Below are 113,173 nucleotides of genomic sequence, written 5' to 3' on the forward strand. Positions count from 1 at the left end.
CGGCTGGACGCTCGACGTCATGCGCAAACGCGCCGACGGATTCCGCCCGTCGATGGAGTTCCTGATCGCGTCGTCGTGCTTGGCCTTCCGTGAGGAAGGCGCGAAGTTCGTTTCGCTGTCCGGCGCCCCGTTGGCGAGCTCCGGCGAACCCGCGCACGCCGTCGAGCGGGTGCTCGACGCGCTCGGCACGATGATGGAACCGTTCTACGGCTTCCGTTCACTGCACGCGTTCAAGGCGAAGTTCCAGCCGCGCCACGTCCCGCTGTACCTCGCGTTCCGCGACGAGGCGGATCTGCCGCGGATCGGGATCGCGCTCGGCCGGGCGTACCTGCCGAACACGGGACTGCTGCGGCTGGCGAAGCTCGCGCGCTCCGGCAAGAAGCCTCAGCGCCTGCTCGCGAACCCACAGCCGCGAACGACTTCTTCGCTGGCTTCACGGTAGAAGAGGCCTTAGCGGACTGGACCCTTCTTGAGGGCAAGGCAAACGTGGCGTGAGCGAGTCGATGGTGGGAGTGGGGTCACCAAGGAGCCCGGCGCGCCCTTGATCGTCCACAAGGGACGCCGACCAGGCAACGATGTCCATTTTGGGCACTTTGCGCGGGAGTCGTGAGTGGCAATGAGCGTTCTAACCCGAATCGCCACTCACGACCCCCACGCAAAACCGTGCATATGGGCATCAACCAGACATTTCACCACTCGACAGTGTCCCTTGTGGACACCTAAGGCGCGGCCGGCTCCCGGCTCAGCCGGCAAGTTCAGCGCAACGTCGAAGGCGGCGGCGTGATGGTCTTGCGGTCGGCCTCCGGGACACCCCGGTAGGTCTTGAGGATCTTCAGGATCTGCTCGCGGTCCGCACCACCCGGCGTGTCCTGGCCCGAATAGACGGCCAGGGCCGCCGAGGCTTCGCCCAGCTCCGGCGCGAGCACGCCGACCAGGGCTCGCCGCGCGCCACAGGGTCCGGGCGGGGTGACGACCTCCGCGAGGACGATGCTCGCGGGAACCTTCTTGCCGGTACCGAGCGTGAACTCGGCCGGCTGGGCCGGTTCCTTCGTGATCTTGGCCGTCAGCGGACCGTTCTCCGGGTTGTAGGCGCTGACAGCGAGGTCGTCGATCGCCTTCTGCGCCGCGGCGGAAGGTTCGGAGACCTTCACGTTCGTCACGCCGCTGCCACCGATCCTGCTCTCCTTGTCCTGCGGGCAGTAGCCGTCGCCGACGAAGGCACTGGCGACCATGCGGATGCCCGGGACCTGGGTGCCCTTCTCCCAGCCGTGGATCGTGCCGGGTTTCGGCGTCCAGTTCGGCGGGACGTCGTAGGCGTAGACGCCGTCCTTCCCGGCAACCGACTGCCAGCCGTCGGTCACCGGCGGCGCGACGACCTGGGGTGAAGGCGTGTAGACGATCGGGGTCCGGCTGGTCGGCGTACTGCTCGACGACCGGTCCGAACCGTTGTTCGCGAGCGTCGCGACCGCGATGACACCGAGCGTCGCGAAGAAGCCGTACATGGCCCTGCGCCCGCTTCGTGACATCGGCTGCTTCGCGGGCTGCGGCTCCGGTTCGACAGGAGCGGCCAGTTCCGGAACCGGCGGCGTGTAGCCGGACGAGTCCGAGGGCTGGTAGCCCCCGAACCCGTCCAGCGCCGCGTTGTCCTCGTAGCCCGGCGAATCCCCGCGCTTCTTGCCGAACAAGCCCATTACGAACGGACGAGCTTGACCAGGTGCTCCACGACCGCGTCCACGGCGATCTCTTCACGGTCGCCGGTGCGGCGGTCCTTGACCTCGACGACACCGTTCGCCAGCCCGCGCCCGACCACCAGGATGGTCGGCACGCCGACGAGTTCGGCGTCCGCGAACTTCACACCGGGACTGGCCTTGCGGTCGTCGAGGACGACCTCGACGCCGGCGGCGTCCAGTTCGGCCGCGAGCTTCTCCGCGCCCGCGGTGACCGTCTCGTCCTTGCCCGCGATGACGATGTGGACGTCGAACGGCGAGACCTCGCGCGGCCAGATGATGCCGAGGTCGTCGTAGTTCTGCTCGGCGAGCACGCCGACGAGGCGGGAGACGCCCACGCCGTACGAGCCCATGGTGATGCGGATGGGCTTGGAGTCCGGGCCCAGCGCATCGAGTTCGAACGCGTCCGCGTACTTGCGGCCGAGCTGGAAGATGTGCCCGATCTCGATACCGCGCGCGGCGACCAGGGTGCCCTTGCCGTCGGGCGACGCGTCGCCTTCACGGACCTCGGCGGCCTCGATCGTGCCGTCGCCGGTGAAATCGCGGCCCGCGACCAAGTCGACCACGTGGTGATCGCGCTCGTCGGCGCCGGTGACCCAGGCGGTGCCGTCGACGACGCGCGGGTCGAGCAGGTAGCGGACGCCGTTGTCCTTCAGCGCCTTCGGGCCGATGTAGCCCTTGACGAGGAAGGGGTTCTTGGCGAAGTCGGCCTCAGTGAGCAGTTCGAACTCGGCGGGCTCGAGCGACGCTTCGAGGCGCTTCGTGTCGACCTCTCGGTCGCCGGGGAGGCCGATGGCCAGCAGCTCCCACTCCTTCGCGCCCGGCTGGCGGGTCTTCACCAGGACGTTCTTGAGCGTGTCCGCGGCGGTGAAGGTGCGGCCGAGGTCGGCGTTGTTCAAGAACGTGACGAGCGACTCGATGGTCGGGGTGTCCGGCGTGTGGTGGACCTTCGCCGCGGGCAGGCCTTCGACCGGCTTCGCCTCGGGAGCGGGCGTGGTGACCGCTTCGACGTTGGCCGCGTAACCCGATTCGGTGCTGCGGACGTAGGTGTCCTCACCCGTCGCGGCGACGGCGAGGAACTCCTCGGAGGCCGAGCCGCCCATCGCGCCGGAGGTCGCCTTCACGACGACGTACTCGATGCCGAGACGGTCGAACAGCTTCGTGTACGCCTGGCGGTGCAGCTCGTACGACTTCGTCAGGCCCTCGTCGTCGAGGTCGAAGGAGTAGGAGTCCTTCATGACGAACTCGCGGCCGCGCAGGATGCCGGCACGGGGACGCGCCTCGTCGCGGTACTTGGTCTGGATTTGGTACAGGACGACGGGGTAGTCCTTGTAGGAGTTGTATTCACCCTTCACGGTGAGCGCGAAGAGCTCTTCGTGCGTCGGGCCGAGGAGATAGTCGGCGCCCTTGCGGTCCTTGAGGCGGAAGAGGGCGTCGCCGTACTCGGTCCAACGGCCGGTGGCCTCGTAAGGCTCCTTCGGCAGCAGCGCGGGGAACTGGATCTCCTGCGCGCCGATGGCGTTCATCTCTTCACGGACGACGTTCTCGATGCGGCGCAGCACCCGCAGGCCCAGCGGCAGCCAGGAGTAGCCGCCCGGGGCGACCCGGCGGACGTAGCCGGCGCGTACCAGGAGCCGGTGGCTCGGTACCTCGGCGTCCGCCGGATCCTCACGCAGGGTGCGAAGGAACAACGACGACATCCTGGTGATCACTTCTGGGCTCCTCGCTGGAATTACGTGCTGAGACGTTCTGCGCAGCGTAGTCACCCCGCCCTGGGACGGTTCAACCGGTTATCGCGGGCGCCCGGTTCTGTCGGTGGTCTCCGCTAGCTTGCCGCCATGGGTATCGAGCTGGGCATGATCACGATCGACTGCGCGGATCCGCGCGGGCTCGCGGCGTTCTGGACGAAGGCGCTCGGCGTGGAGGTGGATCAGGACTACGACGGCGAGTTCCTGATCCTGCACCCCAAGGTGGAGAACGGGCCCGTGCTCGCGTTCCAGCGCGTGCCGGAGCCGCGGGCGGGCAAGAACCGGGTCCATCTGGACTTCGGTACGGACGACATGGAGAAGGAGGTGGACCGCCTGACCGGACTAGGTGCGAAGGAGCTGGACAAGAAGGAGATGCCGGGCCTCGCCTGGACGGTGCTGGCCGATCCCGTCGGCAACGAATTCTGCGTGGCCACCCACGAGGGCTGACGCAGGCCGCGATGGTCAGAATGGCGGCATGACGGAGCGAGCCATCCTGCCCTGGACCGACATCGAGCTGCCCGAAGGTCTGAGCGCGCGGTTCTACGACGGTACGGGCCCGCTGCCGGACGAAGGCCTCGATGACGTCGAGGTGTACGTGCTGCCGTACGACACCGGCATGGAGCCGGTGAAGCTGATCGCCGGGCTTCCGTCGCTGAAGCTCGTGCAGTCGCTGTCGGCCGGGGTGGAGAAGCTGATCCCGCTGGTGCCGGCGGGGGTGCGGCTCGCCAACGGCCGCGGTCTGCACGACCTCAGCGTGGCCGAGCACACGCTGGCGCTGATCCACGCGTCGCAGCGTGATCTGCCGCGCTGGTTCACGCAGCAGGCGACGGCGTCGTGGGAGCGCGAACACACGCGCTCGCTGGCCGACAGCCGGGTGCTGCTGGTCGGGTACGGCTCGATCGGCCAGGCCATCGAGCGACAGTTGCTCGCGGCCGAAGCGGTCGTGACCAGGGTGGCGAGCACGGCCCGGCCGGCGGAGCAGGTGCGCGGCGTCGGCGAACTGGCGGGGCTACTGCCGTCCGCCGACATCGTGGTCCTGATCCTGCCCGAAACACCCGCGACGATGGGCATGTTCGGCGCCGCGGAACTCGCCGCGCTGCCGGACGGCGCCCTGGTGGTGAACGTCGGGAGGGGCTCGGCGATCGACACCGAGGCGCTCACCGCCGAGACCGTCTCCGGACGCTTGCGTGCCGCGCTGGACGTCGTCGACCCCGAGCCGCTGCCCGCCGGGCATTCACTGTGGACCGCGCCGGGAGTGATCATCACGCCGCATATCGCGGGCGGGTCCGCGTCGTTCTACCCGCGTGCGAAGCGGCTGGTCGCCGAGCAGTTGCGCCGGTACGCCGCCGGCGAAGAGCCACTGAATCTCGTTAGCGGTAAGGACGGTTAGGGCCAAGGGTGCCTCAGGTACGTACTGCCGGTGCGCGTGTGGCGGTTTCGCGTGACTGAACGGACGGCACACCTGTCAGGAGGGACGACACGCGTGATCGGGCGGACGGCTCGTGGCGGAACCCGGCCGCGGTCGTGTCGTCCGTCCAGTCACGCGTGTCGTCCGCCGGATCACGCGTGTCGTCCGTTCAGTCACGTGACATCGCCGGTACTGGACCTCGTGAGTGACTAGACGTCGCGAAAGTGGCTTTCGCGACACACGTCGGCACGAACCGGGCGAGCCGCTGCTACTGCCAGTGCGTCCGGTATGCGAGCCAGTCACGCATCGCCGCGGCGAGACGGCGCTGCGCCGCGCGGACCCCTGTCGTCGCGGGCGGTTCCGGTAGCCGGCTCGCTCGTTCGGCGTGCCCCGCCAGGGCGACGCCGAACGCGGTGACCGCCCAGACCGGGACGCCGGTGAGCACGGGGCGCCGCCGGAGCAGGCGGTCGACGTCGGCGGGCTCGTGTCCGGCGTCGAGCAGATACGGGACGAGCGCGACCAGATCGAGCCAGCCCGCACCCCTCGCCGGGTAACGCCAATTGGTGACGAGCACCCTGCCCGATCCGGTCCGCACCAGGCACTCGGGCTGGATGTCGTTGTGCAGCAACGTGTCCCCTGCCGACCAGGGATGCCAGGACGTCTCCAGCTGGACGAGCCTGTCGAGGTTGCGGACGGCCCAGCCGTCGAGGTCGTCCGGCGGTTCCTTCGCCAGTTCGTGCCAGCCGCGCAGGAGCGGGCCGAGATCGTCGAGCGCGTCCGGGACGTCGGGCAGCGGGCACGGCGTGAGCGTGCGCCCGAGCGTGCCGAAGGTGGCCAGGACAGCGGAGAGGTCCGGCGACCCCGGGCGCAGATTCGGCCTGGTGCCGTCGAAGTCGGCGAACGCGAGCACCAGCCAGTTACCGTCCACAAAGGACAGCAGTTTCGGCGCGGGTGCTTCCGCGGGGAGCCGCCGCGCGATGTCGGCCTCCGTGCGGTAGCCACCCGCTCGTGGGCTGTCGGCAGGGATCGCCTTCAAGAAGACCCAGCGATGACCGCGTTCGAGTTCGAGCCTCGCGGCGACACCGCCGTCGAATTCCGGGGTCTGCCACAACGAACGGCGCACCGCCGAACCGAGCTCACGCTCCACGGCGTCACGCGTCGCCGACGGCAGGTCATGCCAGCCGAGGCGTGCGGAAACCGGCAACGCCCTACCACCCCCACCGATCTCTCCGAGAAGATCGACTGTACCGAAATCCACCCTTTCGGGTGACGACCGGTCAGGTCGGGATGGGCTTCACGTACCCGCCCCAGCGCTGGAACTCGGTGAACCCGACTCGTTCGTAGACCCCGAGAGCACGGTGGGTGTTGTCCTGGTCGACGTTGAGCGAGGCCCGCTGGAAACCCCGGGCCTTGGCCTGGACGAGCGTGTGCCCGAGCAGCGCGCCCGCGATACCGCGTCCGCGAAGGCTCGCGTCGGTCGCGACGTGACTGACGTACAGGTCCTTCACTCCCGTGGCGGCCTCGTCGGAGGCGAAGAACGCGCTCAGCACCATCGCGACCACCCTGTCCCGCTCAGGGCTCAGCAGCAGGAACGACAGGTCCGGCTGGAAGTCCTTCGCGCCGACGACCAGATGCCGCCACGCTCGCGGGGACTGCTCCGTGCTCCCCCAGTGGTCCGCGAAGGTCTCGTTGCGGGACCGCAGGGTGAGGGCCTCGTACTTGTCCTCGTACGTGACGAGCGGGAACTCTTCGGGTAGCGGCTTGACCGGCGGGATCGAGCCCAGGTCGGCGCGCATGTCGACGAACCATCGGACGTGCTGGTACCCGGCGCCCGCGAGGACGTCGACGAGCCATCGCTGCTCGGCGCCGGCCGCGGCGTGGAGTTCCAGCGGCACGTCCGGGTGGGACGTCGCGTGGAGCTTCTTTCCCGCCTCCTCGAACCAGCCGGTGAGGCGCGCGGCGATCGCCGCGTCGCGGTACGCGGGGTGGACAAGCGTCTCGACCCGCATCATGTGCACCGGATCCGCCGCGTCACGTTTCCGGAGCAGACCGTAGGCGACCAGGGTGTCGCCATCCCAGGCGCTGGTGGACGCCGTCGGCAGGTCGACGGTCGGCGTACCGATCTCTTCGGCGAGATCCTCCGCGCTGTAGTGCTCGTCGATCGGCTCGACGCGCTCCGCCTCGGCGAAGGTCTCGGCCAGTCGCGGCATGTCGTCCAAGGTCAGCGGGCGCCAGGTCAGGCTCATGCGGACGAGGCTAAGCCCGCGCCTCGGGATGACGCACTCCATTTAGTTACGCTTCCGTGGTGCTCGTGCTCCTGCCCCCTTCCGAAACCAAGGCCACCGGCGGCACCGGCGCGCCACTGGACCTCGGCGCCCTGTCGTTCCCGGAACTGAATCCGACCCGGGCGAAGCTGGCCGACGCGCTGGCCGAACTGGCGGGCGACGTCCCGGCCAGTGTCGCCGCGCTCGGGATCACGCCGCGGCAGGCCGACGAGGTCACCCGCAACGCCGAGCTGTGGACCTCGCCCACGATGCCCGCGCTGCGCCGTTACACCGGTGTCCTCTACGACGCGCTCGACGTGAAGTCCTTCACCAAGGCGACGCTGGCGAAGGCCGAGAAGCGCCTCGCCGTCGCTTCGGCGCTGTTCGGGGTGGTCGCGGCGACCGACCCGATCCCCGCGTACCGGCTTTCCGGCGGGAACGCGCTGCCGTCGCTCGGCACCGTCCGCAGCGTGTGGAAACCGGTCCTCGAACCGGTGCTCCAGGGTATCGAGGGGCTCGTCGTCGACCTGCGTTCCGGAACCTACTCGGCGCTGGCGAAGCTCCGCCCGGACGCGGTGACGGTGCGCGTCGTGACCGAGGACGCGAAGGGCAACCGGACCACGGTGAGCCATTTCAACAAGGCCTACAAGGGACGGCTGGCCGCGGAACTGGTGAAGTCCCGCAGCGAACCGTCCACTGTGGAACAGCTGATGCGGGTGCTGTCGAAGGCGGGCCTCGACGTCGAACGCACCGGGGAGCACAGTGTGGAGCTGCTCACCGGGGACGCGGTGCATTAGTTCCGTACCCCTACGGGCTCCTTCCTCGGTTGTTCCGCCAGGCGCAGATGCGGAAAGTGATTTCCAGCCACCTGGAAAGGAACCACCGTGAACAGAAGACAACGGCTACTGGGGATCGCCACCGCCACCCTCGGTTGCCTCTCGGTCCTCCTGCCCGCGCCCGCGGCCGCCGCGAACCTGCCCGCCGTCACCCCGACGGATCAGGCGGTCGTCCCCGGTGGACTGCACACCAACTCCATCGGCGGCACCCCCGCCTCGGTCCGGGACTACCCGTTCATCATCGCGGGCCTGCGCGAAGGCGGGACGCGGCCGCAGGGCCAGACGTGCACCGGGTCGGTCGTCGCGCCGCGCAAGATCCTGATCGCCGCGCACTGCAAGGACGCGGCGGGTGAGAAGTCCTTCCTCTACGGGCTGGACGACCTCAACGCCGGCGGCGGAACGCGGATCGGCGTCGTCAGCTATGAGAAGCACCCGAAGTACGTCAACTTCGACCAGGGTTACGACGTCGCGGTGGTCACCACCGACGCCGACATCCCGGTGCCGGGTGGCCAGTACGCGAAGGTCGCGACCTCGGCCGACACGGAGCTGCACAAGCCGGGCAAGTCCGGGCTCGGGCTCGGTTACGGCAAAAAGGACCACAACGACGACACCCGCAACGTCGAACTGCACAAGTTCACCCTGCCGATCGTCCAGGGCAGCAACTGCAACGGCGTCGGCGCGGGCTTCAAAGACGCGACGATGATCTGCAGCGGTTACAGCGACGGCCGCGTCACCATCCTGCCGGGCGACAGCGGCGGGCCGCTGATCGTGGACGGCAAGGTCGTCGGTGTCGCTTCCTGGAGCCGCAACGACTTCAAGTGGTACAGCGTTTACGGCAGGCTCAACAACGACATGGGCGACTGGGTCAAGCAGCAGATCGGCGAGCCGCAGAACCCGGAGAAGTTCTCGCTCGGGGTGACGCCGTCCGCGCTCAAGGTCGAGCCGGGCAAGTACGTGTCGGCCACGGTGACCAGCAAGCCCGGCAAGAACGGCGCGGAGAAGGTCGACCTCAGCGCTTCGGGACTTCCCGAGGGCGCGACGGCCACGTTCCAGCCCACGTCGATAACCTCGGGTGAGTCGGCGAAGGTGAGCATCGAGGTGCCCGCCGGGACGGCCGAAAAGGACTACGCCGTCACGATCTCGGGCAAGGGCACCACCGACACCGCGACCACGAACCTGACGCTGACCGTCGGCAACGGCGGGCCCCAGCCCGGTGAGCTCAAGGTCGGCCTGAGCCCCACCAGCGGGACCTCGCAGCCCGGTTTCTTCAGCAACGTCACGGTTTCCGCCACCGGTGGCACGGGCGCGATCACGTTGTCCGCGTCCGGGCAGGGGCTGCCGTTCGCACCGTTCTTCAACCCGAAGACGATCTCGAGCGGGGGCAGTTCGACCATGCAGGTGGTCGCGCCGTTCCAGCGTGGCACGTACCCGGTGACCGTCACCGCGACGGATTCGGCGGGCAAGACCTCCACGGCGACCTACACCCTGACCGTGCAGTAATCCAACCCGCGTGAAGGCCTCCTTCCCTCGGCTGAGCCGAGGGAAGGGGGCCTTCACGCGCTTGCCAGCACCGCCATGGCGGCATTGTGCCCGGGGATGCCGGAGACACCGCCGCCCCGCACGGCCCCGGCACCGCAGAGCAGCACTTGGTCATGCGCGGTTTCGACACCCCAAAGTCCCACCTGAGCGGCATCGGCGGCGTACGGCCACGACAGATCGCGGTGGAAGATGTGTCCCGCGGGCAGCCCCAGTTCGGCTTCGAGGTCCAGCGGCGTCTTCGCCTCGACGCACAACCTGCCGTCCGGCGAACGCAGCACGCAGTCCTCGATCGGCTCGGCCAGCACACTGTCCAAAGAGGACAATGTGGCCCGTAGTGCCTCGTCGCGCGCGGCGTCGTTGCGCCCTTCGAAGAGCCGCGCGGGCATGTGCAGCCCGAACAACGTCAGCGTCTGCACCCCGGCGGCCTGTTCGGCCGGGCCGAGGATCGACGGGTCGGTCAGCGAATGGCAGTAGATCTCGCACGGCGGCAGCGACGGGATCCGGCCAGCGGCGGCGTCGGCGTAGGCCGTCGCCAGCTGCTCGTAACCCTCGTTGACATGGAACGTGCCGCCGAACGCCTCACGCGGGTCGACGCCCGAATCCCGCAGCCGAGGCAGCCGTGACAGCACCATGTTCACCTTGAGCTGCGCGCCTTCGGGCGTCTCCGGCGGCTCCTCCCCCAGCAACCGCGCGAGCGTCCGCGGCGCGACGTTCGACAGCACGTGCCCGCCGCGCACGGTGAATTCGTCGTCGCCGAGCCGGTAACGCACCGAGCCACCTGGGTCGATCGACAGCACTTCGGCGCCGGTCAGCAGCCGTGCCCCGGCGGACGACGCGGCCGACGCGAGCGCCCCGGTCACCGCGCCCATCCCACCCACCGGCACGTCCCAATCGCCGGTCTCGTTGCCGATCACGTGGTAGAGCAGGCACAGGTTCTGCCCGAAGTCGCCGGCGCCGGCGAAGGTGCCGATCAGCGCGTCGGTCAGGACGACGCCGCGAACGGTGTCGTCGCCGAACATCCCGGTGAGCGTTTCCGAGATCGGCCGTTCGAACAGCGCGTCCCATGCCTCCGGCTCGATACCCGAGCGCAGTTCGTCCCTGGACACCAACGGTTCGGTCAGGGTGGGGAACGTCCGTTCCGCGACCTGGGTCGTCATCGCGTAGAACCGCCGCCACGCCTCGAAGTCCTTTGTGGACCCGGTGAGCGCGGAGAAAGACGCCGCCGTACGACCGTCGTCGCCCGTGTCGACAAGGAGACCACCGTCGCCGACAGGTGTGTACGACGACATCCGCCGCCGCCGGAGATCGAGCCCGAGCCCGAGGTCCGCGATGATCTTGCGCGGCAGCAGGCTCACCAGATACGAGTACCGCGACAGCCGGACGTCGACGCCGGGGAAGGCCCGGAAGGAGACCGCCGCCCCGCCGACCTCGTCCCGGCGTTCCAGCACCAGCACCGAACGGCCGGCCCTGGCCAGGTAGGCCGCCGCCACCAGGCCGTTGTGCCCGCCACCGACGATCACGGCGTCGAACGACTCCATGCAAGCCTCCCAGCGAAAACGACAGTGCGCCGCGGTCATCGTGACCGCGGCGCACCGCCGTTCGCAAGGACTCAGAAGGTGATGGAGAAGCCTTCGACCGTCCCGCTGTCGAACCGGTAGACGTCACGGACCCGCAGTTTCCAGGTCCCGTTCGCCGGTTCGGAGGAGGCGTTCACCGTGTACGACGTGTGCACGCCGGTCGCCTCGCTCATCCCTCCCGCCTGCTTGAGGCCGAACACCGCACCGCTCGGCCCGATCAGGTCTATCGCCAGGTCACCGGTGTAGGTGTGCGCGATGTCGACCTTGACCGGCAGCGTCGCCGACGCCTTGCCGTCGCAGCCGTCCTGCGTCACCGAACTGGTCACCGCGTCACCCGCGTCCGGAATGGACACCGGTGTCGTATTGGATTTGACCCCGCACGTCGGCGTGGGGCCACCTCCGCCGATGAACGACACGTTCACCAGCTTGTTCGCCGTACCACTCGGCAATCCCTTGAGCACGCCGTCCGAGGCGTTGTTCACCAGCGCGTCCCGCGTCTGCTGCGCGGTGGCACCGGGGTTCGCCGCCAGGTACATCGCCGCCGCGCCCACCACGTGCGGCGTGGCCATCGACGTGCCGTTGTTGACCGCCGTGCCACCGTTCGAAGTGGACAGCGACGTGATGTTGCTGCCAGGGGCGAAGATGTCCACGCACGAACTGTGGTTGGAGAACGAGGATTTGTTGTCGCTCTGGTCCGAGGCGCCGACCGTGATCGCCTCGGGGACCCGAGCGGGACTGACGTTGCAGGCGTTCTGGTTCTCGTTGCCCGCCGCCACCACGTAGACGAAGCCAGCCGCGATGGATTTCTTGATGACGTCGTCGCCGACCCCGGCCTGGTCCATCCGGAGGCTCAGGTTCGCCACCGCCGGTTTGGTGCCGTTCGCGGTGATCCATTCGGCCGCGTCGATGATGCCGGAGTCGGGCCCGTTGCCCGAACAGTCGTTGCCCAGCACCTTCAGCCCGACGAGCTTGACCTTCTTCGCCACGCCGTAGGTCTTGCTGCCGATGGTGCCCGCGGTGTGACTACCGTGCCCGTTGCAGTCCTTCCCGTTGCCGCCGAAGAAGTCCTTGCCGACGGACGCGCGTCCCTCGTACTCCGGGTTCTCCGGGTTGATCCCGGTGTCGAGGTCGTACGCGGTGACGCCCTCGCCCGTGTTCGGGTAGGTGAAACTCTTGTCCAGTGGCAGGTTCTTCTGGTCGACCCGGTCGATGCCCCAGGTGGGGTTGGTCTGCGTGCCGACGGCACGCGCGGTGCCGTCCTGGTAGACCGCCTTGACCGCCGGGTCGGCCGCGAGCCTGCGGGCCTGCCGCTCGGACATCCCCTTCACCGAGAAACCGCGCAGCACGTTCTTGTACGCCGACCGCACCTCGCCGCCGTAGCGGCCGGTCAGCGCGGCCGAGGACTGTTCGACCGCCATCGTGCCGACATCGTGGAGCTCCACGATGTACTGCTCGCCGTAGTGCTGCCTCGCCTGCACGACAACGCCTTCCGCCTCCGCGGCGAGGGCGTTGCCCGCGGCGAGCGCGGCCAGCGCGGTTGCCGCGACGGCCACCACACCGGCTCGCACGCCGCGGCGCATCAGAGACCCGCCACGTTCAGCAGCTTGTTGGTCGAACCGGTGCCCGGGCTCTTGACGACGCCGCTGGTGGCGGCGTTGGCGAGGCCGGAGGCGACGGCGGCGGGGGTGGCCGACGGGTTCGAGGTCAGGTAGATCGCGGCCGCGCCGGCGACGTGCGGCGTCGCCATCGAGGTACCGCTCATCTGCTGGGTGCCGCCACCGTTGCGCAGGGACGTGATGCTGGTGCCCGGCGCGAAGATGTCGGTGCAGCTGCCGTAGTTCGAGAACGAGGACCGGCGGTCGTCGCTCTGGGTGGCATTGACGGTGATGGCCTCACGGACGCGGGCCGGGCTGGTGGAGCAGGCGTCCGTGTTGGAATTGCCGGAGGCCACCGTGTTCGTGATGCCCGCGGACACGGCGCGGCGCACGGCGGCGTCCACACCGGAGTCGGCCGGGCCACCGAGGCTCATGGTGAGCACCGACGGGCCCTTGGCGTTCTTCACGACCCAGTCGATCCCGCTGATGATCTGCGAGTACTGGCCACTGCCCTGGCAGTTCAGCACGCGGACCGCGACGATCTTGGCGCCCTTGGCGACGCCGTAGGTGGCGCTGCCGACCGTTCCGGCGACGTGCGTGCCGTGGCCCTGGCAGTCGCGGGCGTCGCTGTCGTTGTCGATGAAGTCGTACCCGCTCGTCGCGCGGCCGCCGAATTCGGTCTGGCGGTAGTCGACACCGGTGTCGAGGACGTAGACCGTCGCCCCGGATCCGTTGTTCGGGTAGGTGTACTTCTTGTCCAGCGGCAGGTTCTTCTGGTCGATCCGGTCGAGGCCCCAGGTCGGGTTGGTCTGGGTGCCGGTCATATGCGCGACCGCGTCCTGCTGGACGAAGTCGACGTTCGGGTCGGCGGCGAGCCGTTTGGCCTGCGCCTCGGTCATCTTCACCGAGAAGCCGTTCAACGCGGCGGTGTAGGTCGCCTTCACCTGGCCGCCGTACTTGGCCGCGAGGCCGGCGTCGCCGCTCTTCAGCGACACGATGTACCCATCCGTGACGGCTCCCGGCACACCGGCGCCGCGGATCTGTCCCTCGGCGGCCGTGGCCGATCCGGCGAAGGCCAGCGAGGCCGTCACACAGGCCCCGGCGAGTACCGCACCCGCGATCCGGTGACGTCGAAGTTCTCCACGCATTTCCTGAGCTCCGTTCACTCGAACAGGTGGTTCGCGCCGGCAGAAGTCCGGGCCGGCGCCGTGACGTGCAGTCACGCTGCACTCACTTTCGGGTGGCGGGACCTGCGCGAACAAGCGAGGCAACGGTCCGTAGGGCTACGTATCTAATAGGGAAACCCGCCGTCCCTACGAAAGTTCCGTGACGGTCCGAGTGGGTTCCGTGATCACTAAGCAGGCGCTTAAGCTGCGTTCACTCGAACGGTGTGGTTCGTGAAGCGGGGGTGACCCGGCATGGTGATCGGTGACTGCCGACGCAGGACGAGTTCGCCGGTGCTCGTCGGCCGTGAGACGGAACTGAGCGAGCTTCTCGACGGCGCGATGCGCTCGCCGTCGGTGCTCATGCTCGAAGGTGAAGCGGGCGTGGGCAAGACCCGGCTCGCCATCGAACTGCTGGCGCGTCCGGAACTGGCCGGACGGCCGGTGCTCACCGGAATCTGCCAGCCAATGCGCGAGCCCTTCCCGTATGGCGTGATCTTCGACGCGCTGAAGGACGTCCGCCCCGCGCGCGACCTCAACCCGGTGACCGGTGTACTCGCGCCCTATCTGCCGGAACTCGCGGGCTTCCTGCCCCAGCCGCCGCCGAGGCTCGGTGATCCGCGAGCCGATCGGCACCGGCTTTTCCGCGCCGTCCGGGAACTGCTCGGTTCACTGGGCCCGCACGTCCTGCTCATCGAAGACCTGCACTGGGCGGACGACGGTTCCCGGCGGCTGCTGCGGTTCCTGATGACCGAACCGCCCACGGGCCTGACCCTCGTGCTCACGTACCGGCGCGAAGAGACGCCCGGCGGCATCCCGCTCGGCAGTGCCTACCGGCCGGCTCCCGGCACCGCGCACGCGCTCGTCGCCCTTCGCCCGCTGGACCGCGACGGCGTCCAGTCGCTGGTGTCGGCCCTGCTCGGCGAAGCGAACGTCTCGGCCGAGTTCGCCGCGCGGCTGCACGAGCGGACCGCCGGGATCCCGTTCGTGGTCGAGGAGATCGTGCACGCGATCGGCGACACCGAGGCCGCGGTCCACGCCGACGGCGCGACCGCGCGGCGTCTGCTCGACGCGGTCGAGGTCCCGGCGTTGCTGAGAGAGGCGACGGTCGAACGCCTCGTGGCGCTGCCGTCGGCCGCCCGGCGGATCACCGAGGCCGCCGCCGTCCTCGGCACACCGTCCACTTCGGACCTGCTGACCGCCGCGGCCGCGCTCACCCCCGAACGAGCCCGCCGCGCGCTCGTCCTCGCGCTCGAACGCAACGTCCTGGTGGAGATCGGTGAAGGCACCTACGACTTCCGGCACGCGTTCGCCAGGCAAGCCGTCTACCGCACCATCCCCGGCCCTGACCGCCAGGAGCTGCACCGGCGGGCCGCGCGGCTGCTGCGCGACCGGCTCCCGCAGTCGCTGGTGCGGCTCGCCGAACACTGCCGCAAGGCCGGCGACCGGGCCGGAGCGCTGAAGTACGGCGAAGCGGCCGCCGATCAGGCGTCGACGGTCGGTGATCTGGCCACCGCGACCGATCTGCTCCGCACCCTGCTCGACGAACCCGGCCTGCAACCGTCCGATGTGGACAGACTGGCGGTCAAGTTCAGTTCGGTGGCGTGCAACGGCCTCGCGCAGACCGAAGTCGTCCCGGCGCTGGAGCGGCTGCTCACCGACGGCAGGCTGTCCGGACGGCTGAGCGGCGAGGTCCGGCTGGGGCTCGGACTCCTGCTGGTGCGCCAGGCCGGCGGGCTGGAGGCGGCGAGGACCGAGATCGAGATCGCCGTCAACGACCTCGCCGACCGGCCCGACCTGGCCGGACGCGGGATGGGCGTCCTCGCCCAGCCATGGGTCGGCGCGACCCCGCTGCGGGAGCACCGGCGCTGGATGGACCGGGTGGACGAGCTCATCGAGCGGGCCACGGACCGGCGGCTGAAGATCATCCTGCTGGCCAACAACACGGCGTCGCGGCTGCACATCGGGGACGCGCGCGGCTGGGACATGCTGGACCGGGCGCCCACCAGCGTCGGGTCCGCCGACGAACAGCGGCATCTGGCGCGGCTGCACTGCAACAGCGCCGACGCCTGCGCCTGGACCGGCCACCACCGGCGGGCGAAGAGCCTGCTGCGCAGCGGGATGCAGCTGGCAGCCGACTGCGGGGCGCCGTACGTGGTCAGCACCGCCCGCGCGACGGCCGTCCACACCGACTGGCTCACCGGGAACTGGGACGGCCTCGCCGAACGGGCGGGCGCGCTGATCGACGAGTACCGCGACCTCCTGCCGGTGACCAGCGAACTGTGCCTGGTGCTCGGCCTGCTCGCCGCCGCCCGCGGCGAATGGGACGAGGCCGCCGCCCGGTTCGCCGGCACCGCGGCGGACCAGCCGGAGAACGCGTTCACGCCGGTCGCGATCGCCGCGCACGCCGGGATGGCGGGCATGCTGCTCGCGCAGGATCTCGGCGAGGCCGCCGTCGCCCAGGCCGAAAAGGGACTGGAACTCTTGCGTGCCAAGGGTGTCTGGGCCTGGGGCGCCGATCTGCTGATGGCCGCTGTCGACGCGTACTGCGCCACCGGGCGGGACGCCGAGGCGCAGGCGCTGACCGACGAGTTCGAACGCGAGATCGGCGACCTCGACGCGCCGTCGACCCGTGCCGCGCTGGCCGCGAACCGCGGGCTCGTCGCGGCGTCCCGGGGCGACCACGCGGTGGCGATCGAGGCCTTCGAGCAGGCACGGACCCGGTTCGAAGCCCTCCCCGCGCCGTACCACGCGGCGCTGATCGCCGAACGGGCCGCGCGATGCCGCCTGGCCTGCGACGAGGACGTCGCCGAAACGTTCGCGGCACTCGCCGAGACCTTCGACCACCTCGGCGCCACCCGGGACGCCGCCCGCTGCCGCCACGCCTTCCGGTCCACCGGCGCGGTCGCCCCCTCACGCCGCGGCCGCCGGGGTTACGGCGACGAACTGTCCCCACGCGAGCGCGACGTCGCCCGCCTGCTCGCCGCCGGGCACACCAACCGGGAGATCGCCGAAGTGCTGTTCCTGTCCCGGCGCACGGTGGAACAGCACGTCGCGAGCGTGTTGCGCAAGCTGAAGGTGCGGTCGCGGAGCGAGCTGGCCGGGCTGCGGTCGGCGTAGGACGTCGTAGCGATCAACTCACCGCCGAAGCGCCCGATAGCGCTTGAGCAGGGCGGTGATCCGCGAGGGGTCAGCGGAGCCGTTCAGCTCGGCGAGCAAGTCGTCGGGGCACAGCTCGTAGTGGTCGCCCCACCACCGCCGCGCCTTGGTGTCCCAGATCCGGTACCCGCCGGGCACGCCCCTCGCCACATACCGCCGCTTCGCCAACCAGCCCTCCCCGGATCGCCGTCCGCCACCAGGATCGCACCGGACGGCAACCGGGTATCGAGACTCTCGAAATTATTGAGAGGTAAGGCAAACGTGGCGTGCCTCGGGCGAGACGAACGAGGCCCTCACTACCAGGAGAACGCGTACGCAGAAGCGGACGCCGGTCCCGCGCCACAACACGTTCGACCTACCCCTCAATAAATCGGTTGCGCGCGCCTGAGTGCGTCCGTGATGATCGTGCTCGATCCGGCAGGGAGCCGGTGGATGCGACCGGGAGGTGCCTCGTGCTGATGACTGTCCGGGGCCTTGGCCGCCCCCATCCACTCGCCCCTCGCGGCTGAGCCACGACGCTCGCCCGGTGGGGCATCCCTGACTAGGAGAACCCACCAGTGCGCAAGCACGATCTCGAAGAAGAAACCTACGACCGTCCGAGCCGCACCCGTCGTCGCCGTTTCGACGACGAACCCGAACCCGCCCGCGGCGGACGGCTCACCGAAGCCGAACGCGTCCGGCTCGCCCGGCTGCGTGAAGACGCCTACACCGAAACCGCCATCCCCGACGGCGCGGACCGTTGGAGCACCTGGGGAGAAGCGGAGCAGGGGCCGCTTCCGCGACCCGATTGGGTGATCACCGAACTGGCCGCGGTGGACACCGAACTCGGCATCCTCAAAACCGGCAAGGAGGCGGACGTCCACCTCGTCCGGCGCAACCTGCCGGGCACCGAGGGCACCGTGCTCGCGGCCAAGCGGTATCGCAGTGGCGAGCACCGGTTGTTCCATCGCGACGCCGGCTACCTCGAAGGCAGGCGGATGCGGCGGTCGCGGGAGATGCGGGCCATGGAGTCGCGCAGCAGCTTCGGCCGCAACCTCATCGCCGAACAGTGGGCGGTGGCCGAATTCGGCGCGCTGAGCAAGCTGTGGGCGGTCGGTGCGCCGGTGCCGTACCCGGTGCAGCGCGACGGCACCGAGCTGCTGCTGGAATTCCTCGGCGACGGCGGGACGGCGGCGCCGCGCCTGGCGCAGGTCCGGCCGGAGCCGGAACAGTTGCGGGAACTGTGGTTCCAGACGGCGGCGATGCTGGAACTGCTGGCGTCGCAGGGGCTCGCGCACGGCGACCTCTCGGCGTACAACCTGCTGGTCCACCGGGACCGGATCATGGTGATCGACCTGCCGCAGGTGGTCGACATCGTGGCCAATCCCGGCGGGCTCGAGTTCCTCGCGCGGGACGTGCGCAACATCGCCACGTGGTTCCACTCGCGGGGGCTGCCGGAGCAGCTCACGGCCGTCCCGGAGCTGATCGAGGAACTGCGGGAGATCGCCGGTCTCCGCTGACCGTCCACAGTGTCTTGAAAGGGTCGTTCCCGACACAGCACGTCAGGAACGACCCTTTCAAGACACGCCGGGAGAAGCCGTCGTGGAGACCCTGCCCACAATCGGTCCCTCCAATTGGGAGGCCGGATAACGGTCCGGTACAGTAGTGCTAGACCGCAACCGGCGGCGTGGATGAGTGGTGTCCGTCGCCTCCAAAGCCAACCGAATGGCTCGCGGTATCCGTATCAACCAATTGGCGCGCGGTGTCATGCAGACGCGGTGTGCCGGGTTCGTCCCTGTGAACGCCCATCTGTGCACACCATCTTGCCTGCCTGCGTGCGGGCAGCCCCGGGCCTCCTTGCGACGTGCCACGTCCGAGAGGCATTTGTGACAGTCACGTTCAACTCCGGCCACTCTTCACCGTCGGCCCGGCAGCACCGCAAGCCGCGCACCCGCCCCGCGGGTGACTCGATGCTGCACAACGACGCCGTCGAGAGTGTCCAGGCCACCACCTGGGCGGAGCTCGGGCTTCCCGAGCCGCTGCTGCGGGCACTGGCCGACGCCGGTATCACCACCCCGTTCCCGATCCAGTCGGCGACCATCCCCGACGCGCTCGCCGGCCGCGACGTGCTGGGCCGCGCCCAGACCGGTTCCGGCAAGACCCTGGCCTTCGGCCTCGCGATGCTGACCCGGCTCAACGGCGGCCGCGCCCGTCCGAAGCACCCGCGTGCGCTGATCCTGGTCCCGACCCGCGAGCTGGCCATGCAGGTCGCCGACTCGCTGACCCCGCTGGCCAAGTCCCTCGGCCTGTGGTGCCGCACCGCCGTCGGCGGCATGGCCTTCACCCGTCAGGCCGACGCGCTTTCCCGCGGCGTCGACCTGCTGATCGCCACCCCCGGCCGGCTGTCGGACCACGTCCGGCAGGGCACCGCGTCGCTGTCGGACTGCAGCTTCATCGCGCTCGACGAAGCCGACCAGATGGCCGACATGGGCTTCATGCCGCAGGTCCGCGAGATCCTCGACCTGACCCCGCGTGACGGCCAGCGCCTGCTGTTCTCCGCCACCCTCGACGGTGACGTCGACCGCCTGGTCCGCGCGTATCTGACCAACCCGGTCACGCACTCGGTCGCCCCGTCGACCGCCAGCGTCACCACCATGGATCACCACGTGCTCCAGGTGTCGCACCAGGACAAGCAGGACATCATCACCGAGATCGGCGCCCGCGAGGGCCGCACGATCATGTTCGTCCGCACCAAGCACCACGTGGACCGCCTCACCGAGCGCCTGCGCGAGAAGGGCGTCCACGCGGCCGCACTGCACGGCGGCAAGACCCAGGGCCAGCGCAACCGGGTCCTCGCGGACTTCAAGGAAGGCTTCGCCCCGGTCCTCGTCGCCACGGACGTCGCCGCGCGCGGTATCCACGTCGACGACATCTCGCTGGTGCTGCACGTCGACCCGGCCGCCGACCACAAGGACTACCTGCACCGCGCCGGCCGCACCGCGCGCGCCGGGGCGTCCGGTGTCGTGGTCACGCTGGTCACCCACGACCAGCGCCGCATGGTGCGCCGGATGACCGACCGCGCCGGTGTCCGCGCCGAGCAGACCACGGTCCGCCCCGGCGACGCCGAGCTCATCCGCATCACCGGTGCGCAGCAGCCCAGCGGCGAGCCGGTCATCGAGCGTCGTCGTGAATCCCCGCGTCGTGGCGGTGGCCGCGGCTACGGTGGCGGCGACCGCGGCGGTTACCAGGGCTCCCGCGAGGGTCACGGTCACCGCGAAGGCGGCCGTCCCGGCGGTGGCGGCTTCCGCGGCCGCCCGCGTCGTGGCGAGTCCGGTGGCGGCAGCGGCCGTCCGCAGCGTCCGGGCACCGGTCGCCCGCGTCGCAGCTACGACAGCTGAGCGAAGCCGGTTGATCCGGCTTCAAGCTTGAGATGAAGGGGCCTTTCATAGCAAATTTTGCTATGAAAGGCCCCTTCATTGCGTTCGCTGTGGGGACCACCACGCCCAGCGCCGAACGGCGGATGGGAGACTGCGGGACGTGACTTCTCCCGGCCCCGCTCACCAGAACCTCCCGCCCGACCAGGTCTTCGACTGGCTCGACGTGGAGGCGGAGAAGCGGGCCGAGGCCGGGCTGGTGCGCAAGTTGCGCATCCGGCAGGCGCAGGAACCGGAGCTGGACCTCGCGGGCAACGACTACCTCGGGCTCGCCAGGGACAAACGCGTCGCCGGTGCGGCCGCGGCGGCCGCGCTGCGCTGGGGCGCCGGCGCGACGGGCTCCCGGCTTGTCTCCGGCACCACCGAGGTCCACGCCGAACTCGAGCAGGACCTCGCCCGCTTCTGCGGCGCGCAGGCGGCGCTGGTCTTCTCGTCGGGCTTCACCGCGAACCTCGGCGCCGTCACGGCCCTGTCCGGCGCGGATTCCGCGATCGTGACGGACAAGTACATCCACGCCTCGCTGATCGAAGGCTGCCGCCTGTCCCGCTCGGACATCGCCGCCGTCGCGCACAGCGACCCGAACGCCTTCAAACACGCGCTGGCGACCCGCCGCAAACCGCGCGCGCTCGTCGTCACCGATTCCGTCTTCTCCGTCGACGGTGACATCGCCCCGCTGGAGCAGCTCGCCGGTGTTTGCCGGGAGCACGGCGCTTCGCTGCTCATCGACGACGCGCACGGTTTCGGCGTCCTCGGCGAGGGCGGCCGCGGGGCCGTCCACGCGGCGGGGCTCTCCGGCGCGCCGGACGTCGTCACCACCATCACGCTGTCGAAATCCCTTGGGGCACAAGGCGGAGCGGTGCTCGGGCCGCGTCGCGTGATCAAGCATCTGGTGGACACGGCGCGCAGTTTCATCTTCGACACCGGCCTCGCGCCCGCCAGCGCCGCCGCCGCGCTGGCCGCGCTCAACGCGTTGAAGGCCGAGCCGGAGCTGGCCACGAAGGTGACCGAAGCCGCCGGAAACCTTGCGATGCAACTGAAATCGGCGGGTTTCCGGGTCAGCCTCCCGGACGCCGCGGTGATCTCGGTGCAGGCGCCGTCACCGGAATCGGCCGTCGCCTGGGCGGCCGCGTGCGCCGATCAGGGGGTGCGGGTCGGCTGCTTCCGCCCGCCGTCCGTGCCCGACGGCATCTCCCGCCTGCGCCTGACCGCGCGGGCCGACCTCACCGAGGCCGATGTGGACCGCGCGGTCGGGGTGATCACAGCCGCTGCGCCTCCCGGCGCCACATCGTGAGGTGCGGGATCCCGTCTTCCAGGAACTCGTCGCCTTCGACGACGAAGCCGTACTTGGCGTAGAAGTCCTTCGCGTAGGTCTGCGCGTCGAGGACGCATGGCGCTTCCCCGATCCCCGCGAGCGCGGTCTCCATCAGCCGTCCCGCGAGTCCCTTGCCGCGTGAGCGGACCGCCGTGCACACCCGGCCGATGCGGAAGGTTCCGCCGGCGTCCTGCAACACGCGCAGATACGAGTCGACGGCGACCGAACCGCCGATCCAGAGGTGCCGGGTGCCGGGCAGGAGGTCGCGTCCGTCGATCTCGTGATAGGCGCAGTCCTGCTCGACGACGAACACGTCCACGCGCAGGCGGAGGATGCCGTGCAGCTGTGCGGCCGTGATCTCGTCACCGGCGACGGACAGCGGGAACGACGTGGTCTCGGTGATCGGGGTGTCGGTACTCACGCCCACTTGTTAGCACATCGGACGTGAAGAAGGCACCGATCAGCCGATCAGGCCGCGGTTGTTCTGCTTCGAGATCTCGTTCGCGAAGTGCGAGACACGGGTGTAGACGCCCGGCTTGTTCGGCTTCGCGCAGCCTTCGCCGAACGACACGATCCCGATCAGGGTGTCGCCCACCATCAGCGGTCCGCCCGAATCGCCCTGGCAGGCGTCGATCCCGCCTTCGGGGTAACCGGCGCACACCATGTCGCTCGGGTCGTAGCCCGAGTACGCGGTGCGGCAGGTCTTGTCGCTGACCACCGGGACGACGGCGCTGCGCAGATAGTGCGACCGCGCGCCGCCTTCGGCGACCCTGCCCCAGCCGAGCACTGTCGCCTTCGTGCCTTCGCTGTACAGGTCGGCGTTGCCGTTGTCCGCGACCTTCGCGGGCCGGTACGGCAGCTGACCGCTGACCGTCATCACCGCGATGTCGTCGCCCTTGCCCGGATCGCCGCTGTAGTCGGGGCTGACCCAGATCCGCGAAACACGCAGCTCCACGCCGTCCCGTGAGCGCTTGTCCTCGCGTCCGGCGACCACCCGGACATCGGAACGCTTGACCGCGACCGCGCAGTGCGCCGCCGTCGCGACCGTCGTGGAGCTGACGATCACCGCGCCGCAGTACTGGTTGCCGCCGCGATCGGCCAGGTACACCGCGTACGGGTACTGCGAGACCGAAGCCTTGCCGCCGCCGACGATCCTCGGCTGCGCGGCCTTGTCCGGGCCGCTCACCGCGCTGTCGTCCGCCGACGCGCTGTTGACCGCGATCGGGACCATCACGGCCGTCGCGAGGACCGCTCCGACAGCGAGCAGCAGGGTGCGGCGTGACTTCTTGGGCATGTTCTGTCCCTTCACCGGGGCGTACGTACGGTCAGACCCTGGGAAGTCATTCGACTCCAGCGCGTACACGAGCGATCGCGAATACCCTAATCGGAGAAAGCCCGATGCGGTGTCACTGAAACGGGTGGACCTGTGCTCACCGAACGCATCTGTCACCCTGGACCTCGTGCGGGCTACGGCGATGATTCTGGCGGCTACGGCCCTTCTGCTGTTCTCGTGTTCGAGCCCGGTCGTCACCAGTGGTCCGGCGCAAACCCCTTCGGCGACAACGACTCCGAGCACGCCCGCACCGTCACCCGTACCGGCCTGGCGGGTCGGCGCGACGCCACTTCCCTTGCGCGGTGACGGTTTCGGGCAGGTCCTCCCGACACCTCCCGTGCTGGCCGACCGTTCCCTGCCGACCACCGACCTGCTTCCCCCACCCGCCGGAAACCGGTTCGCGGACACGGTGAATCCCGTTCCCGCCGAGGTGCTCGCGCGCAGTACCTGGCAAGCGGGCTGCCCCGTCTCCGCCGGCGAACTGCGCTATCTCACGCTCTCGTTCTGGGGTTTCGACGGTCGCGCGCACACCGGGGAAATGCTCGTGAACGCTTCCGTGGTGAACGCCGTCGTCACCGTATTCGGGCAGTTGTTCGCCGCGAAGTTCCCGATCGAGGAGATGCGTGTGACCGCGCCCGCCGAACTCACCGCTCCACCGACGGGTGACGGGAACAACACCACCGCGTTCGTCTGCCGCCCGGCACGCGGCCAGACGAACTGGTCCTCGCACGCCTACGGGCTCGCGATCGACGTCGACCCCTTCTGCAACCCGTACACCAAGGGTGATCTCGTCCTGCCCGAGCTCGCGTCGGCGTACCTCGACCGAGGGAAGCTTCGGCCCGGGATGATCGTCCCCGGCGACCGGACCGTGGCCGCGTTCTCCGCGATCGGCTGGACCTGGGGCGGCACTTGGACGACGCCGAAGGACCGGATGCACTTCAGCGCCGACGGGCGTTGAACCGGGAACAACCGGCCTTCGTGACAAGTTGGCTAGAGTCGGAACCACCCGCTCCCGCCGCAAAGGAAGACAGCGTGCCCCACTACGACCTGGTGATCGTCGGTACCGGATCGGGCAACTCGATCCTCGACCCGCGTTTCGCGGACTGGAACACGGCGATCGTGGAGAAGGGCACGTTCGGTGGCACCTGCCTGAACGTGGGCTGCATCCCGACGAAGATGTTCGTGCACGCCGCCAATGTCGCGGCCACCCCCGCTTCGTCGTCGAAGTTCGGCGTCGACGAAGAGCTGACCGGGGTCCGCTGGCGCGACGTGCGCGACCGGATCTTCGGCCGGATCGACCCGATCGCCGCCGGTGGGCGCGAGTACCGCGTCGAGCACGAGGACAACAAGAACGTCACCGTGTACGAGGGCGAAGGCCGCTTCACCGGTCACAAGGAACTGCGGGTCAGCTACCCCGACGGCCGCCCCTCGGAAACGATCACCGCCGACAAGTTCGTGCTCGCCGCCGGCGGGCGCCCGGTGATCCCGGACGTCCCCGGTCTCGCCGAAACCGGCTACCACACCTCCGACACGGTGATGCGGCTCGACGAGCTGCCGTCGAGCATCGTGATCCTCGGCGGCGGATACATCGCCGCCGAGTTCGCGCACGTCTTCGCCTCGTTCGGGGTGAACGTGACCTTGGTCAACCGGTCCGGCGCGCTGCTGCGGTCCGAGGACGACGACGTCAGCGCCCGGTTCACCGAACTGGCCGCGCAGCGGTTCGACGTCCGGCTCGACCGGAAGACCGTCCGCGCGCGCAAAACCGCGTCGGGCGTCGCTCTGGACCTCGAAGGCCCGGAAGGCGCCGAGACCGTCGAAGCCGACGTGCTGCTGGTCGCCACCGGCCGGAAGCCGAACTCCGACCTCCTCGACGTCGCCGCCACCGGGGTGACCACCGGCGAGCGCGGGCACGTCGTGGTCGACGAGTACCAGCAGACCGCGGTCGACGGGATCTACGCGCTCGGCGACATCTCGTCGGTGTTCGAGCTGAAGCACGTCGCGAACCACGAGCAGCGCGTCGTGCAGCACAACCTGCTGCACCCGGACGAGCGAATCGAGGCCGACCACCGGTTCGTCCCGCACGCGGTGTTCACCTCGCCGCAGGTCGCGTCCGTCGGGCTGACCGAACGCGAGGCCCGTGAGCGCGGCGTCTCGTACGTGACGTCGCACCAGGACTACGCGGGCATCGCCTACGGCTGGGCGATGGAAGACACCACCGGCTTCGCGAAGCTGCTCGCCGACCCGGCCACCGGGCAGCTGCTCGGCGCGCACATCATCGGCCCGCAGTCGTCGTCGGTGATCCAGCCGCTGATCCAGGCGATGAGCTTCGGCTTGGACGCGAAGAGCATGGCGCGCGGGCAGTACTGGATCCACCCGGCGATGCCGGAACTGGTCGAGAACGCGCTGTTGAACCTTCCGCTGGACTGACCTTCCGCCGCAATCAGTCACCTACTTGCGGAGGTTCCCTGCCGCAAGTAGGTGACTGATTGCGGGTGTTCAGACGACGCGGTCGCAGTTGCGGGCCCCGTTGCGCGCCGCGAGCGCGCTCACCGCGTTCATCTCGACGTCCGAGGCGCCCATCAAGGCGGGCGAGCGGGCTCCGTCCTGCTGGAACCGCTCCCCCGCCTCGACGTATCGGCGGATCGCCACCAGGAAGTCCTCCCGCGCGGATGCCGCCCCTCCAGGCACCGCGCGGACCCCTGTCGCCCCCTTGAGGACGTCCTTGGCGTCGTCCACCTTCGTCGCGACGTAGTGCTGCCACTTGCGCAGCTCTGTCGCGACGTCCCCCTCCGGGTCCGGCCAGTAGCGCTGGATCGCCGCCCTGCTGTCCTTCCCCACCTGCACGCACACCCGGTCCACGGCGCGATAGAACTCGTGCGGCGAGACCACCGCTTCGGGCCGTTGCGGCGCCAAGGCGACACACACCGCGGCGAAACACGCCAGGGCCGCCCCGTACGCCGTTCCCTCCACCACGCCGACCCCCAGAACCGAGTTTTTGAACAGGTTCAACTCGCTCAGGTTATGGCTCCGCCCCGGCGGGGTCAAGAAGTTTTTTGAACGCGTTCAGACGAAGCGGCGGCGACCGGCGAGGGCGCCGAAGGTCATCTGCGCGACGAAGACCACGAGCATCATGATCCAGGGCACGGTCCAGGCATGGGTGAGATCGTGGAGCAGCCCGAAGAGGAACGGCCCGACGGCCGCCATCAGGTAGCCGATGCCCTGCGCCATCCCCGACAGCCGCGCGGTGTCCTCGCCGGAGCGCGCCCGCAAAGCGATCACCGTGAGCGCGAGCGAGAAGACGCTCATCCCGAGCCCGATGAGGAGGCACCACAGCAAGGGCGAGGCGGCGGGCGCGACCATCATGCCGACCATGCCGACGAAGCCGGGGACACCCAGCCCGACGATCCACGGGCTCTGGCTCTTGTGCCGTGCGGCCATCGGCGCCACCACGAGACTGATCGGGACGGCGATGAGCGAGATCAACCCGAGCAGCAGCCCGGAATCACCCTTGCTCACCCCCGCGTCGATCATCACCTCCGGCAGCCAGCCCATCACGACGTAGGCCAAAAAGGCCTGAGTGCCGAAGAAAAGGGTGACCATCCACGCAAGGGGGCTCCGCAGCAGCGATCGCCCGCTACCCTGCTTGCCTGCCTCCGGAACGGGCACCCGCCCCGCACCGCGGGCTGCGAGAATCCATACGAGGAGTGCCAGCACCGCCAGCACCGACCAGGCGCCTAGACCTTGACGCCAGCCGCCGAACGCGCTCTCCAAGGGAGGGGTGAGCGCGGACCCCAGTGCGCCCCCGCCCTGCAGAGCGGCGGTGTACACGCCGGTCATCATGCCAACACGCGCCGGGAAGGAGTCCTTGATGACGACCGGGATCAGCACGTTCGCCAAGGCGATTCCCGCCGTGGCGACCAGCGTTCCACCGAGCACGACGTACGGTCCGTCGAGCACTCGCAGCACCAGGCCGACGCCCAGCACCGACAGCGCGGCCGCGATGGCCGCGCCGATGCCGAACCGGCGGGCCAGCGCGGGCGCGGCGAATCCGGCGGCGGCGAAACACAGGCCGGGGAGCGTGGTGAGCACGCCGGCCCAGGTCGCCGTGGCACCGAGGTCGTCGCGCATCTCGCCGAGGATCGGGCCGACGCTGGTGATCGCCGGGCGCAGGTTGAGGGCCACCAGGATCACCGCGACACCCAGCAGGACGCCGCCGGTGATCACCCCCGGCCGCCACTCCGTTTCGATCGAGCCTTCGAGTTCAAGACTTTCATCGAACGGGGAAACGGATTCTCGGGAGTCGACACGCACGTCGGCTAGTATCACATACATAGGATGATTGGATGAAGGGACAACGCTGTGCCATTGGCCACCACGCGCCGTGCCGGCCTGGTCGATCAGGTCATCGAGCAGCTGCGTGACGCCGTCACGCAGGGAGAATGGCCTATCGGTCAGCGGATTCCGACCGAGCCGGAGCTGGCAGGACAGCTCGGCGTCGGGCGCAACACCGTCCGCGAGGCCGTTCGCGCGCTCGCGCACACGGGGCTGCTCGAGGTCCGGCAGGGCGACGGGACCTACGTGAGGGCGACGAGCGAGGTCTCGGGCGCCATCCGGCGGTTGTGCGGTTCGGAACTGCGCGAGGTACTGCAGGTGCGGCGCATCCTCGAGGTCGAGGGAGCCCGGCTCGCGGCCGCCTCACGGACCGACGAGGAAGTCGCCGAGCTTCGCTCCCTGCTCGACCGCCGCAACGCCGAACTCCGCCAGGGCCATTGGGAGGATTTCGCCCGCCTCGACGCGGAATTCCACTTCGCCGTCGTCCAAAGTGGACATAACACCCTGCTGACCGAGATGTACCGCGGGCTTACCGAGGTGATAACGGCCAGCGTGGCCGCGACGTCGAACGTGACGCCGGGAGGCGAGTACCTGCCGGAGATAGGGCACGAGGGGCTCGCCGAGGCCATCGCCGACGGCGACGCGGACCGGGCCGCCAGCGAGGCGTGCGGTTTCCTGGACGAACTCCTGGCCAGGGTGGAGCAGGACGAGAGCTGAGCGGCGTGCAGTCTCCCCAACGGCGCCCCGCGCCCGACGGAGACTGCACGTCGCGCGCCCTCTTTTGGGCCGGAGGCCCACGGAAACACGATGAAGGGGCGCCTTCGCACACAACGTGAGTTGCGTACGATACGGCGCCCCTTCGGCGTGTTTCCGTCAGCGCGCGACCTAAGGCACCGTGAGGATTTCAGCGCCGTCCTCGGTCACCACGAGGGTGTGCTCGAACTGGGCCGTCCACTTCTTGTCCTTGGTGGTGACGGTCCAGTCGTCGGCCCAGATGTCGTAGTCGATGGTCCCGAGGGTGATCATCGGCTCGATCGTGAAGGTCATGCCCTGCTCGATGACCGTGTCGACCGACGGTTCCTCGTAGTGCAGGACGGTCGGCGCGGTGTGGAACGCCGGGCCGACGCCGTGGCCGGTGAAGTCGCGGACGACGCCGTAGCCGAACCGCTTCGCGTACGCCTCGATGACGCGGCCGATGACGTTGAGCTGCCTGCCGGGGCGGACGGCCTTGATGGCGCGCATGGTCGCCTCGCGCGTGCGCTCGACCAGCAGCCGCGCCTCCTCCGAGACGTCACCCGCCAGGAACGTCGCGTTCGTGTCGCCGTGGACGCCGCCGATGAACGCGGTGACGTCGATGTTGCAGATGTCGCCGTCCTCGATCACCGTCGAGTCCGGGATGCCGTGGCAGATCACCTCGTTGAGCGAGGTGCAGCACGACTTCGGGAACGCACGGTAGCCCAGCGTCGACGGGTACGCGTGGTTGTCCAGCAGGAACTCGTGGATCACCTTGTCGATGTCGTCGGTGGTCGCGCCGGGTTTGACGGCCTTGCCGCCCTCCTCGAGCGCTTGCGCCGCGATCCGGCTCGCGACGCGCATCGCCTCGATCACCTCGGGCGTGCGGACCCCGTTGCCCGTGTCGCGTTTCGGCGCCGGCCGGTCGACGTACTCGGGACGGGCGATGCTGGCGGGGACGACTCGCCTCGGCGTCTGGACGCCGGGCTTCAAGGGGGATCGAACGGACATGAGCCCAGCCTACGACCTGACGGCTAGCCGAGTCCCGCCAGGAAGCGCTGGGCGGCCTCGACCGCGGGTTTGGACGTCCCCGCGTCGGTGGTGAGCACCGCGAAGGCCAGATCCCCGGTGTAGCCGACGAACCAGCCGTGCGAACGCGTCCCGTCGCCGAACTGGGCCGTCCCGGTCTTGCCCCGCACGTCCGGCAACGGTTTGAGCAGTGTCGCCGTGCCGTCGGTGACGACCTCGCGCATCATCCCGCGCAGCGCGTCGAGCACCTCCGGCCGGATCGGTTTGCCGAGCCCGGACGACGTCGCGGCCATCCCCCGCACCAGCGTCGGCACCGGCACCTTCCCGGACTGGACCGTCGCGGTGGCGACGGCCAGCCCGAACGGGCTCGTCACGACGGTCCCCTGACCGAAACCGTTCTCCGCCCGCTGCGCGACGGTGTTCGCCGGTGGCACCGAACCGGTGATCGTGGTCAGGCCGGGGATCACGAAGTCGGCGCCGACGCCGAGGTCTCGCGCGGCGTCGGTCAGCGCGGCCGGCGGCAGATCGGTCGAGAGTTTCGCGAAGGTCGTGTTGCAGGACTTGGCGAACGCCGTGGACAGCGGGACGACGCCGAGGGCGAACTTGCCCTCGTTCGGCACCGTCCGGTTCTCGAAGGTGGCCGTTCCGGGGCAGTCGACGGGGCTGTCCGCCCGCACCGCGCCCGCGGACAGCGCCGCGACGGCGGTGGCCATCTTGAACGTGGACCCCGGCGGGAACCGGCCGGTGAGCGCGATCGCGCCCTGGGTGTCGGCCGGGGCGTTCTGCGCCACCGCCAGCAGTTCGCCCGTCGACGGCTGGATCGCGACCAGCGCGGAGGCCGTCGGGACCGGGGCGAGTGCCCGTTCCGCCGAACCCTGTGCCTTCACGCTGAGCGTGCTGACGACCGCGGGCGCCGGTTTGGGGTGTTCGGAGTGCAGGTCGATGATCTCGCCGCCGCCCGTGTCGAGCGTGACCACGCGCCAGCCCGCCGAGCCCTCCACCTGGTCCTCGACGAGCGACCGGACCGCGGGAAGCACCTGCTTGCCGAAGTTCTTGTCGTCGGGCAGAAGCCTTTCCTGCTGACTGAACCGGACGCCGGGCAGTTCGTAGATCTCGGGCTTCACCTCTTGGTAGGCGGCGGCCCGCAGGCTCACCACCGGGTAGCCGGAGCCGGGTTTGAGCGTCTTCACCCCGTCGCGGATCGACTGACCGGTCACCGACGCTTCGAACCGGTTGAGCACCGCGCCGAGTTTGTCGGAGACCGCCACCAGGTCTCCCGCCTTCGCCGGGTCGAGCACCACGCTGACGACGGTCTGCGGGCGCAGCAACGGCATCCCGTCGCGGTCCAGCACCGGCGCGAGGTCCGGCGGGTCGGCTTTCAGCGCGATGCTCTGCTGCGCGGCCAGTTGCGGGTGGAGCGCGGTGGGCAGCCAGCGCACCTTCCAGCCGTCTTGGGTGGAATGGACCTGAGCGTCGGCCTTGTACGTCCAGGCGCGGCCGCGCGGGAGATTCCAGGTGAGCTGGTAGGTCGCCGTCCCGTTGTCCGCCCCGGACGAATGCCGGACCTGCTTGTCCACGATCTTGATCGACTCGGGGGAAAGCGCTTTCCGAGCCATCTCCAGTACTGCGCGGGCAGCGTCCGGCGAATCGGTGAAGGAGGCCGCGGCGGCGACGTCACCTGAAGAGAGCCCGCCGAGGAAACCCGTGACGGCGTCTTCGGGTCCGGAATCGGCGAAGAGTCCACACCCGGCGGCCGAGAGGCCCACCACCCCCGCGAGCACGACGACGGCGAAACGACGACCTGCTGGCATGCCCCGGATCCTGCCAGCCCCGGCCCGATCCGGCCGGACGCGACACGGCCTAGAAAAGAACGGTCGCGTACTGCCCGACCTGGTGGAAGCCGATCTTCCGGTAAGCGGCGAGCGCCGGGCTGTTGTAGGCGTTGACATAGAGACTCGCGGTTCGGCCCATCCCGCGGACGAGCCTGTTCACCACGGACGCCGTCCCTGCCGTGCCGAGACCGCCGCTCCGGCGATCCGGATGCACCCAGACCCCCTGGATCTGGCCGACCGTGGAGGACATCGCGCCGATCTCGGCCTTGAAGACGACCTCGCCGTCCTCGAACCGCGCGAACGCCCGGCCGCCGGCGATCAGTTCCGCGACGCGGGCGCGGTAACCGGCGCCACCATCACCGTTGCGGGGGTCGACGCCGACCTCTTCGACGAACATGGCGATCGCGGCCGGGAGATACCTGTCGAGCTCCTCCGGGCGCACCGCGCGGACCAGCGGATCGGCGGCGACGGACGGAACCCCGTCGAGCGCCATCAACGGCTGGTCGTGCCGGACTTCGCGGGCGGGACCCCATTCCGGCTCGAGTTCGTCCCACAGCCCCAGCACCTGCTCGGCCGGGCCGACCAGCGACGAACAGCTCCGCTGGCGGCGCAGGGCGCGATCGGCGAAGGAACGCAAAGCGGAGGCGTTGCCGCGCAACGGGATCAGATTCGGCCCGGAGAAGCACAGCCCCTGGAGCCTGCCCGCCCGGACCGGACGGGAATCGGCGGCCCAAAGCTCACCACCGAGCCGCCAGGGATCGAGACCCGCGGTCTCCACCCTGGCACTGACCATGCAGCTGCCGACCGGGTCTGTCGCGAGCGCGGCACGGACCGCGGGATAGTCCCGATCATCGAGCAGCCGTGCACCTGCAAGCCGCAACACCACTCCAGGGTGCCAGATCGGCGGCATAAACGGAACGCAAGCTTCACGACACGCTGAGAGAACCTGGGCAGGTGGGGGCCATCAAGCGCAATGAAAGGCCCCTTCATAGCAAAATTTGCCATGAAGGGGCCTTTCATTGCGCTTGACTCGACCAGTCAGCCGACGGTGACGGTCGGCTCGCCCTCACCGATCGTCTGGCCCGACTCCTCGGCGATCCGCATGGCCTCTTCGATCAGCGTCTCGACGATCGCGTGCTCGGGCACGGTCTTGATGACCTCGCCCTTGACGAAGATCTGGCCCTTGCCGTTGCCCGAAGCGACGCCGAGGTCCGCCTCGCGGGCTTCGCCGGGCCCGTTGACGACGCAGCCCATGACCGCGACGCGCAGCGGGATCTCCATGCCCTCCAGCCCGGCGGTCACCTGCTCGGCGAGGGTGTACACGTCCACCTGCGCACGGCCGCACGACGGGCAGGACACGATCTCGAGCTTGCGCTCCTTGAGGTTCAGCGACTGCAGGATCTGGATCCCGACCTTGACCTCTTCCACCGGCGGCGCCGACAGCGAAACGCGGATGGTGTCACCGATGCCCTGCCGAAGCAGCGCGCCGAACGCCACAGCCGACTTGATGGTGCCCTGGAACGCCGGGCCCGCCTCGGTCACGCCGAGGTGCAGCGGGTAGTCGCACTGCTCGGCGAGGATCTCGTACGCGCGCACCATGACCACCGGGTCGTTGTGCTTCACGGAGATCTTGACGTCGTGGAAGTCGTGCTCGGCGAACAGCGACGCCTCCCACAGCGCCGACTCGGCCAGCGCCTCCGGGGTCGCCTTGCCGTACTTGTCCATGATCCGCTTGTCCAGCGAACCCGCGTTGACGCCGATCCGGATCGGCGTGCCGTGGTCCTTCGCGGCCCGCGCGATCTCCTTGACCTGGTCGTCGAACTTGCGGATGTTGCCCGGGTTCACCCGGACCGCCGCACAGCCCGCCTCGATCGCGGCGAAGACGTACTTCGGCTGGAAGTGGATGTCGGCGATCACCGGGATCTGCGACTTCCGCGCGATCGCGGGCAGCGCCTCGGCGTCGTCCGCGGACGGGCACGCGACGCGCACGATGTCACAGCCCGCGGCGGTCAGCTCGGCGATCTGCTGCAGGGTCGCGTTGACGTCGGAGGTGAGGGTGGTGGTCATCGACTGCACCGAAATCGGGTGCTCGCTGCCCACGCCGACCGACCCGACCTGCAACTGTCGGGTCTTGCGACGCTCGGAGAGGACGGGAGGAGGAAGCGCTGGCATACCAAGAGCGACAGTCACGCCTTCAAGCGTACCTACCCCGATCGGCGGACATACACGACGTCAGTCGTCACGGTGAGCAGCATTACCCGAGAAGTCCAACGGTGCTGACAGCGCGCTCCGTAACCGTCCTCCCGCGTCACTGAAACAGCTTGACCGGGTTCACGATGTCGGCGGTGACGGTGAGCAGAGTCACCGCGCCGCCGATGAAGACGAGCACCATCGTGACCGCCGACAGCTTCGTGTAGTCGACCGGACCGCCCGCCGCCTTGCCGCGCAGTTTCCGGATCCAGTCCCGCACCCGCTCGTACCAGACGACCGCGATATGCCCGCCGTCGAGCGGGAGCAGCGGCAGCAGGTTGAACACGCCGATGAAGAAGTTCAGGCTCGCCAGCAGGAGGACGAAGATCTCCCACAGGCCACGCTCGGCCGCCTCGCCGCCGATCCGGCTGGCGCCGACCACGCTGACCGGGGTGTTCGGGTCGCGCTCACCGCCGAAGATGGAATCCACCACCGCGGGAATCCGCGACGGGAACTCGATCAGCCGCTTGGCGGTCTCGGAGAACATCGTGCCGGTGAAGCTGACCGTCGCCCCGACCGCGTCGACCGGGCCGTAAGTCGCCACCAGTGTTTTCGGTACCGGTGAGGCGCCGATCATGCCGACGTCCTTGACCGTGGTCTTCTTCTCGCCGTCGGCGACCAGTCGCTGCACGCGCGGCACGTCGACGGTCAGGTTCAGCCGCTGCCCGCCGCGCTCGACCACGAACGGCGTCGGGCCACCGGCGACCTGGACGGCCGCGAGCACGTCGGTCCAGGTCGGCGTCGGCTTGCCGGCGACCGACACGATCTTGTCACCGGCCTGGATTCCGGCGGTCTTCGCCGGAGTGGGCGCGTCCGCCGGACAGGTCGTGTCGTTGAGCTGCTCCATGGTGGTGGCCGTCCGGGCACAGGAAGTGCTGTTGATCACCGGCTGGGTGGGAGCGGCCTGTGCCTCCGGGTTCGGCAGGCCCATGGTGATGGCCATCAGGTACAGAATGATGAACCCGAGGATGAAGTGCATCGCCGAACCCGCCGACATGACGACGGTGCGCTTCCAGGTCTTGAAGCGCCACATCGCGCGCTTCGACTCCTCCGGGGTGACCTCGTCGAGCGCGGTCATGCCCGCGATGTCGCAGAAGCCGCCGAGCGGGATCCACTTCACGCCGTACTCGGTCTCACCTCGGCGGAAGGAGAAGATCGTCGGCCCGAAGCCGATGAAGTAGCGCCGGACCTTCATGCCGAAGGCCTTGGCCGCCCACATGTGACCGGCCTCGTGCAGCGCGACCGACAGGCAGATGCCCAGCGCGAACAGCACGATCCCGAGAATGAAGACCACGCGCTACTTCCCCTTACCGATCAGCGCACCGGCACGCGCGCGAGCCCAGCGCTCGGCAGCTAGTACGTCATCAACGTCGCGAGGTTCGCGACGCCATTCGTCGGCGGCTTCCACCACCTGGGCAATAGTGTCCACAATCGAGGTGAAGCCGGTGTTCTGTGCCAGAAAAGCGGCCACCAGTTCCTCGTTCGCCGCGTTGTACACCGCCGGGATGCACCCTCCGGCGTCTCCGGCGTGCCTCGCGAGCTCGACGGCGGGGAACGCGTCGTTGTCCAGCGGCTCGAAAGTCCAGCTCGCGGGCTTGTCCCAGACGCACGCGGCCGCGGCGCCGGGCACGCGGTCCGGCCAGTGCAGGGCCAGCGCGATCGGCAGCCGCATGTCGGGCGGGCTGGCCTGGGCGATCGTCGAGCCGTCCACGAACGTCACCATCGAGTGGATGATCGACTGCGGGTGGACGACCACGTCGATGCGGTCGGTCTCGATGTCGAACAGGAGCTTCGCCTCGATCAGCTCCAGGCCCTTGTTGACCAAAGTGGACGAGTTGATCGTGATGAGCGGCCCCATCGACCAGGTCGGATGCGCCATCGCCTGCTCGACTGTGACGTCCGCCAACTCCTCGCGTTTTCGGCCGCGGAACGGGCCGCCCGAGGCGGTGAGGACCAGCCGGGCGACCTCCGACTCGCGGCCGGCGCGAAGGGCCTGCGCGATCGCGGAGTGCTCGGAATCGACCGGAACCAGCTGTCCGGGTTCGGCCGCCGCCAGCACGAGCGGTCCGCCCGCGATCAGCGATTCCTTGTTGGCCAGCGCGAGCGTGGCGCCGGTGGCGAGCGCGCGCAGGGTCGGCGGGAGCCCCTGTGAGCCCGGGAGCGCGTTGAGCACGACGTCGACCGGGGTGGCGTCGATCATCTCGACGACCGCGTCGGCTCCGGCGAAGATGCGCGGGAGTTTGAAGTCGCCACGGTTGTAGCCGCGCTTCTGCGCCTCGGCGTACAACGCGAGCTGCAGGTCTTCCACGGCCGTCGGCCTGCTGACGGCGACGGCGTCGACCTGGTGCGCCAGGGCCTGCGCGGCCAGCGCGGCGGGGTCGGAGCCGCCCGCGGCGATCCCGGCGACCCGGAACAGCTCCGGGTTGCGGGCCGCGACGTCGAGGGCCTGGGCGCCGACCGATCCGGTCGAACCGAGCACGAGCACACTTCGCGAGGTAGTCATCGGGTGCCATTGTCGCGCGGGCCCCGTCGGGCGCGTGCAGCCAGGTGTGGGATCATTCGCGGGCAAGCGAACCATCGGGTTTTGAGGAGTTGATCGTGGCGAGCAAGGCGGTCGAAAAGCGCGGCCGGGTGGGCGTCGACACCGTTGACCCCCGCGACGAGCCGTCGGCCGAGTGGGGCTGGCACGGTTCCTTCCCGAAGGCGACGCGGATCGCGGGCTGGCTGACCGCGATCATCCTGCTGGTGATGCTGTACGGCAACCACCACGGCTGGACCGAGAACCTGTGGCTGATCGGCCTGTCGCTGTTCATGATGTTCGGGCTGGTGCTCGACATCCGGAAGCAGCGCACGGCCTGGCGCAAGTAGTTCCTTCACGGCTCACCGGCCCCCGCTCTCCTTCGAGGACGGGGGCCAGTTGCCGTCCTGGGACCACAGCTCGTTGACGATCTTGACCGCGTCGCCCGCCTCGACCCCGTAGCGATGCCGGTACTTCGCGGCCGGCCGCTGGACCGCCGCCGCGACGTCCCCGATGGCGACGTTGTTCCACGTGTCGTTCGGGTAGAACTGCCGCATCACGGCGAGGAATCTGCCGGTCGCCCAGACCGGGTCGGTCCGCTGTTGGAAGGAACCCCAGCTCGCGCGCTGCTGGAAGAGCCCGACCGAGTCGCCGAGGCCGCCGTCGAGGTTGGCGATGCTCGACTCGACGATCACCGTGGCGATCGCGATGGCCGCCGCGCGATCGTTGAGCCCCTGTCTCTGGACGGTCTCGACGATCGCTCTGGCGCACGACGTGTTGTACGGGTTCATGTAGCCGCGCATCTTGGTGCCGAGTTGCTGGTTGAGGCTCTTGGCGGCGTCCGCGTCGTCGGTGGACGCGCCCGTCTGGACGCACGGCAAGGCGACATGATCGACCTGGTCAGGCCGGATCTCGGTCGGCGGGATCAGTGTGAGGGAGACGGCAAGGTACGCGGCGGTGAGTGAGCTCAGCATGTGCGGTGACCGTTCGGTGCAGGTGGTCGTGAGTGGCGATTCGTGTTCTAACCCGAATCGCCACTCACGACCACCCGGACCGATGACTCACCGCCACTCTCACCCGCCCGATGTACATGAAGGCCCACAGGCGCCGCCTCTGTGACTGCTGATACACCTGGGGCGGTTGTGGCGATCACCGAGGTAGTGAGGGCCTCCTTCACTACCCTCAGGGTAGGCAAGGAGGCCTTCACGGACTCGCGACCCGCGATCACCACAGCCAGGTCGCCACTCACGACCACCCGGACAACGCGCCTGCGTGAACTGCTACCCGACGACCACCCGTTTGAGTTAGGTTTCCCCTCATGAAGCTGCGCTGGGGTGTCACCGCTGTCGTTTCCGCTCTCGCCGCCGTGCTCCTGCCCGGTGTCGCTACCGCCGCGCCCGCGTCTTCGGCGCCGATCGTGCGCTGCGAGTTCACGCCGACGCCCGAAAACCCCGCGGCCCGGCCGGTGCTGCGCCCGCTCCCCTTCGCGCTGACCCGCGGCACCGTCGACGTCACGTTCCGCTTCAACTACGGCCCGGTGACCGTGCGCCTGAACCGCGCCGGCGCCGCTCCGTGCGCCGTCCACAACCTGGCGAGCCTGGCCCTGCAGCGCTTCTACGACCGCAGCCAGTGCTGGCGCCTGACGAACTCGTCGCGCCTCGGTGTCCTTCAGTGCGGCGACATCTACGAAGCCGAGAAGGGCGGGCCCGGCTACAAGTTCCCGGACGAGGTCGACGGCACCGAGACCTACGAGCGCGGCACCATCGCCATGGGCAACCAGGGCCCCGGCACCAACGGCAGCGAGTTCTTCATCGTGCACTCGTTCGCGAACATCCCGAAGAACTACTCGGTGATGGGCAAGGTCGTGCGGGGCATGGAGGTGCTGGACCGGATCGTGGCGAACGGCATCATCCCGACCGATCCGAACGGTCCTGCCGACGGGCTGCCCGCGAAGCCGGTGAAGATCCAGAAGGCGACCGTCGGTTTTTGAAAAGTCTGAAACCGGTGGAGCAGCAGCTGTAAGCGCTAAGCACTATGGTCGTGAGCGGCAATTTGACTCCTGAATCCAAACTCCGCTCACGACCGGCTCCCATTCACGAAGCGATCACCGCTCGCCTTTAGCCGCCCTCGCGCCATTGAGTCACTGCCCTCTGACAGAGTTCAAAGGCGAAGGAGCCGAAATTTTCATCAAGAGTCTCCATGCTGCCGCGGTCAGGAACCCCGGGAGTCCAGACTCGAACAGGAAACTCAGCGACCTCGCTTACCTGCGACGAATCGAGGACGACCAAACCACCCATACCGTCGAACATCACCACAATAAGATCTGCTGGCATACCGTACTGATCTCGAGCACTCAAGGTCTCAACAGCCGACCCCAGCAGCTCGTTCCCCGATGCAGGAGTGCGATAAACGCCGAGAAACTCTTCTCCGGCAATATCCCAGGTGCCAAATTCCTCGATCAAACGACGATAAGAGGGAGGAAATGGGATACCGAGCGCACGTTCCGCAGCCGCTATTGCCACCTCATCGCAACCATCAGCGTGGTTCGCCAGGTCCGGGTTGGCGTGAACCAGATCAATCAGCCTCTCACTTGCCTCAACAGCGCTCATTCACCGAACCCCTTCGCTCGATCCTGCCAGTACTGCTTCTTCCAGGCATTGAAGGCATCACGATCGATGCCAGAGGGGATCTTAGTAGCCGCCTTCCAATGCAGCTGGTTGTAGTGCTCGATGTGCATCGAATGCGTCACCTCGGCGATGGCGCCGTCCTGCGCCTGAATGACATGATGAAGATTCAAAGGCCTGCCATCTGGCCCCATTGGCGCTAATCCCTGCTGCATTCGCTTGAGGTTCGTGCGCCCATACTTGTCCACAGGCGACACGTAGGCCGGATTGACCAAATCATCACGCTGATAGACGCGCTGACCATTGTAGTCCACCCCAGACCAGAACTGACAAGATGAGTTGTGAACAAGAAGAGGCGTGCCCGCAGTTACAACATAACATGTATGCAAGCCATCGATCGTCAGATTGTAAACGCACTGGTGCGCCACCGACCACTTTTCAAGCTTGACGATTTCAGCAGTTCTCGCGCCAACATCGGTACGCAAACTGTCGCCCACGTTCAATTCCGCGGCATCAACCCAGCGCTATTGACTTACTGACCAGAATGGATGCCTATCGGTTCCGACAATGCCGTCGGACTTACCGACTTCACCATTCGCGCCGACCGACAGGCGAACAAGGTTCTTCTCCCCTCGCCAATAATGGTTGCCACGACCGGGCGCGACTCAGTACGGCCGCTCTCAGGGTCAGTCGCGACGACCTGGTCCCCGAGTTCGACCTCTTCGATCGGTTTGGTCAGGCCACCGGCCATGAGAACGCGGGTACCTGCGACGAAGCTGTTCTTGCCGACACAAGGCGGATCGACCGGGAAGCCATGCGCCGCACGCTCGGCGACGTTCTCCGCGCCCTTGACCGCTTGCTTACCCGACCTCCATGCAGCTGCTGCCCAGCCAAAGAAAGGAATCGCTGCACCCAGTGAGATTCCTGCATTGAGTTTGTCACCTTCGTTGGCGTACATCGCAGCGCTCGAGAGGTCCGCGGCTTCCCCAAGAACCGGAATGTAGCCAAGGAGATCGAGAACACCGTGGATGGCCTCGGAAGGACTGTCTGCCTTGACTACCTGCCAGATCATCCCGGCTAGGCTCCCGGGTGGGAGGAGCACGTCGAGTACGTCGGAGATCGATGGGAAACCGCCGCTGTTGTTCGACGAGCTAGCTCCACCCAGCTCCGACGGTGGCAACTGGTTGACGTTCTGGACGATCGGACCATCGCCGGTCACCGCGTTGGTGATCTTGTTGACGTTGTTGTCCGCGGCAGCGCTCCCGCCGACGGCGATCGCCGGAAGATGCGGGCTCGGCGACACCGGCGCGATAGCACCACCGCCGCCGTAAACCGGCTGCGCAACACGGATACGTCCGATCCGAAACGACCGGGACAGCGTCTCCTCCCCTGAGCGCCCTACCCCCGTTGCCCGCTGGGCTCACCTCCCGCAAGCCGTCCGATGATCACATCGGCACACTCCGGGCCCTGTTACTGAATCTTTTACAGTTGGACCGTCCGGCCCACATCCGACGGACGTCGTCCCAGCTAGTGGACACGTCCGCCTCGTCGACAGTGGCCGCCGTCACGCCGTGCACGCGCCTGAGCAGGGCACTCGTGGCCGACCTCGCCGCGCGGGCTCGAGCGGCGACTTCGGGTAACGATCGAGGCAGCGGATCCGGTACTCTGGTCGCCAAGGTCGAGAGGCGCTGCAACGGACCACGGGTCCGCCACGCTCGGCCCCGAGCTTGACCAGCAAGGGCGCCTCCCACGACATGGGAGGAGCGCTGGATGGAAACGACCGCCCTGCGAAAGCTGCTGGATGAGCGCATCGTCGTGCTCGACGGCGCGTGGGGGTCGATGCTCCAGAACGCCGGCCTCAAGCCAGAGGATTACCGCACCGAGCGGTTCCAGGACCATCCTCGTGACATCACCGGCGACCCCGACCTGCTGAACCTCACCCGGCCGGACGTCGTCCTCGACATCCACCGCCAGTATCTGGACGCCGGCGCGGACATCACGACGACGAACACGTTCACCGCCACCACCATCGGCCAGGCAGATTACGGGCTCGAGAACCTCGCGTACGAGATGAACCTCCGCGGCGCCCAGATCGCGCGCGAGGCGGCGGACGCGGCGGGCGGGAAGTTCGTCGCCGGGTCGGTCGGGCCGCTGAACGTCACATTGTCGCTGTCGCCGAAGGTCGAGGACCCGGCGTTCCGCGCGGTGACCTTCGACGAGGTGTACGCCGCGTACGCGGATCAGATCAAAGCGCTCGCCGAAGGCGGCGTCGATCTGCTGCTGATCGAGACGATCTTCGACACCCTCAACTGCAAGGCCGCGATCGCCGCCGCCCGCGACGTCGCGCCGCAGCTGCCGCTGTGGATCTCGGTGACGATCGTCGACCTGAGCGGCCGGACGCTGTCGGGGCAGACGGTCGAGGCGTTCTGGAGTTCCATCGAGCACGCCGATCCGCTGCTGGTCGGCGTCAACTGTTCGCTGGGCGCCGAGGAAATGCGCCCGCACATCGCCGAACTTTCCCACCTCGCGGGCACCTACACGGCCTGCCACCCGAACGCCGGACTGCCGAACGCGTTCGGCGGATACGACCAGACGCCCGAGGAGACCGGCGGGCTGCTCGGCGACTTCGCCACGGCCGGGATGGTCAACGTCGTCGGCGGCTGCTGCGGCACGACTCCCGCGCACATCAAGGAGATCGCCGACGCCGTCCGCGGGATGGCGCCGCGGACCGTGCCGGAGCCGAAGGCGAACACCCGCTTCAGCGGGCTGGAGCCGTTCGAGATCGGCAAGGACACCGGTTTCGTCATGATCGGCGAGCGGACCAACGTCACCGGGTCCGCCAAGTTCCGCAAGCTGATCGAGGCCGACGACCACCAGGCCGCCGTCGACGTCGCGCTGGAGCAGGTGCGTGGCGGAGCGAACCTGCTGGACGTCAACATGGACGCCGACCTGCTCGACAGCGAAAAGGCGATGACCACGTTCCTGAACCTCATCGCCACCGAACCCGAGGTCGCCCGGCTGCCGATCATGATCGACAGCTCGCGCTGGACGGTGCTCGAGGCCGGGCTGAAATGCGTGCAGGGCAAGGGAGTCGTCAACTCCATCAGCCTCAAGGAGGGCGAGGAGCAGTTCCTGCAGCAGGCCCGGCGCATCCGCGACTACGGCGCGGGCGTGGTCGTGATGGCCTTCGACGAGCAGGGCCAGGCCGACACCGCCGACCGGAAGGTCGAGATCTGCGGGCGCGCCTACGACCTGCTGACCCAGAAGGCCGGTTTCGTCGCCGAGGACATCATCTTCGACCCGAACGTACTCGCGGTCGCGACCGGTATCTCGGAGCACAACGGGTACGCCAAGGCGTTCATCGACGCGCTGCCGCGGATCAAGGAACGCTGTCCCGGCGTGCACATCAGCGGCGGTATCTCGAACCTGTCGTTCTCCTTCCGCGGCAACAACGTCGTGCGTGAAGCGATGCACTCGGCCTTCCTGCTGCACGCGGTACGCGCCGGGCTGGACATGGGCATCGTCAACGCCGGGCAGCTCGCGGTCTACGAGGACATCCCCAAGGATCTGCTGGAGCTGGTCGAGGACGTGCTCTTCGACCGTCGCGAGGACGCCACCGACAGGTTGGTCACCTTCGCGGAAACGGTCAACGGCAAGGGAACACAGCGCGTCATCGACCTGTCCTGGCGCGAAGGTACGGTCGAGGAGCGCCTCAGCCACGCGCTGGTGCACGGCATCGTCGACTACATCGAAGAGGACACCGAGGAAGCCCGCCAGAAGCTGCCGAAGCCGCTCGAGGTCATCGAAGGCCCGCTGATGGACGGCATGAAGATCGTCGGCGACCTGTTCGGGTCCGGGAAGATGTTCCTGCCGCAGGTGGTCAAGAGCGCGCGCGTGATGAAGCGGTCCGTGGCGTACCTCGAACCGTTCATGGAGGCCGAGAAGGAGAAGGCGCGCCTCGAAGGCCGCGTCGAAACCCGCCAGGGCAACGGAAAGGTCGTCCTGGCGACGGTCAAGGGCGACGTGCACGACATCGGCAAGAACATCGTCGGCGTCGTCCTCGGCTGCAACAACTACGAGGTGATCGACCTCGGCGTGATGGTCCCGGCTTCGGTCATCCTGGACACGGCCGTCTCCGAGGGCGCCGACGCCATCGGGCTCTCCGGCCTGATCACGCCGTCGCTGGACGAAATGGTCAACGTCGCCGCCGAAATGGAGCGGCGCGGGCTGAAGCTGCCCCTGCTGATCGGCGGCGCGACCACGTCACGCCAGCACACCGCGGTCCGCATCGCGCCCGCGTACGAGCACACGACCGTGCACGTCCTGGACGCCTCGCGTGTCGTGGGCGTCGTCGGCGACCTGCTCGACGCGGACCGCGCCGATATCCTCGACAAGAAGAACCGCGAGGACCAGGAAGCGCTGCGCGTGCAGCACGCGAACAAGCAGCGGACGCCGTTGCTGACGGTCGAGCAGGCGAGGGCCAACCCGGAGAAGGTCTCCTTCGACGACATCCCGACGCCCGAGTTCACCGGTGTCCGGTACGTCTCGCCGACGCTCACCGAGCTGCGCGAGATGATCGACTGGACCTTCCTGTTCCTGGCATGGGAGCTGAAGGGCAAGTACCCGGCGATCCTGAACAACCCGGTGGCGCGGGAGCTGTTCGACGACGCGAACACCCTGATGGACCAGATCATCGCCGAGGACCGGTTCCAGGCGAAGGGCGCGTACGCGTTCTGGCCGGCGCACTCCGAGGGCGACGACATCATCCTCGAGTCGGGAGTCAAGTTCCCGATGCTGCGCCAGCAGACCAAGAAACCGCTGTCGCGGCCCAACCGCTGTCTGGCGGACTACATCGCCCCGGCGGGCGCGGGCGACCACCTCGGCGGGTTCGCGGTCACCATCCTCGGTGCCGAGGATTTCGCGGCCGAGTTCGAGGCGAAGCAGGACGACTACCGCGCCATCATGGTGAAGGCGCTCGCGGACCGGCTCGCCGAGGCGTTCGCCGAGTACCTCCACCTCCGGGCGCGGCGGGACTGGTTCGAGCCGGACGCCGATCCGAAGCTGGAAGACCTGCACGCCGAACGCTTCCGCGGCATCCGCCCGGCGCTGGGTTACCCGGCGAGCCCGGACCACAGCGAGAAGCAGGAGCTGTTCGACCTGCTCGACTCGGACCGGCTCGGCATGGCGCTGACGGAGTCGTTCGCGATGATGCCGGCGGCGAGCGTCAGCGGGCTGATCTTCGCCCACCCCGATTCGCGGTACTTCACCGTCGGACGGCTCGGCAAGGACCAGGTCGAGGACTACGCCGCCCGCCGCGGCCTCGAACTGTCCACTATGGAGCAGTGGCTGCGGCCGAACCTCGCCTACGAACCCGAATGACACAATGATCGGGTGACTGCCGAGGGCTCGGACTTCCTGCAGCTGGACATCGGGGACGCACCGCCGGGGCGCCGGTCGGACTGGCTGGCGTCGCGGTTGCGGCACGCCATCTCCGACGGCCGCCTGCCGGTCGGCAGCAGGCTGCCCGCGACCAGGGCGCTGGCCGCGGACCTGCGGGTCTCCCGCGGTGTGGTCACCGAGGCGTACCAGCGCCTCGTCGAGGACGGCCATGTCGCCGGACGTGGCCGGGCGGGCACGGTGGTCGTCGCGGCGCCTGCACGGACGAAGGAGCAGCGGACGTCCGGGCCGCCGTCCGCTGGCACGATCTTCCAGCCCGCTCCCGGGATCGGCGTCTTCGACTCGCTGCGGTCGACCCCGGCGCGGATCGACCTGTCCCCCGGCGTGCCGGATCTGACGGCCTTCCCTCGAACGGCGTGGTTACGCGCCGAGCGCACCGTGCTCAACGACCTTTCGGCGGCGGCCTTCGGCTACGGCGACCCTCGGGGCGCTCCCGCGTTGCGGCTGGCCATCGCGCACTGGATCGCCCGCACCCGGGGCATCACCGCCGACGCGGACGACGTGCTGATCGTCGCCGGTGTCGCGCAGGGCCTCGGCTTGCTGGCGCAGGTGCTCTGCGACAACGGGATCTCCGAGATCGCCGTCGAGGATCCGAGTTCGCTGGGCGCGCGGCAGCATCTGCACGACCGGCGGCTGGCGACCCCGCCGATCCGGGTCGACGACGACGGCATCGACGTCGACGAGCTCGTGCGCAGCGGCGCGCCCGCCGTGCTGCTCACTCCCGCGCACCAGTTCCCGACCGGTGTCGTGCTCGGCGGGGAACGCCGTCGTGAGCTCATGCGCTGGGCCGCGAACGGCGGACTGATCATCGAGGACGACTACGACGCCGAGCACCGCTACGACCGTCCGCCGGTGCCCGCGTTGCGCTCGATGCTCGCCGAACAGGTCTGTTACGCGGGCAGCGTGTCGAAGTGGCTCGCACCCGCGCTCCGGGTGGGCTGGATGCTGGTGCCGCCGCGGTACCGCGACGAGGTGGTCGCGGCCAAACGGTTCGCCGACCTCGGCAACGCCGTCCTCCCGCAGCTGGTGCTCGCGCATCTCATGGAGTCCGGGGAGATGGAGCGGCAGCTGCGGTTCGTGCGCAAACGGCACCGCCGCCGGCGGGACGCGATGATCGACGCGCTCCGGGCGCATCTCCCGGACGCCGTGGTGCATGGCGCCGCCGCCGGGCTGCATCTGACGATCACCTTCGACGCCGAGTTCTCCGATCTCGACTTCGCCGCTGCCGCGCTGGAGCAGGGCGTGAAGGTGCAGCCGCTGTCGTGGCACTGTCAGCGCCCGATGAATCCCGGCCTCGTCCTCGGCTACGGGGCGAGCCCGGCGAGCGACATCGCCGAGGGCATCGCCGTCCTGGGGCGGCTTCGGCGCTAGGCGCGTTCAGAGGGCGAATTGCCTGGGGAAGGGCAGGAGCGAGGACGGGTCTTCGACGTGGGCGTTGTGGCCGAGTCCCCGGAGTACGGCCGAGTGCGGGCTGAGGGCGCGAAGCTGCTCCGGACGGCTCATCGGGTCGTGCTCACCGGCGGCGAGGACGACCGGGCAGCGCGCCGCGCCGAGCAGTCCGCGCATGTCGGGTGCGCCGACGCCGAACGCGCGGGGGTCCAGCGCCAGCCGCCAGCCGCCTTCGGTTTCGGCCACCCCGTCGGGATCCGCCTCGGCGATCCCGACCAGGCCGGCGATCTTGAGGAAGCCGCGTTCGGCGTCCTCACGGGTCGGGAACACCCTCGGCGGCTTGGCCGCCATGGCGGCCGCCCTCGCGAGGTCGTCCTCGCTCCATTCGACCTTGACGCCGACCGTGAACAGCCCGGCGACCTTCACCCCGAACCAGCCGCTGGCCAGCGCCAGCCCGACCACGCCGCCCAGTGAATGCCCGATCACCAGCACCGGACCGCGTTCCGGGAGCGCGTCGGCGACCGCCGCGGCCAGCCCGCCGAACGAGTAGTGCGGCAACCGGGGCGATCCCCCGTGGCCGGGCAGATCCGGCGCGAGCCAGCGATATCCCGGATGCGCCATGAGGCCGTCCCAGACCGCTCCTGTCGCGCCGAGGCCGTGCAGCAGGAGCACGGGCGGGCCTTCGGTTCCGGCGGTGCGCATCTTCAGTGTTTCCACCGGACGGATCTTTCCTCAGTCCCCCGCCCGCGGGCTAGGGTCGACGGCGTGATCACCGATCCGGACGTGTACACGCGGGGCGTGCCGTATGAGCACCTCGCGTCGCTGCGCCGGGAGTCGCCGGTCACGCGGGTGGACGATTTCTGGGCCGTGCTACGGCATTCCGACGTCAAGCACGTGCTGAAGAACCCGAAGCTGTTCTCGTCGCGCCTCGGCGGGACGCAGATCCGGGACCCGGCGACCGAGCAGGACCTCGGCTACGTCCGGCGGATGATGCTCAACATGGATCCGCCCGAGCACGCCCGGCTGCGAGGCCTGCTCACCAAGGCGTTCACGCCGCGTGCGGTCGGCAGGCTGACCGAGCGGATCCACGGCTGGGCGAGGGAGCTGATCGCCGAGGTCGCCGCGGACGGCCGCTGCGACTTCGCCGCCGTCGCCGCCGATCTCCCGCTGCTGACGCTCGCCGAGGTCTTCGGGATCCCCGAACAGGACCGGCGGCTGATGTACGACTGGAGCAACCGCGTGATCGGCTACCAGGACGCCGACTACGCGGTGAGCGCGACCGTCGAGGCCGGCGAGGTCACCGATCTCGCGCGCGCGGCGCTGGCCGTCCGGCCGGTTCCGGGGCCCGACGGGTCGATGCCGGACCCGCGCACCCGCCCGGGGATGCCTGATCTCTACGCGTACGCCACCGCGCTCGGCGAGTACAAACGCCGTCACCCCGGCGACGACGTGATGAGCAATCTGATGGGTCACGTGGGCAGCGACACGGACGGCGGCCGCGTGTCGATCGCGGAGTTCGAGAACCTGTTCTGGCTGTTTTCCGTGGCAGGCAACGAAACCCTGCGCAACGGCATTCCGGGCGGGATGCTCGCGCTGCTGTCACATCCGGATCAGTACCGGCGGCTGCTGGCCGACCGGTCACTGCTTCCCGGCGCGGTGGAAGAGATGCTGCGCTGGTGGACGCCGGTGATGCACTTCCGCCGGACCGCGACCGAGGACGTCGTTCTGTCCGATGTGGACATCCGGGCGGGTGAGAAGGTCGTCGTCTGGTTCTCGGCGGCGAACCGCGACGAGTCCGTTTTCGAGGATCCGGACCGCTTCGACATCGGCCGCACGCCCAACGATCACGTGACCTTCGGGCACGGCCCGCATTTCTGCCTCGGCGCCCAGCTCGCCAGGGTGCAGCTGCGGGCGATGTTCGAAGCGGTGCTCGACCTGCTCGGCGAGGTCGAACTCGCCGGGGAGCCGGTGCGGTTGCGGTCGAACTTCCAGAACGGCCTGAAATCCCTGCCGATTCGCTGGTGAACGCGCGTGAAGGCCCCCTTCCCTCGGCTGACCCGAGGGAAGGGGGCCTTCACGCGCGTTGGCGCGGTGGTCATTCGGCCGCGGCGAACTCCGGTTCGGCGACGGCGGAGCGGGCTTCGGCCTTGCGCAGGCCGACGACTCCGGACAGCGCCACCAGGACGCTGATCACGGCGATGCCGGTGACGACGGTCAGCGCGGGCGCCAACCCGTTCAGCAGCGCGGCCGGGCCGGTGGCACCACCCGAGTTGCCGGTCAGGACCGCGGTCACCACGGCGAGGCCGATCGCGCCGCCGACCTGGATCGACGTGTTCAGCAGCCCGCCGGCGAGCCCCTGCTCGTCGTCGGAGATGCCGTTGGTCGCCTGGATGTTCAGCGAGGAGAACGCCAGCATGAAGCCGATACCCAGCAGGATCATGCTCGGCAGCACCGAACCGGCGTAGCTGGAACTCTCGTCGATCCGCAGGAACAACGCGTACCCGATCACGTGGGCGACGACACCGGCGAGGATCGTGCGCGGCGTGCCGAGCCGGTCGATCAGCGGCTCGATCCTGGGTGAACCGAAGGCGACGATCAGCGCTGCAGGCAGGAATCCGAGCGCCGTCTGCAACGCGGACCAGCCCAGCACGGTCTGCAGGTACAGCATGACCACGAACTGGAAACCGATGTAGGCGCCGAAGAACGTCGCGCCGCCGAGGTTGGCTCGGGCCAGCGGACCGGAACGCAGGATGCCGAGGCGAAGCAGCGGGTGCTTGCTGCGCTTCTCGATGAACACGAACGTGACGAGCAGGGCGAGCGCGAGGGCGAACGAGATCAGGGTCCGCGGGGCGGCCCAGCCGATCTCCGGCGCTTCGACCACGGCGAAGACCAGCAGGAGGGAACCGGCGGCACCGGTGATCGCGCCGGGGAAGTCATAGCCGCCACCGGTTTGCGGCTGGTAGGACGGGATCAGCTTGATCGCGGCGACCAGCGCGGCGAGCGCGATCGGCACCGGCAGCAGGAACGTCCAGCGCCAGCCCACCTCGGTGAGCAGACCGGAGAAGACGAGGCCCGCGGAGTAACCGCTGGCACCGAACACGGCGAAGATGCTGATCGCCCGGTTGCGGGCGGGGCCTTCGTGGAAGGTCGTGGTGATGATGGAAAGGGCCGCCGGCGCGGTGAACGCGGCCGCGAGTCCCTTGATGAACCGGGTGGCGATCAGCAGCGCGCCGTCGTCGACGAGCCCGCCGAGCAGGGAAGCGAGCGCGAAGACCGCGACGGCGACGAGGAAGACCCGGCGCCTGCCGAGCAGGTCGGCGGTGCGGCCGCCGAGGAGCAGCAGGCCGCCGTAGCCGAGCACGTAGGCGCTGATGATCCATTGCAGGGCACCGGTGGAGAGACCGAGTTCGGCCTGGATGGACGGGAGGGCGACGGCGACCATCGACACGTCGAGCGCGTCGAGGCCCACGACGACGGACACAGTGAGCAGGACACCCCAGAGGCGCGCGTCCCACCTGGTCGAGCTGGTGGACAGCTGCACGGAAGAACTCATGATCCGTACAGTACATGCACGCGCATCTAATGCAAGTGCATTTAATGACTTTGCATAAAATTCACGTGCATGCTATCTTGGGCCGCGTGAGCGACGACGCCGAACAAGACCTGCTGCGGGAGTGGCACGACCTGTCCGCCCGGCACGCGGCGGTCTTCGGACGCCTCGAGTGCCGGCTCCAGGAGCGCCACGGCCTCGGCGTCACCGAGTTCGAAGCCCTCGAACGGCTGGTGAACTGCGTCGTCGGCAAATGCCGCGCGGCCGATCTGACCGAGGTCGTCCACTTGAGCCAGAGCGCCACTTCACGTCTCGTCGCCCGCCTGGAACGCGAGGGACTCGTCCAGCGCTCGCTCTGCGAGTCGGACCGGCGCGGGATCTTCGTCATCGTGACCGACGAAGGCCGCCGTCGCTACGAAGAGGCGAAGCCCACGCACCGGGCGACCCTCGAAGAGACTCTCACCGTCGGGGCCTGAATCCCGGCGGTCTCACTTCTCGCCGATTTTGACGGCGGTCAGCGTGATCACCGCGTCCGCGGTCACCTTCGTCCCCGGCGCCGGGTCCTGCCCGGTCTGGACCCAGTTCCGGTCCAGCGCGAGCATCCGGCCTTTCCCTGTTCCGTCGACTTCGCGCAGGTTGTACAGGCCCGCCGCCTGCATCGCGTCCTGCGCGTCCTGATGGTTCATCCCCGAAACATCGGGGACGGAGATGAGGCGAGCGGCGGAAGACGCAGGTCCGCCGGTCTCCGCCGGCGACTGGACACTCACGGACGTCTCGGTCACCGTCGACGGCGCCCCAGGCCGCGTGGCCGGGGCGCCGCAAGCGGTCAGCACGGCGGCACCGGCGACGAGGATCAGTGCGACGGTCTTCGGCATTCGCGAACTCCACTCCGAGACGATGAGACCGAGAGAAGTCGCGCCCGGACCGCGGACCGTTAACACCCGGTCGGGTCGGCTTCGGACGAGTTCGCCCGACGCGGGCGTCGAGGTAAAGAATGTTTGACATGATGTCTAAAACTCTTTACCTTGGCCCTCGTGGCCTTGGAAGAGAAACGCGCATGGATCATGGCGGTGGTGACGGTCTTCGCCTACGCGGCGTACCTGATCGTCGTCTTCGGCCGGGCAAGCTCCGGCATGGTCGTCGATGTCCCTTACGTGGCACCGTTGCTGTGGACCGTCGGGGCGGCCATCGTGGCCTCGATCGTGCTGCACATCGCCGCCGCGATCGCCTCACCGCGTGACGCGGGCCGCAAGGACCAGCGCGACCGCGAGATCGGCCGGTTCGGCGAGCACATCGGGCAGTCGTTCGTCGTGATCGGCGGGGTCGCGGCACTCGTCATGGCGATGGCGGAGCTGGACCACTTCTGGATCGCCAACTCCGTGTACCTCGCCTTCGTCCTGTCCTCCCTGCTCGGCTCGATCGCGAAGATCGCCGCCTACCGCTGGGGATTCCAGGCATGGTGAAACCGACCAAGGTCACGAACTCCATCCGCGCCCTGCGGTTCGCGAAGGGCGAGATGACCCAAGCGGAACTCGCGGACCGGATCGACGTCACCCGCCAGACGGTGATCGCCATCGAACAGGGCCGCTACTCGCCGTCCTTGGAGATGGCCTTCCGGATCGCCCGGGTGTTCGGCGTCGGGCTCGACGACGTTTTCCAGTACCCAGACCAGGAATGAGGCCGCCGTGAAGGCGATCGTCCAGAACGAGTACGGCACCACCGACGTCCTGACCCTGACCGACCTGCCCGAACCCGAAGCCGGACCGGACGGTGTGGTCGTGCGGATCCGGGCGGCGGCGGTCGATCCCGGCGTCTGGCACCTCATGGAGGGCACGCCGTACTTGGTGCGGCTCATGGGATTCGGGGTACGGAGACCGAAGGCCCGGGTCCGCGGGCTGGATTTCGCCGGCGTGGTGCACGCCGTCGGCGGCAACGTGACGCGGTTCCGGCCGGGCGACGAGGTTTTCGGAACCTGCGAAGGTTCTTTCGCCGAGTACGCACTGACCACAGTGGACAGAATCGCCAAAAAGCCCGAGCGGCTCAGCTTCGAAGAAGCGGCGGCGGTCCCCATCTCCGCTTTCACCGCGCTTCAGGCGCTCCGGAACCGAGGGCAGGTCGCGCCGCGGCAGAAGGTCCTGGTCATCGGCGCGGGCGGTGGCGTGGGCACCTTCGCGGTGCAGATCGCCAAGGCGTTCGGCGCCGAGGTGGACGGCGTATGCGGCACGGGCAAGGTGGAGCTCGTCCGTTCACTCGGCGCGACCCGGGTTTTCGACTACACCCGTGAGGATTTCGGCGGCGGCTACGACCTCATCCTTGACACCGCCGGCAACCGGTCGCTGACATCGTTACGCGAATCCCTTACCCCGCAAGGCACTCTCGTCATCGTCGGCGGCGAGGGCAAGGGGAAGTGGATCGGCCCGGTGGGTCGCAATCTGCGGGCACTGCTCCTCGGGCCGTTCGTGAAGCAGAAGCTCCGCGGCCTGTTCTCCACGGAGAACCAGGACGATCTCCAGACGCTGCGGGCGCTCATCGAGGCGGAGAAACTGACACCGGTCATCGACCGTGCCTTCTCGCTCGTCGAAGTGCCCGAAGCCATCAGTCACGTGCGCGAAGGACACGCACGCGGCAAGGTCGTCATCACCATCTGATGTTCTCCCCCACGTCGGCCTCCGGCCATCTTGGGAGTGTTCGCTCTCGGGGAGCGATCCGCCGAAGGCCGAGGGAGAACACCGATGTCCGTCAACCGCCGGGACCTGTTGCGAGGCGCCGCCACCGCCGGGGCGCTGGGGCTGGCCTGGCCGTTGAGTTCGCGGATGACGATCGCGCAGGCCGAGGAGGCCGCGGTGGCGCTGGGCGCGACCTGGGACGAAGCACCGTTCACGCTCGGCGTCGCGTCCGGCGACCCGGTCCCGTACGGCGTCGCCCTCTGGACCAGGCTCGCGCCGAAGCCGATGGAGTTCGAGCAGCCGCTCGACGACACCGTCGAAGTCGCCTGGGAGGTCGCCACCGACCGCGGGTTCCGCCGCCGCGTGGCGCACGGGACGACGGCCGCGACCGCCGGGCTCGGGCACAGCGTGCACGTCCCGGTTTCCGGGCTGGAGCCGGGCTCGCAGTATTACTACCGGTTCCACGCGCTCGGCAAGGTCAGCCGGATCGGCCGCACCCGTACCGCGCCGGTCGGGCCGGTCCGGCGGGTGCGGTTCGCCTCGGCGAACTGCCAGGCGTTCCACGACGGGTTCTACGCGGCGCACGCCGGGATTGCCAGGGAGGAGCTCGATTTCGTCGTCCACCTCGGCGACTACGTCTACGAGCACGGTCAGGTCGGCGGGAATCCGCTGCGCGACCACGAAGGTCCCGAGGTGCTGACGCTGCAGGCGTACCGGCGGCGGCACGCGCTCTACAAGTCCGACCCGTCGCTGCGGGACGCCCACGCGGCCCATCCCTGGTTCGTCACCTGGGACGATCACGAGGTCGTCAACGACTACAGCGGTACCACCCCGTCGCTGCGGGCGCGGCGTTCGGCGGCGTACCAGGCCTGGTTCGAGCACATGCCGGTTCGCCCGGACCATCCGTCGACACCGAGGATCCACCGGCAGCGCCGCTGGGGCGATCTGCTCGATCTGTCCATTTTGGACCTCCGGCAGTACCGGTCGGCGCAGAACCTGCCCGACGGCACGATCCTCGGCGCGGATCAGAAGGCGTGGCTCAAGGACCAGGTGACCGGCTCCGGCGAGGCGTGGCACTGCTGGGTGAACTCGATCATGCTGAGCCAGCTGGCGAAACCCGGTGGCGGCTACATGTTCACGGACCAGTGGGACGGCTTCCTCGCCGAGCGCAAGGAGGTGCTGACCCACGTGGCGAACAGCGGCCTCGAAGACCTCGTGGTGATCACCGGCGATTGGCATTCGGCGTTCGTCGACGACATCCGCCCGGACTTCGCGGATCCGGCCACCCCGGTGATCGGCACGGAGTTCACCGCGCATTCGGTCACCTCCGGCGCCTACTCCCCCGAATGGAACGCCACGAACGGGCCGAAGATGGGCGCGGCGAACCCGCACCTCAAGTACTTCGAGGGTGACCGGTACGGCTACGACGTCTACGAGGTCACCCCGCGCCGCTGGAGCACGCACATGCGGGTGATCGGCGACCGGCGCGACCCGCGTTCTCCGGTGAGCACCCTGACGACGTTCCACGTCGACCGCGGCAGGCCGGGATCCTATGAGGACCGGGCCACGATCACCTCCCCGGCGCAGTACCGGCGACGCTAGGCCAAAAGGGGAGCCGGGGACTCAGAAGGGGGGCCGCGACGCTCTTTCGGAGCAGCGCGGTTCACCGCACGCGATCTCGTTTCACCTGCCCGATGAATTCACGACAATTCTTCCGTGCGGCTAATCTGGGCTTTCCATTGGGAACGAGCCGCGGGAGAAAAGCATGAAGAAGAAAATCGCCGCTTTAGTCATGGCCGCCTTTTCGGCGGCCGGATTCCTGGCCGCCGCACCGGCCTCCGCGGCGACCGAAGGCAAGTTCCCGCCCTACGGCTGCGGCAGCGATCGCTATGGACTTCTCTTCGGCGAAGGCATTTCCCTGACCTGCTTCTCCTTGCCGAGACACTCGGAAACCTATCGAGTGGTCGCTCACTGCGCGTCGGGATCGTCCTATTGGTACACCGTCGGACATTGGGTTCCGGTCGGCTTCGGACCGTCGACGGCGGAATGTCACGGCGCATTGCTTTCAAGTGCCTATGTGGCCGGATATCACGTAGACGACTTCTAATATCCGAATGGAACTATGTTGATCTTGACGGCGCCTTTCAGCGTCCGCTCCCGGCGGATCCCCACCGGTCCACTTCCGCCGTGAGCCACCGATGCAGGGAAAGTGCCAATTCGACCGGTGCGTCGTACTGGATCAGATGCCCGGCATCGGGGATGACGTCCAGGAGGGCGCCGGGAATCGCGCCGGCGAGCTGTTCCGCGCGGTCCACCGGGATCCACGTGTCATCCGCACCCCAGATCACCTTCACCGGCAACGTGAGTTCCGGATAGCGGTCCTGGATCTCGTCGGTGTACCGGACGTCCGCCTCGGCGATCTGCCGGTAGAACGCACGTTGCCCCCGCGCGTCCAGCCAAGGCCCGGTCAGGGTGGCCAGTTGCGCGCCGGTGAGACCACGGTGGGAGGCCGTCGCGATGTAGGACTCCAGCGCGCCCCGGTGCACGGCCGGCGGCTGCGCTTGGAAGACCTCGGCGTTCTCCGCGACGAGCCGGAAGAATTCCGAGCCCCATGGCCGCAGCGCGACGACGTCCACCAAGGCGAGCGAGGCGTACTCGGCACCGTGCAGCAGCTTCGCGCGCAGGGAAACCGCCCCGCCGTAGTCGTGGGCGATCACGTGCGGGGCCGCCAGCCCCCAATGCTCGAGCAGGTCGGCGAAAAGCTCGCCCTGCGTTCCGAGATCGACGGCGTGGCCGGGTTCCTTGGACGAACGGCCGTATCCCGGCATGTCCCAGACGTACACGGCGAACTCTTCGCTGAGCGCTCGCGCGAAAGGCGCCCACAGTTGCGCCGACCACGGTGTCCCGTGGCACAGCACCACCGGGGCGCCTTCGCCGAGGCGTTCCCACGCCACCGAACGGCCACGCCAGTCGAACGTCCGCGACAACTCCAGCTCACCGAAACCCATGATCGCGATCGTAGCCGCAGCCGGACGGTCAGTCGGGCAGCTGCAGTTCGGTATGCCGTTTGGACAGCATCTCCGCCAGCTCCCGGAGTTTGACGTTCATGTTCTGCGACGTGTGCCGCAGCACCTCGAACGCCTCCGCGGCGTCGATTCCGCGCCGCGCCATCAGGATGCCCTTGGCCTGCCCGATCGCGTCCCGGCTGTCCAGCGCCTGCTGGAGCTGTTCCTCCTGGAGCTGACCGCGGGTGACCGCGTGCGTGGTCGCCAAGGCCAGTGACGCGTGCGTCGCCAGGAGCAGCAGCACGTCGCGGTCGGCCCTGGCGATGCCGTGGGGACGCCGCGAGTAGACGTTCAGCGCACCGGAAAGCTGCGAACTCGACGCTTCCGGCAGCAAGGCCGTCGAGACCAGCGAATGGAAGCCGAGCGCCGCGGCTGCCGGGCCGAAGCGCGGCCAGCGGGCGTCCTCCGCGAGGTTGTCGCTGAAGGCCGCGGCCGGTCCCGAAACCCGCGCCGCCTCGACGCAGGCACCCTCGCCGTACTGGTACTGCAGCTGGTCCAGCTCGCCGGCGATCTCGTCGGTCCGCACCGGTGTGTGGAACCCGCCGTCGGGATCGAGGAGGGTGACGCTGACCAGATCAGCGCCCGGCACCAGATCGCGCGTCGCGAAGACCACCCGTTCGAGGACCGCCCCGATCGAACCGGAATCCAGCAACGCCCTGGTCAGGGCTACGAACTGGTTGACCAGTGGCCCGGCTATGAGCCGAACGCCGTTTTCGGAGGTCACCGGCAGTTCGCCGTCGCCGACATCCTCGACGAATCGGTTCTTGTCCTGCTGCCAGTCGAATTCATCGGCCAAAGCCCGCCTCTCCCACTTCTGCACATCGGCGTGATGCACCACGGGAGTCACCGGCGGGAACCGGCGCCGAGCGCGCACCATCAACCGCCGCAACCAACCCGGTTACCGGCGGATCGGCGCTAACTTCTCAACGCTCAGAACCGCTTTCGGAAAACGACCTTAGCCGAATGCGATCACCCGGCCTCCCGCGCCCCATGTTCCGCCCGTCCCGGATCGTCTCGGTCTGTCGCGATGGCCCCGAATCGTTCGTCCACCTGGCCTAACCGTCACCGCGCCGCAACGGTACAGCCGATCATGTGCCCGACTCATGTTTCATCCCGGGTCGTGGTTGGTATCCAGGCCGGTGTCGCCGAGAACAGGGGGTGATCACCGTGTCCGCCCTCAAGGCCGAGGAGCAACGACGGATCGTCGCCGCGTGTTTCGCACGAACCGGGCTCACCGTGGAGCAACTGTGGCTGAGGTATTTCGCCCTGGGCGGCGACGTCAGCGAGGTCGAACTGGACGCGTTCCTGCAGGGCGTGCTCCCCCTGCCCAGAATCCAGCGGGACATGGTGACCCACGCGGTTAACGAGCGGCTCGACGAACTCTCCGGCGTACCGCGGGCGCCCTACAGCCGCGAGACCGGTGAGAGCACCCGCCCGCGCGGTACTCTGGCCGCCCTGCTGGGGCTCCTCGACGGTGCCCACCATGCCGCCCCGGAGCGGTTGCCCGACGTCATCGCCGCCGCGGGGCGTGCGCTGAACGTCGAGATCGCCGTCTATCTCGCCGACTACGACCAGCGTCATCTCCTTCCGATGCGAGGGTCGGTCTCAAGCCGGGCACCGTTGCCCATCGAGACGAGCAGCGCCGGTCACGCTTACCGGCACGTCGACACCCTGCTGGCCGAGGAGCCGGGAGGAACGCGGTTGTGGGCCGTGCTGCTCGACGGCGACGAGCGGATGGGCGTGCTCGAGGTCGAAGCCGGTGCGGACACCGACCTCCACGACCCCGCCCTGCGAACCCAGTGCCGGTGGCTCGCGTCGCTGGCAGGCCATCTCATCGCCGCCGCGATGCGTTATGGCGACGCCCTCGACATGACAAGGCGTGGACGACGACGCGACCCCACCGCGGAGTTGCTCTGGCACAACCTGCCCCCGTTGACGGCGGCGACACGCGACGTGACGGTGGCGGGCGGTGTCGAGCCCGCTTACGACCTTCGCGGTGTCACCTTCGACTACGCCCTTTCCGAAACGACGGCATGGCTGGCCATCTTCGACGCGGGCCGGGAGAGCCCGTCCGCGGGTCTCATGGTCTCGACGGCGCTCGCGGCCTACCGGTCCGCCCGCCGCGAGGGCCAGGACCTGCGCGGCCAGGAGACCGCTGTCGACAAAGCGCTCTCGACGCAGTTCGGTGACGGCGCCGCCGTTCGCGGCACGCTGGCCGAACTGGACCTCGCCCACGGCGACCTGCGCCATCTCGAAGCGGGCGGGCCGCCGCCGATCGTGCTCGGCACCGAGCACGAAGCGGACCGTACGTCCACAGTGGACTGTGTGCCGCGGCCGCCGTTCGGCGCCGGGCCGCCCGGCCGGATCATGACCGCCCACCTCCGGTCCGGAGATCTCTTCGTCCTGCACACCGAAGGCCTCTCGGACGCGCGTGACGCCGACGGCGAGCGGTTCGAGCTCGCCGAATACCTGAACGCCCATGCCGGACGACTACCACCCGAGACCACCCGGCGCGTGCTCCATGCGGCGAAGTCCCACTGCCGCGGCGCTTTCACCGGAGACGCAGGTCTGCTGGTCGCACGCCGGCCATGAAGCGGTTCAGCCGCTGAAATCCACGTCTTCGCTCTTGACCGTCCCTCCTTTCCGGCCCGGCGCGGCCTGATACCGCCAGTACAGATTCGTGTGCGCGATGACCTGCTCCGGTGCGGGCGCTCCCCGCTCCGTTTTGTCCACGGTGGTGTGCGCGTCGCCGACCAGCGTCGCGTCGTATCCGCGGACCATGGCGCCGTGCAGCGTCGAACGGATGCAGGCGTCGGTCTCCGCACCGACGACCACGAGCCGCCCGACCCCGCGCTCGGCAAGGACCTGCTCCAGATCGGTGTCCTCGAACGAGTCCCCATAGGACTTTTCGACGAGCGGCTCGGCGTCCTCCCGGTTCAGTTCGCCGACGATGCGCCATTCTTCGCTGCCACGCACGAGCCCCTCGTCGGAATGCTGCACCCACACGACCGGAACGCCTTCCCGCCGTGCCCTGCCGACGAGCCCGCCGATGTTCGCCACCACCGCGTCGCGCTCGTGGCCCTCGTCTACGACGGCGTTCTGGACGTCGACGACGAGAAGCGCGGTGTTCGGCCGGTTGTCGAGAGTGGTCATGACGTGATGTCCCTCCTGGTCAGGCTGCTGCCGCAGACCTTAACCCGGAGCACCGACAAGAACCGGCGATCAAGCGCCGGGGACAGCCAGGGCCTTCGCGTTGCGCCGGACGTCGGGCTCGGGCGAACGGGTCTTGTGACCGGCCTCAAGGTGGTGTGGTCGGCGCCGGTGGTCGTGAGTGGCGTTTCGGGTTCTAACCCGAAACGCCACTCACGACCCCCTGCCGCCAGGACCCTCTCAACTGTCCGCTGTGGTCGTCACCCGAACGTCGAAAGCCCGTCCAGCAACCTGTCGACGTCCTCGGCGCTGGTGTACGGCGCCAGCCCGACCCGGAGCGCCGGATCTTCCAGCTTCAAGGCCGCGAAGACTTCGTAGGCGTAGAAGGAGCCTGCCGGGGCGACGACGTTCCTCTCGGCGAGATACCGTTGCGCCTCACGCTCGCGGCCGCCGAGGCTCATCAGGACGGTCGGGGTCCGGTCGGCGGCCTTGCCATGGACGGTGACGGCGTCGCCCAGTCCCTTCTCCAGCCTGGCGCGCAACGTGCTTTCGTGCTCGTGCAACGAATTCATCGAGTTCGCGAGGCGCTCCCGCCGTGCTCCGCCCGCTCCGGGGTCGAGCGCGGCGAGGAAGTCCACCGCAGCCGTCGCGCCCGCGAGCAGCTCGTAGGGCAGGGTGCCGAATTCGAACCGTTCCGGCACGGCGTCGGGTGACGGCATGAGTTTGTCCGGCTCGACGGTTTCGAGGAGGGCGGGCGACGCGCCGAGCACCCCGCAGTGCGGGCCGAGGAACTTGTACGGCGAGCAGACGAAGAAGTCCGCCCCCAGCGCGGGAACGTCCACGAGTTCGTGGGCGGCGTAGTGCACGCCGTCCACGAACACCAGCGCCCCGGCGTCGTGGGCGAGATCGGCGATCCGGCGGATCGGCGGCTTGGTGCCGAGGACGTTCGAGGCCGCCGTGACCGCGACCAGCCTCGTCCTCTCGGTGAGGACGAGGGAATCGAGATCGAGTTCGGTGGTTCCGGGATCGATGTCGAGCCAGCGGACGGTCATCCCGGACCGTTCGGCGGCCTGCACCCAGGGCCGGACATTGGCGTCGTGATCGAGACGGCTGACGACGATCTCGTCCCCCTCACGCCAGTCCTTGGCCAGGTGCCGGGAAAAGTCGTACGTCAGCTGCGTGGCGCTGCGGCCGTGGACGACGCCTTCGGCAGGCACGTTCAGGAAGTCGGCGTAGGCGGCGCGGAAGTCCGAGACGGCCCGCTCCGCGTTGAGTTCGGACGGGCTGACCGTGCCCCGGTTCGACAGTGGACCGGTCAGTGTCCCGACGATGGCGTCGGCGACAGGCCGGGGTGTCTGGGTACCCGCGGGTCCGTCGAAGAAGGCGGTTCCGTCGGCGAGGGAGGGGAAGTGAAGCCGGAGAGCGGCGACGTCGATGGCCATGCCCCCGACTCTGACATCCGATGCGGCACCGGGTAAACGCTTCGTGGCCGGAACTTTCGCCTGCCACGAAGCGTCCCGTGCTCAGTACAGGTTCAGCCGGTACGCCCCGGACTGCGCGGTGCCCGCGAACAGGTACCGGCCGTCCGCGCTGATCGCCATGGACAGCACCCTGGTGTCGGGCAGCGCGCCGGGCACGGGCGACCAGGTGCGGCCGAAGTCCGTGCTGCGCAGCACGCCTCCCCCGGTCGAGTCGCTCGCGAACCACACCCGGAAGTCGAACGGATGCGGCAGGATACGGCTGATCCCGAGGGGACTCTCACCGTCGCGGACGCGGCGGAACGTCCGGCCGTCGTCCTCGCTGAGCAGGATGCCCGCGCCACCGGCGAGGACGCGTCCGCCACCCCATCGGCTGACCGAGATCGAACTGACCGGTTCGCCGGAGACATGGGTCCAGGTCTTGCCGCCGTCGTCCGACCGGGACAGGCCCTGAGAGTCGCCGCCCCAGACCCGGTCCGGGTTCCACGGGTCACCGGCGAAGGCGATGAAACCGCTGTCGGTCGCGAGCTTTTCCCAGGTCTTCCCGGCGTCGTCACTGCGGTAGAGCACGTAGCCGCTGGGCGCGAAGGCCGAGACGAAGATCCTGTCCGGGGCGGCCGGATGGGCGAAGATCGCCCGCGGAAGACCTTGTTTCGCCTTCGCCGCGAACTGCCAGGTCCGCCCGCCGTCGCCGCTGCGGAGCACGTCGAGCGCGAAACCGTTCCGGGTGACCTGCCAGACGACGTCCGGGCGGCCGGGTGAAACGGACAGGCGCGCGTCCTCGTGCAGCCGGTCGGTGGGATGCGACTGCCAGACCCGGTCCGCCGCGGAGACCTTGCCGCGCGGGAGCGGGGTGTTGTAGATCTCCTGCACACCGGCCGCGACGACGTGCTCCCGCAGGAGGTTCCCGGTGGTCACGAGGTCGCGAATGGATTCGCCGGGTACGCCGATCTGCCGGTAGCCGCTCTTGCCGGCGTCCGCGTACACACCGCGGTAGAGCGAGGAGATCAGCGTGGTGGCGGATTTGCCCGCCGCGGCGGGGAGATCGATCATGTCGCTGACGCCCTCGCCCGGTGCGGGCACCGGTTTGCGGATCCAGGTGCGGCCGCCGTCCGCGCTGACGTCTATGTCGTTATACGTCGAGACGTACAAACGCCCGCCGACGAAACGCGGTTCGCGCAGAGGCTGCCCGCCGGGATCGCGGCGCAGCACCGTCCAGGTCTTGCCGCCGTCGGTGGAGCCGTGCAGTTCGGGGCCGACCGTGACCACGAGCAGCTTGCCGTCCGAAGCGACCTGCCCGACCTCGCCGTCGGCCCGGTACACGAGTTCGGCCCGCGGCTCCTTGCCGCTGACCCCGCGGACCGCCCAGAGCGCGTACTCCGGGTAGACCGTCGCGAAGTAGGCGTCGTCACCGACCAGCGTGAGTTTGAGCGCGCCGACCGGCGCGGCGATCCCCTCGCGCGGCCAGGTCCTCGGCACGTCGTTCCAGTGCACGCCGCCATCGATGCTGACACTCAGCGAATCGAGGTTCTGCACCACGACGACCCGGCCCGCCGGATCCGTGGCCATGCCGAACGCGCCGTCGGGGTACCACTCGCGCAGGGTTTCCCAGCTCTGGCCGCGGTCGGCGGTGCTCAGCAGGAGGCCGCGCCACTCGCCTTGGAACCCGGCGGTCTTGTTTCCCACCGCGAGCATCCGGTCCGGGTTCACCGGATCGGCGAAGAACCCCTGGATGACGGTTTCCGCGGGCAGGCCCCGGCGCGCGGCCCACGAAGCGCCGCGATCGCCGGAGAGCCACAGCGCGGGCGGGCTCGGCTGCATCATCGCGAGCCCGGCGGGGGAAGCGGCCAGCAACCCGCCGATGCTGTTCGGGCCGACCGGCTCCCAGCCGCCGCGCGGCAGTCCGGTCGCGTTGACGTCCGCGGGCGGTCGCTGGGGTTCGGCGGTGGCCACCGACGTCGCCCCGGTGGTCCCGAGAACCGTCAGCAGCCCGAGAACGAACATGCGTTTGGTGATCGATCTCAGTTTCATGCGGGAGATCTTGGCGCAAGATCCGCAAAAGAGATAGAGGATTCATCGGATCTTTGCCTGGCGATAACCCCTTGCCATGGCGCCGATTCCCTGTCAAGGGCTTGACATCGGCGACACTCATCCGACCACTACCAGACAACGATCGCGATCAATGCGGCGGCGAGGAGGGCGAGGTACGCGATCGCGTGCGCGCGGTCCGGGATCCGGCCGACCACCCGGCGCGTCACGGCGATGGTCGGCAACGAGCCGCACAGGAGCGCGCCCGCGGCCACCAGGTCGATGTAGCCGAGGTGACCGTTGTCCGAAGCCGTGCCCGTCGCCGCGAAGGCGTAGACCGCCGTGCCGATCACCGCCACCGGGAGGCTCAGGGGGTTCGCCAGCGCGGCCGCGTCGGCCATCGGCAGGCCCTTGCGCCGCATGAGCGGGACGGTCAGCACGCTGCCCCCGACGCCGAGAAAGCTCGCCACGGCACCGATCCCGGTCCCGCCGGCGGTGGCTGTGAGCCCGCCGAGCGCACGCGGCCGGATGTCGTCCCGCCTGCTCACGAACCCCTTCCTTGCCAAGCTGTCGGCGATGGTCAGCGCGAGGTAGGCGACGAAGAGCCAGCGCAGGACACTCTCGTCGGCCACGGTGGCGGCGAAAGACCCGAGCACGGCGCCGAGCCCGATGAACGCGACGAGCGGCCACAGATAGTCGCGGCGAAGCCGCCCTGTCCGCAGTTGCATGAGGGTCGCGCTGCCGGCGTTGACCACCATCACCGCGGTCGACGTGGCCACCGCCACGTGCATCGCGCCCAGGGCGTGATCCGGCTCGGCGAGCGCGAAGGCGTAGACGACGGGCACGGTGACGAATCCGCCGCCGAATCCGAAAAGGACGGTGGTGACGCCGCTCAGGCAGCCGAACCCGAGGAGCACCAGGATCTCGATCAGCACTCCTTCGACCGTAGGCGTCTCCGGCGCGGCGGGCATTCGAAAGGGCGCCAGTTTCTTTCGCGGATCGGACACCCGGCGTAGGCTGGGTGAGGTGCGTGACATCCCCATCGACGAGGTCGACCACCTCGACCGCGCGGTGGTGGCGATCCGCACCGATTACCCACCGGGGCACCGGATTCCCCCGCATCGGCACCGTCGCGCGCAGTTCCTCTACAGCGCGACGGGATCGATGCGGGTCGAGACGGCCGACGGCACGTGGACCATCCCGGCCCTGCGCGCGGTGCTCGTCCCGCCGGAGACCACCCATCAGGTCTTCACGACCACCGTGAGCACCCGCAGCCTGTACATCGAGCCGAAGGCGGTGCCGTGGTTCCCGCGGCGCTGCCAGGTCGTCGAAGTCTCCTCATTGCTCCGGGAACTGCTGAACGAGGTCGTCGGCGTGCCGGAGCTGTACACCCCGCGCGGGCGGGACGCCGCGGTCATCGGCCTGACCCTGCACGAGATCCGCCGCTCAGCCCCGGTCCAGCTCGATCTCCCGTTGCCCAAGCACGAACGGCTCCGCGCGCTGTGCGAGTCCTTTTTGGATGATCCGGACATCCATGAGCCAGTGCGCGCCTGGGCGTCCCGGCTGCACGTCAGCGAGCGGACGCTGAACCGGATGTTCACCGCCGAGACCGGGATGGGATTCGCCCGCTGGCGGCAACGGGCCTGCGTCCTGCATTCGCTGTCGCTGCTTTCGGACGGCCGTCCGATCGCCGGCATCGCCGCCTCGCTCGGCTACGAGAGCCCTGCCGCGTTCTCCACCATGTTCACCCGGCTGCTCGGCACGTCGCCGAGGGACTACCGCGCCGCTGTCTCAAAGTGAGACACGACACCCCTCCCCTGACTTCTCCCGCGCCCCTACCTTCCGTTCAAGCCCAGGCGAACAAGGGAGTTCATCGCATGAGCAAGAACGTACTCGTCACCGGTGCGGCACGAGGGATCGGAAAGGGGATCGCGCTCCGGCTCGCCGCCGACGGGCACGACGTCGCGGTCAACGACGTCGCCGCCAACGAGGCGGAACTCGAGGCCGTCGCCAAGGAGATCCGCGAAGCGGGACGACGCTCGGCCGCGGTCACGGCGGACGTTTCCGATCCGGCGTCGGTCACCGCCATGGTCGGCGAGACCGTCGACGCGCTGGATTCCCTGGATGTCATGGTCGCGAACGCGGGGATCGCGCAGGTCCTCCCGCTGCTCGAAGTGACCCCGGAGGACTGGGACCGGATGATGGCCGTCAACGCGCGCGGCATGTTCCTGTGTTACCAGGCCGCGGCCAAGCAGATGATCGAACAGGGCGACGGCGGCAAGATCATCGGCGCGGCGTCCATCGTCGCCCATCGCCCGTTCGCGTTGCTCGGCCACTATTCCGCGTCGAAGTGGGCGGTGCGCGGGCTGACCCAGGCCGCCGCGATGGAATGGGCGAAGCACGGCATCACCGTCAACGCGTACTGCCCGGGTATCGTCGGGACCGCCATGTGGGACCTCATCGACGAGAAACTGGCGGAGTCGGAAGGAATCCGGAAGGGGCAGGCGATCGAGAAGTATTCGAACCTGATCCACCTCGGCCGGGTCTCGGTTCCCGAGGACGTGGCGTCGTACGTGTCGTACCTCGCTTCCCCGGATTCCGATTACATGACCGGCCAGTCGGTGATGATCGACGGAGGAATCCAATTCTCCTGAGCAGGAAGTAGGACGATCATGATCTTCATAACGGCGAAGTTCCGGGTTCGTCCCGAACACGCGGACCGGTGGCCGGAGATCGCGCGCGATTTCACCGAAGCGACCCGCGCCGAACCCGGTTGTCTTTGGTACGACTGGTCTCGCAGCCTCGACGACCCGAACGAATACGTGCTCGTCGAGGCGTTCCGCGACGACGACGCGGGCGCGGCCCATGTCGGTTCGGAGCATTTCCGCACGGCTCAACGTGAACTGCCGCCTTACCTGGCCGAGACACCGCGGATCGTCAACGCGAAGGTCGATCAGGACGGCTGGTCGGAATTGGGCGAACTGGCCGTCGAGTAGATTCCTTCTCCTGCCTCGGTTCCTTGCTGGACCGAGGCGGGAAAGGCCGGTTCTCAGCCCCGTTGTGCCCGTGCCGCCCCGAGGCAGTACGCGCCGAAAGCCGCGACCCCGGCGGCCACCACGATGAGCAGCACAGTGCCGAACGGCTGGGCCGCCAACGTCCGCAGGGCCGCGTCGAGCCCACCGGAACGAGAAGCGTCGTGCGTCAGCGCCGCATATCCCACCAGCACCGCGACCATGCCGAACACGACACCCCTTGCCACATAACCGATCCTCCCGAGCCGCTCCACCCACCGCCGGGTACCCGGCGGCAGGGTCGAGAGATCGAGATCCCGCACGAAGTTCCGGCGCACCCCGTTCACCACCGAAGCCACCGCGACACCGAACACGACGACGGCCACCACGGTCACCAGGAACGGCCCGGCGGGCAACGCCAGCAACCGCGCGGTGAACTCCTGCTGCTTCTGGTCACCGCTGCCCTGCTGCCCCGCGCCCGCGGCGACCCGGGCCGCGTAGACGCCGAGCGAGATCCCCACCAGGCAACGGACTCCGGACGTCACCCGCTTGACGGCGCGGGTCCGCTGCTTGTCGATCCAGGTGTAGCCGACCGCGGCCAGCAGGGCCTGCCACAGGCCGTATGCCACCAGTCCCGCCGCCAGAATCCACAACAGCACGCCGCCTACCGGGGTCGAACCGACCTCGGTGATCGCGCCGCGTCCGTCGGCCTCCTGGCCGCCACCGTCGATGGCGACCCGCATCGCCAGGTACCCGATGAGCAGGTACACCAGGCCGTAGCAGCCCATCCCGATCCGTCCGAGCACCTGGACGGCCTTGTTGTGGCGCACCTGTCTCGCCTTGGTCGCGGACATCCGGTCCACCTCCTTCGCTGTCTTCAACCGAGTGTCACGGCCGAAGGCGAAGAACGCCGGGTGACTGGTCCGTCCGGCCCAGTGCGCCTAAGCGAGGAGCCAGTCGTCCGTGTCGCGGTGCCTGCCGAGCCCGACGGCGTCGAACTCGTCGAAGTGATCTCCCTTGACCACGCCGAGCCACCGAAGCGCCTGAGAAATCGGACTGCCGCCGGACTCGCCCTCAGCCTGATGCTGTGGTCCGAAGACTGTCTCTCCGCTGTCCCACACCTGTGCGGACTGCGTCCCGGTGCCGCCGAAGTACTCGGCTTCGACGTACGCCACGGCACCGCGCCGGGAGCACTCGGCGAGAAGCCGATCAAAGCCCGCGGGCGCGGTCCAGAATTCGCCGAAACCGGGCACTCCGGCGTCGGCCGGCACTTCGGTCAACGGCAGCAGTGACAGGTGCTGTCCGAGCGCGACGAGGCACGCTCCCTGGACCGAATCGAGCAGTTCACCGCGTGCGGACTCGGTGACGATGACGGCTTGCAGGCTGTACACGTCCGCATCCTGTCACTTCGACGACGCCCGGCATGTTTTTTCGCGGCGATGTCGAATACCGCCGGGCCCGTTCGTCGCCAGAGTGAGAGACAACCTCGAAGGAGCATCATGACCGCGACTTACACGTTCGACGTCTTTTCCAGCCTCGACGGCTACGGCTCCACCACCGGCGATTGGGGCGGCTACTGGGGCAAGCAAGGGCCTGAACTGCTCGAACACCGCCTCGCCCTGTACTCCGAGGAGCAGAGGATGGTGTTCGGCGCCACCACCTTCCGGGCGAACCTGGAAATGCTCAACGCGGACGTCGTGGCGACCGAGGCACTGGACCCGTGGGTCATCCGGATGAAGTACCTTCCGGCGACGGTGGTGTCGACCACGCTGCGGGAACCGCTGGACTGGCCGGACGCGACGGTCGTGAGCGGTGACGCCGTCGATGTCGTCGCCCGGCTCAAGAAGGAGTCCGACGTGCCGTTGCGCTCGCACGGCAGCCTGGCGATGAACCGGGCGCTGATGGCCGCCGGTCTGGTGGACCGCCTCCAGGTGACGGTTTTCCCGGTGATCACCGGGAAAACCGGTGCCGGCTCGCTCTTCCGGGGTGCGGCCGACTTCGACCTCGAACTGCTCGAGAGCCGGACGTTCGACGGGCGCGTCCAGCAGCTCGTCTACCGGCCAACCGTGCACGAATCGAGCTGACCGTCCACAGTGGATGGATCAGTCAGCGGCCGAGCCAGGGCGCCAGCAAGGCTTCGAGGTCGGCATCCGAAAGCGCGTACGGCCCGCCGTGGAACTCGTGCCACCGCGAAGCGTCCCGCGCCGCCATGTACTCCACCTCGAACGCCCGCATCAGGACGTACGTGAAGGTCACCGAGCTGAACCGATCGCCGAGCAACGTCCTGGCCTCGCGCGCGACACCGGTCGCGCCATGGCCGATCACGTCCGCGAGCTTCAGCTCCTCCGCAGCCGGGTCCAGCAGGCTGGGGGCATACATCACGACAGTTTCTCCATCACTGAAAGGAAAACTCAGTTCTCGGCGGCGAGCTGACCGCAGGCCGCCGCGATCTCCTGGCCACGCGTGTCACGCACCGTGCACGCCACTCCGCCCGCGTTCACCAGCCGGACGAACTCCCGCTCCACCGGCTTCGGCGAGGCGTCCCACTTCGAACCCGGGGTCGGGTTCAACGGGATCACGTTCACATGTACCAATTGCCCCAGGTGCTGGCGGAGCCGCTTCGCCAGCAGCTCGGCCCGCCAAGGCTGATCGTTGATGTCCCGGATCAACGCGTACTCGATCGACACCCGCCGTCCGGAGGTGTCCGCGTAGTACCGGGCCGCGGACAGCACCTCGTCCACCGACCAACGCTCGTTGACCGGCACCAGCGTGTCCCGCAACTCGTCGTCCGGCGTGTGCAGCGAAACCGCCAGCCGGACCTGCATCTTCTCGTCCGCGAGTTTGCGGATCGCCGGGGCGAGGCCCACCGTCGACACCGTCACCGAACGCTGGCCGATCCCGAGCCCCTCCGGCGAGGGGTCCGTGATCCGCCGGACCGCCGCGACCACCCGCTTGTAGTTCGCCAGCGGCTCGCCCATGCCCATGAAGACGATGTTCGACAGACGGCCGGGGCCGCCGGTCATCAGTCCGTCGCGCATCACGGCGGCGGCGGCGCGGACCTGGTCGACGATCTCCGCGGTCGAGAGGTTCCGGTCGAGGCCGCCCTGCCCGGTCGCGCAGAACGGGCACGCCATGCCGCAGCCCGCCTGGCTCGAGATGCACAGGGTCGCGCGATCCGGGTAGCGCATCAGCACGCTCTCCAAGAGCGTCCCGTCGTGCGCGCGCCACAAGGTCTTGCGAGTGGTGCCGTCGTCGCAGGCGAGCGCCTTGATCTCGGTGAGCAGCGGCGGCATCAGATCGGCGACGAGCTTCTCCCGCGACGCCGCCGGGATGTCGGTCATCTCCTCGGGGTTCACCGTGAGCCGCGAGAAGTAGTGGTTCGACAACTGCTTCGCACGGAACGGCTTCTCACCCAGCTCGGCGACGGCGGCGGCCCGCTCGGCGGCGGTGAGGTCGGCGAGGTGGCGCGGCGGAAGGCCGCGCTTGGGCGCGTCGAAGACGAGAGGGAGGGCAGTCATAGCTCAACCATTGTCCCATGTCCACCTTCGACGCACCCAAGCCGCCCCGGTTCACCGCATCCACACAAGCCTCTGAGACCCAACTCACACAAAAAGGGTTGTCGAGACGACTGGTTCCGATATATCGTGAACATGTCGGAACAGTACGTAGAGAGGATTCACATCATGCGACGACGACCTTTCCCTCCAGAACACGGCCGTCCCGCCTTCGGGCCTTGGGCACGCGGCGGCTTCGGCGAATTCCCCCCGGGGCCGGGCGGTCCGGGACACCGGCACCGGCACGGCCGTCGCGGTGGCCCCGGCGGCAGGCGCGGCAAGCGCGGTGACGTCCGCGCCGCGATCCTCGCGCTGCTTTCCGAGCAGCCGAGGCACGGGTACGAGATCATCCGCGAGATCGGCGAGCGCAGCGGCGGCTTCTGGAAGCCGAGCCCCGGCTCGGTCTACCCGACCCTGCAGATGCTGGCCGACGAAGGCCTGGTGATCAGCAAGGACGAGAGCGGCAAGAAGCTGTTCGAACTCACCGAATCCGGCCGCGCAGCGGCCGAACAGCAGGACGCCGTCCCGCCGTGGGAGCAGATCGCCCACGACGTCGACCCGGCCGAGGTGAACCTGCGCAAGGCGGCCGCGACCCTGGCCGCGGCGGTCGCGCAGGTCATGCACGCCGGCAGTGAAAGCCAGCAGGCCCGCACCGTCGACGTGCTCAACGAGGCACGCCGGACGATCTACGGCATCCTCGGCGAGGCCGAGGACGGCACTCCGGAGGCATCCGCCGAGGACGCGGAGTGACCTGGCACGACGAGGCCGGTGGGCTTGGTGCGCGTGTGCACGCGATAGCCCACCGGCAGCGTCATCCGCTTTTCCCCGGGACCTGACGAAACCTCGTTGAGACGCCGGACCTCCGCAGTCGCCTTCGCCGCGACCGGAGCGCTGAACTCGATCTTCAGCACGGCTTCCATCGCGGCGGCGTCCTCGAACAGCCACCGCGTCGACACCTTGCGGCAGTCGAAACCCTGACGGGCGAAGAACTTCTCGACCCCGGGCGGGTCGTACCGCGGCAGATCCAGCCGCATCCAGCGTCCGTAGGGCTCGCTCGCCACATCGAGATCCACGATCATCAAGGTCCCGCCAGGCCGCAGCACGCGCTCCGCTTCGCGAAGACCGGGTTCGCAACCAGGGCCGAAGAAGTACGCGGTGCGCGCGTGGACGACGTCGAAAGCCGCGTCCGGTAAGGGAAGCCGCTGCGCACGACCTTGCCGCACCTCGACGTTCGGCAGTTCCCCCACCCGGTTCCGCGCGTCGCGCACCAGTGGCTCATGGGGTTCGATCCCGACCACCGACCGCGCCGTCGCGGCGAACCGCGGCAGATGGAACCCGTCACCACAGCCGATGTCGAGGACGTCCTCACCGGACCAGTCGCGACACCCGCCGAGCACACGCCAGATCTCGTCGTCGACGTCCTGCGCGCGGTTCTCGACCTCGTAGGCCTTCTGGTAGTACCAGATGTTCGGACTCGGCAGCACCTCGTCGCCGCGGCGGCGGAAGGAGGAGACAGCTCGGGGAAACCAGCGCACGGAAGCTCCAACGACGGGACACCGGGCTGGGTTCCATGCTCATCCGGGTCGAAATCTTTAACGGGAACAATGCGGTCAGCGACTAGACTTTACTCCCACCGGAAAGGGAGAACCGCATGTCGCTCGGCTCGGCCGCCCACACTTCCGTCATCCCTTCAGGAATCCCGTGCTGGATCGAGCTCGCATGCAGAGACGAAGCGGCCGCACAAGCCTTCTACAGTGGGTTATTCGACTGGGAGTTCACCGTCCAGCGTGATCCGGCGACGCCGACCGGCCGGTACTCGATCGCGACACTGAACGGCGTCCCCACCGGTGGTCTGTACCGCGCGGGCACCGACGGGCCGACCGGCTGGAGCGTCCACATCTCGGTTCCCCAGGCGGCCGCGGCCGCCGAATGGGTGGACAGCCTCGGCGGCCGGGTCACCCTCGGCCCGATGGCGATTCCCCATCGTGGCAACATCATCCACGCCATCGACGCGTGCGGCGCACACGTCGTCTTCTGGGAGCCGCCCGCCACCTGGCAGTTCGCGACCGGGGTCCCGAACACCTTCAGCGGCGCGGATCTCAACACCCACGACGGCGCGGCAGCGGATCATTTCTACTGCCGCCTTTTCAACTACACCAGCCACCAGATCGGCGACGGCGCGTCCCTCGACTACGCCGAATGGCTCATCGAGCACGAACCGGTGCTGTACCGGTACGTGATGGGTTCGGAATACCGGCCGGACACTCCCCCGCACTGGATGGTCTACCTCGGACTGGATCCGGCCCGCGGCGCGGACGCCGCGGCGGGGCAGGCCCTGATGCTCGGCGGCGCCGTCGTGGTCCAGCCCTACGACACCCCGTACGGCCGGATGGCGATCCTCGCCGACCCCGACGGTTCGGTGTTCGCGGTGATCGACCACTCCCGGGCCACCGAGGGCTGGGGCACCGCCGAAGTCGACGATCCTTACGACGACTGAAACGAAGAGCCGGGGCGACGACGTCACCCCGGCTCTTTCGTCAGAGTCCCGCCCAGAACCCGCAGTCGTGCACGGCCGCGAGGTCGACCGGGCCGATCCGGCCCGGCGCCAGCGACTGCGTCCGCGGCGAGGGACGCCACTTCGGCAGTTCCCCACCGTTCGGATTCCCGGTTCGCGCGAACGCGGTCCAGTACTGAATCATTTGCGCCGCGAGTTCTTGCTGCGCGGGCGTCAATTTCGCCGGAAAGCCAGCCAAATCAGACAAATAAGCTAATTCGGATCCATGGGCGGCGCCGGAACGCATTCCCGGCGGAGCGGGGACAAGCGGCGGAGCGTCCCGGTCGGCGAACTCGTAGCCGAAGGTTCGCGTGCGCTCGCGCAGCAACCGTTCGGTCCCCACCTGCGGACAGCCCCAGATCCGGTCGGTCATCGCGTCCGCGAACGCCATCGCCGGGCCGCCGTGCTTCGCCGACGGGTACCGGGCGGCGACGAGCGGCGCCTTCTCCTTGAACGCGGTCCGCAGCAGCTCTTGGTAATGCTCCTCGGTGAACGGCTGCCCGGGGAACAGGGAGACGAACAGTCTCGCCTCGTCCCTGGTGACCCCCGTCAGCACCGGGACGCGGGCGAAGTGCCCCGCTTTCAGCGCGTCGGCCGGATGTGCGGGCAGCAGGCCGGTGCCGAACGCGGGGGTCCCGAGCGGCTGGTTCACCAGATCCTTGGCCGGAAGCCGCCGCATGCAGGCGACGTCGGCGCAGCCGAGTTTCCCGGCCCCTTCAGCACCCATCGCTTCGACTTCGGCGCGGGGCAGGTACGGCGAGCCCGCGGGCACACTGGGGAAGAACCCGCCGTCGGGCCAGGTCAGCGTGCACGGACCGCTCTGGACGATCGCGCGGTGGAACAGCCCCGCGGCCGAAGGAGAGGCCAACTGGACGCAAGTGCTCATCGCACCGGCGGATTCGCCGAACAACGTGACATTCCGGGGATCTCCGCCGAAGGCACGCGCGTTGCGCTGCACCCAGCGAAGAGCGGCCTGCTGGTCCTGGAAGCCGAAAGCACCGGAGTCGCGGCCGAGTTCCGGATGCCCGAAGAAGCCGAACACACCCAGCCGGTAGTTCACGGTCACCACCACGACGTCCCCGCCGAGTGCCATGCGCTTGAAGTCGTAGTCGCTGCCCGCACCCGAGGTGAAGCTGCCACCGTGCACCCAGACCATCACCGGACGCGGTTTGCGTGCCGGCCCCGCCGGACTGATCACGTTGAGATACAGGCAATCTTCGGCGTCGCTCGATGGCGAACCGAGGCCCGCCCCCTGCGCGCATCGAGGCCCCGGTTCGGTCGCCTCCCGCACGGCGGTCCACGGCTCGGGGCTCCGCGGCGGCGCCCAGCGCAGGTCGCCCACCGGCGGTGCGGCGAACGGAATGCCTTGGAAACTCCGGTATTCGCCGGTGCTCACGCCGCGAACGGGGCCGGAATCCGTGCGGACGACCGGGCTCGTGCCCGCTTCCGCCACGGTCGTCGTCAGGGCGCCGAGCGTCACCACGCTCAGTGCCATGGCCAGAAGTCGCTTACTCATCCGTTGAGTGCGCATACTCCGACCCTGGCCCAGCGCTCCGGGCTTGTCACCTGCGTTTCCCTAGACGGGGACGAACGCCGAAAGCAGCAACCAGGAGACGACGGCCGAGGGGAGCAACGAGTCGAGGCGGTCCATCAGCCCGCCGTGGCCCGGCAGCATGTTCCCCATGTCCTTGACCCCGAGATCACGTTTGATCAGGGACTCGACGAGATCGCCCAGCGTCGCCGTGCACACGATCGCCGCGCCGAACAGCACACCCTGCCAGGCATGGCCGTCGAGCAGCAGGCTCAGGGTCAGCGCGCCGGCGACCACACCGGCCACGAGCGAACCGGCGAAACCTTCCCAAGTCTTCTTCGGGCTGATGCTCGGCGCCATCGGATGCTTGCCGCCCAGTACACCGGCGATGTAGCCGCCGGTGTCCGAAGCGACGACGCCGATCATGAACGCCAGCACCCGGCCGACGCCGTCCTCCGGCGGGACGAGCATCGCGGCGAAGGCACCGAAAAGCGGGATGTACGCGACGGCGAAAACAGACGCGCTGATGTCGCGCAGATAGCCGTCCGCGCCGCCGGGCAACCGCCACAGCAGGCAGACGAGCACCGTCAGCACGAACGCCGTCAGCGCGCCTTCACGGCCGTACGGCCACGCCAGCCAGATCATCGCCTGACCGCCGACGAGTACCGGGACCAGCGCGATCCGGATGCCCGCCGCGCGCTTCAGTGCCCCGGCCAGCTCGATCGTGCCGACCGCGATCGCGATCGCGATGATGCCGATGAACAAAAAGCGGACGGTGAGCAGGGACGTGACGATCGCCGCCCCCAGCAGCAGCCCGACCCCGATCGCGGCGGGCAGGTTGCGGCCGGCGCGGGAAACCTTTTGCGCCGGTTCCGGCACGGTTTCAAAATCCGGCGCTGTGGCCGGAACCGGTTCCGGGTTTTCCACCCGGTCCTCGCGTTCCTCGCTCACCTGGCTCATCAGACCTCGAGTAGCTCGGCTTCCTTGTGTTTCACCAGCTCGTCGACCTTGTGGCTGTACGTGTCGGTGAGGTTCTGGAGTTCCTTCTCGGCGTGGACGACCTCGTCCTCGCCCGCCTCGCCGTCCTTCTTGATCCGGTCGAGCTCTTCCTTGGCCTTGCGGCGGACGCTGCGGATCGAGACGCGGGCGTCCTCACCCTTGGCCTTGGCGACCTTCACCATCTCCCGGCGGCGCTCTTCGGTGAGCTGCGGGATCACGATGCGGATCACGTTGCCGTCGTTGCTCGGGTTGACGCCGAGGTCCGACTCGCGGATCGCCTTTTCGATGGCGTTGAGCGAGGTCTGGTCGTAGGGCTTGATCAACGCCATCCGGGCTTCGGGGATGTTGACGCCCGCCAACTGGTTCAGTGGGGTCGGCGCGCCGTAGTAGTCGACGACAACGCGCGAGAACATCCCAGGGTGAGCCCGGCCGGTGCGTACCGACGACAGGTCCTCCTTGGCGACGGACACCGCTTTTTCCATCTTCTCCTCGGCGTCGAGGAGGGTCTCGTCGATCACGGCAACTCCCGTAGTTGTGTATTCGTACCGATTGCGAAGGTCAGGGCAGGACTACGCGGGCACCCCGTCGGCGGGGGTGTCGACCAGGGTGCCGATCCTCTCACCACTGACCGCGCGGGCGATGTTCCCCTCGGTGAGCAGATTGAACACGATGATCGGCATGTTGTTGTCCATGCACAGGCTGAACGCGGTGGCGTCGGCGACCTTGAGGTCCCGTTCCAGCACCTCGCGGTGGCTGATCTCGTGGAACATCTCGGCCGTCGGGTCGCTCTTCGGGTCCGCGGTGTAGACGCCGTCGACGGCCTTCGCCATCAAGACGGCTTCGCAGCCGAGTTCGAGCGCGCGCTGCGCGGCGGCGGTGTCCGTCGAGAAGTACGGCATGCCGACCCCGGCGCCGAAGATGACGACACGGCCCTTCTCCAGGTGGCGCTCGGCGCGGCGCGGGATGTACGGCTCGGCGACCTGCCCCATGGTGATGGCGGTCTGCACGCGCGTGGGGAGGCCCTCCTTCTCCAGGAAGTCCTGCAGCGCCAGACAGTTCATGACGGTGCCGAGCATCGCCATGTAGTCCGCGCGGTCGCGGTCCATGCCGCGCTGCGACAGCTCCGCGCCGCGGAAGTAGTTGCCACCGCCGATCACGACGGCGATCTGCACGCCCGTCCGCGCGACGTCGGCGATCTGCTGAGCGACCGAGTGCACCACATCCGGATCAACCCCGATGGAACCGCCGCCGAACATCTCGCCGCCCAGCTTCAGCAGCACCCGCCGGTATCCGCCTTCGACCCGGACACCCATGTCGCCCTCCCTAATGCTCTGAACCCGACTGTGCCCCGTCCCCGATGGACGGAGACGGGGCACAGTGGTGATTCTTGTGTTCCGCGCCTGGATCAGGCCTGGCCGACCTCGAACCGGGCGAACCGGCTCACGGTCACGCCGGCCTCGTCGAGCAGGGCCTTGACGGTCTTCTTGTTGTCCTTGACCGACGGCTGCTCGAGCAGGACGTTGTCCTTGTAGTACGCGTTGACCTTGCCCTCGATGATCTTGGGCATGGCCTGCTCCGGCTTGCCCTCTTCGCGGGCGGTCGCCTCGGCGACGCGACGCTCGTTCTCGACGATCTCGGCCGGGACCTCATCGCGGGTGAGGTACTTGGCCTTGAGCGCGGCGACCTGCATGGCGGCGCCACGAGCGGCCTCGGCGGCGGCCTCGCCCTCACCGGTGTACTCGATGAGCACGCCGACGGCGGGCGGGAGGTCGGCACCGCGACGGTGCAGGTACGTGGTGGTGGTGCCCTCGTAGGCGGCGACACGGCGCAGCTCGAGCTTCTCACCGATGCGGGCGGCCAGCTCCTGGACCTGCTCGTCGACGGTCTTGCCGTCGAGCGAGGCGGCCTTCAGCTTCTCGACGTCGCTGGTCTTCTCGGCCTTCGCGACCTCGACGATCTTCGCGGCGAGGGTCTGGAAGTCCTCGTTCTTCGCGACGAAGTCGGTCTCGGAGTCGAGCTCGATCAGCACGCCGCCTTCACCGGCGACGAGGCCCTCGGCGGTGGCGCGCTCGGCGCGCTTGCCGACGTCCTTCGCGCCCTTGATGCGCAGGAACTCGACGGCCTTGTCGAAGTCGCCGTCGTTCTCTTCCAGCGCCTTCTTGCAGTTCATCATGCCGGAGCCGGTCAGCTCGCGGAGACGCTTCACGTCTGCGGCGGTGTAGTTCGCCATCGTGGGTGTGTCCGTCCTTTTTCAGGTACGAGAAAAGTCTTTGGGGAAGTCACCCGTGGGGCCGCCCGGAGGCGGCCCCACGGGCTGGGTGCATCAGGAGGAGGCGGTGGCCTGCTCGGCCGGAGCCTCGGCGGGCGCCTCGGTCGCGGCGGCCGCTTCCTTGGCGTCCGCGGCGGCGGTCTCGGAGCCGGCGAGCAGCTCCTTCTCCCACTCGGCCAGCGGCTCGTCCGTGGCGACGCCGGCCTCGGGCTTGGCGTCGGCGGAGGAACCGTTGCGGCTGGAGCGGGCCATCAGACCGGCGGCGGCGGCCTCGGCCACGACCTTGGTCAGCAGCGCGGCCGAACGGATTGCGTCGTCGTTACCCGGAATCGGGTAGTCGACCTCGTCCGGGTCGCAGTTGGTGTCCAGGATCGCGACGACCGGGATGTTCAGCTTGCGAGCCTCGCCGACGGCGATGTGCTCCTTCTTCGTGTCGACGATCCACACGATGCTCGGCACCTTGGCCATGTCGCGGATACCGCCGAGGGTCTTCTCGAGCTTGTCCTTCTCACGGGTGAGCGTGAGAATCTCGCGCTTGGTCAGGCCGGCGAAACCACCGGTCTGCTCCTGCGACTCGAGCTCCTTCAGGCGGAGAAGACGCTTGTGCACCGTCTGGAAGTTGGTCAGCATGCCGCCGAGCCAGCGCTGGTTCACGTAGGGCATGCCCACGCGCGAGGCCTCGGAGGCGATGGCTTCCTGAGCCTGCTTCTTCGTGCCGACGAACATGATGGTGCCGCCGTGCGCGACGGTTTCCTTGATGAACTCGTACGCACGGTCGATGTACGTCAGCGTCTGCTGCAGGTCGATGATGTAGATGCCATTGCGCTCGGTGAAGATGTAGCGCTTCATCTTCGGGTTCCACCGACGAGTCTGGTGCCCGAAGTGCACGCCGCTGTCGAGCAGCTGCTTCATGGTGACGACGGCCATTGCCGGAATCAACCTCTTCTGTGTCGTGCGCGCCCGGCTCCGCCGGGACGCGCTTGCTCGGTTCGTCGCTCTCGGCCGGGTGGCCGATCGCCCTGGTGCCGATGCTCGGGCCCGGACCCGGGAGTGAAGTGACCCCAGGGACCGCCGGGCCGTGTGCCCCCGGCTGTCCTGACCCTCCGTGAGGAGATCGGCCATCGGGGGCGCGCACGTGCACGCGAAGTCAGTCCGCTGACGCGGACCGCGCAAAAGAGTCTACTCCCTGTCGCCACCGGGTACCGCACCGGCAGCCCCTGATGAGAGGGGTTGTCCACAACCGCCCCGGTTATCCACAGATTTCCCCGGTCCGCCCCATCCACCCCACCGCTCCCCCAGCCTGGAACACATGACGATGACGAGCTGTTCCCGCCCTGTCACCAGGCATTCCTTCGCGATCGACCGCACCGGCGGCAGGCACCGCCGCCCGGGGCACCCTCGACGCCTTCCCCTCCTCACGATCCTCGCGACCATGCTCGCGATCTTCGCGTCGGCGGCGATGCCGGGGACGGCCAGAGGCGCGCCCACACCGCAAGGACGCCTCTCCTGGCCGCTTTCCCCGGCACCGAGCGTCACCAGGTACTTCGAGCCACCCTCGACGCCGTACGGCCCCGGTCACCGCGGCGTCGACCTCGCCGCGACACCGGGCACGAACGTGCTCGCGGCCGCCGAAGGGGTGGTGATGTTCGCCGGTCAGGTGGCGGGCCGCGGGGTGGTGTCGATCGATCACGACGGAGGTCTGCGCACCACCTACCAACCACTCGCCCCGACCGTCACCGCGGGTGCCCAGGTCTACCGGGGCCAGGTGCTCGGGACACTCGCGGCGGGCCATCCGGGCTGCCCCGAGCCGGCGTGCCTGCATTTCGGCGTCCGGAAGGGCGAGGAGTACGTCGATCCACTCGCCCTGATCGGCGAACCGTCCGAGATCCGCCTCAAACCGTGGGAAGGAGACTGAGCCGACCGCTTCGGAAAGAGTCCGTGCTCGTGGCCTGGCCTCGTCCTGGCCTCGTCCTGGCCTCGTCCTGGCCTCGTCCTGGCGTGGCCCTGCTTGCGCTTGCCGCTTTCTCCGGCAGATGGCGCGATTCGCGTGTCCAGGCGCGGGGACACGCGTCGTCCGGCGGAACACACGTGACGGCCGCCCAAACACACGCGTCGTCCGGCGAGACACACGTGGCGTCCGTCCAAGCACGCGCGTCGTCCGGCGAGACACACGAGTCGTCCGGCGGGACACGCGTCGTCCACCTGCCAGCAGGAGCATCGACGCGACAACGCAAGGAAAGGGGTTTCTTGTAGGCCTTCGCAGCCCACCCGAAGCGAACCGGCGAACCTGAACAGGTGGCGACTCGGCTGAGCGTCGCGGACCAGGACGGTGGCTAGGCTTGCTCGACCAGTTTGGCGCGCAGCCGCATGACGGCGCGGGTGTGCAGCTGGCTGACCCGAGATTCGGTGACGCCGAGGACCTTGCCGATCTCGGCGAGCGTCAGGCTCTCGAAGTAGTAGAGGCCGACCACGATCCGGTCGCGTTCGGTGAGCTGGGCGATGGCCTGCGCCAGCTGGCGGCGGTTGTCCTGGTCGACCAGGACGGCCACCGGGTCGACGGCACCGTCGTCGGGCAGGGTGTCGACCAGCGAGCCGCTGTCCTTGCCCGCGGCGACCAGGTCTTCCAGCGCGATGACGCTGGTCAGTTGCATCTGGCCGTAGAACTCGCGCAGGTCGTCGACGCTGATTTCGAGCTCAGCCGCCAATTCGGCGTCGGTCGGGGTGCGGTTCAGCCGGGCGCCGAGGCGTTCGAGGGCACGCTCGGCCTCACGGGCCTTGCTGCGCACCGCCCGCGGAACCCAGTCCTGGGAGCGCAGGTCGTCGAGGATCGCGCCGCGGATGCGCTGCATGGCGTAGGTCTCGAACCGCAGGCCCCTGGCGGGTTCGAACTTCTCGATCGCGTCGACCAGACCGAAGATCCCGGACTGGATCAGGTCACCGACGTCGACATGGGTCGGCAGCCCGGTGCCGACCCGGCCCGCGACGTACTTGACGAGCGGGGCGTAGTGCAGCACGAGCCTGTCGCGCACCATCTGGTCCGGCGACTCGGTGAACTCCCGCCACAAGGCCTGGATTCCGGCGTCCACTTCGTAGCTGGTCCGCGCTTCGGGCGCGACGGCAGGACCGTCCCCGCCGGGACGGTGTTTCCCGGCGGCTTCGGTGACATGTGGGTCGGCGGTCATCGGACCGCCGTTCTCAGCATGCGACTCAGAGTGGTCTCCGTGCTCGTGCGGATGCGCGTGCGCCGCCGGTTCGGGCCGCCGGGTCTCCTGCCGAGTCCTCCCCGGCATCATCGGGCCCGGGGGTGCGCGCGGTCGTGGATCGCCTTCAGCCGATCGACGGTCACATGAGTGTAGAGCTGCGTTGTGGCCAGCGTAGCGTGACCAAGCAGTTCCTGAACGCTCCGAAGATCGGCGCCGCCTTCGAGCAGATGAGTGGCTGCCGAATGCCTCAGGCCGTGCGGCCCCATGTCGTTCGCGCCCGGCACCGAGCCGACTGCGTCGTGGACGACCCGGCGGGCCGCCCGCGGATCCAGTCTGCCGCCTCGCGCCCCCAGGAAGAGCGCCGCTTGCGCCGGCCCGTTCGTCTCGACTGCGAGCTTTCCCCTGCCCTCGTCCAGCCACAGCCGCAAGGCCGCTTCGGCGGGGACACCGAACGGCACGACACGTTCCTTGCCGCCCTTGCCCAGCACGAGCACGACCCTGCGGGAGAAGTCGACGTCGCCCACATCCAGCCCGCAAAGTTCCGAGACCCGCACACCGGTCGCGTAGAGCAGTTCCACTATGGCACTGTCCCTCAAGGCCACCGGGTCGCGCTGTTCGGCACCGGCGGCTGAGAAGCGCATGACGTCGCTGGCCTGCTCCGCTCGGAGGACCCCGGGAAGCTTGCGGTGCGCGCGCGGCGCCACCAACCGTCCGCCCGGATCCGACGCGAGCGCCCCACCGCGGTGAGCCCAAGCGGTGAAGGTGCGCGCTGCCGCGGCTCGCCTCGCGAGTGTGGTCCGGCTGGCCCCGTCCTCACGTTGCCGGGCGAGCCAGCCACGCAGTGTCCCGATGTCGAAATCGGAGAACCGGCCGCCGCTCCCGTCCACGAAACCCATCAGCGACACCACGTCGCCGAGGTAGGCGCGCACCGTATGCGCGGACAGCCCGCGTTCGAGCGAAAGATGCCGCTCGTAGTCGTCGATCAGCTTCCGGACAGGCTCCGGCAGCGCGGCACGGGCGGCGCGCAGATCGGGTCTGCGGGCGCGTTTCCCCGTGCCGTGAGAACCTTCGGTCGACGGCATGCCGATCACGCTGCGCGATGTACGGCGGATGGTCAAGTATCGCCGCACCCTGTTGCGGTGTCCGTGGTCGGATCGTGCCGGGATGGCGCCTCAGGTGTAGGCCAGTCAGGTCTTGGCGGTCCGTCTTCGCCACCCTGCGTCACCCCTTTCCGCGAAGCCGTCGAGTTCCAGTTCGGGAAGCAGCGAGCGGACGCGCTCGACCGGGATGCCGGACTCGGCCGCGATCCGTTCCTCGAGTCTCGCTGACCGGTCGGACAGCGCGTCGTGCACTCGCAGCGCCTCCGGCCCGAGCCGATCGGTGCGGCGGCGAGGTTTCGACGGATCCGCGCCCGCCGACCCCAGCCGTCCGGCGGTCTCGAGGATCTCGTCGACCGAGGTCACCAACGTGGCCTCACCTTCGCGGATCAGCGCGTGACACCCCGCGGACATCCCCGACGACACCGGCCCCGGCATCGCCATCACGACCTTGCCGAGGACCCCTGCCGTGGTCGCGGTGTTCCGCGCGCCGCTGCGCCTGCCCGCCTCGACCACGACTGTCCCTTCCGTGAGTGCCGCGATGAGCCTGTTCCGCACGAGGAAACGATGCCTCGCGGGTGAGGTGCCCGGCGGGTACTCGCTGACCACCGCGCCGGTCTTCGCGATGGTGCGCAACAAGGTCGCGTGCTGTGCCGGATAGCCGACGTCGACCCCGCAGCCGAGCAGGGCGACCGTCGTCCCGGCCGCGCTCAACGCGCCCCGGTGGGCCGCGCCGTCGATGCCGTACGCCGCCCCCGAGAACACCGGGATCCCCCGGCTCGCGAGGTGATAGCCCACCTCGGCCGCGTTGTGCTCGCCGTACCCGGTCGCCGCTCGGGCACCGACTACCGCGATCGCCTGGTCCACGGCCTCGTCGAGCCTGGCCGGACCGCGTACCCACAGTGCCGGCGGTGGTGCCACACCGGAGATGCCCCTGCGCTGGGCCACCGCCAGGGAAAGCAACGGCCAGGCCGGCCATTCGTCGTCTTCCGGGATGACGAGCCTGGCCTCACCGGCTGCCGCGCGCTCCAGATCCCGCTCGGCGTAGTCGTGCGCCCGCCTCGCGGACGTCTCGTCGCGCACCTTCGGCGGGCACTCGGCACGCCTCACTCGTTCCGCGGCGACGACAGGGCCGTGTTCATCGACGAAGCCTGCCAGGGCGGGCGCCGGAGGCTCGGCGACGCGCAAAAGGTACGACCGCGCGATCCGCTCAGCTTCGAATTCACTCATCCGGATGACCTCTCCCTGAAGTTCAGGGCCGCCGCGACCTCGTCCGCCTCCGGTTTGTCGGCGCCCTTCAAATCGGCGAGGGTCCAAGCGATGCGAAGGCAGCGGTCCGCGCCACGCGCGGTGATCGCCCCACGTTCCAACGCACGGTCCAGCAGCACCGTGACCTGCGGCGGCAGCGCGAATTCGCGACGCAGTGCCGGACCCGGCACCTCCGCGTTCGTCAGCCAGCCCTGTTCCGCCCAGCGTTTTCCGGCCCGCTCGCGTGCTTCCAGGACCCGCTCTCGCACGACCGCCGACGCTTCGGGCGGCTCGCTCAGGTGGGCGCTGAGCGCGGAAAGCGGACGCAGCCCAACCCTCAGATCCACCCGATCGAGTAACGGTCCGGACAGCCGGCCCAAGTACCGCCTTCGCACGGTCGCCGAACACATGCAGTCGGCGTCTTTCGCCGGGGCGCACGGACAAGGATTGGTCGCCAGCACCAGTTGGAAGCGTGCCGGGTACCGCACAGAGCCCTTCACCCGCGCGATGCGCACTTCACCCTCTTCGAGCACCGTGCGCAGCGACTCCAGCCGTTCCGGGCCGAATTCGCACACCTCGTCGAGGAACAGGATCCCCCGGTGTGCCCGGCTGATGGCGCCGGGCACGGCCAGTCCGCTGCCACCGCCGATCAGGGCGGGCACGCTGATCGAATGATGCGGCGCGACGAACGGCGGCACGGTGACCAGCGGTTCGGACCGCGATAGCGATCCGTCGATCGAGTGAACCGCTGTCACCTGCAACGACTCTTCGGCGGACAGGCGCGGGAGAAGGCCGGGAAGGCGTTTCGCGAGCATCGTCTTGCCCACCCCGGGAGGACCGGTCATGAGCAGGTGATGACCGCCCGCCGCGGCCACCTCCAAGGCCCACCGCGCTTCCGGCTGTCCCACGACGTCGGCGAGGTCGGGTACCCGCGGCGGCTCCTGGACGACGGCCGGCTCGGGCCGGGTGAGCTCCCCTTCGCCCTTGAGCCAGTCCACGAACTCACTCAGCCGGGTTACCCCGCCGACCTCCAGCCCGTCCACGAGAGCCGCTTCGAACAGCGACTCGGCGGGGACGACCGCCCGCCGGTACCCGGCGTCGCGCGCCGCCAGCAGCCCCGGCAGCACGCCGCGGACGGCCCGCACCCGGCCGTCGAGGGCGAGTTCGCCGAGCAGCACGGTGTTGAGCAGCTTGGTGGCCGGGACCGACCCCGTCGCGGCCAGGACCGCGGCCGCGATGCCCAGGTCGTAACCGGATCCCACTTTCGGCAGGTTCGCCGGGGAAAGGCCGAGGATCACCCTCTCGTCCGGCCACGTCCGCCCCGAATTCCGGACGGCCGAGCGGACCCTGTCCTTGGCCTCTTTCAGTCCGGTGTCGGGCAGCCCGACCATCGTCACCTTCGGCGAGCCGCCGCCGATGTCGGCCTCGATCTCGATCATCCTGCCCTCGACCCCGAGCAGCGCGACGGACCAGGCTTTCGCCAGCGCCATTCAGAACGCCGCCTTGATATGGCGCACCTGCGGCCGGGCGTCGGGCCGGGCGACGATCGCGACGATGTCGTAGCGGACCGGGCACCAGCGGAGCATGAAAGCGCGCTGCCACTGGTGCGCGAGACGGCGGATGCGGTCGGCCTTGTCCGGGGTCACCGCCTCGGCGGGAGTGCCGAAGCCGACCCCCGTCCTCGTCTTCACCTCGCAGAAGATCAGGCGTTTCTTGTCGGTCGCGACGAGATCCAGCTCGCCGTCACGGCAGCGCCAGTTGCGGCTCAGTACGACATAGCCCGCCTTCTCCAGATGCCGGACCGCGAGTTCCTCGCCCCACCGGCCCAGCTCGATGTGCGGTGCCCCAGTGGACGGCTGTTCGGCCGTGTTCATCATCTCGATCCCCCTCAGCGATCGTCACAGTGCGTGTGCGATCAACGCTGCCAGGGTGAGCGGGTCCCGGACAGGCCCGATTCCGGCACCTGTGGACAACTGGGGTGTTGTGGATGGTTCGGCCGTCGCGGATGCTCATCGGACGGAATCGTCGGTGGTCTGTGCTAGGCGCCCCGCGAATACATGAAGGCCCCCTTCACGTGCCTGAACACGATGAAAGGGGCCTTCAGTAGTTCCGAAGATCAGCCGGAGAACGGCCCGTCCTCCGGCAACCGGAGATCCGGCTTGTCGAGTTCCTCGACGTTGACGTCCTTGAACGTGATGACCCGGACGTGCTTGACGAACCGCGCGGGCCGGTACATGTCCCAGACCCACGCATCGGACATGCGGACCTCGAAGTACACCTCACCGCCGCCGTCGCGCACCTGCACGTCGACGGCGTTGGCCAGATAGAACCGCCGCTCGGTCTCCACCACGTACGAGAATTGGCCGACTATGTCGCGATACTCGCGGTAAAGCGAGAGCTCCATCTCGGTCTCGTACTTCTCGAGATCCTCTGCGCTCATGAAATCCGCGCCCCTCCTCGCGATTTTGCTGCTGCTCCAGCGGCGGAGCGTTCATTGTTACCCACGTACGGGCCGAGGGCACGTATCGGCACGCTCGGGTTTTCCAGTGCCGCGACAGTGAGCACGACCGGGTGAGGCGGCCGCACCCGGTGCGCGGCGGCCGCGGTGGCCACGTTCGCGTACGACCAGCGATGAACCGGACTCGGACCGTGAGTGTTCAGCGCGGCGCTGTGGTCGGTGGTGCTGTACCCCTTGTGCACGTCGAAGCCGTAATGCGGGTGGACGTCGTGCAAATCGCCCATGATCCGGTCGCGGGTGACCTTGGCCAGTACGGACGCCGCCGCCACGCACGCGACGGCCTTGTCCCCCTTGATCACGGGGATGCTCGGGGCGGGCAGCCCGGAGACACGGAATCCGTCGGTCAGGACGTAGCCCGGCGTGGTCCGCAGCGCCGAAACCGCACGTCGCATGCCTTCGAGGTTCATGACGTGGATGCCGAACAGGTCGACCTCGGCCGCCGGGATGACGATGACCGAGTAGTCGACGGCACGCTGGACGACCCGGTCGTAAACCCGGTCGCGGGCCTTGGCCGTGAGGACTTTCGAATCGGTGAGCTCGGGCAGCCGCGCGGCGTCGCCGGGGCGCAGCACGCAGGCGGCCACGACGAGCGGGCCGGCGCAAGCACCGCGCCCTGCCTCGTCGACACCGGCGACGGGCCCGAGGCCCCGCCGGTCCAGCGCACTCTGCAACCCCCAGAAGAGGTCGCCACGCACCACTGCCCGCGGCGGCCGAAGCGGCTCGGCCGGTGTGAGCGGTACAGGAACTCTCAAGGCCTTACCGCCTCCGGTCGACCGCCTTGCGCACTCCGGACGACATTCGCCTGCCGAGGAAGACCACGGGCCACGCCGCGGCGATGCCGACGCCCAGGGGAAGACCCTGCTGCCAGGCGGGCGCACCGAGCGCCAGCGGCTGGGCGTTCGCCTGCGGGTTGTGGTCCGAAACGCCACCCCAACGGCCGGGCGGGAGCACGATGACGCGCGCCTTGCCGATGATGTTGTCGACCGGTACGGCGCCGTTGACGCCACCGCCGCCCTGGAAGCGGGAGTCGCTCGAGTTGTTGCGGTTGTCGCCCATCACCCAGACGTATCCGGCGGGCACCTTGACCGGCTCGAACGTCTTCTCGGTGGGCGCCATGCCCTCTTCCCAGTGGACGTACGGCTCGTCGAGCGCCTTGCCGTCCACGACCACGCGGTTGTTGTCGCAGCACTGCACCGTCTGGCCGCCGACCGCGATGATCCGCTTGACGAAGTCGCGCTCGTCCGGCGGCGCGAACCCGATCAGGGATCCCAGCGCGCGGAAGCCGCTGACGAAGATGTTGCTGGACTCCGGCGCGTCGATCTCGCCCGCCCACGCCGGCGGTCCCTTGAAGACCACCACGTCGCCGGGACCGGGATCGGTGAAGTCGTACGTGATCCGGTCGACCAGGATCCGGTCGCCCGTGCATCCCGCGCAGCCGTGCAGAGTCGACTCCATGGATCCCGAGGGGATCATGTAGACCTTGGCGAGGAACTGCTGGATCAAGATCGTCAGCACGAGCGCGACGACGATCAGGATCGGCAGTTCCTTCCAGAACGACCGCTTCTTGTTGACCTTGCCGAATTTCTTGGACCCGGACCGGCCCCGTCGGGAGGCCCTGGTCGGGCGCTCCTCTTCGGGGCGATCGGGCTCATCTTCGGACGTGTTCTGGGACACGGGTTCGACCACGACGCCAGGCTACCTGTAACCGCGAGGCTACTCAGGAAGCGGAGGTCTTCTCGCGGTTTTCGCGGCGTTCCTTGATCTTGGCGGCCTTGCCGCGCAGCTCGCGGAGGTAGTACAGCTTCGCCCGGCGGACGTCGCCGCGCTTGTGGACCTCGACCTCGGCGATGTTCGGCGAGTGCACCGGGAAGGTGCGCTCCACGCCGATGCCGAACGACACCTTGCGGACCGTGAAGGTCTCGCGGATGCCGCCGCCCTGGCGACGCAGCACGACGCCCTGGAAGATCTGGTTACGCTCGCGGTTGCCCTCGATGACGCGGACGTGAACCTTGAGCGTGTCGCCCGGTCGGAAGTCCGGGATGTCGGAACGCAGTGACTGCGCATCCAGCGCGTCCAGGGTGTTCATCGGTGGTCCGTCCTCGTCTTCGTATGGCTTACGTGCAGCTTGGGCGCGCAGTATCGGGACTGCGACCTACCCGGGGGCTGATGGCGTTCCGGTGTACGGCGCCGGCTCGAAAGCCGCGCGTCCACTCACGCCAACCTGTCAAGTATTGCAGACCAGGACTCAGGTACTTGACCCGGCCTGGCCGGTGTCCTCGTGCAACCGCTCGAGGACCCCGAGATCGTGCTTGTCGAGACTACCTTCCGGCAGTTGCCCGATCAGTTCGGGTCTGCGCCGGACGGTGCGTTCCAGCGCCTGGTCACGGCGCCAGCGGTCGATCAGCGCGTGGTTGCCCGAACGCAGGACGTCCGGCACGGCCAGGTCCCGCCAGACCTCGGGCCGGGTGTAGCTGGGGCCTTCGAGGAGGCCGTCGGAGAACGAGTCCTCCTCGGCGGACCGGGCGTTGCCGAGGACGCCGGGCAGCAGCCGGACGACGGCCTCGACCATCACCAGCACCGCGGCCTCGCCGCCGACCAGCACGTAGTCGCCGATCGAGACCTCGTCGACGGGCATCCGCTTCGCGGCGTCGTCGATCACCCGCTGGTCGATGCCCTCGTAGCGGCCGCAAGCGAACACGAGGTGCTCCTCGGCGGCGTACTGGTGGGCCATGGCCTGGGTGAACGGCCGCCCGGCCGGGGTGGGGACCACGAGGCGGGTGTTCTCGCCGCAGACGTCGTCCAGGGCGGGGCCCCAGATCTGCGGTTTCATCACCATTCCCGGCCCGCCGCCGTACGGCGCGTCATCGACCGCGCGGTGGACGTCGTGCGTCCAGTTCCGCAGGTCGTGCACGCCGACCTCGATGAGGCCGCGGTCGATCGCGCGGCCGAGCAACGCGGCGCGGAGCGGGTCGAGGTATTCGGGGAAGATCGTGACGACGTCGAGGCGCATCAGGCGTCCAGCAGGCCTTCCGGCGGGTCGACGACCACACGGCCGCCCGCGACGTCGACCGCCGGGACGATCGCCTTCACGAACGGCACCAGCACCTCGCGTCCGTCGTGTTCGATCGACAGCAGTTCCCCGGCGGGCGAATGCACGATTTCGAGCACCTTGCCGAGGACGGTGCCGTCGGCGAGTTCGGCCCGCAGGCCTTCGAGTTCGTGGTCGTAGAACTCGTCGGGGTCTTCGGTCGGCGGCAGTGTCGAGGTGTCGGCGATCAGCAGCGCGCCGCGGAGGGTTTCCGCGACGTCCCTGGTCGGCACCTCTTCGAAACGCACCAGCAGCCGCCCGCTGTGTTCGCGGGCGGCTGCGATGGTGAGGTTTCTGCTACTGCCGTCACGCAGCTTCGTCGTGACGGCCGAACCGACCGCGAACCGCTGTTCCGGCGAATCCGTGCGCACGTCCACCGCGAGTTCCCCGCGGATTCCGTGCGCCTTGGCGATCCGGCCTACTACGACGTCCATTGAAGTGTCTCAGCGTCCTTGGTCAGCGATCGGTGTCGACGACGTCCACCCGGACGCCGCGGCCACCGATGCCGCCCATGACGGTGCGCAGGGCGGTCGCGGTACGACCGCCCCGGCCGATCACCTTGCCGAGGTCGTCGGGGTGCACGTGCACCTCGAGCGTGCGGCCACGGCGAGTGGTCAGCAGCTCGACCCGGACCTCGTCCGGGTTGTCGACGATCCCGCGCACCAGGTGCTCGAGGGAGTCAGCGAGGAAGCTCACGCCTCGGCCTTGTCACCCTCGGCGGCCTCGGCCTTGTCGGCTTCGGCCTTGTCGGCTTCGGCCTTCTTGGGGGCGGACTTCTTCTTCGGCGTGGTGGCCTCGGCGGAGGCCGAGTCACCGGCGGCGGCGAGCGCGGCGTTGAACAGGTCCTGCTTCGACGGCTTCGGCTCGGCGACCTTCAGGGTGCCCTCGGCGCCCGGCAGGCCCTTGAACTTCTGCCAGTCACCGGTGATCTCGAGGATGCGCTGGACCGGCTCGGTCGGCTGGGCGCCGACGGACAGCCAGTGCTGGGCACGCTCGGTGTCGACCTCGATGAAGCTGGGCTCTTCCTTCGGGTGGTACTTGCCGATCGTCTCGATGGCCTTGCCATCACGGCGAGTGCGCGCGTCGGCGACGATGATGCGGTAGTACGGCGCACGGATCTTGCCGAGACGCTGCAGCTTGATCTTGACGGCCACGGGTGTGGGTACTCCTCAGTTCTCTCTGATGCAGGTGGAAGGCGTGCGTCGGCCGAGTGGGGAACGGCTGTGCACACCCGAAGGTCCGAAGCTCGGGCGCGGTGAGAGGGTCCGGCCAAAGCAGGCAAGCGTACATTCTGCCAGACGCCGACCGGCCGTCAGAACGCGGCTATCCCGAGCGAGGCGAGCAGGATCGTCACGGCCGGGAGGAAGTTGTTCACCTGATGGGCGACGATGCTGCCGAGCAGCCGTCCGGTGAACACCCTGGCGAGCCCGATCGGAATCGCGATCACCAGCAGCAACGTGGTGCGCAGCGGCTCGAGATGACTCGCCGCGAAAACGGCCGTGGAGACCAGGAACGCCGCGATCCTCCCCCAGCGTTCGGTGCGCCACGTCAGCCGTTCCACCGCGCCCCACAGCAGGCCGCGGTAGATGATCTCCTCGCAGATCGGCCCGACCAGCCACAGGTAGATGAACATGACGACGGCGGCCGAGACCGACATCCGCCGGTCTTCCACGAGCGCGCTGATCGCCGAGGTCGCGTTCTCGTTGCCGACGACCTGCGTCCAGACGTAGGCGGCGAGCGAGGTGAACCCGAGCCCGAGCACACCGAGCTTGAGCCCGATTTTGACGTCGGCCCAGCTCCAGCCGATCCGAAGGTCGACGAACGGGCCGTTGCCACGCAGCCGGGTGATCAGCAGCGCGACTCCGGCGGCGATCATCGTCGGCACCATGGTGCCCAGCAGCACCATGCGCATCGGCAGTGGCTGGCCGGGCTGGACGTCGCCGAGCAGGACGCTGATGAACGCCGCCGACGCCAGGAGGACGGCTTCCACCAAGAGGAAGGCCCCGAATCCCCAGCGATGCGACGGTGGCGTGTCGAGCGCGGCCACCTCACCTCCGGCAGGTAGTTCGTCCGGCGGCGCGGCCTCGGGGATCGGCTCCCTGGGCTGAGATACGGTCACGCCGATCCTCCGGTGATCGTTCGGTTACTCAAAGACTCTAACCGCCTGGACCGGCGATCACCTCGCCGCGAAGAGCAATACAGCCGGTGGGAGGTTGTTGGCCGCGTGCGCGATGACGGACGCGCTCACCCTGCCGGAAAGATAGCGGGCGAGGCCGATGGCGATGCCTTGGCCGAACAGCGCGATCGTGCGCGCGGCTTCCCCGTGCAGCTGGGCGAAAACCAGCGCGGTGACCAGCAAGATCACCCACGAGGGCAGCCGGTGGAAACCCATCGCGTTCCACAAGGTGCCGCGGAAGAGCAGTTCTTCGGTGACCGGGGCGGCGAGGACGACGATGACCGCGGCCAGCACCAGCCAGACCGTGTCGCCTTCGGTGGTGCCCGAAAGCTCGGTGATCGGGCCGGGCGAGACGTCGGAAAAGGTCCGGTCGTCGCTGTCGGTCCCGTAGACGGCGAGCAGCAGCAGATTGAGGAGGTAGCCGGCGGCGAGCGCGGCCGCTCCGCAGGCGAGCCCGATCCGGACGTCGCGCCAGGTGGGTTTGAGCCCGAAGTCTTCGCGAAGCCCCTGCCCCCAAAGGCGAGAGCCGACCGCCGGGCCGAGACCGAGTACGAGGGTCGGCAGGAACGCGAGGATCAGCAGCGGGCCGACGTCACGGAGTTCGAGGGGGTCGTAGCCGCCGAAGCGGCCTGACATCACGAAGCTCATGACGAGCGTGACGAGGTGGTATCCGGCGATGCCCGCGAAGAACGCTACGAAGCCCCAGTGCGCTCCGAGCACCAAACGCTCGCGAGCCTGCCCGTCGTCCACCACGCCTCCACGCTAAGTGCCGCTCCGGTCACCGGTGGAGTCGGGTCAGGCGTAGATCTTGCCACGCAGGACGATCTGGCTCGGATGCCGCAGCACCGCGAGATCCTCGCGCGGGTCCGACGGGTAGACGAGCAGGTCGGCCGAAGCGCCGTCCACGATTCCAGGTACGCCCAGCCATTCGCGGGCCGCCCACGAAGCCGAAGCCAGGGCCTGTTCGGCGGACATGCCCGCCTTGTGGAGTGCCTCGATCTCGTCGACGAGCCTGCCGTGTTCGACCATGCCGCCAGCGTCGCTTCCGGCGTACACCCGCACGCCCGCCTCGATCGCCGTCGACACCATCTCCCCCACGCCGGCGTGCAGTGCCCGCATGTGGTCGGCGTACACCGGGTATTTGCCCGCCTTGTCGGCGATCCCGGGGAAGTTCTCGATGTTGATCAGGGTCGGCACGAGCGCGATCCCGCGTTCGGCGAGGACGTCGAGCTGGTCCGGGAGGAGTTCCGTGCCGTGTTCGAGGCAGTCGATCCCCGCGTCGATCAGGCCCGGCAACGCGGCCTGGCCGAACACGTGCGCCGTCACCTTGGCGCCCGCGGCGTGCGCGACGGCGATGGCCTCGGCGAGGACGTCGTCGGGCCACAGCGGCGCGAGATCGCCGACACCGCGGTCGATCCAGTCGCCGACGAGTTTGACCCAGCCGTCGCCGTCGCGGGCTTGTTCGGCGACCGCCTTCGGCAGTTCGGCCGGGTCTTCGAGTTCGACGCCGAGGCCGGGGATGTAGCGCTTGCGCAGGGCGAGATGCCGTCCGGCGCGGATGATCTGCGGCAGATCGGCACGCTCCTGCAGCGGCCGGACGTCGATCGGCAGCCCGCAGTCGCGGATCAGCAGCGTCCCGGCGTCGCGATCGGTGATCGCCTGTTCGGCGGCCTCTTCGAGGGTGGTCGCGCCGCCGACCCCGATGCCGGGGTGACAGTGCGCGTCGACCAGTCCGGGGACCAGAAAGCCTTCCCGGACCACGGTTTCCGCTCCGGCGACCGGCTCGGTGGTGATCCGGCCGCCGATGACCCACAGCTCACGGTGCTCGCCGTCCGGCAGGACGACGCCCGCCAGGTGCAGCGCGTCCACGGGCTATTTGTCCTTCGGCAGCTTGAACTTCTTCGGGTCGAACCCGGGTACGTCGTTCATGCCGCCGAGCTGGGAGAGGTCGGGCATCCCGCCGCCGCCGGCGCCGCCGGGCATCCCGCCAGGGGGCAGCATCGGCATGCCGCCGGGGAAGCCGCCGCGGACCTTGGGCTGCGTCGGACCGCGCCCCTTGCCCTTCTTCCCCTTCTTGCCCTTGCGGTTCTTGCTGCCGCCTCCGCCGCCGCCGAAGCCGAAGCGGCCCGCCATCTGCGCCATCATCTTGCGCGCTTCGAAGAACCGGTTGACCAGGTCGTTGACGTCGCGGACGGCGACACCGGACCCCTTCGAGATCCGGACGCGGCGCGAGGCGTTGATGATCTTCGGGTCCGCCCGCTCGGCGGGGGTCATGCCGCGGATGATCGCCTGCAGCTTGTCGAGCTGCTTGTCGTCGACCTGCGCGAGCTGGTCCTTCATCTGCCCGGCGCCGGGCAGCATGCCGAGCAGGTTGCCGATCGGGCCCATCTTGCGGACCGCGAGCATCTGCTCGAGGAAGTCCTCGAGGGTGAGCTGCCCGCTGCCGAGCTTGGCCGCGGTCTGCTCGGCCTTCTCCTGGTCGAAGTGCTCTTCGGCCTGCTCGATGAGGCTGAGCACGTCGCCCATGCCGAGGATCCGGCTGGCCATCCGGTCCGGGTGGAAGAGGTCGAAGTCCTCGAGCTTCTCACCGTTCGAGGCGAACAGGATCGGCTGGCCGGTGACCTGGCGGACCGACAGCGCGGCTCCACCGCGGGCGTCACCGTCGAGCTTGGTGAGCACGACACCGGTGAAGCCGACGCCGTCGCGGAACGCTTCGGCCGTGGTGACCGCGTCCTGACCGATCATCGCGTCGACGACGAACAGCGTCTCGTCCGGCGAAACGGCGTCGCGGATGTTCGCGGCCTGCTTCATCAGCTCTTCGTCGACGCCGAGACGGCCGGCGGTGTCGACGAGGACGATGTCGTGCTGGGCGCGCTTGGCCTCGTCGATGGCACGGCGGGCGACGTCGACCGGGTCGCCGACCCCGTTGCCGGGCTCGGGCGCGAAGACCGCGACCCCGGCGCGCTCGCCGACGACCTGCAGCTGCGTGACCGCGTTGGGGCGCTGGAGGTCACAGGCGACCAGCATCGGCGCGTGACCCTGCTTCTTCAGCCACATCGCGAGCTTGCCCGCGAGCGTCGTCTTACCGGCACCCTGCAGACCCGCGAGCATGATGACCGTCGGCGGGTTCTTCGCGAAGGTGAGCCGCCTGGTCTCGCCGCCGAGGATGGTGACGAGTTCCTCGTTGACGATCTTGATGACCTGCTGCGCCGGGTTCAGCGCGCCGTGCACCTCGGCACCCTTGGCGCGCTCCTTGATCCTGGCGATGAAGTCCTTGACCACCGACAGCGCGACATCCGCCTCGAGCAGCGCGATACGGATCTCACGCGCGGTGGCGTCGATGTCGGCGTCGGAGAGCCTGCCCTTGCGAGACAGGGTCTGCAGGGCGGACGTGAGCCGATCGGAGAGGGTGTCGAACACGGGTGTGCACGCTCCAGCTGGGGTCGTCGTGGCTTGCCGGTACGGACCGACGGCTTTCCAGAGTAGTCGGTGTCCGGGGCCGGCGTTTGACGCGGTTGCGGACGAGGCCGCCTATCCGGATTCCCCGGCGAGGTCCCCGGTCGCGTCTTTCCCCGCCATGGTGGTGCGCCGGAGGAAATCGGCGATCAGGTCCAGTTCCGCGTCGGTGTAGCCGGCGCAGACGTCGTCCATCTTCGCGTTCATCCCCGCCAGGTGCCGGTACACGTCGCCGTCGCGATCGCCGGTCGCCGAGACGACGACCGCGCGGCGGTCGGCCGCGTCCGGCGGCCGGTCACGGGCGATCCATCCCGCGCGCTGCAAGCGATCCAGCACCCCGGTCATGGTGGCCGGATGCAGGCCCGCCTGCTTCGCCAGCGCGCTCGGGCTCAACGATCCGTGCAGGTTCAGCAGCTCAAGGCAGTCGAAGTCCACCGGTTTGAGCGCGACCTTGGCGCTGACCTGGTGGTTGAACAGCGAGAGCTGGTTGTTCAGCGCGCGCAGTGCCCCTTTGATCACCGCGACCTTCCGTCGCCGAGGCCTGCCCTCAGGTGTTACGGAAGTCATATCATCTCGTTTCCATGTCCCAAAGTGATACGGTTTCCATATTGTATGACACTCGGCAAAGGAGTGGGTCATGTACCTGATCACTGGGGCGAGCGGGACCGTCGGACGGCCGTTGATCGACAGCCTCACCGACGCGGGCGCACGCGTCCGCGCCCTGACCCGCGACGCCAAAGCCACGTCCGGCTGGCCTTCGGGAGTCGAAGTCGTCGAAGGGGATCCGTCGCGCCCCGACAGCATCGCTCCCTTCATGGCGGGCGTCACCGGGATCTTCCTGCATTCACGGGCCGCGGCCGCCGTGCCCTCCGAAGTGCTCGCACTGGCGAAGGATCACGGCGTACGACGGGTCGTCGCGTTGTCCGCCACCAACGTCGACGAGCCCGCGGACCACCAGCCGTCGCGTTTCCAGGGCGACCGGAACAAAGAAGTCGAAGAGGCCGCCGTCGCGAGCGGCCTGGAGTGGGTGAGCCTGCGGGCGTCCTTCTTCGCGGCCAACACCCGGCTGACCTGGGCGGGCCAGATCAGCGCGGGCGATGTCGTCTTCGGTCCGTTCGCGAACTTCGCCGAGGCGCCGCTGCACGAGCGGGATCTGGCCGACGTCGCGGCCCGCGCCCTGCTGAGCGACGAGTTCGCCGGGCGGAAGCTCGAACTGACCGGCCAACGGTCGCTCACCCACGCGGAAATGGTGGCGGTGATCGGCACGGTACTCGGCAAAACGTTGCGGTACCAGGAAGTTCCGGCCGACGTGGCCGCGAAGGCCATGGTCACGCGAGGCTTCCCCGAAGCGTTCGTCGAGGCGTTGATGAACAGGTACCGGCGGCTCGCCGGCCAGCCCGGCCTCGTCACCGGCGGAGTGGCGGAGGTGCTCGGGCGCCCGCCGCGAAGCTACGCGGACTGGGTCGCGGACAACGCTTCGGCGTTCCGGGCCTGACGCAGAACAGGGCTCCGGGACCGGCCGCCCCTCGCAGACCGGTACCGGAGCCCCTACGGAAGGCTCGCCTCCCCGCGAGCCGACCGTAAGCACACTTGGCGAGTTTCGCGGGAACCGGTTTCGCCAGACCCCCAGTACCAGGCGATTCGCTCCCGCGCTCTCTCCGCGCGATGACATGAGAATGCCCGGTCACCGCGGGGTCACGGCAGCGTGAAGACCCCCAACTATCCCTGGGTAGAACTACTCAACTGGTCTTGGCCGAGGATGCCGACGACACAGACGACGCTGAGGACGAGGCCTTCTTCGCCCGCGTCCGCGCCTGGCGTGCCTTCGCCGCCGCTTCCTTGGCCTTCTCGACCGGAGCGCGATCGGCTTCGACCGCGCTCTGCTGCAAGGCCGCCAGCAGCCGCGTCACGCCCTCCGCCTGTTCGGCCGCGGTCGGCTGCAGGACATCGTCCCCGTCCACCTTGGCCTGGATCAGCGCTTCGAGCGCCTCGCGGTAGCGATCGGTGTACCGGCCGGGTTCGAAATCCCGTGTGAGGTCCTCGATCAGCGAAACCGCGTTCCGCAGTTCCCCACGCCGCAGGTCGACGTCCTCGTGCAGGAACGGGAAGTCGGGCCGCCGGATCTCGTCGGGCCACAGCATCGTCTCGAGCACGATCACCTGATCCCGTACTCGCAGCGCGGCCAGCGTTTCGCGTTGCCGCAGCGTCACCTTCACGATCGCGATCCGCCCGGACTGCTGCAGCGCCTCGCTCAACAGCACGTACGGCTTGGTGCCCGCCGGCTCCGGTTCGAGGTAGTAGCTGCGCGCGAAGTACGTCGAGTCGACCTGTTCGGCCGGGGTGAAACCGACGACGTCCATCGACTGGGTGGTCGGCGCGATCAGCGACGCGAAGTCCGCGGAGGTCAGCAGGACGACGTCACCGTTGGGCACGGGATGCCCTTTGACGATCTCGGCGGCGGGCACCTCGAAGCCGTCGACCTCGCAGACCCACTTCACCCGCACCCGGCCGCCATCCGGCTCGTGCACCTGATGGAGGGGGATGTCGTGCTCTTCGGTCGCGCTGTACGCCTTCACCGGAATGGCATAGGTCCCGAAGCCGATCGTGCCTTTCCACACCGCTCGCATGGCCCACCTCCGCCTGGTCAGCGTATCCACGCCCCGAAGCGGCGGGACAGCTACAAACGGGTGTCAGGGGCGACTGAATCGCTCACACATTCGAATGACGGACGTGATTCGGCGAGTGCTTCGGCCGAACAGTCGACAGCGGTGGCCGCCGCACGGAGTACTTCCGCGACGACCTCGACGTCGATCATCGGGGCGGTGGCCAGTGCACCCTGGCCGCCACCTTCGACCCGGCCCGCCATACCTTCGAGCGCGATGGCGAGCGCCTGCTGGCCCGCGACGAGGTGCCGGACCACTTTGAGCAGTTCGGGCACTGTCGCGGCGGTGCCCGACGCGGTCAGGGAAACGGCGAGGTCGTCCGCGCACGCCCGGAGGTGCGAGGCGACGACGGTCGGCGGCAGCGTGATCCGCTGTGGCCCGGGCGAATTCGGCTCGTGACCGAGCACATGCTCACCGCCCTCCGGATCCTTCGGGTCTCGACGGCGGACATCCTGCCACCATTACCCTCCGCACTTCGCGCGACACCCTGGTCGAGGTCAGCCGAAGCCGAGCAGGACCACCACGGCCGCTCACTCAACGCCACGATGCCGAGCACCACCGGAACGACCGGGTAGAACGACGCGAGGACGACGGCGATCGTGGTCAGTCCCTCCCGGGTGGCGAACAGGCGGCCGTGGGTTCAAACGATCAGCGGGTCAGGACGCGGCGGCCAGCAACGCGGCTTCGATCTTCGACCGCCACACCTGGTCGACCCTGCCGGTCCGTGGCGCGATGGCGAACGAGTCGACGACCGCGCCACCGAGGGTGGCCACCTTCGCCCAGCGCACCTCGGCCTCGCACCGGCGCAGCGCGCCCGCGACCCGGTACAGCAGCCCGATCCGGTTCGCGGCCCGCAGTTCGACCACGACCGTGTCGTGCCCGCTGGTCTCGTCGTCGAACCAGATCACCTTCACGTTCGCCGTGGGAGTCTCGCCGTAGTCCCGTTCCTTCGCCGCGAGCCGCTGGGTGAGCGGGAGCGTCCCGGCCACCGCCCGCGCGAACTGCTCACGCAGCAGGGTGACGTCGGGCAGCGAGCCGAACTTCGGCGACGCCGTGAACACGCCCGCCCGTCCCCCGTCGTGCCCGCGCAGGACCGCCGCGTGCACCTCGAGCGAGTTCAGCGCGAGCACCCCGGCCGCGGGAGCCAGCAGTTCGGCGCGGGCCGGGACCGCGAGAACCACGGTCACGACCTTGCCGGCGGCCGTGATGCGCACTTCACCACGGCCGGACGCGACGGCTTCGGCGACGAGTTCCCGCTGCTCGGCGCCCATCGGCTCCGGCGGTACGAATCCCTTGCCGTGCAACGCTTCCTCGCAACCGGACACGAGTTCGGCGAGCAGCCGCGCCTTCCAGTCGGTCCACACGCCCGGCCCGGTGGCCAGCGAATCGGCCGTCGTCAGCGCGTGCAGGAGTTCCAGCAGGACCAAGTTCTCGTCGAGCGTCTTCGTCACCCGCTGGATCGTGGCGGGATCGCTGATGTCCCGCCGCGTCGCGGTATGCGGCAACAACAGGTGATGCCGGACCATCGCCGACACCAGCGCGGAATCCGCGGGCGACAACCCGAGCCGCGCCGCCACCTGGGCACTGATCTTCGCACCGAGTTCGGAATGGTCCGCGTCGCGTCCCTTGCCGATGTCGTGCAGCAGCGCGCCGATCAGCAACAGATCCGGCCGCGAAACGGTGGTCGTCAGTTTCGACGCCTCGACAGCGGCACGCACGAGATGCCGGTCGACGGTCCACGAATGCACCGGCGACCTCGGCGGGAGATCCCGCACGGCACCCCATTCGGGGAACAGCCGCGCCCACAACCCGGTGCGATCCAGCGCCTCCACGGCGTCGACGAGCCCTTCGCCCGCGCCGAGCAGCTCCACCAGCGCCTTGAGGGCGTCGGCAGGCCACGGCGCACGCAGTTCCGGCGCGGTCTCGGCGAGCGCCCGCAAGGTCCCGTGCGAGATGGGCTTCCGGATCCGGGCCGAAGCCGCGGCGACCCGCAGCAGCAGCGCCGGATCCTTGGCGGGCACCGCGTCCCGCGCCAGCGCGACCTCGTTCCCGTGCAGGACGACACCTTCGTCGAGCGGCGTCCGCACCGGCCGCCGCCCGAACCGGGCCTTCGGCGGTTCCACAGTGGACCGAAGCGCAACGTCGACCGCGTACGCGATCGTCCGTCCGACACCGGAAAGCTTGCGCGCCAAGGTGAACCGGTCGCCGAACCCGAGTTCACCCGCGACCGTCTCGGCCTCCGGCGCGCTCAGGATGTCCCGCTCCCGGCGCAGTTCGCGGCGTAACTCCGTCCGGACGTCCAGCAGCAGGCTCTTGGCCGCCAGCAGTTCCTCGCCGGGCCTCGCCGTCAGCTGAGCCGCCGCCAACGCCTCCAGGATGGCGAAGTCGCGAAGCCCGCCACGGCCGTGTTTGAGATCCGGCTCGGCGGACTGCGCGATCTCACCACTGCGAGCCCAGCGCTGACGCACCGCGTCCGACAGTTCGCCGAGCCGTTTCCTGGCGGTCCGCCGCCACTGGTCCCGTGCCGCGGCGGCCAGCCTGGCGGTGATCTCGGCGTCCCCGGCGATGGGCCGGATGTCGAGCAGTCCCATCGCGGTCCGCAGATCCTCGGACGCCACCTTCAGCGCCTCACCCGGCGTGCGGACCGAGTGATCGAGGCCGATCTTGGCGTCCCACAACGGATACCAGATCGCGTCGGCGATCTCGCCGACCTTCGAGTTGCCGTTGTGCAGCAACAACAGGTCGAGGTCGGAGAAGGGCACCAGTTCGCTGCGCCCGAGGCCACCGACGGCGGCCAGCGCGACACCGGGTTCAGCGGTGTCGACGCCGGCCGCCGCGGCGCCCTTGCCCAGCCAGAATTCGTAGAGGTCGACCAGGGCCGCCCGCAAAGCGGACGCCCCCAGCCTCCCGTGCCTGCCCTCGAGCAAACGCTCGGTGGCCTTGACCAGTTCACCCCCGTCGGCCATCCGTGACGCCTATAGCGCGTCCGAGCCGCGTTCGCCGGTGCGTACCCGGATCACCGTCTCGACCGACGTCACCCAGATCTTGCCGTCGCCGATCTTGCCGGTGTGGGCGGCCGTGGTGATCGCGTCGAGGACCTTCTCCACGTTGGAATCGTCGGTGACGACCTCGACCCTCAGCTTCGCCACGAAGTCCACGGAGTACTCCGCGCCCCGGTAGACCTCGGTGTGGCCCTTCTGCCTGCCGTAGCCCTGTACCTCGCTGACCGTCATGCCGAGCACACCCAGCTGCTCCAGCGCGGAACGGACGTCGTCGAGCGTGAACGGCTTGACGATCGCGGTGATCAGCTTCATGCCTTGCTCTCCTCGAGTTTCGTGGCCGCGTTGCCGGTGGACGACTTGACCGGGATGGAGGTCGGCTGGCCGAGGCCGCCGCCCGATCCGGTGAAGTCGTACGCGCTCTCCGCGTGCTGGGCCTCATCGATACCACTGACCTCGTCCTCCGCGCTGACGCGGAATCCGCCGAGCTTCTTGATCACCCAGCCGATGACGAAGGTGAGCACGAACGAGTACACGAGGACCGCGGCCGCCGCGAGCGCCTGCTTGCCGAGCTGGCCGAGGCCACCGCCGTAGAAGAGGCCGTCGACGCCGAGCGAGTTGACGCTGGTGGTGCCGAAGAAACCGATGAGCAGCGTACCGACGAGACCACCCACGAGGTGGACGCCGACGACGTCGAGGGAGTCGTCGAAACCGAAGCGGAACTTGAGGCCGATCGCCAGAGCGCACAGGGCACCGGCGATGAGACCGATGGCGATGGCACCGAGCGGGCTGACGAACCCGGCCGCCGGGGTGATCGCGACGAGACCCGCGACGGCACCGGAAGCGGCGCCGAGAGTCGTCGGTTTGCCGACCTTGATCTGCTCGATGATCAGCCAGCCGAGGATGGCGGCCGCGGTCGCGACGGTGGTGTTGGTGAACGCGACGGCGGCGAGGTCGTTGGCGGCCAACGCCGAACCGGCGTTGAAGCCGTACCAGCCGAACCACAGCAACGCGGCGCCCAGCAGCACGAACGGCACGTTGTGCGGGCGTCCGGTGCCCTTCGGCCAGCCCTTGCGCTTGCCGAGCACGATCGCGAGCGCCAAGCCCGCCGCGCCGGCGTTGATGTGGACCGCGGTACCACCGGCGAAGTCGAGCGCCTTGAGCTGGTTGGCGATCCAGCCGCCGACCGAATCGGCGCTGATGAAGCCGTTGAACGAGAAAACCCAGTGCGCGACCGGGAAGTACACGACCGTCACCCACACCGCGACGAACAGCGTCCAGCCCCAGAACTTGGCGCGGTCGGCGATGGCACCGGAGATCAGCGCGGGCGTGATGATCGCGAACATCAGCTGGAACATCACGAAGGCGAACAGCGGCAGCGCGTCCGCGCCGGGCCACGCGACCTCGGGTGTACTACTGGTCGCGGCGGTCGCGAATCCGGCGAGTTTGCCGGAAATGGTCGAGAGACCCGCGAAGTCGAAATTACCGAGCAACCCGCCGCCCACGTCGTTGCCGAACGCCATCGTGAAACCGTAAAGCGTCCAGAGGACGCCGACCACGGCGAGCGCGATGAAGTTCATCATCAACATGTTCAGGACGCTCTTCGCGCGGACCATGCCGCCGTAGAAGAACGCCAATCCCGGTGTCATGAGCATGACCAGCGCGGCGCTGATCAGTACCCATGCCGTGTCTCCTGCGTTCAGCACAATCTTCCTCCCGTGCCTGGGGTGTACTGCGCAGGAATTTTTGGACCGCGGTGTTTCCTCGGGCGGCGATTCAGGTTTCACCCGCGTGAACTGTCGGTGCGGCGTTGTTACGTCCAGGTTTCCGGAAACCTGGTGCCTTCTGTCCGGTTGCGAAACCTCGTGGTCGAATAGGGCCATGAACGCACGTGTATCCGGCCATGACCCGCTGCCACCGGAGATCGTCCGGTCGCTGCGGTGTTCGGTCTGCGGTGACCCGGTCGGGGCAATCGACCGCACGGTGCGTTGCGGGAGAGGCCACTCGTTCGACGTAGCGAAGCAGGGTTACGTCAATCTTCTGCACGCGCGCATCCCGGCCGGCACCGCGGACACGGCGCCGATGGTCGCGGCTCGCGTCGACCTCCTCTCCTCGGGTGCTTATCTACCTCTCGCCGACGCCCTCGCGAAGGTGGCTTCGGACCATGTCGAGAGCGGGATGGTCATCGACGCCGGCGCGGGCACGGGGTACTACCTCGCGCATGTGCTCGACGCCGTCCCCGCCGCGCACGGACTGGCGCTCGACGTCTCGGCCGTCGCCCTGCGCCGGGCCGCTCGCGCACACACACGCGCGGGCGCGGCCGTGTGGAACCTGTGGGAACCCTGGCCGGTGGCGGATTCGAGCGCGTCACTGATCCTCAACGTCTTCGCGCCCCGCAACGCCCCGCAGTTCCACCGCGTCCTGACCGCGGACGGCCTGCTGGTCGTCGCGACGCCGAACCCCGGGCACCTCCGGGAACTGGGCGACCTGGTGATCTCCGTCGACGGCGGCAAGGACGCGCGGCTGGAAGACACTCTTGGCGAGCACTTCACCCGGGTGGACAGGCACGATGTCACCCAGCGCGTGACGCTGTCGCCCGCGCGGATCCGCCAGGTCGTCGAGATGGGCCCGAGCGCGCATCACCTCCACCGTGACGGACGCCGTGAACGGCTCGACGCGATCAGCGAACCGGTCGACGTCACCACGTCGTTCAGCGTCACGCTGTACCGGCCGGTGCCCTGATGGAGGCGCCCGCGACCCTGCTCGCCGACACCGCGTGGGTCGGCGCCCGCATCGGCGGCGCGGCGAAGCTCTACGGCTGCTCCCGGCCCGAGGTGCTCGGCACGATCTGGTGGTACTCGCTGTCTTCGGTCCTCGTCGCCCCCTCCATCGAATCGCTCGTCCGTGGTGAACCGCTGGATCCTTCACTCGACGCCGTCACCATCGAATTAGTCCCGGACGGGCGCTTCACCGGTGCCCGATCGTCACGGGTCCTCCCCGGCGGTCTGGCCGAACTCGGCGCCGCGTTCGCCGGAACGCTGGACACGGCGATCGGCACGATCTCGGCCGTCACCGGGGCGAATCCGCGCGCGCTGGGCGCGATCGCGACGGATTCGATCGGCAACCGCCTGCTGTGGACCGGCGACACCGAACGGGCGGTCGCGCTGGCGGCGCCGCTCGTGGCCGCGATCGGACTCGGCATGCCGGAGCCGCGGTTCAGCCGGATCGGGCGGAACACCGTGGTGCGCCGTGCTTCCTGCTGCCTGATCTACGAGGCGGGCAACCCGAAGTGCACCAGTTGCCCCCGGCAGACCCCGGAAGAACGAGACCGGCGACTTCGCGGAGCCCTCGGCTAGGTCTCGTGAGTGGTAAGGGTGGTTCTATTGAGAAGAAAGTCTCCCCGGTCGGGCGCGAGGGGGTCGTGAGTGGCGATTCGGGTTCTAACCCGAATCGCCACTCACGACCCCCGGCACCGACCACGCCACCTTTGCCTTGCGACGAAAGGTCCCTTCGTCGCATCAAACGCGGAAAGTCGCCTCAACCCCGGTCCGCTCACACCGCCGCGAGATTCTCCCCCGTCAACGCGGCCACCATCGCCGCCCGGGTGCCGACCCCCAGTTTCGTGAAGATCCGCCGCATATGCGCGGAAACCGTGTTCAGGCTGATTTCCAGTACGCCGGCGATCTGCTTGTTCGTATAGCCCCGGCTCACCATGCGCGCCACTTCGTGTTCGCGCGGGCTGAGCAGGTCGTGCGCCTCCGGCGTCACTGGTACGAGCAGGCATCTGACGCCGTGCTCGGTGAGGTCGAGCAACGGTCTCCGCATCGCGGCGTCCCCGTCGCACAGTTCCGTGACCCGCCGGACGAGTGATCTCGCCAGGCTTCGCACGGTTTCGTCGTCCGAAACGACCTTCCTCCGCTGCCGCGCGAGATCGTGTATCGGTGCCGCAGGAAATCCCACCGCCGGGCTCGTGGACATAGACCGGCCTCCCCCCTCTTGGTTTCCCTCCCTCTCTAGCAAACCCCTCCGACAGGAAAAGCGCATCGTCGATTTGTGTGACAAGTCCGCACTAGTCGATTCATGTCACACAGGAACGTGTGACTACCGGTGTGCCCCGGTTCGCGGGCAGTGTCGGGTCCGTGCTCACCGACGCGCCGCGCCGGGGACCGCGGGATTTTCACCGGAGCAGAGGAGAACGGTTATGAGCCGTGGCTATGCGGCAGTGGACGGCGAGTTGGAAGACGAGCTGAGCCGTGAGTTCGAGGACGAGTTCGAGGACGAGCTGGAGGGCGCGCTCGGCGAACTGGCCTATGAGCTGGAGGACGAGCTCGAAGACGAGGACGAGGCGCTCTACGAGTTCGAGGACGAAGACGAACTGGGTGAACTGGCCCAGGAACTCGAAGACGAACTCGAGGACGAGGACGAAGCGCTCTACGAGTTCGAGTTCGAGGACGAGGCCGAATTCGAAGCGGAGTTCGAGAACTTGGTCCGCGAGCTCGAGGCGGAGTTCGAGTTCGAGGACGAGTTCGAAGGAGAGGACTTCGTCAATCCGCTGCGTCGCCTCTATCCCGACGCCGATCAGCTGGCCCGGCTGGCCTTCCAGGCGGAACAGGCCGAGACCGAGGAGGAGGCCGAGGCGTTCATCGGACCGCTGGCGGCGCTGGCCGTCCGCGCGTTGCCCCGGCTCGCCCCGATCGTGCGCTCGGTGGCCCCGAAGATCGTCCGCGGCGCGGCCAGCCTCGGCCGCAAGCTCTGGCGCAATCCCGGCACGCGGCACCTCGTCCGGCGTATTCCGCAGATCGTCAAGCGCACCGCGGGGAAGGTCAAGGCCGGCCTCCGCAAGGGCATGCAGATGACGCCCGGCTGGCTGTCGAACGCGTTGATCGGTGGCGCTGTCAGCTTCGGTGCGGACAAGCTGCTGAAACGGCCGAACAAGAAGAGCACGCGACGCAAGCAGCCCGCTCGACGGCGTGCGGCGGCACAGCGGCCGGGCTCACAGCGTCGCCGGACCGCGCGGCGTGTCCCGGCGCGGACCGCTGCCCAGCGCAACCGGCGCCGTGCCGCACAGAGCAAGCGGGCGCGCGGCCGTGCGCGCCGCCGTTAGGGCGCTCCCCGCGGCATCCGGTGCCCCGGTCCCTCCCGCCGGAGCGCGGCGGGCGAGGCCATCCGGCGGGAGGGAGCTGGAGGCATGGGTCCTCTCCCAGGCCACCAACGTGGAGCGGCATCTGGACGCGTTGCGGCCGTTCCGCTGGTCGGAGTTCGGCGATCCGGCGACCGGGCCGAGCCGGGCCCATCTGGCGGCGGTCAACCGCATGATGGCGACCCTGCGGGGGCCGTTGTCCACCGCGACGCGCGTGGCCCGCGAGAGCGCGCAGGAGGCGGTGGCGCGGCCGGAACAGGCCGAGCTCGCCCGGCTCCTGCTGGCGAAGTCCCGCGCCCAGCGCTGGGTCCGGACCACCGAACGGGTCTGGGACTTCTACCTCGACCTGTTCAACCAGCGGCAGGGCGCGTTCGCCCCGTGGCTGGTGGCCTGCGACCGGGTGGCGCTCGACTGCTACCAGTACGCGTACCTCGGGATCGGGCACTGGCGGTCGATCCCGACCCCGCCGCCGTTCTGCTACCTGCGCACCGGTTCCGGCCCGGCCACCTCGCGCCGCGGGATCCCCTTGCGGCGGCTGGGAAACCGGCTGAACCCGTTCCCGCTGATCCAGCTTCCGTACCACCGGCTGGTGAACCCGTGGACGCTCGGCGCGGTCCTGCACGAGGTGAGCCACAACCTGCAGAACGACCTGGGCCTCGCCAGGGCGATTCCGCTGCAGGTCGCGGCGAGGCTCGTCGAGGCGGGGGTGCCACGGGCGGTGACCGGTACGTGGGTCAGGTGGAACCGCGAGACCTTCGCCGACCTGTCCGCGCTGTTGCTGGGCGGTCCGGCGGTCGCCGGTTCGCTGTTCGACGTCATCGGGCGCACCGAACTCGAAACGACGGTGTTCTCCCCACGCGCGGTGCACCCGGTGCCGTACCTGCGGGCGAAGATCTCGGTCGAGTTGTTGCGCCGCATGGGTTTCACCCAGCACGCGGATGCCTACGCGGCGTTGTGGCGGAAGCTGTACCCGAGGGCGAAGCTGATCAACGCACCGCCGGCACTGCTGAAAACGGCGGACAAGGCGATCCCCGTGGTGGTGGACGCGATGTGCTTCACCTCGTTCCCCTCACTGGGCCATCGTCCCCTCGCGAAGGCGCTGCGGTTCGAAGCCAAGGAACAGGCGATGATCGAGGAAGCGGCGGAAAGACTGGCCGACGGCGTGTCCCCGGGTGTGGTGCCGGAACGGTTCCTGATCGGCGCGGTCCGGTACGCGCTCGAAGAGGGAATGGCCCCGCCGAAGCGGCTTTCCGGTTTCTTCATGGAAGAGCTCGGCAGGAGGTCGAGATGACCATCCACACCGAATTCTCCCGGCTGGGCAAGGAAGTGAACCAGGTGGCCGCGTGCTGGCGGGCACTGGAGATCAGCGTCTCCGAGGACAGGCCCGACGGCGTCGGGCTCGCCGCCGCGGATCATCTCGCCGAAGTCGTCCTCGACGGCACCGGCGAGGTCGAAGCGGCCACACGTGCGACACGGCGCCCGGTGAGCGCCGAGTCGTTGCACACCACGGCGTCGTCGCTGCTGAAGCTGCGGCGCCGGGTGGACGGGCAGTGCCGTTCGCACCACGCGGTTTCCGGGCTGCTGCGCGCGGTGCACGGACGGGAACAGGAATGGCGGGGCTGGGCGAAGAGCTTCCACGCCGGGGTGGACCAATGCGCCATCGCCTTGTCCTCGGCGGAGGACGTGATGGTGCGGTGCTGGCGTGAAGCAGTGGAACTGGCCGAATTCAAGGGATGTGGGGCGACCCGATGACGATCAACGACGACCGCGGCGCGACGTTGCCGCGTGCACAGGACATCGACAGCGCGTATCCGCTGTCGACCGGGCAGTACCCACCGCCGTCGGCGGCACCCGGCGCACTCGCCGAACAGACGATCAGCGACACGCTCGGCTGGAAGTGGCGCGAGGGTGACACGAAAGGCTTCGTGGCGGCGCTGACCGGCAGCTTCGAGCTGAAAGAGGTCCAAGGGCGCACCGAGGCCAAGTGGACACCGCGCGGGTACGCGATCCAAGCCGACCTCGGCGCCGTCACCGGCGGACAGGCCTCGCTCGCGGCGAGGGCCCGGAGCGCGGTCAAGGACTCGCTCGCGCTGCTCGACTCGCTCCGTCCACTGAGGACGGATTCGGACCCCGAGAACGCCGAAGGCTTCCGTGCGCTCGTCCGGCACGATCTCGAACAGATCCGGCAGGAGCTCGAGAGCCCGCTGCTCCGCGTGGCACGGGTCGATCAGCTCTTCCTGCTGCTACTCGGAGACGGGACGCGAGGGCACCTCGGCCAGTTGCGGGACGAGCTCGGCCTGGTCTCGGGCAAGGTCAACACGATCGAGGAGGAACGGATCCAGACCTCCTTCATCACGCTGACGGATTGGGTGGTCTCGTTGTTCAGGGGCTGGCAGGACGCACGCGACAAGATCGATCCGTTCTCGCAGCCGGCAGGTGGTCAGCCGTTCTTCGGCCCCGCCGTTGTCGCTCTTTCCCGGCTGTTGTCCGCGGCGGCGTCCCAGGTCGACGAGGTCGTCGCGATGCTGCGATCGGTCTTCATCCAGCAGGAAGATCTGGAAGTGCTCCGTGTCCCCGACCCGGAGGGCGGGACCATGTCGCTCGGCGGGCTGCTGCGCTGGATCCGCGAATTCGCCACCTTCGAGGGCGGCAAGCTGATCGAGTCGGCGGGCAAGGAGGGTGTCGGCACGTCGTTCATCCAGATCGCGAGGCGGCTTCAGCGCATCGTGGCGAACCTGCCCCGGCAGAGCACCGGCGGCCCCAACGGGGACGTCCCCGGCAACTTCCGCGCGTCACTTCCCCCGGGCTTCTTCAGCTCCCGTGTGCAACGGGCCATCGACGAACTCGACGACCATCTGCAGGAGGTCGTCCGGATCGCCGAGCCGATCGGGCGGCCCGGCACGCCGTCGTCGCCGTCCGACCCGAACCCACCGGCCCCGCCCACCCCGCAGCTCATGCCGCAGCCGACGTCCCCTCCGCCTCCGCTGCCCCCGCCCTCGTCCGGGCGGACGCCGGCGGTGCCGTCGGTCGCCGAGCTGCGCGAAGGGCACGCCCTCCAGGAAGAGCAGACACCACCCGAGGCGGAGGAACCGCCGAAACCCCGGACCACGCGCAAGCGGACCGGGCAGTAGCCGGACCCGTACGGGAGGACGACGATGGGCACGGAAAAGGAATACCGGGAACTGTTCGACCGGGTCGCGGCACTTCGCGGCCAGGTCGCCGGGAAGCTCGCCAACGAACTGGGCAGCGATCCGAAGCTCGGCGACGCGGTCCTCAAACAGCTGGACGACATGCTCACCGCGGTCGAGGCCGAACAGCGGGGCAGACCAGGTCCGGCGGACGGCGGGATCGCGCAACTCGTCGGTCTCGGCGACAGCTCGGCCGCGGACCTCGGGGCGACGGCGATGCCGCCTGGCGTCGACGCCTACGACGAGACGGTCGCTTCGGAGCGGGTCATCGCGGTCGGCGATCTGTACTACCTGTACCAGCACGAGCGGATCGGCGTGTTCCGTGTGGTGCAGAAACTGCAGGAGCTGTTCCAGGGCGGCGCGATCCGGCTTTCCGATGGCCCCGGCGCCTTCGGCCTGTACCGGTTCGACCGGCGGGACGTGCTGCGTTACACCCGGCGGGATCGCATCAGCGCGTACCGGCGAGTGCTCGGCTACGGCAAGGGGCTCGGTTCGGCGAACTCGCGGCCGAACACCGACTTCCACCAGCTGTTCACGCAGTTCAGCAACCAGGTGGCGTTGTTCTGGCGGGACAAGCGGATCTCCGACGTCGTCCGGGAACGCGCGTACGACCCGAGCTTCGGCAGTGTCGCGGTGGTGCGGCGCAGCGGGCTGGACCTGCGGAACAACCTGAAGTTCACCTCGTACGGCCATCTGAACGTGCTGCGGGTCGAGGTCATGCAGCTGTTGACGGAGGCGTTCAAGATCCTCGGCTCGGAGGATGTGCTGGATCTGTTCGGCGCCGCCAACGCGTGGGACACCGTGGACGAGGTGCTGATCCGCCACTTCGACCAGCGACTGGTGTCCTCGCCTCGGCAGCGGATGGCGGTCACCGGACGTCAGGTGCTGCGCTGGCTCGCGGCGCCGCACATCCTCGAGACCACCCGGTCGGAGTTCGAGGCTTTACTGCTCGAGATCGCCGAGCCCGCCGAAGAGTGGCTGACGTCGGCGCAGTCCCTGCGGCTGGCGGATCGGACGAACTCGCGCGAGGTGCTGCCCGCCGACCGGCAGCGGCCGGCCGGGGTCGCGGTGTCCCGCGCCGAATCGCGGCCGGTCACCCCGCGGCGGAACGGTCACCGCCCTGGCACGGTGATCACCCTCGACCGCCAGTAGGACGGGTGGCCACGGGATGGGATGGATGGTCACCGGGTGGGACGAGCGGTAGCGTCGGGCGCGATGAGTGAACGCACCTGGGGCTTCCGCACCCGCGCCCTGCACGCGGGCGGGACGCCCGACCCGGCGACCGGCGCCCGCGCCGTGCCCATCTACCAGACCACGAGCTTCGTCTTCGAGGACGCGGCCGACGCGGCGAACCTGTTCGCGTTGCAGAAGTACGGCAACATCTACAGCCGCATCGGCAACCCGACGGTCGCGGCCTTCGAGGAACGCTTGGCCAGCCTCGAAGGCGCGATCGGCGGGGTCGCGACCAGCAGTGGCCAGGCGGCCGAGTTCCTGACCTTCTCCGCGCTCGCCGAGGCGGGAGACCACATCGTCTCCGCCGGTGGGCTCTACGGCGGGACGGTCACGCAGCTCACCGGGACGCTGCGCCGCTTCGGGATCGAGACCACCTTCGTCAGCGGTGACCGCATCGAGGACTACGCGGCCGCCATCACCGAGCGGACGAAGCTGATCTTCACCGAGGTCATCGGCAATCCCGGCGGCGCGATCGCCGACCTCGCCGGGCTGGCCGAGCTCGCGCACGCGCATGACATCCCGCTGGTCGTCGACGCCACGCTGGCGACGCCGTACCTGTGCCGCCCGATCGAGCACGGCGCCGACATCGTGCTGCATTCGGCCACGAAATTCCTCGGCGGGCACGGCACCACGCTGGGCGGGGTGGTCGTCGAATCCGGGAAGTTCGACTGGGGGAACGGGAAGTTCCCGCGGATGACGGAGACCGTCGAAAGCTACGGCGGCCTGAAGTACTGGGAGAACTTCGGCGAATACGCCTTCTGCACCCGGCTCCGTGCCGAGCAGTTGCGCGACATCGGCGCCGTCCTCTCCCCGCACTCGGCCTTCCTCCTGCTGCAAGGCGTCGAGACGCTGCCGCAGCGGATGGACGCCCACGTCGCCAACGCGCGTGCCGTCGCGGAGTACCTCGCGAACGACAGCAGGGTGGCCTGGGTGAACTACGCGGGCCTGCCGGAGCATCCGCACCACGACCGCGCGAAGAAGTACCTGCCCGCCGGACCGGGCGCCGTGTTCTCCTTCGGTGTCGACGGGGGCCGCACGGCCGGGGAGACGTTCGTGAACTCCGTCGAACTGCTGTCGCATCTGGCGAACGTCGGGGACGCGCGGACGCTGGTCATCCATCCGGCGTCCACCACCCATCAGCAGCTTTCGGAGGACCGGTTGCGCGCGGCGGGTGTCGGCCCGGACCTGATCCGCCTGTCGGTCGGGCTGGAGGACGTCGACGACATCCTGTGGGATCTCGATCAGGCACTCGGCAAGGCGGTGGCGGGATGAGCCACGACGTCGGCGCGGTCGAGCGCCGCCGCATCCTTTCGCGGACGAAGTCGGTGACCATCGTCGGCGCCTCGAACAACCCGGCGCGGCCGAGCTACTTCGTCGCGACGTACCTGCTCTCCTCCAGCAAGTACCAGGTCAACTTCGTGAACCCGCGGCTGGACGAACTCCTCGGACAGCCGGTGTACCCGTCGCTTGCCGACGTTCCCGGCGAAGTCGACCTGGTCAGCGTGTTCCGCAAGCACGACGACCTCCCCGGCGTCGCCGAGGAGGTCGTCAGGGCCGGAGCGCGCACGCTCTGGCTGCAACTGGGCCTGTGGCACGAACCCGTCGCCGACAGTGCGCTCGAGGCCGGACTGGACGTGGTGATGAACCGCTGCGTCAAGATCGAGCACGCCCGGTTCGCCGGTGGGCTCCACCTCGCCGGTTTCAACACCGGCGTGATCAGCTCACGACGCCAGTCCGCCCCCTGAGGCGTTACTCCGCCGCGGTGTTCACCGTGAACGGCAGCCACTGCACGGTGGCCCCGTTCGCGGGCGAGACCGGCATCCGCCAGTTCTGGCAGCCACGACCGGGGATCCGGTCCCAGATGAACAGCGGTGCTCCCTGGCCCGCGGTGCAGCCCTGGTCCAGCAGCTTGCCCGCGTTCTGGACGGCGTACCGGTAAACCCCCGTGCCGACCGTCTGCGGTTCGATCGTCCACTTCTGGCACGCGCCCGCGACGCGGTCGTAGGTGGTCACCGGGTTTCCGCTGGCCGTATGGCAGCCGGTGTTGTCCAAAACCTGCCCGGAATGCTTGGCACGGAACTGGTAGTAGCCGTCACCGGTGCCCCACGGGAAGAACTTCTGGCAGTCCGCGCCGTTCGACGGCCACTGCTGCACCTTGGTCCCGTTGTTCCAGCCGCATGCGGCGACATCGGCGTAGAGCCCGCTCGACACCGCTTGCAGTGAGACCCAGGCGTCGTCGGCGAACTCTTCACCGGGATCGAACGTGGTGGCCCGGAACCGGTAGCTGTGGTTCTCCTGCAACAGTCCCGGCGGCACCGTCCAGGTCGCGGTGGTGCCGGAGGGGACGTCCCACTTCCAGAAGTCCCCGATCATCGTTTCGCCTTCGTAGACGTAGAAGACCGCGGTGACGTTGCCGCCGTCGGGGTCCGTCGGCGTAAAGCGCAGCGTCGGGGTGAGGGATTTCGTGTGGGTGACGCCGCCGATGTCGACGCGGTCCGAGATGTCGTGCCCGGCGGCGGGATTCGGCCGCTGGTTCCGGTAGGTCACCTCGATGTACGGCGACTTGCCGCCCTCGCCGGACGAGAACTTCTTCCAGCCGAAGGAATCCGACTCGTTCTCCGCCTTCAGCACCATCGAGCCGGTGGTGACCCCCGAACCGGCCCAGGCACCGACCAGGTTCCCGATCGGGGTCCGGACCCAGTCGGCCGCGCAGGCCGCGCTGTAGCCACGGGTCGCGTTCGTCGTCGCCCATCGCGTGCGGGGCGGCGGCTGGTTCGCCCAGCGAGTGCCCGTGTCGGCAGGCAGGGAGTCCCAGATCTCCCAGTTGCGCGGCGAGCAGGAGTAGGAATGGTTGCCCCACAACGACAACGTGGCCGACTCGATGGCGGCGCCGCGGAACCGCGCCACGTCGAAGTGGAGATACGACCGGGCCTTCGTGGCTCCGCCGTCATAGGTGCCGATGCGGAGTTCGGTGGCACCCGACTGGTCGGTGGTCGCGATGTTCGACTGCGTGAAGGTGTCGAAGTTCGTCCACACCGACACACCCGGATCGACGATGACCGGATAGGACCGCGCCGGGTCGGCGAAGTAGCCCGCGTCCGGCGTCACGTTCAGGCCGAGTGTTCCGCGTTCCTTGGCGGACACCACTTTCCCGACCTTCACCTTGGCGACGGGGTCGCCACTGCGCTGGTCGATCCGCGAGTCCCACATCTCGGCGGCGGGCACGCTGCCCACCACCGCGCCGGACGCCGTGACCAGCTGCGTGTTCCCGTCCGCGTCGGTGCGCGGCGTGAGCCCGGTCGCCCGGAGCGGCAGCGCGAACGTCAACGCGCGATCGGGACGGCGCTTGACGACGAAGAACTGCTCGAAACCGGTCCGCGTGGCCTTGACCTGCAGGTCGACGCCGGGCTGGATCTCCGGGTACGTGGCGGTCTCGCCGGTCAGCACCGGCTCGGGCAGCGCGCCCGGGTACTGCAGGGCGACCTTCCCGTCCCGGCTCTGCACGGTGGCGAGATCACCGCTCTTGGCGCTCGCGCCCGCCAGCACGAGTTCGCGTGGATGCGCCTTCGGCCGGACGAGCCCGTCCGCGCTCTTCTCCAGTGTCAGGTCGACAGGCACCCAGTCACCACCGCGGCGGACGTGGACCGGACCGCCGTGCACCTGGGTGGTGCGGGAACCGTCGGGATTGGCGAACGTGGACGAGTTCTCGGTGCGTTCCGAGCGCATCTCGACCGGCTTCTGCTGCGAACGCGCCACGGTTTCGGGCGACGTCGCTTGCGCGGGGGCGGCGAACACGGCGCTCCCGGCCAGGCAAGCGGCGAAAAGCACGAGGCCCCGCCGCGGAATTCTTCGGATTTCAGCTTGCACTTCGGTCTCCCCGGGAAGTGGATGAAGTTGACATGTCGGTTACGCATGTCACACCCACGAGGGTTGCCCGCCGCTCGAAAAAATCCGGACGCGTGAGAAGGTGGCGGTATGGCCAAACCGACGCCGCTGCAGATCAGGAACATCGTCATGGCACTGCTCATGGCGGGTGCCCTGGTGTGGAACCTGTCCATCGGCGGCGCTTGGTGGCTCACCGCGATCTTCTCGGTCGGAATCGTCCTCTCGCTGTTCTCCGCCTACCTGAACCGGCCGGGCGCGCGCCCCTGACCCCGCGTTTCAGGAGCGCGCGGCCTCGAAGCGCGAAGTGAGGTCAGCGCGGCCCCGATCGGTCAGCGCACCGAAGAGACGCAGGCGCGCCATCCCGCCGTCGGGATAGATGTCGAGACGCACTTCGGTCACCTCGGGTCCCTCGGCGAGTGCGAACCGGTGCCGGGTGTCCGGTTGCAGACGCGTCTTCGGCAGCAACTCGACCCACTCGCCATCGCCGTCTCGGCCGCTCAGTGCCGCCCAGCCCGGCGCGTTGCCCTTGAGGTTGCTGTTGTCCAGTTCGGCGAACCGGACGACGCCCGCGCCGGCGAGCCGCACCGTGACCCAGTCGTTCCCGTCGTCCCGGCGCCGCGCGGTCTCCCAGCCTTCGGCCTGATGCGCGGCGAGCCCTGGCGAGAAGAGGTTGTTGGGCGAGGAATAGAACATGTCGCTGCATCCGGTGACCACCGCGCCGTTCTCCAGCGCGGCGAGGTCGAGCGCGCCGGGATCGAGCAGACGAGGGTCCGGGATCGGCGTGCCGTGCACACGCAGCCGGGCCACGCCGCCGTCCGGATGCATGGTCAGCCGGACGTGCGTGTAGCGCTTGCTCCCGCCGATCTCGAAGAAGTTCTCCGTGTGCCCCGCCGCCGCGCCGCGTTTCACCAGCACGTCCCAGTCCACTTCGGACAGTTCGGCGGTGTTGGGATAGCCGTCGACGGCGCACGCCTCCACCGAGACGAACGGCGGGTAGTTGCCCTTGAAGAATGCGGTGTCCACGACGACCCCGGTGATCGCGCCAGCCAGACCGAGCCGGACGACGGCCTGGTCGTCGCCGGGCTCACGGTGCCGCCGGGTCTCCCAGCCGTCGTAGACCTGCCCCTTGGGCCCGAAGGTCTCCGTCTGATGCGCGGGCACCCACGGGTTGACCAGGTTTTCCTTCTCGGCGAACAACTCGTCCGTCGCCCACATCACGGTCCCGCCGAACTTGCGCGAGGCCAGATCGGGCCGGGCTGTCCACTCAGGACGGTCGTTCACGGCATCCTCCATCTCAGCAGTCACCCCGGGTCAGCAGAACGCCTGCCGGGTCTTCACCGGTGATCTCCTCGCCCCGCAGCCACGTGCTCCGGACGACACCGGCGAGCGGCCGTCCGTGGTAAGCGCTGACCGGGTTGCGGTGTTTCAACTTCGCGACGTCGACGACGAAAGCCTCGTCGGGTGCGAACACGCTGAAATCCGCGTCGTAGCCCGGCGCGAGATGACCTTTGCGGCGCATGCCCGCCTGCGCGGCCGGATGCTCGGCCATCCAGCGGACGACGTCGGTGAGCGCGAACCCGCGCTGCCGCGCCTGGGTCCAGACGGCGGGCAGGCCGAGTTGCAGACCGGCGATCCCGCCCCAGGCGAGCCCGAAATCGCCGCTGTCGAAGCGTTTCAGCTCCGGGGTGCACGGCGAATGGTCGGTCACCACGCAGTCGATGACGCCGTCCGCGAGGCCCTGCCACAACAGTTCGCGGTTCCCTGCCTCACGGATCGGCGGGCAGCACTTGAACTGCGTGGCGCCGTCGCCGATCTCCTCCGCGGTGAAACTCAGGTAGTGCGGACAGGTCTCGGCGGTCAGCCGGACACCGTCGCGCCGCGCGCTCTCGACCATCGGCAGCGCGTCCGAAGAGGACAGATGCAGGATGTGCGCGCGGACACCGGTCTTCCTCGCGAGCTCGATGACCTGCGCGATCGCCACGTTCTCCGCGCCGCGCGGACGCGAGTGCAGGAAGTCCTCATACTTCTCGCCGTGCGGGTCGGGGGCGTGATCGATCGCGTCGGAGTCCTCCGCGTGCACGATGATCATGCCGTCGAAGGTCCGCAGTTCGGTCATCGCCTCTTCGAGTCCTCGCGCGTCCAGCGGCGGGAACTCGTCCACTCCGGAATGCAGCAGGAAGGACTTGA

General features: G+C 68.8%; 111 protein-coding genes (2 of these 111 only partly in view). 42 read left to right on the forward strand and 69 right to left on the reverse strand.

The annotated features are described in order from the left end of the window. A protein-coding gene (locus DL991_RS23125; protein WP_125786434.1) for a bifunctional lysylphosphatidylglycerol flippase/synthetase MprF crosses the window boundary here: on the forward strand, positions 1–442 show its final stretch. 1,727 nt of this gene lie to the left of the window's left edge; 442 of the gene's 2,169 nt are visible here — the last part of the coding sequence; its start codon lies off the left edge, out of view; its stop codon occupies positions 440–442. A gap of 313 nt (positions 443–755) precedes the next feature. On the opposite strand, the gene DL991_RS23130 is transcribed toward DL991_RS23125, so the two are convergent. Further along, positions 756–1,691: a hypothetical protein gene (locus tag DL991_RS23130; RefSeq protein WP_125786435.1), complete on the reverse strand. Its 936-nt coding sequence runs from the start codon at positions 1,689–1,691 to the stop codon at positions 756–758. After that, on the reverse strand, positions 1,691–3,439 hold the full coding sequence (locus DL991_RS23135; protein WP_125786436.1) for a proline--tRNA ligase: 1,749 nt from the start codon (positions 3,437–3,439) through the stop codon (positions 1,691–1,693). The genes DL991_RS23130 and DL991_RS23135 overlap by 1 nt, the downstream gene beginning before the upstream one ends. 126 nt (positions 3,440–3,565) lie before the next feature. On the opposite strand from DL991_RS23135, the gene DL991_RS23140 reads away from it, so the two are divergent. Continuing rightward, a complete protein-coding gene (locus DL991_RS23140) occupies positions 3,566–3,922 on the forward strand; it encodes a VOC family protein (protein WP_125786437.1) in 357 nt (118 codons plus the stop codon). Positions 3,923–3,950: 28 nt separating this feature from the next. Further along, the gene (locus tag DL991_RS23145; protein WP_125786438.1) at positions 3,951–4,865 is read left to right on the forward strand and encodes a 2-hydroxyacid dehydrogenase; all 915 of its coding nucleotides are present in this window, start codon (positions 3,951–3,953) and stop codon (positions 4,863–4,865) included. A gap of 286 nt (positions 4,866–5,151) precedes the next feature. On the opposite strand, the gene DL991_RS23150 is transcribed toward DL991_RS23145, so the two are convergent. Then, a complete protein-coding gene (locus DL991_RS23150) occupies positions 5,152–6,087 on the reverse strand; it encodes an aminoglycoside phosphotransferase (RefSeq protein WP_125786439.1) in 936 nt (311 codons plus the stop codon). Between the two features lie 73 nt (positions 6,088–6,160). Beyond that, entirely contained in the window at positions 6,161–7,129 is a 969-nt protein-coding gene (locus tag DL991_RS23155; RefSeq protein WP_125786440.1) for a GNAT family N-acetyltransferase, read from the reverse strand. Between the two features lie 59 nt (positions 7,130–7,188). Between DL991_RS23155 and yaaA the strand changes: the two genes are divergently transcribed. Together yaaA and DL991_RS23165 are read left to right on the forward strand one after the other, a co-directional pair. After that, entirely contained in the window at positions 7,189–7,944 is a 756-nt protein-coding gene (gene yaaA / locus DL991_RS23160) for a peroxide stress protein YaaA (RefSeq protein WP_125786441.1), read from the forward strand. 87 nt (positions 7,945–8,031) lie between these two features. Further along, positions 8,032–9,483: a trypsin-like serine protease gene (locus DL991_RS23165; protein ID WP_125786442.1), complete on the forward strand. Its 1,452-nt coding sequence runs from the start codon at positions 8,032–8,034 to the stop codon at positions 9,481–9,483. A 53-nt stretch (positions 9,484–9,536) separates the two neighbouring features. On the opposite strand, the gene DL991_RS23170 is transcribed toward DL991_RS23165, so the two are convergent. The 3 genes from DL991_RS23170 to DL991_RS23180 form a co-directional block, all read right to left on the reverse strand. Next, positions 9,537–11,060: an NAD(P)/FAD-dependent oxidoreductase gene (locus DL991_RS23170; RefSeq protein ID WP_125786443.1), complete on the reverse strand. Its 1,524-nt coding sequence runs from the start codon at positions 11,058–11,060 to the stop codon at positions 9,537–9,539. Positions 11,061–11,131: 71 nt separating this feature from the next. Then, complete coding sequence (locus DL991_RS23175; protein WP_125786444.1) at positions 11,132–12,679, reverse strand: S8 family serine peptidase; 1,548 nt, start codon at positions 12,677–12,679, stop codon at positions 11,132–11,134. Beyond that, on the reverse strand, positions 12,679–13,842 hold the full coding sequence (locus DL991_RS23180; protein ID WP_125786445.1) for a S8 family peptidase: 1,164 nt from the start codon (positions 13,840–13,842) through the stop codon (positions 12,679–12,681). Before DL991_RS23180 ends, DL991_RS23175 begins: the two co-directional genes overlap by 1 nt. Positions 13,843–14,151: 309 nt before the next feature. Here DL991_RS23180 and DL991_RS23185 point away from each other — a divergent pair, with 309 nt between their 5' ends. After that, on the forward strand, positions 14,152–16,977 hold the full coding sequence (locus DL991_RS23185) for an AAA family ATPase (RefSeq protein WP_125786927.1): 2,826 nt from the start codon (positions 14,152–14,154) through the stop codon (positions 16,975–16,977). 18 nt (positions 16,978–16,995) lie between these two features. On the opposite strand, the gene DL991_RS23190 is transcribed toward DL991_RS23185, so the two are convergent. Beyond that, positions 16,996–17,184 (reverse strand): hypothetical protein, encoded by a 189-nt coding sequence (locus DL991_RS23190; protein WP_199746422.1) that lies wholly within the window; start codon positions 17,182–17,184, stop codon positions 16,996–16,998. Positions 17,185–17,573: 389 nt separating this feature from the next. Between DL991_RS23190 and DL991_RS23195 the strand changes: the two genes are divergently transcribed. The 3 genes from DL991_RS23195 to DL991_RS23205 all read left to right on the forward strand — a co-directional run bounded on the left by DL991_RS23195 (position 17,574) and on the right by DL991_RS23205 (position 21,720). Next, entirely contained in the window at positions 17,574–18,515 is a 942-nt protein-coding gene (locus DL991_RS23195; protein WP_125786446.1) for a serine protein kinase RIO, read from the forward strand. 366 nt (positions 18,516–18,881) lie between these two features. Beyond that, positions 18,882–20,393 (forward strand): DEAD/DEAH box helicase, encoded by a 1,512-nt coding sequence (locus tag DL991_RS23200; RefSeq protein WP_125786447.1) that lies wholly within the window; start codon positions 18,882–18,884, stop codon positions 20,391–20,393. Between the two features lie 139 nt (positions 20,394–20,532). After that, positions 20,533–21,720 (forward strand): 8-amino-7-oxononanoate synthase, encoded by a 1,188-nt coding sequence (locus tag DL991_RS23205; protein ID WP_125786448.1) that lies wholly within the window; start codon positions 20,533–20,535, stop codon positions 21,718–21,720. Here DL991_RS23205 and DL991_RS23210 read toward each other — a convergent pair. Together DL991_RS23210 and DL991_RS23215 are read right to left on the reverse strand one after the other, a co-directional pair. Further along, positions 21,686–22,168: a GNAT family N-acetyltransferase gene (locus DL991_RS23210; protein ID WP_125786449.1), complete on the reverse strand. Its 483-nt coding sequence runs from the start codon at positions 22,166–22,168 to the stop codon at positions 21,686–21,688. The two genes, DL991_RS23205 and DL991_RS23210, sit on opposite strands and share 35 nt — an antisense overlap. Positions 22,169–22,201: 33 nt before the next feature. Then, the gene (locus DL991_RS23215; RefSeq protein ID WP_125786450.1) at positions 22,202–23,035 is read right to left on the reverse strand and encodes a trypsin-like serine protease; all 834 of its coding nucleotides are present in this window, start codon (positions 23,033–23,035) and stop codon (positions 22,202–22,204) included. 181 nt (positions 23,036–23,216) lie between these two features. Here DL991_RS23215 and DL991_RS23220 point away from each other — a divergent pair, with 181 nt between their 5' ends. Both DL991_RS23220 and DL991_RS23225 read left to right on the forward strand, forming a co-directional pair. Further along, positions 23,217–24,032 (forward strand): M15 family metallopeptidase, encoded by an 816-nt coding sequence (locus DL991_RS23220; RefSeq protein ID WP_233598948.1) that lies wholly within the window; start codon positions 23,217–23,219, stop codon positions 24,030–24,032. Between the two features lie 74 nt (positions 24,033–24,106). Beyond that, positions 24,107–25,501, forward strand: a complete 1,395-nt coding sequence (locus DL991_RS23225) for a mycothione reductase (protein WP_125786451.1) — start codon at positions 24,107–24,109, stop codon at positions 25,499–25,501. A gap of 69 nt (positions 25,502–25,570) precedes the next feature. Here DL991_RS23225 and DL991_RS23230 read toward each other — a convergent pair whose 3' ends face one another. Both DL991_RS23230 and DL991_RS23235 read right to left on the reverse strand, forming a co-directional pair. Further along, the gene (locus tag DL991_RS23230) at positions 25,571–26,083 is read right to left on the reverse strand and encodes a hypothetical protein (RefSeq protein WP_233598949.1); all 513 of its coding nucleotides are present in this window, start codon (positions 26,081–26,083) and stop codon (positions 25,571–25,573) included. A 54-nt stretch (positions 26,084–26,137) separates the two neighbouring features. Next, positions 26,138–27,385: an MFS transporter gene (locus DL991_RS23235; protein ID WP_125786452.1), complete on the reverse strand. Its 1,248-nt coding sequence runs from the start codon at positions 27,383–27,385 to the stop codon at positions 26,138–26,140. A 48-nt stretch (positions 27,386–27,433) separates the two neighbouring features. Here DL991_RS23235 and DL991_RS23240 point away from each other — a divergent pair, with 48 nt between their 5' ends. Then, positions 27,434–28,123 (forward strand): FadR/GntR family transcriptional regulator, encoded by a 690-nt coding sequence (locus DL991_RS23240; protein ID WP_125786453.1) that lies wholly within the window; start codon positions 27,434–27,436, stop codon positions 28,121–28,123. Positions 28,124–28,291: 168 nt separating this feature from the next. Here the strand turns inward: DL991_RS23240 and map are convergent, their stop codons facing one another. The 6 genes from map to dxr all read right to left on the reverse strand — a co-directional run bounded on the left by map (position 28,292) and on the right by dxr (position 35,752). Beyond that, on the reverse strand, positions 28,292–29,149 hold the full coding sequence (map, locus tag DL991_RS23245) for a type I methionyl aminopeptidase (protein WP_125786454.1): 858 nt from the start codon (positions 29,147–29,149) through the stop codon (positions 28,292–28,294). Between the two features lie 23 nt (positions 29,150–29,172). Further along, positions 29,173–30,978: a penicillin-binding transpeptidase domain-containing protein gene (locus DL991_RS23250; RefSeq protein ID WP_125786455.1), complete on the reverse strand. Its 1,806-nt coding sequence runs from the start codon at positions 30,976–30,978 to the stop codon at positions 29,173–29,175. Between the two features lie 49 nt (positions 30,979–31,027). Then, the gene (locus DL991_RS23255; RefSeq protein ID WP_125786456.1) at positions 31,028–31,882 is read right to left on the reverse strand and encodes a GNAT family N-acetyltransferase; all 855 of its coding nucleotides are present in this window, start codon (positions 31,880–31,882) and stop codon (positions 31,028–31,030) included. Positions 31,883–32,037: 155 nt separating this feature from the next. Continuing rightward, positions 32,038–33,189, reverse strand: coding sequence for a flavodoxin-dependent (E)-4-hydroxy-3-methylbut-2-enyl-diphosphate synthase (ispG, locus tag DL991_RS23260; protein WP_199746421.1), 1,152 nt, complete (start codon positions 33,187–33,189; stop codon positions 32,038–32,040). A gap of 118 nt (positions 33,190–33,307) precedes the next feature. Further along, on the reverse strand, positions 33,308–34,543 hold the full coding sequence (locus DL991_RS23265) for an RIP metalloprotease (RefSeq protein ID WP_125786457.1): 1,236 nt from the start codon (positions 34,541–34,543) through the stop codon (positions 33,308–33,310). 3 nt (positions 34,544–34,546) lie between these two features. Further along, entirely contained in the window at positions 34,547–35,752 is a 1,206-nt protein-coding gene (dxr, locus tag DL991_RS23270) for a 1-deoxy-D-xylulose-5-phosphate reductoisomerase (protein ID WP_125786458.1), read from the reverse strand. A gap of 95 nt (positions 35,753–35,847) precedes the next feature. Between dxr and DL991_RS23275 the strand changes: the two genes are divergently transcribed. Then, positions 35,848–36,117 carry a DUF2631 domain-containing protein gene (locus DL991_RS23275; RefSeq protein WP_125786459.1) on the forward strand — a complete coding sequence of 90 codons (270 nt, stop codon included), beginning with the start codon at positions 35,848–35,850 and terminating at the stop codon, positions 36,115–36,117. Between the two features lie 12 nt (positions 36,118–36,129). Here DL991_RS23275 and DL991_RS23280 read toward each other — a convergent pair whose 3' ends face one another. After that, on the reverse strand, positions 36,130–36,741 hold the full coding sequence (locus DL991_RS23280; protein WP_125786460.1) for a hypothetical protein: 612 nt from the start codon (positions 36,739–36,741) through the stop codon (positions 36,130–36,132). 344 nt (positions 36,742–37,085) lie between these two features. Between DL991_RS23280 and DL991_RS23285 the strand changes: the two genes are divergently transcribed. Then, on the forward strand, positions 37,086–37,757 hold the full coding sequence (locus DL991_RS23285; protein WP_125786461.1) for a peptidylprolyl isomerase: 672 nt from the start codon (positions 37,086–37,088) through the stop codon (positions 37,755–37,757). A 127-nt stretch (positions 37,758–37,884) separates the two neighbouring features. Here the strand turns inward: DL991_RS23285 and DL991_RS23290 are convergent, their stop codons facing one another. From DL991_RS23290 to DL991_RS23300, 3 genes are read right to left on the reverse strand one after another with little or no spacing between them, the layout of a single operon-like run. Then, positions 37,885–38,376, reverse strand: coding sequence for an SMI1/KNR4 family protein (locus DL991_RS23290; RefSeq protein ID WP_125786462.1), 492 nt, complete (start codon positions 38,374–38,376; stop codon positions 37,885–37,887). Further along, on the reverse strand, positions 38,373–38,888 hold the full coding sequence (locus DL991_RS23295) for an HNH/ENDO VII family nuclease (protein ID WP_125786463.1): 516 nt from the start codon (positions 38,886–38,888) through the stop codon (positions 38,373–38,375). The genes DL991_RS23290 and DL991_RS23295 overlap by 4 nt, the downstream gene beginning before the upstream one ends. A 35-nt stretch (positions 38,889–38,923) precedes the next feature. Then, the gene (locus tag DL991_RS23300; protein ID WP_125786464.1) at positions 38,924–39,694 is read right to left on the reverse strand and encodes a hypothetical protein; all 771 of its coding nucleotides are present in this window, start codon (positions 39,692–39,694) and stop codon (positions 38,924–38,926) included. Positions 39,695–40,161: 467 nt separating this feature from the next. On the opposite strand from DL991_RS23300, the gene metH reads away from it, so the two are divergent. Both metH and DL991_RS23310 read left to right on the forward strand, forming a co-directional pair. Then, positions 40,162–43,770 (forward strand): methionine synthase, encoded by a 3,609-nt coding sequence (metH, locus tag DL991_RS23305; RefSeq protein WP_125786465.1) that lies wholly within the window; start codon positions 40,162–40,164, stop codon positions 43,768–43,770. A 12-nt stretch (positions 43,771–43,782) separates the two neighbouring features. Then, the gene (locus DL991_RS23310) at positions 43,783–45,219 is read left to right on the forward strand and encodes a PLP-dependent aminotransferase family protein (protein WP_125786466.1); all 1,437 of its coding nucleotides are present in this window, start codon (positions 43,783–43,785) and stop codon (positions 45,217–45,219) included. A gap of 6 nt (positions 45,220–45,225) precedes the next feature. Here the strand turns inward: DL991_RS23310 and DL991_RS23315 are convergent, their stop codons facing one another. Further along, complete coding sequence (locus DL991_RS23315; protein WP_125786467.1) at positions 45,226–45,954, reverse strand: alpha/beta fold hydrolase; 729 nt, start codon at positions 45,952–45,954, stop codon at positions 45,226–45,228. 48 nt (positions 45,955–46,002) lie between these two features. Between DL991_RS23315 and DL991_RS23320 the strand changes: the two genes are divergently transcribed. Further along, positions 46,003–47,262, forward strand: a complete 1,260-nt coding sequence (locus DL991_RS23320; RefSeq protein ID WP_125786468.1) for a cytochrome P450 — start codon at positions 46,003–46,005, stop codon at positions 47,260–47,262. Positions 47,263–47,332: 70 nt separating this feature from the next. On the opposite strand, the gene DL991_RS23325 is transcribed toward DL991_RS23320, so the two are convergent. Continuing rightward, entirely contained in the window at positions 47,333–48,790 is a 1,458-nt protein-coding gene (locus tag DL991_RS23325) for an MFS transporter (protein WP_125786469.1), read from the reverse strand. Positions 48,791–48,876: 86 nt separating this feature from the next. Here DL991_RS23325 and DL991_RS23330 point away from each other — a divergent pair, with 86 nt between their 5' ends. Continuing rightward, positions 48,877–49,263 (forward strand): MarR family winged helix-turn-helix transcriptional regulator, encoded by a 387-nt coding sequence (locus DL991_RS23330; protein ID WP_125786470.1) that lies wholly within the window; start codon positions 48,877–48,879, stop codon positions 49,261–49,263. A 12-nt stretch (positions 49,264–49,275) separates the two neighbouring features. On the opposite strand, the gene DL991_RS23335 is transcribed toward DL991_RS23330, so the two are convergent. Next, complete coding sequence (locus DL991_RS23335) at positions 49,276–49,662, reverse strand: PASTA domain-containing protein (protein ID WP_125786471.1); 387 nt, start codon at positions 49,660–49,662, stop codon at positions 49,276–49,278. A 159-nt stretch (positions 49,663–49,821) separates the two neighbouring features. On the opposite strand from DL991_RS23335, the gene DL991_RS23340 reads away from it, so the two are divergent. The 5 genes from DL991_RS23340 (at position 49,822) to DL991_RS23360 (ending at position 53,560) form a co-directional block, all read left to right on the forward strand. Further along, a complete protein-coding gene (locus DL991_RS23340) occupies positions 49,822–50,250 on the forward strand; it encodes a hypothetical protein (RefSeq protein WP_125786472.1) in 429 nt (142 codons plus the stop codon). After that, positions 50,244–50,465, forward strand: coding sequence for a helix-turn-helix transcriptional regulator (locus DL991_RS23345; RefSeq protein ID WP_125673158.1), 222 nt, complete (start codon positions 50,244–50,246; stop codon positions 50,463–50,465). Before DL991_RS23340 ends, DL991_RS23345 begins: the two co-directional genes overlap by 7 nt. Positions 50,466–50,472: 7 nt before the next feature. Continuing rightward, positions 50,473–51,435 (forward strand): NAD(P)-dependent alcohol dehydrogenase, encoded by a 963-nt coding sequence (locus DL991_RS23350; protein WP_125786473.1) that lies wholly within the window; start codon positions 50,473–50,475, stop codon positions 51,433–51,435. An 84-nt stretch (positions 51,436–51,519) separates the two neighbouring features. Then, a complete protein-coding gene (locus tag DL991_RS23355; RefSeq protein WP_125786474.1) occupies positions 51,520–53,055 on the forward strand; it encodes an alkaline phosphatase in 1,536 nt (511 codons plus the stop codon). Between the two features lie 163 nt (positions 53,056–53,218). After that, positions 53,219–53,560 carry a hypothetical protein gene (locus DL991_RS23360; protein ID WP_125786475.1) on the forward strand — a complete coding sequence of 114 codons (342 nt, stop codon included), beginning with the start codon at positions 53,219–53,221 and terminating at the stop codon, positions 53,558–53,560. A 37-nt stretch (positions 53,561–53,597) separates the two neighbouring features. Here the strand turns inward: DL991_RS23360 and DL991_RS23365 are convergent, their stop codons facing one another. After that, positions 53,598–54,461, reverse strand: coding sequence for an alpha/beta fold hydrolase (locus tag DL991_RS23365; RefSeq protein ID WP_125786476.1), 864 nt, complete (start codon positions 54,459–54,461; stop codon positions 53,598–53,600). Between the two features lie 28 nt (positions 54,462–54,489). Continuing rightward, positions 54,490–55,314 carry a GAF and ANTAR domain-containing protein gene (locus DL991_RS23370; RefSeq protein WP_370307327.1) on the reverse strand — a complete coding sequence of 275 codons (825 nt, stop codon included), beginning with the start codon at positions 55,312–55,314 and terminating at the stop codon, positions 54,490–54,492. A gap of 371 nt (positions 55,315–55,685) precedes the next feature. Between DL991_RS23370 and DL991_RS23375 the strand changes: the two genes are divergently transcribed. Next, on the forward strand, positions 55,686–57,110 hold the full coding sequence (locus tag DL991_RS23375) for a PP2C family protein-serine/threonine phosphatase (protein WP_233598950.1): 1,425 nt from the start codon (positions 55,686–55,688) through the stop codon (positions 57,108–57,110). A gap of 6 nt (positions 57,111–57,116) precedes the next feature. On the opposite strand, the gene DL991_RS23380 is transcribed toward DL991_RS23375, so the two are convergent. The 4 genes from DL991_RS23380 to DL991_RS23395 form a co-directional block, all read right to left on the reverse strand. Then, the gene (locus DL991_RS23380; protein ID WP_125786479.1) at positions 57,117–57,671 is read right to left on the reverse strand and encodes an isochorismatase family protein; all 555 of its coding nucleotides are present in this window, start codon (positions 57,669–57,671) and stop codon (positions 57,117–57,119) included. Positions 57,672–57,928: 257 nt separating this feature from the next. Continuing rightward, the gene (locus tag DL991_RS23385) at positions 57,929–59,110 is read right to left on the reverse strand and encodes a cysteine desulfurase-like protein (RefSeq protein ID WP_125786480.1); all 1,182 of its coding nucleotides are present in this window, start codon (positions 59,108–59,110) and stop codon (positions 57,929–57,931) included. Between the two features lie 81 nt (positions 59,111–59,191). After that, complete coding sequence (locus DL991_RS23390; RefSeq protein WP_125786481.1) at positions 59,192–61,177, reverse strand: peptidase S8/S53 subtilisin kexin sedolisin; 1,986 nt, start codon at positions 61,175–61,177, stop codon at positions 59,192–59,194. Positions 61,178–61,305: 128 nt separating this feature from the next. Beyond that, on the reverse strand, positions 61,306–62,109 hold the full coding sequence (locus DL991_RS23395) for a sulfite exporter TauE/SafE family protein (protein WP_125786482.1): 804 nt from the start codon (positions 62,107–62,109) through the stop codon (positions 61,306–61,308). Positions 62,110–62,200: 91 nt separating this feature from the next. Between DL991_RS23395 and DL991_RS23400 the strand changes: the two genes are divergently transcribed. The 3 genes from DL991_RS23400 to DL991_RS23410 all read left to right on the forward strand — a co-directional run bounded on the left by DL991_RS23400 (position 62,201) and on the right by DL991_RS23410 (position 64,170). Further along, complete coding sequence (locus DL991_RS23400; protein ID WP_125786483.1) at positions 62,201–62,974, forward strand: helix-turn-helix domain-containing protein; 774 nt, start codon at positions 62,201–62,203, stop codon at positions 62,972–62,974. 77 nt (positions 62,975–63,051) lie between these two features. After that, the gene (locus DL991_RS23405; RefSeq protein WP_125786484.1) at positions 63,052–63,828 is read left to right on the forward strand and encodes an acetoin reductase; all 777 of its coding nucleotides are present in this window, start codon (positions 63,052–63,054) and stop codon (positions 63,826–63,828) included. Between the two features lie 18 nt (positions 63,829–63,846). After that, entirely contained in the window at positions 63,847–64,170 is a 324-nt protein-coding gene (locus DL991_RS23410; RefSeq protein ID WP_125786485.1) for a putative quinol monooxygenase, read from the forward strand. A 53-nt stretch (positions 64,171–64,223) separates the two neighbouring features. Here DL991_RS23410 and DL991_RS23415 read toward each other — a convergent pair whose 3' ends face one another. Both DL991_RS23415 and DL991_RS23420 read right to left on the reverse strand, forming a co-directional pair. Next, positions 64,224–65,039: a DUF1206 domain-containing protein gene (locus tag DL991_RS23415; RefSeq protein ID WP_125786486.1), complete on the reverse strand. Its 816-nt coding sequence runs from the start codon at positions 65,037–65,039 to the stop codon at positions 64,224–64,226. Positions 65,040–65,126: 87 nt separating this feature from the next. Then, on the reverse strand, positions 65,127–65,576 hold the full coding sequence (locus tag DL991_RS23420) for a hypothetical protein (protein WP_125786487.1): 450 nt from the start codon (positions 65,574–65,576) through the stop codon (positions 65,127–65,129). Positions 65,577–65,684: 108 nt separating this feature from the next. On the opposite strand from DL991_RS23420, the gene DL991_RS23425 reads away from it, so the two are divergent. Beyond that, positions 65,685–66,269 carry a dihydrofolate reductase family protein gene (locus DL991_RS23425; protein ID WP_125786488.1) on the forward strand — a complete coding sequence of 195 codons (585 nt, stop codon included), beginning with the start codon at positions 65,685–65,687 and terminating at the stop codon, positions 66,267–66,269. Between the two features lie 22 nt (positions 66,270–66,291). On the opposite strand, the gene DL991_RS23430 is transcribed toward DL991_RS23425, so the two are convergent. Together DL991_RS23430 and rlmN are read right to left on the reverse strand one after the other, a co-directional pair. Then, on the reverse strand, positions 66,292–66,564 hold the full coding sequence (locus DL991_RS23430) for a hypothetical protein (protein ID WP_125786489.1): 273 nt from the start codon (positions 66,562–66,564) through the stop codon (positions 66,292–66,294). A gap of 32 nt (positions 66,565–66,596) precedes the next feature. Beyond that, entirely contained in the window at positions 66,597–67,703 is a 1,107-nt protein-coding gene (rlmN, locus tag DL991_RS23435) for a 23S rRNA (adenine(2503)-C(2))-methyltransferase RlmN (protein WP_125786490.1), read from the reverse strand. Positions 67,704–67,868: 165 nt separating this feature from the next. Here rlmN and DL991_RS23440 point away from each other — a divergent pair, with 165 nt between their 5' ends. Further along, a complete protein-coding gene (locus tag DL991_RS23440) occupies positions 67,869–68,489 on the forward strand; it encodes a PadR family transcriptional regulator (RefSeq protein ID WP_125786491.1) in 621 nt (206 codons plus the stop codon). Here the strand turns inward: DL991_RS23440 and DL991_RS23445 are convergent. Next, a complete protein-coding gene (locus tag DL991_RS23445; protein ID WP_125786492.1) occupies positions 68,426–69,274 on the reverse strand; it encodes a class I SAM-dependent methyltransferase in 849 nt (282 codons plus the stop codon). The two genes, DL991_RS23440 and DL991_RS23445, sit on opposite strands and share 64 nt — an antisense overlap. 116 nt (positions 69,275–69,390) lie before the next feature. On the opposite strand from DL991_RS23445, the gene DL991_RS23450 reads away from it, so the two are divergent. Then, positions 69,391–70,236: a VOC family protein gene (locus DL991_RS23450; protein WP_125786493.1), complete on the forward strand. Its 846-nt coding sequence runs from the start codon at positions 69,391–69,393 to the stop codon at positions 70,234–70,236. Between the two features lie 40 nt (positions 70,237–70,276). Here DL991_RS23450 and DL991_RS23455 read toward each other — a convergent pair whose 3' ends face one another. The 6 genes from DL991_RS23455 to rpsB all read right to left on the reverse strand — a co-directional run bounded on the left by DL991_RS23455 (position 70,277) and on the right by rpsB (position 76,019). After that, positions 70,277–71,788 carry a carboxylesterase/lipase family protein gene (locus tag DL991_RS23455; RefSeq protein ID WP_125786932.1) on the reverse strand — a complete coding sequence of 504 codons (1,512 nt, stop codon included), beginning with the start codon at positions 71,786–71,788 and terminating at the stop codon, positions 70,277–70,279. Between the two features lie 81 nt (positions 71,789–71,869). After that, entirely contained in the window at positions 71,870–72,784 is a 915-nt protein-coding gene (locus tag DL991_RS23460) for a phosphatidate cytidylyltransferase (protein WP_125786494.1), read from the reverse strand. Further along, positions 72,784–73,341 (reverse strand): ribosome recycling factor, encoded by a 558-nt coding sequence (gene frr / locus DL991_RS23465; RefSeq protein ID WP_125786495.1) that lies wholly within the window; start codon positions 73,339–73,341, stop codon positions 72,784–72,786. The genes DL991_RS23460 and frr overlap by 1 nt, the downstream gene beginning before the upstream one ends. 51 nt (positions 73,342–73,392) lie before the next feature. Further along, a complete protein-coding gene (gene pyrH / locus DL991_RS23470; RefSeq protein ID WP_005154669.1) occupies positions 73,393–74,136 on the reverse strand; it encodes a UMP kinase in 744 nt (247 codons plus the stop codon). A 92-nt stretch (positions 74,137–74,228) separates the two neighbouring features. Continuing rightward, complete coding sequence (gene tsf, locus DL991_RS23475) at positions 74,229–75,053, reverse strand: translation elongation factor Ts (RefSeq protein ID WP_125786496.1); 825 nt, start codon at positions 75,051–75,053, stop codon at positions 74,229–74,231. A gap of 93 nt (positions 75,054–75,146) precedes the next feature. Continuing rightward, on the reverse strand, positions 75,147–76,019 hold the full coding sequence (gene rpsB / locus DL991_RS23480) for a 30S ribosomal protein S2 (RefSeq protein ID WP_125786497.1): 873 nt from the start codon (positions 76,017–76,019) through the stop codon (positions 75,147–75,149). 382 nt (positions 76,020–76,401) lie between these two features. Here rpsB and DL991_RS23485 point away from each other — a divergent pair, with 382 nt between their 5' ends. Further along, entirely contained in the window at positions 76,402–77,007 is a 606-nt protein-coding gene (locus tag DL991_RS23485; RefSeq protein ID WP_125786498.1) for a murein hydrolase activator EnvC, read from the forward strand. A 418-nt stretch (positions 77,008–77,425) separates the two neighbouring features. Here the strand turns inward: DL991_RS23485 and DL991_RS23490 are convergent, their stop codons facing one another. From DL991_RS23490 to DL991_RS23575, 18 genes are all read right to left on the reverse strand, one after another. After that, positions 77,426–78,274, reverse strand: a complete 849-nt coding sequence (locus DL991_RS23490) for a FliA/WhiG family RNA polymerase sigma factor (protein WP_125786499.1) — start codon at positions 78,272–78,274, stop codon at positions 77,426–77,428. Positions 78,275–78,381: 107 nt separating this feature from the next. After that, positions 78,382–79,377, reverse strand: a complete 996-nt coding sequence (locus DL991_RS23495) for a tyrosine recombinase XerC (RefSeq protein ID WP_125786500.1) — start codon at positions 79,375–79,377, stop codon at positions 78,382–78,384. A gap of 105 nt (positions 79,378–79,482) precedes the next feature. Then, the gene (gene dprA, locus DL991_RS23500) at positions 79,483–80,622 is read right to left on the reverse strand and encodes a DNA-processing protein DprA (protein WP_125786501.1); all 1,140 of its coding nucleotides are present in this window, start codon (positions 80,620–80,622) and stop codon (positions 79,483–79,485) included. After that, a complete protein-coding gene (locus DL991_RS23505; protein WP_125786502.1) occupies positions 80,619–82,130 on the reverse strand; it encodes a YifB family Mg chelatase-like AAA ATPase in 1,512 nt (503 codons plus the stop codon). Before DL991_RS23505 ends, dprA begins: the two co-directional genes overlap by 4 nt. Continuing rightward, the gene (locus DL991_RS23510) at positions 82,131–82,517 is read right to left on the reverse strand and encodes a YraN family protein (protein WP_125786503.1); all 387 of its coding nucleotides are present in this window, start codon (positions 82,515–82,517) and stop codon (positions 82,131–82,133) included. Positions 82,518–82,756: 239 nt separating this feature from the next. Beyond that, positions 82,757–83,080 (reverse strand): DUF2469 domain-containing protein, encoded by a 324-nt coding sequence (locus tag DL991_RS23515; protein WP_003096226.1) that lies wholly within the window; start codon positions 83,078–83,080, stop codon positions 82,757–82,759. Continuing rightward, positions 83,077–83,856 (reverse strand): ribonuclease HII, encoded by a 780-nt coding sequence (locus DL991_RS23520; RefSeq protein ID WP_125786933.1) that lies wholly within the window; start codon positions 83,854–83,856, stop codon positions 83,077–83,079. The genes DL991_RS23515 and DL991_RS23520 overlap by 4 nt, the downstream gene beginning before the upstream one ends. Before the next feature lie 58 nt (positions 83,857–83,914). Further along, the gene (gene lepB, locus DL991_RS23525; protein WP_125786504.1) at positions 83,915–84,844 is read right to left on the reverse strand and encodes a signal peptidase I; all 930 of its coding nucleotides are present in this window, start codon (positions 84,842–84,844) and stop codon (positions 83,915–83,917) included. Positions 84,845–84,875: 31 nt separating this feature from the next. Then, positions 84,876–85,244 carry a 50S ribosomal protein L19 gene (rplS, locus tag DL991_RS23530; RefSeq protein ID WP_125786505.1) on the reverse strand — a complete coding sequence of 123 codons (369 nt, stop codon included), beginning with the start codon at positions 85,242–85,244 and terminating at the stop codon, positions 84,876–84,878. A 159-nt stretch (positions 85,245–85,403) separates the two neighbouring features. Then, on the reverse strand, positions 85,404–86,168 hold the full coding sequence (gene trmD / locus DL991_RS23535) for a tRNA (guanosine(37)-N1)-methyltransferase TrmD (protein ID WP_125786506.1): 765 nt from the start codon (positions 86,166–86,168) through the stop codon (positions 85,404–85,406). Then, a complete protein-coding gene (rimM, locus tag DL991_RS23540; protein WP_125786507.1) occupies positions 86,168–86,680 on the reverse strand; it encodes a ribosome maturation factor RimM in 513 nt (170 codons plus the stop codon). The genes trmD and rimM overlap by 1 nt, the downstream gene beginning before the upstream one ends. Positions 86,681–86,702: 22 nt before the next feature. Then, complete coding sequence (locus tag DL991_RS23545) at positions 86,703–86,942, reverse strand: RNA-binding protein (protein WP_003103110.1); 240 nt, start codon at positions 86,940–86,942, stop codon at positions 86,703–86,705. Next, positions 86,939–87,400, reverse strand: a complete 462-nt coding sequence (gene rpsP, locus DL991_RS23550; protein WP_125786508.1) for a 30S ribosomal protein S16 — start codon at positions 87,398–87,400, stop codon at positions 86,939–86,941. The genes DL991_RS23545 and rpsP overlap by 4 nt, the downstream gene beginning before the upstream one ends. 158 nt (positions 87,401–87,558) lie before the next feature. Then, complete coding sequence (locus tag DL991_RS23555) at positions 87,559–88,365, reverse strand: CPBP family intramembrane glutamic endopeptidase (protein ID WP_125786509.1); 807 nt, start codon at positions 88,363–88,365, stop codon at positions 87,559–87,561. Positions 88,366–88,422: 57 nt separating this feature from the next. Continuing rightward, positions 88,423–89,172 (reverse strand): CPBP family intramembrane glutamic endopeptidase, encoded by a 750-nt coding sequence (locus tag DL991_RS23560; protein WP_125786934.1) that lies wholly within the window; start codon positions 89,170–89,172, stop codon positions 88,423–88,425. Positions 89,173–89,217: 45 nt separating this feature from the next. Continuing rightward, a complete protein-coding gene (locus DL991_RS23565; RefSeq protein ID WP_125786510.1) occupies positions 89,218–90,291 on the reverse strand; it encodes an amidohydrolase family protein in 1,074 nt (357 codons plus the stop codon). A gap of 3 nt (positions 90,292–90,294) precedes the next feature. Beyond that, positions 90,295–91,842: a signal recognition particle protein gene (gene ffh, locus DL991_RS23570; protein ID WP_125786511.1), complete on the reverse strand. Its 1,548-nt coding sequence runs from the start codon at positions 91,840–91,842 to the stop codon at positions 90,295–90,297. A gap of 111 nt (positions 91,843–91,953) precedes the next feature. Beyond that, entirely contained in the window at positions 91,954–92,445 is a 492-nt protein-coding gene (locus tag DL991_RS23575; protein ID WP_125786512.1) for a MarR family transcriptional regulator, read from the reverse strand. A 70-nt stretch (positions 92,446–92,515) separates the two neighbouring features. On the opposite strand from DL991_RS23575, the gene DL991_RS23580 reads away from it, so the two are divergent. Then, positions 92,516–93,373 carry an NAD(P)H-binding protein gene (locus DL991_RS23580; protein ID WP_125786513.1) on the forward strand — a complete coding sequence of 286 codons (858 nt, stop codon included), beginning with the start codon at positions 92,516–92,518 and terminating at the stop codon, positions 93,371–93,373. Positions 93,374–93,617: 244 nt separating this feature from the next. Here the strand turns inward: DL991_RS23580 and DL991_RS23585 are convergent, their stop codons facing one another. The 5 genes from DL991_RS23585 to DL991_RS23605 form a co-directional block, all read right to left on the reverse strand. Further along, positions 93,618–94,505 carry a Ku protein gene (locus DL991_RS23585; protein ID WP_125786514.1) on the reverse strand — a complete coding sequence of 296 codons (888 nt, stop codon included), beginning with the start codon at positions 94,503–94,505 and terminating at the stop codon, positions 93,618–93,620. Between the two features lie 50 nt (positions 94,506–94,555). Beyond that, positions 94,556–94,948 carry a hypothetical protein gene (locus tag DL991_RS23590; RefSeq protein WP_125786515.1) on the reverse strand — a complete coding sequence of 131 codons (393 nt, stop codon included), beginning with the start codon at positions 94,946–94,948 and terminating at the stop codon, positions 94,556–94,558. A 249-nt stretch (positions 94,949–95,197) separates the two neighbouring features. After that, positions 95,198–97,507, reverse strand: a complete 2,310-nt coding sequence (locus DL991_RS23595; protein ID WP_125786516.1) for a [protein-PII] uridylyltransferase — start codon at positions 97,505–97,507, stop codon at positions 95,198–95,200. Positions 97,508–97,516: 9 nt separating this feature from the next. Further along, complete coding sequence (locus DL991_RS23600; RefSeq protein ID WP_125786517.1) at positions 97,517–97,855, reverse strand: P-II family nitrogen regulator; 339 nt, start codon at positions 97,853–97,855, stop codon at positions 97,517–97,519. Continuing rightward, complete coding sequence (locus tag DL991_RS23605) at positions 97,852–99,246, reverse strand: ammonium transporter (RefSeq protein WP_199746419.1); 1,395 nt, start codon at positions 99,244–99,246, stop codon at positions 97,852–97,854. The genes DL991_RS23600 and DL991_RS23605 overlap by 4 nt, the downstream gene beginning before the upstream one ends. Positions 99,247–99,421: 175 nt before the next feature. Here DL991_RS23605 and DL991_RS23610 point away from each other — a divergent pair, with 175 nt between their 5' ends. Together DL991_RS23610 and DL991_RS23615 are read left to right on the forward strand one after the other, a co-directional pair. After that, positions 99,422–100,282 (forward strand): putative RNA methyltransferase, encoded by an 861-nt coding sequence (locus tag DL991_RS23610; RefSeq protein ID WP_125786518.1) that lies wholly within the window; start codon positions 99,422–99,424, stop codon positions 100,280–100,282. Further along, positions 100,282–100,896, forward strand: a complete 615-nt coding sequence (locus DL991_RS23615) for a (2Fe-2S)-binding protein (protein WP_125786519.1) — start codon at positions 100,282–100,284, stop codon at positions 100,894–100,896. The genes DL991_RS23610 and DL991_RS23615 overlap by 1 nt, the downstream gene beginning before the upstream one ends. Positions 100,897–101,092: 196 nt before the next feature. Here the strand turns inward: DL991_RS23615 and DL991_RS23620 are convergent, their stop codons facing one another. Next, positions 101,093–101,518, reverse strand: coding sequence for a LuxR family transcriptional regulator (locus tag DL991_RS23620; RefSeq protein WP_125786520.1), 426 nt, complete (start codon positions 101,516–101,518; stop codon positions 101,093–101,095). Positions 101,519–101,741: 223 nt separating this feature from the next. Here DL991_RS23620 and DL991_RS42680 point away from each other — a divergent pair, with 223 nt between their 5' ends. The 7 genes from DL991_RS42680 to DL991_RS23655 all read left to right on the forward strand — a co-directional run bounded on the left by DL991_RS42680 (position 101,742) and on the right by DL991_RS23655 (position 108,846). After that, the gene (locus DL991_RS42680) at positions 101,742–102,644 is read left to right on the forward strand and encodes a hypothetical protein (RefSeq protein WP_158634447.1); all 903 of its coding nucleotides are present in this window, start codon (positions 101,742–101,744) and stop codon (positions 102,642–102,644) included. Continuing rightward, entirely contained in the window at positions 102,628–103,971 is a 1,344-nt protein-coding gene (locus DL991_RS23630) for a hypothetical protein (protein ID WP_125786521.1), read from the forward strand. Before DL991_RS42680 ends, DL991_RS23630 begins: the two co-directional genes overlap by 17 nt. After that, on the forward strand, positions 103,968–104,432 hold the full coding sequence (locus tag DL991_RS23635) for a hypothetical protein (protein WP_125786522.1): 465 nt from the start codon (positions 103,968–103,970) through the stop codon (positions 104,430–104,432). Before DL991_RS23630 ends, DL991_RS23635 begins: the two co-directional genes overlap by 4 nt. Further along, positions 104,429–105,811, forward strand: a complete 1,383-nt coding sequence (locus tag DL991_RS23640; RefSeq protein WP_125786523.1) for a hypothetical protein — start codon at positions 104,429–104,431, stop codon at positions 105,809–105,811. Before DL991_RS23635 ends, DL991_RS23640 begins: the two co-directional genes overlap by 4 nt. Before the next feature lie 24 nt (positions 105,812–105,835). Then, entirely contained in the window at positions 105,836–107,020 is a 1,185-nt protein-coding gene (locus tag DL991_RS23645) for a hypothetical protein (protein ID WP_125786524.1), read from the forward strand. A gap of 63 nt (positions 107,021–107,083) precedes the next feature. After that, the gene (locus DL991_RS23650; RefSeq protein WP_125786525.1) at positions 107,084–108,373 is read left to right on the forward strand and encodes an O-acetylhomoserine aminocarboxypropyltransferase/cysteine synthase family protein; all 1,290 of its coding nucleotides are present in this window, start codon (positions 107,084–107,086) and stop codon (positions 108,371–108,373) included. Next, a complete protein-coding gene (locus DL991_RS23655) occupies positions 108,370–108,846 on the forward strand; it encodes a CoA-binding protein (RefSeq protein WP_125786526.1) in 477 nt (158 codons plus the stop codon). Before DL991_RS23650 ends, DL991_RS23655 begins: the two co-directional genes overlap by 4 nt. A 4-nt stretch (positions 108,847–108,850) precedes the next feature. Here DL991_RS23655 and DL991_RS23660 read toward each other — a convergent pair whose 3' ends face one another. After that, positions 108,851–110,968 (reverse strand): RICIN domain-containing protein, encoded by a 2,118-nt coding sequence (locus DL991_RS23660; RefSeq protein WP_125786527.1) that lies wholly within the window; start codon positions 110,966–110,968, stop codon positions 108,851–108,853. Positions 110,969–111,076: 108 nt separating this feature from the next. On the opposite strand from DL991_RS23660, the gene DL991_RS42990 reads away from it, so the two are divergent. After that, entirely contained in the window at positions 111,077–111,253 is a 177-nt protein-coding gene (locus tag DL991_RS42990; RefSeq protein WP_199746417.1) for a hypothetical protein, read from the forward strand. A 9-nt stretch (positions 111,254–111,262) separates the two neighbouring features. On the opposite strand, the gene alc is transcribed toward DL991_RS42990, so the two are convergent. After that, on the reverse strand, positions 111,263–112,279 hold the full coding sequence (alc, locus tag DL991_RS23665; RefSeq protein ID WP_125786528.1) for an allantoicase: 1,017 nt from the start codon (positions 112,277–112,279) through the stop codon (positions 111,263–111,265). 1 nt (position 112,280) lies between these two features. Further along, positions 112,281–113,173, reverse strand: partial view of an allantoinase AllB gene (gene allB, locus DL991_RS23670; RefSeq protein WP_125786529.1) — the 3' portion only. The gene runs 436 nt beyond the window's last position; the window shows 893 of its 1,329 coding nt (coding positions 437–1,329); its start codon lies off the right edge, out of view — the gene reads right to left on this strand; its stop codon occupies positions 112,281–112,283.

Source organism: Amycolatopsis sp. WAC 01375, assembly GCF_003947325.1.
GTDB lineage: Bacteria > Actinomycetota > Actinomycetes > Mycobacteriales > Pseudonocardiaceae > Amycolatopsis.

Excerpts from the sequence above, each read along its gene's own strand:
- DL991_RS42680 (WP_158634447.1), top strand. The coding sequence starts at position 101,742 with ATGAGCCGTGGCTATGCGGCAGTGGACGGCGAGTTGGAAGACGAGCTG.
- DL991_RS23650 (WP_125786525.1), top strand. The coding sequence starts at position 107,084 with ATGAGTGAACGCACCTGGGGCTTCCGCACCCGCGCCCTGCACGCGGGC.
- DL991_RS23510 (WP_125786503.1), bottom strand. The coding sequence starts at position 82,517 with ATGATGAACACGGCCGAACAGCCGTCCACTGGGGCACCGCACATCGAG.
- DL991_RS23455 (WP_125786932.1), bottom strand. The coding sequence starts at position 71,788 with ATGGCACTGAGCGTGGTGACGCTCGGCGCCCTGACGACGACCGTGGCG.
- tsf (WP_125786496.1), bottom strand. The coding sequence starts at position 75,053 with ATGGCGAACTACACCGCCGCAGACGTGAAGCGTCTCCGCGAGCTGACC.
- DL991_RS23655 (WP_125786526.1), top strand. The coding sequence starts at position 108,370 with ATGAGCCACGACGTCGGCGCGGTCGAGCGCCGCCGCATCCTTTCGCGG.
- metH (WP_125786465.1), top strand. The coding sequence starts at position 40,162 with ATGGAAACGACCGCCCTGCGAAAGCTGCTGGATGAGCGCATCGTCGTG.
- DL991_RS42990 (WP_199746417.1), top strand. The coding sequence starts at position 111,077 with ATGGCCAAACCGACGCCGCTGCAGATCAGGAACATCGTCATGGCACTG.
- DL991_RS23595 (WP_125786516.1), bottom strand. The coding sequence starts at position 97,507 with ATGGCCGACGGGGGTGAACTGGTCAAGGCCACCGAGCGTTTGCTCGAG.
- DL991_RS23130 (WP_125786435.1), bottom strand. The coding sequence starts at position 1,691 with ATGGGCTTGTTCGGCAAGAAGCGCGGGGATTCGCCGGGCTACGAGGAC.
- DL991_RS23365 (WP_125786476.1), bottom strand. The coding sequence starts at position 54,461 with ATGGGTTTCGGTGAGCTGGAGTTGTCGCGGACGTTCGACTGGCGTGGC.
- DL991_RS23360 (WP_125786475.1), top strand. The coding sequence starts at position 53,219 with ATGAAGAAGAAAATCGCCGCTTTAGTCATGGCCGCCTTTTCGGCGGCC.
- trmD (WP_125786506.1), bottom strand. The coding sequence starts at position 86,168 with ATGCGCCTCGACGTCGTCACGATCTTCCCCGAATACCTCGACCCGCTC.
- DL991_RS23155 (WP_125786440.1), bottom strand. The coding sequence starts at position 7,129 with ATGAGCCTGACCTGGCGCCCGCTGACCTTGGACGACATGCCGCGACTG.
- DL991_RS23415 (WP_125786486.1), bottom strand. The coding sequence starts at position 65,039 with ATGTCCGCGACCAAGGCGAGACAGGTGCGCCACAACAAGGCCGTCCAG.
- rpsB (WP_125786497.1), bottom strand. The coding sequence starts at position 76,019 with ATGGCCGTCGTCACCATGAAGCAGCTGCTCGACAGCGGCGTGCACTTC.
- DL991_RS23355 (WP_125786474.1), top strand. The coding sequence starts at position 51,520 with ATGTCCGTCAACCGCCGGGACCTGTTGCGAGGCGCCGCCACCGCCGGG.
- DL991_RS23610 (WP_125786518.1), top strand. The coding sequence starts at position 99,422 with ATGAACGCACGTGTATCCGGCCATGACCCGCTGCCACCGGAGATCGTC.
- DL991_RS23620 (WP_125786520.1), bottom strand. The coding sequence starts at position 101,518 with ATGTCCACGAGCCCGGCGGTGGGATTTCCTGCGGCACCGATACACGAT.
- map (WP_125786454.1), bottom strand. The coding sequence starts at position 29,149 with ATGTCCGTTCGATCCCCCTTGAAGCCCGGCGTCCAGACGCCGAGGCGA.
- DL991_RS23580 (WP_125786513.1), top strand. The coding sequence starts at position 92,516 with ATGTACCTGATCACTGGGGCGAGCGGGACCGTCGGACGGCCGTTGATC.
- DL991_RS23380 (WP_125786479.1), bottom strand. The coding sequence starts at position 57,671 with ATGACCACTCTCGACAACCGGCCGAACACCGCGCTTCTCGTCGTCGAC.
- alc (WP_125786528.1), bottom strand. The coding sequence starts at position 112,279 with ATGGAGGATGCCGTGAACGACCGTCCTGAGTGGACAGCCCGGCCCGAT.
- DL991_RS23430 (WP_125786489.1), bottom strand. The coding sequence starts at position 66,564 with ATGTATGCCCCCAGCCTGCTGGACCCGGCTGCGGAGGAGCTGAAGCTC.
- DL991_RS23170 (WP_125786443.1), bottom strand. The coding sequence starts at position 11,060 with ATGGAGTCGTTCGACGCCGTGATCGTCGGTGGCGGGCACAACGGCCTG.
- DL991_RS23285 (WP_125786461.1), top strand. The coding sequence starts at position 37,086 with ATGAAGCTGCGCTGGGGTGTCACCGCTGTCGTTTCCGCTCTCGCCGCC.
- DL991_RS23440 (WP_125786491.1), top strand. The coding sequence starts at position 67,869 with ATGCGACGACGACCTTTCCCTCCAGAACACGGCCGTCCCGCCTTCGGG.
- DL991_RS23485 (WP_125786498.1), top strand. The coding sequence starts at position 76,402 with ATGACGATGACGAGCTGTTCCCGCCCTGTCACCAGGCATTCCTTCGCG.
- DL991_RS23615 (WP_125786519.1), top strand. The coding sequence starts at position 100,282 with ATGGAGGCGCCCGCGACCCTGCTCGCCGACACCGCGTGGGTCGGCGCC.
- DL991_RS23600 (WP_125786517.1), bottom strand. The coding sequence starts at position 97,855 with ATGAAGCTGATCACCGCGATCGTCAAGCCGTTCACGCTCGACGACGTC.
- DL991_RS23410 (WP_125786485.1), top strand. The coding sequence starts at position 63,847 with ATGATCTTCATAACGGCGAAGTTCCGGGTTCGTCCCGAACACGCGGAC.
- DL991_RS23220 (WP_233598948.1), top strand. The coding sequence starts at position 23,217 with ATGATTCTGGCGGCTACGGCCCTTCTGCTGTTCTCGTGTTCGAGCCCG.
- dprA (WP_125786501.1), bottom strand. The coding sequence starts at position 80,622 with ATGAGTGAATTCGAAGCTGAGCGGATCGCGCGGTCGTACCTTTTGCGC.
- DL991_RS23290 (WP_125786462.1), bottom strand. The coding sequence starts at position 38,376 with ATGAGCGCTGTTGAGGCAAGTGAGAGGCTGATTGATCTGGTTCACGCC.
- DL991_RS23635 (WP_125786522.1), top strand. The coding sequence starts at position 103,968 with ATGACCATCCACACCGAATTCTCCCGGCTGGGCAAGGAAGTGAACCAG.
- DL991_RS23575 (WP_125786512.1), bottom strand. The coding sequence starts at position 92,445 with ATGACTTCCGTAACACCTGAGGGCAGGCCTCGGCGACGGAAGGTCGCG.
- dxr (WP_125786458.1), bottom strand. The coding sequence starts at position 35,752 with ATGACTACCTCGCGAAGTGTGCTCGTGCTCGGTTCGACCGGATCGGTC.
- DL991_RS23335 (WP_125786471.1), bottom strand. The coding sequence starts at position 49,662 with ATGCCGAAGACCGTCGCACTGATCCTCGTCGCCGGTGCCGCCGTGCTG.
- DL991_RS23585 (WP_125786514.1), bottom strand. The coding sequence starts at position 94,505 with ATGCGAGCGGTGTGGAAAGGCACGATCGGCTTCGGGACCTATGCCATT.
- DL991_RS23450 (WP_125786493.1), top strand. The coding sequence starts at position 69,391 with ATGTCGCTCGGCTCGGCCGCCCACACTTCCGTCATCCCTTCAGGAATC.
- DL991_RS23405 (WP_125786484.1), top strand. The coding sequence starts at position 63,052 with ATGAGCAAGAACGTACTCGTCACCGGTGCGGCACGAGGGATCGGAAAG.
- DL991_RS23215 (WP_125786450.1), bottom strand. The coding sequence starts at position 23,035 with ATGCCCAAGAAGTCACGCCGCACCCTGCTGCTCGCTGTCGGAGCGGTC.
- DL991_RS23145 (WP_125786438.1), top strand. The coding sequence starts at position 3,951 with ATGACGGAGCGAGCCATCCTGCCCTGGACCGACATCGAGCTGCCCGAA.
- DL991_RS23645 (WP_125786524.1), top strand. The coding sequence starts at position 105,836 with ATGGGCACGGAAAAGGAATACCGGGAACTGTTCGACCGGGTCGCGGCA.
- DL991_RS23425 (WP_125786488.1), top strand. The coding sequence starts at position 65,685 with ATGACCGCGACTTACACGTTCGACGTCTTTTCCAGCCTCGACGGCTAC.
- DL991_RS23250 (WP_125786455.1), bottom strand. The coding sequence starts at position 30,978 with ATGCCAGCAGGTCGTCGTTTCGCCGTCGTCGTGCTCGCGGGGGTGGTG.
- DL991_RS23180 (WP_125786445.1), bottom strand. The coding sequence starts at position 13,842 with ATGCGTGGAGAACTTCGACGTCACCGGATCGCGGGTGCGGTACTCGCC.
- DL991_RS23345 (WP_125673158.1), top strand. The coding sequence starts at position 50,244 with ATGGTGAAACCGACCAAGGTCACGAACTCCATCCGCGCCCTGCGGTTC.
- DL991_RS23390 (WP_125786481.1), bottom strand. The coding sequence starts at position 61,177 with ATGAAACTGAGATCGATCACCAAACGCATGTTCGTTCTCGGGCTGCTG.
- DL991_RS23515 (WP_003096226.1), bottom strand. The coding sequence starts at position 83,080 with ATGAGCGCAGAGGATCTCGAGAAGTACGAGACCGAGATGGAGCTCTCG.
- rplS (WP_125786505.1), bottom strand. The coding sequence starts at position 85,244 with ATGAACACCCTGGACGCGCTGGATGCGCAGTCACTGCGTTCCGACATC.
- DL991_RS23490 (WP_125786499.1), bottom strand. The coding sequence starts at position 78,274 with ATGACCGCCGACCCACATGTCACCGAAGCCGCCGGGAAACACCGTCCC.
- DL991_RS23385 (WP_125786480.1), bottom strand. The coding sequence starts at position 59,110 with ATGGCCATCGACGTCGCCGCTCTCCGGCTTCACTTCCCCTCCCTCGCC.
- pyrH (WP_005154669.1), bottom strand. The coding sequence starts at position 74,136 with ATGGGTGTCCGGGTCGAAGGCGGATACCGGCGGGTGCTGCTGAAGCTG.
- DL991_RS23140 (WP_125786437.1), top strand. The coding sequence starts at position 3,566 with ATGGGTATCGAGCTGGGCATGATCACGATCGACTGCGCGGATCCGCGC.
- DL991_RS23280 (WP_125786460.1), bottom strand. The coding sequence starts at position 36,741 with ATGCTGAGCTCACTCACCGCCGCGTACCTTGCCGTCTCCCTCACACTG.
- DL991_RS23640 (WP_125786523.1), top strand. The coding sequence starts at position 104,429 with ATGACGATCAACGACGACCGCGGCGCGACGTTGCCGCGTGCACAGGAC.
- rlmN (WP_125786490.1), bottom strand. The coding sequence starts at position 67,703 with ATGACTGCCCTCCCTCTCGTCTTCGACGCGCCCAAGCGCGGCCTTCCG.
- DL991_RS23325 (WP_125786469.1), bottom strand. The coding sequence starts at position 48,790 with ATGAGTTCTTCCGTGCAGCTGTCCACCAGCTCGACCAGGTGGGACGCG.
- rimM (WP_125786507.1), bottom strand. The coding sequence starts at position 86,680 with ATGGACGTCGTAGTAGGCCGGATCGCCAAGGCGCACGGAATCCGCGGG.
- DL991_RS23505 (WP_125786502.1), bottom strand. The coding sequence starts at position 82,130 with ATGGCGCTGGCGAAAGCCTGGTCCGTCGCGCTGCTCGGGGTCGAGGGC.
- DL991_RS23460 (WP_125786494.1), bottom strand. The coding sequence starts at position 72,784 with ATGAGCCAGGTGAGCGAGGAACGCGAGGACCGGGTGGAAAACCCGGAA.
- DL991_RS23495 (WP_125786500.1), bottom strand. The coding sequence starts at position 79,377 with ATGCCGTCGACCGAAGGTTCTCACGGCACGGGGAAACGCGCCCGCAGA.
- DL991_RS23175 (WP_125786444.1), bottom strand. The coding sequence starts at position 12,679 with ATGCGCCGCGGCGTGCGAGCCGGTGTGGTGGCCGTCGCGGCAACCGCG.